This is a genomic window from Sphingopyxis sp., assembly GCF_040216815.1.
GTDB lineage: Bacteria > Pseudomonadota > Alphaproteobacteria > Sphingomonadales > Sphingomonadaceae > Sphingopyxis.
In genome coordinates this window covers 1-113,778 of record NZ_JAVJOJ010000011.1, presented here as the reverse complement: position 1 = coordinate 113,778, position 113,778 = coordinate 1, and the positions used below count along the sequence as shown (strand labels likewise).

Here is a 113,778-nt window from a genome sequence, read left to right as displayed (position 1 = left end):
CTCATAAATCAGTTTAATGTCACCGATCAGTTGCATTCCGTCGAAGCCATTGTCGTCGTGGCGGCCGACGAACGGCGACACAAAGGTTGCGCCCGCCTTGGCGGCGAGCAGCGCCTGCGTCGCCGAAAAGCACAGCGTGACATTGACCATCGTGCCATCGCCGGTGAGCTTCTTGCAGGTCTTGAGGCCGTCGATCGTCAGCGGCACCTTGATGCAGACATTGTCGGCGATCTTGCGAAGGACTTCGGCCTCCTTCATCATCGTTTCATGGTCGAGCGCGACGACCTCGGCCGACACGGGGCCATCGACGATGGCGCAGATTTCCTTCGTCACTTCCTTGAAGTCGCGGCCCGACTTGGCGATCAGCGACGGGTTGGTGGTGACGCCGTCGAGCAGGCCGGTCGCGGCGAGCTCCTGAATGGCGGCGATTTCGGCGGTGTCGGCAAAGAATTTCATGGAACGGGCTTTCTCGCGGGAAGGTGATTCGGTGTTGCGATACCCCCTACTGCCCTTTCCCCGTCATTGCGACCCTGACGAAAGCCGGGCGAAGCCATCCAGAGCGGTTTATGCCGCGCTGGATTGCCGCGTCGCTACGCTTCTCGCAATGACAAGAAAGTATCCACTAGCGTTCCATTTTTGTTCCCGCTAAGCGGGATCGCATGGCCAAAGCGAAACGACAATATGTCTGCCAGAATTGCGGGGGCGTTTCGTACCGCTGGCAGGGGCAATGCGCCGATTGCGGCGAATGGAACACGCTGGTCGAGGAGGCGCCCGCGACGGTCTTTTCGGCCAAGCACGACCTGAGCAAAGGCGGCCGCACGCTCGCGCTCGAAACGCTGGACGCGGTCAGCAAGATGCCCGACCGGATGCTCTGCGGGATCGCCGAGTTCGACCGCGCGCTGGGCGGCGGCTTCGTCGCGGGATCGGTGACGCTGATCGGCGGCGATCCGGGGATCGGCAAGTCGACGCTGCTGCTGCAAGCCGCAGGGAAGCTCGCCAAAGCGGGCAAGTCGGTCGTTTATATCAGCGGCGAGGAAGCAGCGGCGCAGGTACGGTTGCGCGCACAGCGGCTGGGGCTCGGCGACGCACCGGTCGCGCTTGCCAGCGCAACGTCGGTGCGCGACATTCTGGCCACGCTCGACGGTCGCAACGCCGATTTTGTCGTGATCGATTCCATTCAGACGATGCACAGCGACCTGATCGACAGCGCGCCGGGAACGGTGAGCCAGGTGCGCGCAAGCGCGCAGGAGCTGATCCGTTACGCGAAAGACAGCGACGCGGCGATCGTCCTCGTCGGCCACGTCACCAAGGACGGGACGATCGCGGGACCACGCGTGCTCGAACATATGGTCGATACCGTGCTGGCGTTCGAGGGCGAGCGCAGCCATCAATATCGCATCCTGCGCGCGGTGAAGAACCGCTTTGGCGGAACCGACGAGATCGGCGTCTTCGCGATGGGCGAAGAGGGGTTGGGAGAGGTGAGCAACCCTTCGAGCCTCTTCCTGACCGACCGCAGCCGCGATGTACCGGGGTCGGTGGTCTTTCCGGCGCTCGAAGGGACGCGCCCCGTGCTGGTCGAGGTGCAGGCGCTGACCGTGCGGCTCGCAAGCGGCGCGACCCCCCGCCGGGCCGTTGTCGGCTGGGACAGTGGACGGCTCGCGATGGTGCTCGCGGTGCTGGAAGCGCGCTGTGGCCTCCAGATGGGCGGCGCCGAAGTCTATCTCAACATTGCGGGCGGCTATCGCCTCACCGATCCCGCCGCCGACCTCGCGGTCGCGGCGGCGCTGATCTCCGCGTTCAGTGAGCGGCCGGTGCCTGCCGATGCCATCGTCTTTGGCGAATTGTCGCTGTCGGGCGAGGTCCGCCCCGTGGCGCACGACGCGCTGCGCCTTCGTGAAGCCGCAAAGCTCGGTTTTTCAAGCGGATGGGGGCCGAAGGGAATGAAGCGCGTGAACGGCATCGGCGTCACGGGCTTTGCCCGCCTCGGCGAACTCGTTGACCTGATGCTCGGTCGCGACTAGCCCGGCGAAGATGGGAAATTTGACGGCATTGGATATGATCGTGCTGACGATCGTTGGCGGCAGCGCCGTGCTCGGTTTCATGCGCGGGCTGGTGCAGGAAGTGACGACGCTGCTCGCCTGGGTGCTGGCGATCGCGGCGGTATATTTTTTCCATGCGCCGGTTACAGCACTGGTCGGCCCGTGGGTTGGCGCGGGCGGCGGCGCAGCTGTGTTGGGTTTTGTCCTGCTGTTCGGCGGCGTCTTTGCGCTCGCGAAATGGGGTTCGCTCGCGATGGGGCGGCGAAGCCGTGCCTCGATCGTCGGCGGTTTCGACCGCGGCCTGGGCGCCGGATTCGGCGCGATCAAGGGGCTGCTGATCGCAACGATCGGCTTCCTGCTGCTGACGCTGCTATACGACATCGGCTATGGCACGGCGCCGCGCCCCGAATGGATGACCTCCAGCCGCACCTACCCGGCGCTGAGCGCAAGCGGCGCGGCGATGAGCAAGGTGGTCGCCGAACGCCGCGCCGAAGCGCGCGAAGCGGAAATCAGGGCGAACGCATCATGAGCGCGCCGCTTTATAACCGCGACATTTTGGCGCTGGCGGTCGCAACCGCCGAATATCTGCCGAACCCCGATGCGCGACACCGCGTCAGCCGGCGCGCTCCGCTTTGCGGCAGTGCGATCATCCTCGACCTCGATACCGACGAAAACGGCCTGGTTACGCGCGTCGGCCTGCATGTCGAGGCGTGCGCGCTTGGGCAGGCGTCGGCGGCGCTGCTCGCGCGCCATGCACGCGGCCGCGGGCTCGCCGATCTCCATCGCGCGCGCGACCAAATCGCGGGCTGGTTTGCGGGATCGCGCGAAGAATTGCCCGACTGGCCGGGGTTCGACCTGCTCGCCCCCGCCCGCGCCTATCCGGCGCGCCACGGCGCAATCCTGCTGCCCTTCGACGCCGCGATCGCAGCGCTCGAGGCACGGGCGGCGGCAGCGTGATGGTGCTTGCCTATTCGGCGGGCGCGTCAAAAGCCGCGGAAAAGGCGGCCGAGGCCGCGACCGACACTGCGCTGCTCGAAGGCGCGATCCTGCTTGGCGTCGCGACGCTCTTCGTACTGATTTTCCGCCGCCTTGGCCTCGGCGCCGTGCTCGGATATCTGATTGCCGGCGCGGTTGTCGGGCCGCACGGGCTGGCGCTCGTCGGTGGCGGCGAATCGAAGCTCGCGATTGCCGAACTCGGCATTGCCTTCCTGCTGTTCCTCGTCGGGCTCGAACTGCATCCGCGGCGGCTGTGGGAGTTGCGCCGCGCGATCTTCGGGCTCGGGATGACGCAGGTGGTCGTCACCGGACTGGTGCTGACCGCTCTGATCTTCCTTGTCCTCGGTTTCAGTCCGGCCGCCGCGATTGCGCTCGGCTTGCCGCTGGCGCTCTCGTCAACCGCGCAGGTGCTGCCCGGGCTCAAAAGCTCGGGGCGGATCAACTCGCCGTTCGGCGAAAAAGCCTTTTCGATCCTGCTCTTTCAGGATCTCGCGATCGTGCCGATGATCACGATCGTCGCCGCGCTGTCGCGCGCACCCGCCGATCCGTCGGCGCCGCCGGGCTGGATTCTGGCGCTTTATACCGTCGGCGCAATCATCGGGCTGGTGCTTGCCGGGAGGTTCGTCCTCAATCCGCTCCTGAAGCTCATCGGCCGCTATGGCGAGCGCGAATTGTTCGTCGTCGTCGGCCTGCTCGCGGTGCTTGCCAGCGCCGCGCTGATGCACAGCCTGCACCTCTCGACCGCGCTTGGCGCCTTTGTCGCGGGCGTCATGCTCGCCGACTCGCCCTATCGGCACGAGATCGAAGCCGACGTCGAACCCTTTCGCCTGATCCTGCTCGGCCTCTTCTTCCTGGCCGTGGGGATGGTACTCGACATCAATGTCGTGCTCGCCGACCCGATGCGCGTCGTGGGGCTCGCCGCAGCGCTCGTGGTAGTCAAGCTGACGGTGCTGACGCTGCTGGTGAAGGCGTTCGGCAAGTCGTGGAAAACCGCACTAGGCCTGGGATTGCTGCTGAGCCAGGGCGGCGAGTTCGGCTTCCTGCTCTTCACCCAGGCGCAGCAGGCGCTGCTCATCGCGCCCGAGGCGGCGAGCCTGTTCAGCGCGGTCGTCACGCTGTCGATGATCTCGACACCGTTCCTGATGCTCTTCGCGCGCAATCTGGAATTTGCGCCCGATCGCGACGGTCCGGCGATGGATGGCCCGGAAGAGGCGCCGCGCGGATCGGCGCTGGTGATCGGATACGGCCGCGTCGGCCAAACGGTTGCGCAGATGCTCCATGCCGTCGATTGTTCGGTGACGCTGATCGACAAGAAGCCGAGCCAGATCGAGCAGTCGGGACGCTTCGACACCAAAGTCTATTATGGCGACGGGCTGCGGCTCGACCTGCTCCGCCGCGCAGGGGCCGAGGATGCCAAGCTCATCATCTATTGCATCGACGACGCGGCGTTCGATGCCGCAACGATGCGCCCGATCGTCGAAGCCTTTCCAAATGCCAGGGTGCTCGCGCGCGTATTCGATCGCCGTCAGCTGATTGCGATCGACGGTGCTGGCATCTCGGCCGCGGTGCGGGAGGTATTCGAAAGCTCGGTCGCGCTGGGGCTGAAGGCGCTGGAGGAACTCGACATCGACCCGCGCGAGATTGAGGATGTCGAAGCGGCGTTCCGTCAACTCGACGAAACGCGGCTGGCGGTGCAGCTCGACGAGGGCGATCTGCGCGCGGGCATGGATCACCGTTTCAAGCCGGGCGGCGGGCGCGAGGCCGACAGCGTGCTCGAGACGTTTCGCCAGCGCCGCCGTTCGTCGAAGGCGGTGCGCGATGAGGATACGGCCCCCGCGTGATCGAAGCGCCTGGCGCTGCTATGCGCCGCGCTGTCCGTCGAGAAAGGCAGCGACGGTGTCGAGGCCATATTCGTCGGTAACAAAGCTCTGCCCGATACCGCGCGAGAGGATGAGCGGCAGCTTGCCGCCACGAACCTTTTTGTCGTGCGCCATATGCGCGGCGAGTTCGCTGCCCCCCGTGTTGATCCCCGCGCTCGCCAGGCTGTGCGGCAGGTCGACGCTGGCCAGATGGTCGCGCACGCGCGCGGCGTCCTCTGCCGGGCAAAGGCCGTTCGCGGCCGAAAACTGATGCGCAAGCACCATACCCGCGGCGACCGCCTCGCCATGCAGCAGCCGGTCCGAATAGCCGGTTTCGGCCTCGAGCGCGTGGCCGAAGCTGTGACCGAGGTTCAGCAAGGCGCGAATATCCTGCGTTTCGCGTTCGTCGGCGGCGACAATGCGGGCTTTCGCCGCAACGCTGTGCGATATGGCCTTGTGCCGCGCGGCGCTGTCACCCGCGAGCAAAGTGCCGCCGTTTGCTTCGCACCAGGCGAAAAAGTCGGCATCGTCGATCAGCCCATATTTGACGACCTCGGCATAACCCGCGCCGAGTTCGCGGCGCGGCAGCGTTTCGAGCGTGGTGGGGTCGATCACGACCATCGCCGGCTGGTGAAAGGCGCCGATCAGATTCTTGCCCGCCGCGACGTTGATCGCGGTCTTTCCGCCGACGCTGCTGTCGACTTGCGCGAGCAGCGTTGTCGGCACCTGGATGAAGTCGCAGCCGCGTTTGACGATGCTGCACGCAAAGCCGACAAGATCGCCGATCACGCCGCCGCCCAGCGCAATGACATGGTCGCTGCGCTCGATCCCCTCACCGATCAGCCATTCGGTGAGGCGCGCCAGCCCCGTCCAGCTTTTCGTCGCCTCTCCGGCATCGAGCACGAAGGAGGAAAAGGAGATATTCTCCATCGCGAGCGCCGTGCCGAGCGGGATCAGATAATGGTCCGCAACATGGGTGTCGGTGACGATCATCGTCCGTGGCCGCTTCAGCAAAGGCGCGACATGCGCGCCGATGCCGCGGATCAGCCCGTCGCCGATCAGGATCGGATAGCTGCGACGGCCAAGATCGACGGTCAGCTTTTCCATGTCGCCAATGCCTCCAGGATCGCGCGCACCGTATGTTCGTGCGGCGTGCTTGCCGAACTCACGCGCAGATGCGCCTCGGCGTAGATGGGATTGCGGACTGCGGCCAATTCGCGCAGCACCTCGGCGGGGTCGCGATCCTTGAGCAGCGGGCGGTGGCTGCGGCGGGCGACGCGCTCGACCAGCGTGGGAATGTCGGCATCGAGCCAGATGCTCAGGCTGTCGCGCAAGATCAGCGTGCGCGTCTCGTCGTTGATGAAGGCCCCGCCGCCGGTCGCCAGCACCATGGGTTTTCCGGCCAGCAGCCGGGCGATGACACGCCGTTCGCCGTCGCGAAAATGCGGCTCTCCGAAACGCGAAAAAATGTCCGAAATCGTCATGCCTGCGGCGCGCTCGATCTCGTCGTCGGCGTCGGCGAAGCGCATACCCAGCCGCTGCGCGAGTCGGCGGCCCACGGTGGACTTTCCCGACCCCATCAGCCCGACGAGCACGATCGACCGCGCGCGGATCGACGCGGGGATGGCCGCCGACGATGGACGGGCCGGGCTTTTCGGGTTTCGCGACATGGTGCGCGCGGCTATACCGCCCGAACCGCGCGGGACAATGGTTTTGCTGCGGATCAAATGGGATGAACGGTGCAAATGCGATATTGCGCACGGCGACCGGATCGGGAAAAGCGCCGCTGTCCGGTGCGTTTGCCGACGATAAAGGTGGATGTGAACGACAAGATGGCCGAAAGCGCACTGCGATGAAGCGAAGCACATTCTCATTGGCGCTCGGTCTGTCGGCCGCCGTGTTGGTATTGCCCGCAATTGCACAGGAATCGTTGCTGCCGGAGGGGTTCGGCAACCCCGCCGACACGCCCGCGCCGCGTCCCGCCCCGACGCCCGCGCCGTCACCGGCCCCTGGGGCGCCGCCGGTGAACGGCGCCACGCCGCCGCCCGTCGTGCCAACGGTGGCTGGCAGCACCAGCGATGCCACCGATACCGAGGATGACGAAGCCGAGGATGACGAGATCGAATCGGGCGGCCTGAAATATGACCTGCCCCCCGGCGCGCGCCGGCTGCTCACGCGCATCGGACCGCTGACCCCCGAAACGGGCGGCCTTGCCCCCGACGCCTTCGGCGTGCGCGGTCAATATGCCGCCGCGATCATGCGCCGGACGAATGGCCAGATCGCTTCGCGCTGGGGGCAGATATTGCTGCGCCGCGCGCTGGTTTCGGCGATCGACACGCCGGCAACGATCAACGGCGCCGACCTTGGCGCCGAGCGCGCGGCCCTGTTGCTGCGCATGGGCGAATCGACCGCGGCACGGCGGATCGTCCAGTCGGTCGATTACGACCGCGCCAGTCCGCGCCTCGTCGCAACCGCGCAGCAGGTCTATCTTGCCAACGCCGATCCGGCGGGGCTCTGTCCCTATGTCCCGGCGGGGCTGGCGCATGGTGAGGAGCACAGCTGGCGCCTGGCGTCGGCGATCTGTTCGGGCCTGTCGGGCGAAGCCGGCCCCGCGGGCTGGGCGATCGGCCGCGTGCGATCGGCGGGCAAGCTTGCAAACTTCGACATCCTGTTGGCCGAACGCGTGCTGGGGGCGACGGGGGCCGGGCGGCGATCGACGACGATCGAATGGGATAATGTCGATCGGCTGACAAGCTGGCGGTTCGGTATGGCGACCGCGACGGCGATCCCGGTGCCCGACGCACTGCGCAGCGCCGCGCCCTTTTATATGAAGGGCTGGTCCGTACTCGCGCCGATGACCGATATGACGCCGCGCATCGCTGCGGCGCCCGAGGCGGCGGCGCGCGGCGTGCTGTCGAGCGAGGCCTATGTCTCGCTGCTCAGCGCCGCGGCGGGAGAGGAAGAGCCGAGCGAAACGCTGAGCGCCCAGACCGATCGGCTGCGTACCGCGTTCGGTGGCGCCACGCGGGCCGACCGTTATGCCGCGATGGAAGCATTATGGGGAGCAGCGGGCACGCCCGCCGAGGCCTATGCCGCGATGGTCGCCACCGCACGGGCGGCCGCGGCGTTGCCGCCGGGCACCGACGTCGGCGACGACCCGTGGCAGCTTTTGGGGTCGATGCTGGCGGCGGGATATGATGCGAACGCGCTTGTCTGGGCGCCGAATATAGCGACGGGAAGCCGCGCATGGGGCGTGCTGGCGGTCGGGGCGTCGCGCGCGCTGAGCGGTATGAGCGCGGGCGCGGTCGAACGCTTTTCGGACGATGACGACAGCGCCGATTATCTGCGCTCGAAATTCCTGCTGGCGGGGCTTGCGGGCCTTGGGCGGCTCGACACCGATGCAGCGGCGGCGGCCGCGCGCGACCTCGACGCCGATCTCGGCCGACAAACACGCTGGACGCGCGCGATCGAAGCGGCTGCCGAGCGTAACGAACCCGGTATGGTCGCACTGCTCGCCGCGACGGGAATGCAGGGCGAATGGTCGAAAGTGCCGCCCTACCACCTCTATCATATCGTCCGTGCACTCGATCGGGTGGGCTTGTCGGCCGAAGCCCGGATGATCGCCGCCGAAGCCTTGGTGCGTGTCTGACGGCGCCCTGATCGACCGGTTTCTGGAAATGATGGCGGCCGAGCGCGGTGCCTCGCCGAACACGCTGACCGCCTATCGCCGCGATCTCGAACAGGCGGCGGACGGGATCAAGGGATCGCTGGGCCAGGCCGACGCGGCGGCGCTGCGCAAACTGATGGCCGATTATCGGTCGCTGGCGGCGAGCAGCGCGGCACGCAAGCTGTCGGCACTTCGCCAGTTTTTCGCCTTCCTGCTCGACGAGGGCGAGCGCACCGACAATCCGGCGCTCGACATCGCGCGCCCCGCGACGCGCCGCCCGCTGCCGCGCATATTGACGCATGAAGACGTCGAACGCCTGTTCGAACAGGCGGGTCAAGCCGCCGCCGGCGAGGCGCCGCCGGCGGCAATCCGCATGCTGCTGCTGCTCGAGCTGCTTTATGGATCGGGCTTGCGCGCGAGCGAACTGGTGTCGCTGCCCCGTCGGGCGGTTGCGGCCGAGCGCGAATATCTGATCGTTCGCGGCAAGGGCGGCAAGGAACGGCTGGTGCCGCTTTCGCAGCGCGCGCGCGCCGCATTGACGCGTTGGCTACCGCTGGTGCCGGACGCCTCGCCATGGCTGTTTCCGTCCGGAAAGGACCATATCTCGCGCGTCCGGCTGTTCCAGATGCTGCGCGAGCTCGCCGCCCGCGCCGGGGTCGATCCCTCCAAAGTCAGCCCGCACGTGCTGCGCCACGCCTTTGCCACGCATCTGCTCGAAGGCGGCGCGGACCTGCGCGCGCTGCAACTGATGCTGGGTCATGCCGATATTGCGACGACGGAAATTTACACGCATGTCGATAGTCGCCGGCTCGTCGAACTGGTCAATAAGCGGCACCCGCTTGCCCGAATGGATGACGTTGACCTCAGCCCGTCATCGTCCTAGCGACGGCGCATGACAGCCTTTCTGGACTTCGAAAAACAGGTCGCGGCGCTCGATCGGCAGATCGCCGAACTGCGCGAAATGGGCGACGATCCGTCGCTCAACATCGAAAACGACATTGCGCGGCTGGAGGATAAATCCTCGAAACTGCTCCGCGACATCTATGCCAAGCTGACGCCTTGGCAAAAAACGCAGGTCGCGCGTCATCCCGACCGGCCGCATTTCAAACATTATGTCGCGGGTCTGTTCAACGACTGGATGCCGCTCGCGGGTGATCGCAACTTTGCCGACGATCAGGCAATTCTGGGCGGGCTCGCGCGCTTTCGCGGCCGACGCGTGATGGTGATCGGCCATGAAAAGGGCGACGACATCCCCTCGCGCATGAAGCATAATTTCGGCATGGCGAAGCCCGAAGGGTATCGCAAGGCGATCCGTCTGATGCAGCTCGCCGACCGTTTCGGCCTGCCGGTGGTCACGCTGGTCGATACATCGGGCGCCTTCCCCGGCATCCAGGCAGAGGAACGCGGGCAGGCCGAAGCGATCGCGCGGTCGACCGAACAATGTCTTGCGCTCGGCGTGCCGATGGTCGCGGCCGTCGTCGGCGAGGGCGGATCGGGCGGCGCCATTGCGCTCGCTGCAGCCAACCGCGTGCTCATGTTCGAACATGCCGTCTATTCGGTAATTTCGCCCGAAGGTTGCGCCTCGATCCTGTGGCGCACGTCGGACAAGGCCGCCGACGCCGCTGCGGCGATGAAGATGTCGGCGCAGGATCTTCTCGCGCTCAAGATCATCGACCGCATCGTTCCCGAACCCGTCGGCGGCGCGCACCGCGCGCCTGAAGTCGCGATTGCCGCGCTGGGCGACGCCATCGAGCAGGAACTTGGCGCACTTTCCGGCCTGCCGCGCGATACGCTGCTCGCGTCGCGTGAGGAGAAATTCCTCGCGATGGGCCGCGCCTGACGCCTTTCGGAACCCGATCCTTTCTGTCCGCGTTGCCTTCATGGGCGTTGGGTGAGCCGCTCCGTCGGCGTCACCGCTTGCCCTTTGGAATGATAGGGATAGTCTGAACGATGACAGCAAAGGTGGGAGGCATGATCATGGGCCGGTTGACGACAGCAACGGCGGTTGCCGCGATTCTGGCAGGCTGTGCGGCTGCGGGTGGCGGCGGGATGAACGGCACGGCCGATGCCCGGACAAAGCCCATCAAGACGGCAACCAGCATTTCGCCCGCCGAACGCAAACAGGGGGATGAAGCCCACCCCCAGCTGGTGCAGGAATTTGGCGGCGCCTATAGCGGACCGCAGGCCGCTTATGTGAACCGCGTCGGACAGAATATTGCCGTCCAATCGGGCCTGTCGCGGTCGCCCAGCGATTTTACCGTTACCCTGCTCAACTCGCCGGTAAACAATGCGTTCGCGATCCCCGGCGGCTATGTCTATGTGACGCGGCAATTGATGGCGCTGATGAACGACGAGGCCGAGCTGGCGGGTGTGCTGGGGCACGAAGTCGGTCACGTCGCCGCGCAGCACAGCAAAAAACGCCAGTCGGCGGCGACGCGCAATACGATTCTTGGCGTGCTGGGCGCGGTGCTCGGCGGTGCGATCGGCGACAATGGCGGACTGCTCGGCGGACTCGGCGGCTTGCTTCAGGACAATTCGATGCGCGTTGCCCAGCTAGCGACCCTGGGCTTCTCGCGCGGCCAGGAATTGGAAGCCGATCAACTCGGCGTCCAGTATCTGCGCAGCGCCGGCTATGATCCGATGGCTTTGTCGACGATGCTCGCGAGCCTGGCCAACCAGACCAGCCTCGATGCGCGTCTTGCGGGCGGGAATGCGCGCTCGCTTCCCGAATGGGCGAGCACGCACCCCGATCCGGCCTCGCGCGTGCGCAACGCGCAATCGCTGGCCGGCCGCGCGGGCGGCGTCGGCGGTATGCGCAATGCCGACACGTTTCTGGCATCGGTCGATGGCGTGCTCTATGGCGACGATCCCGCACATGGGGTGGTCGAGGGACGCAATTTCCTGCATCCCGATCTGCGCCTTCGTTTCACCGTGCCCAGCGGCTATGCGATGCAGAACGGCACCGCTGCCGTATCGATCAGTGGCAATGGCGGTCAGGGTCAGTTTTCGACCGGCCCCTATAGCGGCGACATGAACGCCTATATTTCGTCGGTGTTCCGCGCGATTGCAGGCAATGCGTCGATCAGCCCCGGTTCCATCCAGCGTACGACGGTGAACGGAATCCCGGCCTTTTATTCGACGGCCCGCGTCAACAGCCAGTCAGGGCAGGTCGACGTCACCGTCTTCGCCTATGAATTTTCCCGCAGCCAGGCTTTTCATTTCGTCACGCTGACGCAGGCAGGGCGCAGCAGCGTTTTCAATTCGATGTTCGGCAGCGTACAAAGGCTGAGCGCGTCGGAAGCGGCGGCGATCCGGCCCCGGCGCGTCGATGTCGTGACGGTCGGCCGCGGCGACACAGTGGCGACGCTGGCACGGCGGATGGCCTATAGCGATTATCAGACCGAGCGTTTTCAGGTGCTCAATCGCCTCACCGCTTCGAGCCGGCTGACGCCGGGTCAGAAAGTGAAAATCGTCGTTTACGCACGATAGGGCGCGATCAAGAGAGAAAAGAAAAGGGCGGCAGGATTGCCCTGCCGCCCTTCCTGTTCGGTCAACGCGCCGCCGTGGCGGCGTGCATCGACGGAGCTCGATCTTACTGGTCGAGTTCGTTCGACACAGTGTTGAAGGTGTTTCCGACGCTTTCGCCAACAGCCGACATCGCGGCGATGCCAGCGACGGCGATGAGAGCCGCGATCAGGCCATATTCGATGGCGGTGGCGGCTTTGGTATCGCGAACGAATTTCTTGATGAACTTCATGACTGGTCTCCTGATTTCACTTACCCTGTTGACGGTCTGGTCTGGGTCAACATCGGCGGTTTAGGTCGAATAGGTTTTGAAACTCTTAATGGGCTGCGCTGTTGTACGCGGCTTCACGGCCCGAAATGGGACGCCGGGCAATGGCCCTACATATTCGCCTCCGCGGCGTTGGAGACGTCGCCCCACATGGTGTTGGTGGAATTGGCGACGTTACCGACGGCAACGACGGCCGCCAGAAAGATCAGGGCCAGGATCAGCCCATATTCGACGGCTGTTGCGGCCCTGGTCGACCGCATCAGCCTGTAAAGATTGCGCATTGCTCCGCCCCTGACTGCAATATAGTTCCCGAGGGTGCCGATGATTGCACAGGAAGGTTAACAATTTGCCCGCCCCACCCCCCGGAAATCCGCCAAAAACCTCACTTTTCGTGGTCGCGGCGGCGCTCGTCGATCGCGATGGACGCTTGCTCGTCCAACAGCGTCCGGACGGGCTCGCGATGGCCGGCCTATGGGAATTTCCCGGCGGCAAGGTGGAAACGGGGGAGACGCCCGAAGCAGCGCTTATCCGCGAACTCAGGGAAGAATTGACGATCGACGTCGATCATGCCTGTCTTGCCCCCGCCTGTTTCGCGAGCGACCGGATCGGCGACCGGCACCTGTTGCTGCTGCTCTATATCTGCCGCAAATGGCGCGGGAACCCGGTGGCGCACCATGCCAGCGCGCTGCGCTGGGTGCGTCCGGTCGAGCTTCACGCGCTGGCAATGCCGCCCGCCGACAAGCCGCTGATCGGACTTCTTGAGGCGCTGATCTAGCGGAGACGGGTTTAGTGCCCTGTTCGCGCTTTCCAGTTGACGTAAACGTCAACTCCTCGCGATACTCGCCCGAAAGGGAGAGATTCGCGATGACCGATACGGCCGACACCACCACCATCCTCACGACGCGGCGCGGCCATGTGCTGATCGTGACGATCAACCGGCCCGAGGCGCGCAATGCGGTCAACGCCGCGGTCCATATCGGCGTCGGCACCGCACTCGAAGAGGCAGAAAACGACGCTGACATCCGCGCGGTCGTTATCACCGGCGCGGGGGACAAGAGTTTTTGCGCGGGGGCCGACCTTGTCGCGCTGTCGCGCGGCGAAAGCCTCTATCCAGACGATCCGGCGCAGCAGGCGTGGGGTTTCGCAGGCATGGTGTCGCACCCGATCTCGAAACCTATCATCGCCGCAGTCAACGGCTTCGCCTTTGGCGGCGGCTGCGAGATCGCGCTGATGAGCGACATCATCGTCGCCGCCGACCATGCCCAATTCGGACTGCCGGAGGTCAAGGTCGGGCTGTTCGCTGCGGCGGGCGGCGCCTTCCGCCTTACGCAGCAACTGCCGAAGAAACTTGCGATGGAATATATGCTGACCGGCGACCCGATCCCCGCCGCGCGCGCCGCCGCGTTCGGACTGGTCAATCATGTCGTCCCGCTCGCCGAGCTGATGCCTACCGCGCTCGCGCTCGCCGAAAAGATCGCCGCCAACGCGCCGCTCTCGGTGCAGGCGTCAAAGCGCGTCGCGCTCGGCATTCAGGACGGGCGCATTGCTGCCGACGCCCCCTATTGGGAGCATAATGCGATCGAGCGAAGCGCGCTGATGCGCAGCGAAGATGCACGCGAAGGCCCCCGCGCCTTCGCGGAAAAGCGCAAGCCTGAGTGGAAGGCGCGCTGATGACGACCGATCCCGAACGCATTCCCGTCATCATCGGCGTCGGACAGGTCAACGACCGGCCCGACGACCCCGACCAAGGGCTCGATTCGCTGGGCCTGATGGTTGCGGCGCTGGACCTCGCGGCAAAGGATGCGGGCGCCCCGCTCGCCGAGATCGACAGCCTCGCGATCGTCGATCAGATCAGCTTCCATCATCTCGGCAAGCTTTGCGAACCGCTTGCCGCCGCGATCGGCGCGAGCCCCGCGATCAATTATCAATCGGCGGCGCCGCACGGCGACACGCCGGTGCGCCTGCTCAACGAGGCGGCGAACCGCATCGGCGCGGGCGAGGTTAAACTTGCTGCGATCGTCGGGGGCGAGGCGCTGCGTACCGCCGCGGGCCGCGCCGCCAAGGCGGCGACCGGCGAGGACAAAAGTTATAATGCCGTGCGCAAGGCCGCGACCCGCCGCGAGCCCAATTATGCGCAAAAGCACGGCCTTGCGGCGCCGGTCGACGTCTATCCGCTCTATGAAAATGCGACGCGCGCGGCGTGGGGCGAAAGCCTGGAGGACGCGCAGTTCGAGAGCGCCGAAATCTGGTCGCGCTTTTCAGAGGTCGCGGCCGCGAACGACGGCGCATGGATCCGCAAACCCGTCTCGCCCGCCGACATTCTGCGCGTCGACGAGCGCAACCGCCCGATCGCCTTCCCCTACTCCAAGCTGATGGTCGCCAATTCGTCGGTGAACCAGGGCGCGGGCTTTATCGTCGCGAGCCTTGCCGAAGCGCGTCGCCGCGGCATCGCCGAGGAACGGCTGATCTATGTCGGCATGGGCGCCGCGGCAAAGGAACCCGCGAGCATCCTGAACCGCGACCGCTACGACCACAGCGTCAGCATGGAGACCTCGATCACGCGGACGCTCGAGCTCAACGGCATGACGGTGGACGATTTCGACTGCGTCGAGCTTTACAGTTGCTTTCCCTGCGTGCCCAAGATGGCGCGGCGTGTCCTGGGCTGGCCGTGGGACCGGCCCGCGAGCGTGTTCGGCGGGCTCACCTTCGGCGGCGGTCCGATCGCCAATTATATGAGCCATGCGATCGTTTCGATGGTCCAGAAGCTGCGCGCCGAAGGGCGCTATGGCTTCCTTTTTGCCAATGGCGGTTTCGCGACCGACAATCATTGCATCGTGCTGGGCCGCGAACCGATTGCCGCCGCCCGCTTCCCGCAGGATTTCGACTATCAAACCGAGGCCGAGGAAAAGCGCGGGCAAGTCCCCGAACTGGTCGAGGATTATACCGGGCCGGCCAGTATTGAAACCTACACGATTTTCTACGGCCGCGACGCGACGCCGAAAGCCGGCGTGGTCGTGGCGCGGACACCCGAAGGCAAACGCACGCTCGCGCATGTCGATGTGGGCGATCCTGCGCTGCTCGCGCTTCTGACCGATGGGACGCACGAGCCGGTGGGGATGGAGGGGCAGGTGGTGCCGATTGAAGACGGCTTTGGTTGGCGGGCGTAAGCCGCTCCCCTCCCGCAAGCGCGAGGGGGGCTAGAGATCAAAGCTCACCCCCTGTGCCAGCGGCAGCGCGTTGGAGTAATTCACGGTGTTCGTCGCGCGGCGCATATATTGGCGCCACGAATCCGACCCGCTTTCGCGGCCACCACCACTCTCCTTTTCGCCGCCGAACGCTCCGCCGATCTCCGCCCCGCTCGTCCCCAGATTGACATTGGCGATGCCGCAGTCGCTCGCGGCGAGGAAGCGTTCGGCTTCGCGCATGTCGGTGGTGAAGATCGCCGAGGACAGCCCCGCCGCAACATCGTTATGCAGGACAATCGCTTCGTCGAGGTCGTGGTAGCGCGTGACGAACAGGATCGGCGCGAACGTCTCCTCCAGCATCGGGCCGGTCTGCGCCGGCATTTCCACCAGCGCGGGCTTTGCATAATAGCTCGGCCCATCCCCTACCCGCTCGCCGCCATGAACCACGCCGCCTACCGACCGGGCCGCGATGAGCGCCGCCTGCATCGCCTCATAGGCTGCGCGGTCGATCAGCGGCCCGACGAGCACCTCATCGGTCAACGGATTGCCGACACGGACGCTGGAAAAGGCCGCCTTCAATCGCCCAACGAAGCCGTCATAGATGCTGTCGTGGACGAACAGGCGGCGCGTCGTCGTGCAGCGCTGCCCCGCCGTCCCCATCGCGCCGAACGCGACGCCGCGCAGCGCCAGGTCGAGGTCGGCCGACGGCGCGACGATCACTCCATTATTGCCGCCAAGCTCAAGGATCGCGCGCGCGAAGCGCTGTGCAAGGCGCGGCGCCACCGCGCGGCCCATGCGCGTCGATCCGGTCGCCGAGACGAGCGCGACGCGCGGGTCATCGACCAGCGCCTCGCCAACCTCGCGCCCGCCGATCAAGAGCTGCGCCAAGCCTTGCGGGGCTTCGCCAAAGCGCGCCGCCGCGCGGTCAAAAATTGCCTGCACCGCCAGCGCGGTAAGCGGCGTCTTTTCGGACGGTTTCCACACCACGCTGTTGCCGCACACGAGCGCAATCGCCGCATTCCACGCCCAGACCGCAACCGGGAAGTTGAACGCCGAAATCACGCCGACGGTGCCGAGCGGGTGCCAGACCTCCATCATCCGGTGCCCCGGCCGCTCGGTCGCGATCGTCAGGCCATAGAGTTGCCGCGACAGACCGACCGCGAAGTCGCAGATGTCGATCATCTCCTGCACCTCGCCCGCGCTTTCGGATGGCACCTTGCCCGCCTCGATCGTCACCAGTCTGGCCAGATCGTCCTTCGCCGCACGCAACTCCTCGCCGAACAGCCGCATCAGCTCGCCGGGGCGCGGCGCCGGGACGTGGCGCCAACGACGAAAGGCGGCGCTCGCCTCGTCGAGCGCGGAATCGACCTCGGCGGCATCGGCGATGCGTACCGCCGCGACCTGCTCGCCGGTCAGCGGCGACAGCGCAGCCATCGATCCGCCCGTCCACGCGCTTCGCTCGACGCCCAGCGAACCCAGCAGCGCCGCGACGTGTTTGCCCAGTCCCGCCATGTCCGCCCTTCCCAATTGCCCCTGCATTGCCCTCTAACGCTCACGCCCCATTCGTGTCGAGCGCGTCAAGACGCCGGGAAGTCGTATGCGGCGGACGGGCATCTCGACTTCGCGCAATGCGAACGGATAAGGAAGAGAAGACAAGATTCGCGGTTACAGCCGCAGGCCTGACAAGCGGGAGAAGCAGACGTGTCCGACCTACCCCCCTCCGAGCCCTTTGTGCCGGTCCCGGCCGATGCCGCGGCGAACACGCACTGCACCGCCGCCGATTACGACCGGCTCTATGCAGAAAGCATCGTCGACCCCGACGCCTTCTGGGCCGAACAGGCGAAGCGGATCGACTGGATCACACCGCCGACGAAGATCGCAGGCTGGTCGTACGATCCGGTCGCGATCAAATGGTATGAGGACGGCGTCCTCAACCTTTGCCACAATGCGGTCGACCGGCATGTCGCCGCAGGACATGGCGACCGGACCGCCATCATCTTCGAACCCGATGCGCCCGATGGCGAGACGCGGCACATCAGCTATGCCGCGCTGCTCGCCGACGTCATCCGCTTTGCCAATACGCTCAAAAAAATGGGCGTGCAGAAGGGCGACCGCGTCACCATCTATATGCCGATGATCCCCGAGGGCGCGGTGGCGATGCTCGCCTGCGCGCGCATCGGCGCGGTGCACAGCGTCGTCTTCGGCGGCTTCTCGCCCGAGGCGATCCACGGCCGCATCGAGGATTGCGGCAGCGACTGGGTGATCTGCGCCGACGAAGGGCTGCGCGGCGGCAAGGTCGTTCCGCTCAAGGCCAATGTCGACAAGGCGCTCGAACGCATCGATGTGAAGGCCGTGCTCGTCATCGCGCACACCGGGGGCGACGTCGCGATGACGGAGGGCCGCGATCACTGGTATGATGCGCTGTCGGCCGACGTCGGCGCCGACTGCCCGTGCGAGCCGATGGGGGCCGAAGACCCGCTCTTCATCCTCTACACCTCGGGATCGACAGGCAAGCCCAAGGGCGTGTTGCACAGCGTCGGCGGCTACAGCGTCTGGACCGCATCGACCTTCTTCTATGGGTTCGACTATCGCGCGCACGAAATCTTCTGGTGCAGCGCCGACATCGGCTGGGTGACGGGGCACAGCTATGTCGTCTATGGCCCCTTGCAGAACGGTGCGACGACACTGATGTTCGAAGGCATCCCCAATTACCCCGATCACGACCGTTTTTGGCAGGTCGTCGACAAACATCGGGTCAACATTCTCTACACGGCGCCCACCGCGATCCGCGCGCTGATGCGCGAGGGCGACGATTATGTGAACCGCCACAATCTCTCGTCGCTCCGCCTGCTCGGCAGCGTCGGAGAGCCGATCAACCCGGAGGCGTGGCGCTGGTATCACCAGGTCGTCGGCAAGGGGCGGGTCCCCGTCATCGACACCTGGTGGCAGACCGAAACCGGCGGGATCATGATCACCACCCTGCCCGGCGCCCACGCGATGCAACCGGGGAGCGCGGGGCGCCCCTTCTTCGGCATTCGTCCGCAGTTGGTAGATGCCGAGGGCGGCGTACTCGTCGACGAACAGACGGGCGGCGCGGCCGAGGGCAACCTCTGCATCACCCACAGCTGGCCGGGGCAGGCGCGCACCGTCTATGGCGATCACGAACGCTTCATCCAGACATATTTTTCGACCTATAAGGGCAAATATTTCACCGGCGACGGATGCCGCCGCGACGCCGACGGCTATTGGCGGATTACGGGGCGCGTGGACGACGTGATCAATGTGTCGGGCCACCGCATGGGAACCGCCGAGGTCGAGAGCGCGCTCGTGCTGCACGAGGATGTCGCGGAGGCGGCGGTCGTCGGCTTTCCGCACGATATCAAGGGCCAGGGCATCTACGCCTATGTCACATTGAACGCCGGGGTCGAACCGACCGACGAGGTCGTCGCCCAGCTCAAGCAACAGGTGCGCAAGGAAATCGGGCCGATCGCGACCCCCGACCATATCCATTTGACCCCCGCGCTCCCCAAGACACGGAGCGGCAAGATCATGCGCCGCATCCTCCGCAAGATCGCCGAAAATGATTTCGGATCGCTGGGCGATACCTCGACGCTCGCCGATCCCAGCCTGGTCGACGGGCTGATTGAAGGACGGAAGAACAGATAGACCGTCGGCCTTGGAAGGTTTGTGTGCACCCGCGACGGCGGGTGCCCATCACCGGATCGCGCAACATCGAGCCCACTGGAGATGGGTCCCCGCCTTCGCGGGGACACACTCAGTGACGCCGCTCTAAAACCGGAAATCCGGCAGCTCCGCGAGCGCAATCCCCAAGGCTTCGGCCCAGCCATCCGAGACGCGGCGGAAATAGGCGTCGTCGCGCTCGAAACGCCGCTCGCGCACCGTGGTGAAATCGTCGCGCTCGTGGATTTTGAGGTCGATCGGCAAATCGACCCCCGCATTGGCGCGAATCGTCGAATCGAACGACACGCAGAGCAGCTTCACCGCGTCCTCGAACGACATGGCCGGATCGTACGACCGCACGATGATCGGCCGCCCATATTTGGTTTCGCCGATCTGGAAGAAGGGATTGTCCTCGCCCGCCTCGATGAAATTGCCCTCGGGATAGATCAGGAACAGCCGCGGCTCGGCGCCCTTGATCTGACCGCCGACGATCAGCGAGGCGCGGAACAGGGATTCCGCCGCCGGTCCTTCATCATTATGCCGCATCACGATGCTGCGCAGCGTTTCGCCGACAATCGTGGCGACCTGGAACATCGACGGCGCTTCGAGGATCGACGGGTGGCGGTCTTCGGGCGCCTTGGTGCGCTCGTCGAGCAGGCTGACGACCGCCTGCGTCGTCGCGAGATTACCCGCCGACATCAAGGTGATGACGCGCTCGCCCGGGAGGGTCCAGCTGCGCATCTTGCGGACCTGTGAAATATCGTCGACCCCGGCGTTGGTGCGGGTGTCCGACATGAACACCAGCCCCTTGTTGAGCCGCATTCCCACGCAATAGGTCATTTCGTCCCGTAATCCCCGCCCTGATCGCCCTGACTCGTCGCCGTCCGCTTATTGCTGGACCTGTAACTGGACAACCAGATTTTCCTCTGCCGCACCATAGCGCATCCCGCGCACCGGCGCCGCATCGTGATAGTCAAGCCCGGTTGCGACGCGGATATAGCGCTGGTCGGGCGAATGGCCATTGCTGATGTCGAAACCGATCCAGCCGATATGGTCGAAATGCGCCTCGGCCCAACCGTGCGTCGCGTCCTGATGCGTCCGATCGTTCATCATCAGATAACCCGACACATAACGCGCGGGATGCCCCAGATGCCGCATCGCGGCGATGAAGATATGCGCATGATCCTGGCACACCCCGCCTTCGCCGCCGAGCGCCTGCTCGGCGCTGGTGTCGGCATCGGTCACACCGGTCCGGTAGGGCAGCTTGTCCAGGATCAGCGTGGACAATGCGTGCGCGCGCTCGATGTCGCTGGCGTGATCGCGGCCGAGTTCGGCGGTGAGCGATCGCACCCCGCGCCCCACGCGCGTCAACGGGGTGGGACGCAGAAAGGTCCAGAGCGGTATCGCGCCGCGATGCGGCCCGATCACCCCGTCCCAGCTAATTAGTTCGACCTCGCCGGTGCAGCGGATGATCAGCTCGCTGACGCCGCTGTCCACCGCGACCAGGTCAACGCCATTGCCATGATGATCGGTATAATGAAGCTGGCGGTCGCCCCCCTCGACATCGACCGTCCAGCCGTGGATCAATTGCTGTCCCGGCCGCTCCTTCGGCGTCAGCCTGATCTGCTGGAGCGCGTAGCGAACCGGGCTGTCATATTGATAATGGGTGATATGTTCGACGCTGAGCCGCATATTTACTCCACGAACCTGTAATCGCACTCGATCTGCCGCGCGAGCGCGGCGTTCGCGCGAAGAAAGTCGGTGATGAATTCGTGCAGGCCGCCGTCGAAGATCGACGCGATCGGGCGCGAGAGGCGATCGCGGCAAAGCGAGGCGCCCATCCGCACCGCCTCCGTCTCCTCGTCATAGGCGTGCTGAAGCCACGCGAGGTTATCGTTCATCTTGTCGCAGCAGAACGCCAAGCTGCGCGGCATCTGTTTGTAGAGGATCAGAAATTCCGCGATCTTCAGCGCGCTGATCTCGGTCCCGTACAGCCAGTGATAGGCGCGGTGCGCCGATACCGAACGCAGGATCGTCTCCCACTGCACATTGTCGATCGAGGTGCCGATATGGGCGACGGAGGGCAGCAGGAGATAATATTTGACGTCGAGGATGCGCGCCGTGTTGTCGGCGCGTTCGAGGAAGGTGCCGAGGCGCGAGAAATTATAGCCGTCGTTGCGCAGCATCGTGCCGGCAAAGGCACCCCGAACCAGCCCGCTCTGCTGCCGGATCGCCGCGAGCACGTCGGGCAGATCGTCCTCACGCACTTGTCGGCGGAGCAGCGCGCCCAGCGTCATCCAGCTTGTGTTCACCGCTTCCCACGCTTCGCGCGTCAAATAGGTCCGCGCCGTCCGCGCATTGTCGCGCGCCTGCTTGATCACCGACAGGATACTCGACGGATTGGCGGGGTCGCGCAGCATGAAATCGACGACGCGCTGCGAATGATAATCCTGATGCGCCTGCCGAAAGGCATAATCCTGCCCCGCCGTCACCAGCACCGAGCGCCATTCGGCCGCCGCGGTGTTCGACCGGGTGAGCGCGATACGGAACCCCGCATCGATCAGCCGCGCATTATTTTCGCTGCGCTCCAGATAGCGCGCCATCCAGTAAAGCGCCCCGGCGGTTTTACCTAGCATGGGAAAATTCCCGTCGCCCCCGCGAAGGCGGGGGCCGCTGAAGATTTACGCGGCTTCGAAGAGTAAGGGCCACAACGGCCCCCGCCTGCGCGGGGGCGACGATGAGAAAGCAAGACGGCAGCCACCCCCATCAATCCTCCAGCACCCAGGTGTCCTTGGTGCCGCCGCCCTGGCTGCTGTTCACCACCAGCGATCCCTTGGTCATTGCAACGCGCGTCAGCCCGCCGGGGGTGATGCGGATGCCCTGCGGCGACATCAGCACAAAGGGGCGGAGGTCGACGTGGCGGGGCGCCAGCCCCGCCTTGGTAAAAATCGGCACGGTCGACAGCGAGAGTGTCGGCTGCGCGATATACCCCCGCGGATTCGCCTCCAGCTTGGCGCGAAACGCCGCAATCTGCTTTTTCGTCGCGGCCGGACCGACCAGCATCCCATAGCCGCCCGACCCGTGGACTTCCTTGACCACCAGTTCGGGAAGGCGATCGAGCACCTCGCGCAGATGATCGGGCTCGCTGCACCGCCACGTCGGCACATTGGGAAGCAGCGCCTTTTCGCCCGTATAAAATTCGATGATGTCGGGCATATAGCTGTACAGCGCCTTGTCGTCGGCGATCCCCGTCCCCGGCGCATTGGCGATCGTGATCCCGCCGGCGCGATAGACGTCCCAGATCCCCGGCACACCGAGCAGCGAGTCGGGCCGGAAGTTCAGCGGATCGAGAAAATCATCGTCGACGCGGCGATACAGGACGTCGATGGGCGTATAACCCTGTGTCGTGCGCATCGCCACGCGGCCGCCGACAACGCGCAGGTCATGCCCTTCGACCAGTTCGGCCCCCATCTGGTCGGCAAGGAAGCTGTGCTCGAAATAGGCGCTGTTGTGGATTCCCGGCGTCAACACCGCGACCGTCGGCGTGCCTCCGCACGCGGGCGGCGCACAGGCCGCGAGCGATTTCAGCAGCTTCAGCGGATAATCGCCGACCTCGCACACCGCGATCTTCGCGAACAGCTCGGGGAACATCTGGAGCATCGTCTCGCGATTTTCGAGCATATAGGATACGCCCGACGGCGTGCGCGCATTATCCTCCAGCACATAAAATTCGTCGGCGCCGGTGCGCACGATGTCGATGCCGCTGATGTGCGTATAGACGCCCCCCGGCGGGTCCATGCCCATCATCATCGGCAGAAAGGCGTCGTTGCCCGAAATCAGTTCGACCGGTACGCGCCCGGCGCGCAAAATCTCCTGCCGATGATAGATGTCGTGAAGAAAGGCGTTGAGCGCACGCACGCGCTGCTCAATTCCGCGCGACAGCCGCCGCCATTCGCCCGCCGAAATGATCCGCGGCACGACGTCGAAGGGGATCAGCCGCTCGTCGGCCTCGTCCTGGCCATAAACGTTGAAGGTGATACCCGTGGTGCGGAAAAAGGCTTCGGCCTGCTGTGCCTTTCGCTGGATGCGCGCCGCATCTTCGCGGTCGAACCATTCCGAATAGTCGCGATAGGGCGCCCGGATCGCGCCCTCCTGTCCCGTCATCTCGTCAAAAAAGGAAATGCCCCAGCCCTTTCCACGCAACATGCCTCTGGCCCTGCCGCGCACGCTGGTCATCGTGCGCGGCCCGAAATTCCTGCCTGCTGCGTCGCTTGTCTGGCTACGCGGCCGCCAAGCTTATGAACATGGATGCTAATCTTCTGTCGGTGCCTTGGCAAGCGGCTCGTCGGCCCGGTTATCGGGCTGTCGGCCAGTGCGCTGCGACCAGATAATTGAGCGCCTCGCTGCCGCCGAGCTTGAACCCCTTGGCGGCGGAGGGCGACAGGCCGGTCCGGTCGACGACCTCAAGCCCCGCGTCTTCGAGCAGCTCCGTCAGCTCTTCGGGCTTCAGGAATTGGTCCCAGTCGTGCGTCCCTCGCGGCACGGCCCCGACGCGCTCGGCGGCCTCGACGAGCAGCAGTTTCGACAGCATCGTGCGGTTCGGCGTCGACAGGATCATCAGCCCGCCGGGCGCGAGCCGCCCGGCAAGTTCGGCGACGAAGGCAGCGGGATCGGCGACATGCTCGACAACCTCCATCGAGGTGACAAGATCGAAAGTCGCCGGCGGCAGCGCCGCGACCTCACCCGCGCAATAGGCAATCGCAAGCCCCTGTCCCGCGGCATGAGCGCGTGCCGCGCCGATATTTTCGGGCGCCGCATCGACCCCCGTGACCGTCGCGCCCATTCGCGCCAGCGGTTCGGTCAGCAACCCCGCGCCGCAGCCGACATCGAGCGCGCTTTTCCCGGCGAGCGGATAGCGCTCGCGCGCGTCGCCCTGCCAATGCGCGTCGATCTGATCGCGGATATAGGAAAGGCGCACCGGATTGAGCCGGTGCAGCATCGCCGACGAACCGTGCGGATTCCACCAGTCGGCGGCGAGCGCGCCGAAATGGGCGGCTTCGTTCGGATTGATCGTCGGGGTACTCATGGCCTTCGATGTGGCATCCCGCCTTTGCAGGTGCAAGAAATTCTATCGCCTCCATACGTTCGCGCGCTTGCCAATATCCTCCCCCTTCCCTAACAGCCGGACGCCGCAGATTCACGGGAAAGTTGCGGTCGAAACCAGATCAGGAAAGCGGGGCGAGATGGCGCGGATCGTGATGAAATTCGGAGGCACGTCGATGGCGGGCACCGAGCGGATTCGCACCGTCGCAAAGCTTGTGGCGCGCGAAGTGGCGCAGGGCAACGAGGTCGCGGTCGTCGTCTCGGCGATGGCGGGCGAAACCGACCGGCTGGTGGGTTTCTGCCGCGAAGCGAACCCGCGCTACGACCCCGCCGAATATGACGTCGTCGTCGCCGCGGGCGAACAGGTCACGTCGGGGCTGCTCGCGCTGACGTTACAGGCGATGGGGGTCCCGGCGCGCAGCTGGCTCGGCTGGCAGCTCCCGATCCGGACAGAGGAAGCGCACGCGCGCGCGCGCATCGTCGACATCGACACCGGTGCGCTGACCGCTGCGATGGGACGCGGCGAGGTCGCGGTGATCCCCGGATTCCAGGGCATGATGGACGATGGCCGCGTTTCGACACTGGGCCGCGGCGGATCGGATACGAGCGCGGTCGCGGTCGCGGCGGCGGTCGAGGCCGATCGCTGCGACATCTATACCGACGTCGACGGCGTCTACACCACAGACCCGCGCATCGTCGCGCGCGCGCGCAAGCTCGACTATGTCACCTATGAGGAAATGCTCGAACTCGCGAGCGTCGGCGCCAAGGTACTCCAGACGCGTTCGGTCGGGCTCGCGATGAAGATGGGCGTGCGCGTGCAGGTGCTCTCGAGTTTCGTCGAGGGCGACGAAGCACCCGCCAAAGGCACGATGATCGTCAGCGACGAGGAAATAGAGGAACATCAGATGGAACGGCAGCTGATCACCGGCATCGCCCACGACAAGAATGAAGCGAAGATCATCGTCACCCGCGTGCCCGACAAGCCCGGCGCCGTGGCGAACATCTTCGGACCGCTCGCGGCGGCGGGGATCAACGTCGACATGATCATCCAGAACGTCGGCCGCGAAAAGGGCGAAACCGACGTGACCTTCACCGTCCCCGGCGCCGATCTGCTCCGCTCGATCGACCTGATCGAAGGCGCAAAGGACAAGATCGGGTTCAACCGCATCATCAGCGACGACAAGGTCGCCAAGGTCAGCGTCGTCGGCGTCGGCATGAAAAGCCACGCCGGCGTCGCGAGCACCATGTTCCGGGCGTTGGCCGACCGCGGCATCAACATCCAGGCAATCTCGACCAGCGAGATCAAGGTCAGCGTGCTGATCGACGAGGACGAGACCGAACTCGCGGTGCGCGTGCTGCACACGGCTTACGGGCTCGACGCCGAATAATCACTCCGCCGCGAGCGGCTGCAACTCGCCGTTCGCGCGGCGGCGCAGCCGCGTCTGCGTGACGACATGCACCACCGCGATGTGGATCGCGAACAGCCCGAATTTCGACGCGAGCGGGAAAATCCCGATGAACAGCGGCCACCAGCCGGTGAAGAACATCGCGATCACGAGGTTGAGTGCCGCGCTCGCGAACATCAGCGCCGCCCAGATCATCCCGAAACGGTCCATGACGTCACCGACAATGGCGAGCTGCTGCGGCTGAATATAACGATTGAGCCAGCCCTTGCGCAGCATCACCGAACCGACGATCAGATAAACGATCGTCGGTTTCGCCATCACGAAACGCGGATCGCCGGTGAACAAGGTGGCTGCCGCGGTGAAGAGCACCGAGGCGAGACTGATCCATTGCAAGGCGGCGACGCTGTGGCCGCGCATTCGCTCGATTGCAACGACCGCGAACGCAATGATGGTCCCGGCAATGGTCGCGGGCACGATTCCGGCACCGGCGACAAGCAGCACAGCAAAGACCAGCACGCCAAGCGAGTCGAACAACATCGGCCCGAGCGCGTAGAGCAAGACTTTCATCGGCGCATCCTTTCGACTCAATGTTACCGTCGTAAACATTGCCGCGGCGACGCGAGGCGGTCAAGGAAAATTTGACGATGTTAACATGGACACCCAAAGCGGACCGGCTTCGTAGCTCAGCTCAAATCCCGAACAATCGCGCCAGCGATTTTTCCAGCATGAAAAACTGCCAGATCAGCCGGCCGTGATCGCGCCGTCCCGACTGGTGCGCGGCGACGATCCGTTCGATTTCCGCCATGTCAAACCAGCCGCTTCGCGCAAGCGTCGATGACGTCGCCAAGGCCTTTGCCTGCGGAGCGAGCGCGCCGCGGAACCAGTGCGATACCGGCGTCACAAACCCCATCTTCGGGCGATAGAGGATGTCGTGGGGCAGATAGCGTGCCATCGCCTGTTTCAATATCGCCTTGCCCGTGCCCCCCTTGACGCGCATCGACGCGGGCAGGCTGGCGGCAAATTCGACGAGGCGATAGTCGAGGAGCGGCTCGCGCGCCTCAAGGCTCACCGCCATGCTCATCCGGTCGGTCTTGGTCAATATGTCGCCGGGCAGCCAGATCATCAGGTCGGCATATTGCGCACGGTCGAGCGCTTCGCGCGCAGGCGCCTCGGCCATCGCTTTCCAGTAACGCGCCTCGGCCAGATGATCGCCAAGCGCGTGGCGCGCGGCGTCGTTGAACAGCCGCGCCCGCTGCGCCGCCCCCGTGACGCCGACCGCCTCGGCATAACCTTCCGCGCCGCTTTTCGACAGGCTGGCCAGCGTCGCGCGCGCGCGCAGGGGGCGCGGCGCCCAATCCATCTGCGGCCAGACCCTTGCCAGCGGACCCAGCAGTCCGCGGCGCAGGAAAGCGGGGATCAGCCCGCGCAGCCGTTCCTCCTGATGCTGAAAGACCAGCCGCCTATATCCCGCAAATGCCTCGTCGGCGCCGTCGCCCGACAGCGCCACCGTCACCTCTTCGCGCGCCAGCTCGCACACGCGATAGGTCGGCAGCGCGCTCGCGTCGGCAAAGGGCTCGTCGAACATGTCGGCGATTCGATCGACCAGCGCAAAGTCGCCCGACGAAACGGTGCGCGTCCGGTGATCGGTGGCAAACCGCTCGGCGATCGCCTGGGCATGGGCGGTTTCGTCGAGCGCCGCCTGGTCGAAGCCGATCGTGCAGGTCTTGACCGCCTTCGTGCTCGCTTCGGCCATCAGCGCGACAACCGCGCTCGAATCTACCCCGCCCGACAGAAAGGCGCCCAATGGCACATCGGCGACCATTCGGTCGGTGACTGCGGCGCGCATCAGGTGGACCAGATGTTCGGCCGCCTCCCCCTCGCTCGCCTTGATCCGCCGCGAAAAGTCGGGCGCCCACCAGCGTGTCGGGGCGGGCACCTGCTTGCCACGTTCGAGCAGCAGATAATGGCCCGCGGCCAGCTTCCGAACCCCCGCGACGATGCAATTATCGTCGGGGACATAGCCAAAGGCCATGAAATCCTCGACCGCGGCAAGATTGGCATCCTGCCGCAGCAGCGGGTTGCGAAGCAGGCCTTTCAGTTCCGACGCAAACGCCACCGATCCGTCGGACAGGCGCGCAAAGTGCAGCGGCTTCACCCCCAGCCGGTCGCGCGCGAGGAACAGGCAGCCGCGCCGATGGTCGTGGATCGCAAAGGCGAACATGCCGTTCAGCCTGGAGAGGCAGTCCGGTCCCCATTGCCGCCACGCCGCGATGATGACTTCGGTATCGCCGCTGGTGCGGAAACGATGCCCGCGATCCTCCAGCTCGGCACGCAGCTCGCGGAAATTATAGATTTCGCCATTATAGGTTAGCGTGACCACCTCGTCGTCGCTGGCCATCGGCTGCGGGCTGCCGGCGATGTCGATGATCGACAGGCGCAGATGGGCCAGGCCCACGCCGGGCGCGGTCCATTCGCCGGACCCATCGGGGCCGCGGTGGCTCATCGTGTGGAGCATCGCGCGCAGGCGCGCCGGATCGACCGGCTTCGCGGTGTCGAGATGATAAATGCCCGCAATGCCGCACATATCGGACGCTCTATCGCAGTTTCAGCGCGCGGTCAGCCATCGCGCTGGCTCCGCCCGACGCGGAAATGAAATCCTTGATCGCATCGCGCCCACCCTGTCGCACCTCGCTCGACACGATCAGCGTCAGCGCGCGGGGATCGCCGCCCAAAAGCCGCGCCTTCAACTCCGCGAATTTCGCCGCGCGCGCGCTTCCCGTCACCGCGCCGTCGACGACATACCAGGTCGCGGCGTCGCGCAGCACCGGGCCGGGGTGCAGCAACCGTTCGGTCTTGGCGCCATCGACGGCGGGCAGCGCCGCGCTCCACGCCCATTTGCTGTCGGGATCGACCGCGCCCTGCCCGAAGGCGACAATTTCGCGCCCTTCGGCCTGGCGTTCATAACCGCCGATCGCGACCGTCACCACCTGTCCGGTGTCGCGCGCGAAATGCCGGATCGCCACCTGGTCGGCGCCGTCGAAGCGCGGCGACCATCCGGTGCCCGCGCCGGCGACATGGCGCCAGCCCGGCGGCGCTTCGATGGCCATGGTGGACGGCAAGGGCGCGCTGCGCCCGGCGACGAGCAGGCCCCATGCAGCAAAAAGCAGCGGCAGCGCCAGCGCAAGCGGCATCACGGCGCCCGCGCGTCCGCCAAAGCGCGGCGGACCGCCCAGTCCCGACACATCGACCGCCGCGTCGTTCGCGGGCCGGTCGAACCAGCGCCGCGCGACGAGCATCACGGTCAGGATGACCAGCCCGAAAAAGATCCAGCCATAGACAATATGATCGATGCCGCCCGCTGCCTCGATCCCCCAGATGTCGGCGGCGAGCATCGTACCATAGGCACGCAGCGCATTGGCGAAGATCGTTGTCGCGAGCGCCGCCGCGACGAAAAGGATGCGCCGCGTCCAGCTTTTGAAGCAGAGATGCGCCGCAAATACCGCATAAGCGAGCATCGCGATCAGGAAATTGACCCCCGAACATTCCTCGGCGACCTCGAAAAATCCGGCGCGCGTCGTGATGAATACGCCCTGCATCTCGGCGGCGAGCCCCGACAGGCGCAGCAGCGCGACGCTGATATGCGCGGTAAAGGTCTGGAGCAGCGGCACCAGCTCCTCGCCAAACGGCACGAGCAGCAGGGCATAGGCGAGCGGAAAGAACAGCCCGCGCACCAGCTTTTCGCCGAGCGCGGCGCCCACCGCGCCTTGCAGCATCAGCACCAGCCCAAGCTGGCGGAACAACGCGACCCCCGCGGCCTCGCCGACGATCCAGACGACGCCTGCCCCCGCCATCCACAACAGCGCCGGCGACCAGAAGGCGGGCACCAGCGGCCGGAGCAGGTCGGTCCGCTGCGCCACCAGCCAGCCGATCATCGGCACCATCAACAGACAGTGGGTAAAGGTCGAACTGTTCCACCAGATCCCGGCCATGTCGGCGGCATCGCGCCAGAAAAGCGCAAAAATGGTTGCCGTCAGCAACGTCAGCGCGGCCAGATGGCGCTGCCACACCGTCATGCAGGGAGCCCCAGCAGCTCGCCGAGCGGTTCCATGCGCGCCTCCCAGCCGTAACGCGCGATCATCCGCGCGCGCGCCGCCTGCCCCATGGCGGCGGCGGCCGCGCGGTCGCCCAACAGCGAAGCAACGGCGTCGGCCATCGCCTCGGCCCCGTCGGCGACGAGCAGATGCTCGCCCGCCACGGCGTCGATCCCCGTCGCCGCCGCGGCGCTCGCCACCACCGGCCTCGCCATCGCCATCGCTTCGAGCAGCTTGTTCTGCACCCCGCGCGCGAGCAGCAGCGGCGCCACCACGGCGTCGGCGGCGGCAAGCCACGGCCGCACATCGGGCACTTCGCCCGTCACCGTCACCCCCGACAACTTTGCGAGTGCCTTCACGTCATCGGTCGGCGCGCGGCCGACGATCGCGAAGCGCACCGCGCTGTGCCGCCGCCGGATCAGCGGCAGGATGTCGGCGGCGAACCAGCGCACTGCGTCGATATTGGGACGATAATCCATCTGACCCGTGAACACCGCGAGCGGTCCGTCACCCTGTCCGACCGGGTCGAACGGCAACGCCGGATCGAAACGCGCGGTGTCGATACCATTTTCCACCGCCCGCACTTTCTCGGCGCCGAGGCCGGTCTGCGTACGGAACAGCGCCGCTTCGGCCTCGCTGACGAACAGGCTGGCATCGACGCGGCGCGCCATGTGGGCCTCATAGGCGCCGAGCACCCGCGCCTCGCGCGCGTAAACCCAGTTCAGCGGCTGACGCCGATCCTGTTCGGCATAGGTCGCAAACTTCGCCGAATCGACATCGACGAAATCCATGAGCACCGGCCCGTCGAAACGCGCGGGCAGATATTGCGCCATCTGCCCCGAAAAGGCGACGATGTGGCTGATCGCGCCCTGCGCGATCAACGTGTCGACATGCCGCGCCAGCGCGCCGCTGCGAAACAGCCGGTTCGACACGGGCGCGCCGTGCAGCACCGCCTGCAACAACGCCAGCGGCCGCGAAACATTGCGAGCTTCGATCGCCAGGCTTTTGCAAAGCGGGGCCATTTTGACGCGCGCCGCGTCGGCGTCGGCGTCATTGTCGGCCAGCGCCGCGACATGCACCGGAGCCAGCTTCGCCAGCGCCTCGAACATATGCCAGCTGCGGATACGGTCGCCGCGGTCGGGCGGCCACGGCGCGCGGTGAACGATGAACAGGATTTCGGGCATCACCCCAGTCCGCGCGCGATCAGCGGCCCGATGCGGTTCGCCGCCCACAGCGGCAGCCGCTTCCACAAATCGACCTGCATCCGGTATTTCGCGCTGTTCGGGTTGGTGTCGCGCGCGCGCTGCCCCGGTGCCAGCCAGCGGGCGTAGACGAGCGGCTGCGGCGCGAACCCCCAGTTCTTCTTATAGGCGAAGGGCCCCGTGCCGACCTTTGACCGCCCGAAGTCGAAGCGCGTACAGCCGCGCGCCCGCGCGTGGCGCATCAGCGCGTAATACATGAGCTCGTTCGCGCGCAGTCCCCGCGCCTCGGCGAGCCCGCCGCCCCAATAGGGCATCACCGTGCCGCGCCAATAAAGGCTGAGCACGCTCGCCACCGCCCGCCCGTCCGCACGCACGGTCAATATGTCGGCTTCGTCGCCAAAGGCATCGAGGACGGCATCGAACAATGCCCGCGGAAAGACGGGCGTGCCCAGATTGCGCACGCTCGTCGCATAGACAAGATAATGGTCGCGCCGTTCGGCGGCATCGCGCCCCGTCGTCACCGTCAGGTCGCTCGCCAGCGCCTTGCGCACCTCGGCGCGCTGCTTGCGCGGGATGGCGAGCAGTTCGGCCTCGTCGTCGCCCGCCAGATCGCGCACGAACCCGGCATAGACGTCTTCCTCGCGACCCCAGCCCTCGCCCTCGGGAAGCGGCGCGCCGCGCAGTTCGACCGATGGCACCGCGATCGCGCGCGCCATGTCCGACGCGCCGGCCGCCAGCGTCGCGGCGACCGCGGGATCGTCGGCCAACAGGCCGCCGCCCACGGCAAAGCCGCTGCCGACCAGCGCCTGCCCGAACAGCGGCGAGCGGATATGGTGCAGCGGCAACAGGCCGGCGAGTGCGCCCCTGGCATCGCGCGCGGTGATCAGGTGACAGCGGTGCCCCGTCGCCCGCGTGATCGCTTCGCACCACGCGCGGCTGTGGAACGGCGTGGCATCAGGGTGCGCGGCGACATAGGCGTCCCATTCGCCCGCGTCCGACAGCGGAGCGCCCGCAAAGCCTTTGGTCATCGTGTCGACCCGTGCCGTCACGCCGCGGCTTGCCACGGCTGCGCGCGCTGCCGCTGCGCGGGCAGCAACGCATCGGCGCGCGTCCATTCGAAATCGCCCAGCAGTTTTTCGAGCTTTCCGGCCATGGCCGACAAGCCGCTGTAATGGCGAATTTTCGACCGGATCGGTGCATCGGCGACGCGCGGCTGGCCGGGGTCGATTTCCCACGGGTGGAAATAAAGGATCGCCGGGTGCCCTTCTGCATTCATGCGCGCGATTGCCCAGCGCGTGAAGCCATAGGGCAGCATCCGCATAAACCCGCCGCCGCCCGCGGCCAGGGTGCGCCCGGCGACGCGCGCCGTCGTCACCGGCCATTCGACAAGGTCGCTGTCGGGCAGCGGTTGCCACGCATGGCGCGGGCTTTGCGGCCAGCCATAATGGTCGTGGACCACCGGCGCGACGCTCGACGAATAGGCATAGCCCTGTTCGGCGAGCACCGTATGCGCCCAGGGCGTGCGCGCATCGACCGAGAAACTCGGCGCGCGATAGCCGCGGATCGGGACGCCGCCCAGATCTTCGAGGATCGCGCGTGTCTTATGAAGGTCGGTCGCAAAATCGGCCGCAGTCATGTTGAACACGCGCTGGTGATCATAGCCATGGCTCGCAAGCTCGTGCCCCGCCGCGACAATGCGGCGGATCAGCGCCGGATAGCGTTCGGCAATCCAGCCTAAGGTGAAGAAGGTGCCCTTTGCGCCCGCCGCTTCGAAAATCTGCAGCACGGCGTCGCAATTCGCCTCGACCCGGCATTCGAGCGCGCCCCAGTCGGCGCGCGAAATCGTGCGCTCAAAGGCGCCGACCTGGAACCAGTCCTCGACGTCGACCGACAGGCCGTTCTGCATCGTTCCTCACCTTCGCGGACCCGATAGCCGGTTTTGGCCAGGCTGTCAGGCGGCCCAGGTTTGCGACTTGGCCGGGTTGGGCGCGTTTTCGGGATCGCGCTCAACCCATTCGATGAGCAGGTCGAGCACGCGGCGCAGCGCTTCATCCTGTTCGCCGAGGCGCGCTTCGAGCGCCGCGATCTGCTTTTCGAGCGCGGCAAGCTGCGCCGAATCGACCGCGGGCGCAGCCTCCGCCTTGTCGGTCCCGCTTGCCGCCTGCGGCGCCAGCGACACGACGCGCGCGGCTTCGTCGCCCGGTTCGGCGACGCGGCGCGGCCATTCGGGCGCAGCCGCGTTCGCCGCGGCGGGCGCGGCAAAAGGTGCCGGTGTCGGGGCCGCAGCGGTGGCGGCCGCCGCGACGACCTCCTCGACGGGCAGCGGCGCCAGCGTCGCGGCGTCGATACCGCGATCGGCTTCGATCTCGGCGATCACCGAACGCACATTCTGCGCGGTGATGCGGTTCATCTGCTCGACCGCGCCATACAGGAGCAGGCGGCTGACCAGCACGTTCAGTTTGCGCGGCACGCCCTCGCTATAGTCAAAGATTTCCTCGAACGCGTCGGGGCTGAAGCTGGGGTTGCCCGTCCAGCCGACCTTGCCGAGCCGGTGGAGGATATAAGGTTCGACCTCCTCAGGCTCCATCGGATCGAGGTGGTGCGTCGCGATCACGCGCTGGCGCAATTGTTCCAGCGTCGGCGTGTGGAACAGCGTCTGCCGAAATTCTGGCTGGCCAAGCAGGAAAATCTGAAGGAGCGAATGGCCGCCAAGCTGAAAGTTCGACAGCATCCGCAGTTCTTCGAGCGCAGAGATCGCCAGATTCTGCCCCTCGTCGACGATCAGCAGGGTGCGTTTGCCCGCGCGCGCCTGTTCGCGCAGATATTGCTCCATCGACCGGAGCAGTTCGGCCTTGCTTTCGCCTTCCCATTCGATGCCGAATTGCTCGGCGACCAGACGAAGCAGGTCGTCGCCCTCCACCTGCGTCGACACCAGCTTTACTGCGGTCAGCCGATTGGCGTCGATCGTGTTCATCAAATGCCCAACGAGCGTCGTCTTGCCCGCGCCGACATCGCCGGTAATGACGATGAAGCCTTCGCCTTGCGCCAGGCCGTAGCCCAGATAGGACATGGCTTTACGGTGCGTCCCGCTTTCGAAATAGAAATGCGGGTCGGGCGTCAGCTGGAACGGACGTCCGGTGAAACCATAGAACTGATCGTACATCGCTAGAATTCCCGTTGCCTGGTCAGAAGTTGTAACGCAGTCCCACCAAAGCTGAACCGATGAGTTGGCTGTTGAAACCGTCCTGGTCGAAGGCGTTGAGGCTCGCCGCCGCGGTCCCCGTCAACCCGCGCCAGAAACGCCGTGAATAGGCGGCAGACAGTCCGGCCGACTGCACGTCGCTCGCCCCCGGCGCGCCATTGTCGAAATAATTGACATAGCCCGACAGGCTGAGGTCGGAGTCGGCATCGAGCTGACGCCCCGCCGAAACGAACAGATACCAGTTTTCGTCCTTGATCCCGTCGAGGTCCGCGATCGGCGACAGCTGCGGCGCGAGCAGCCTCCGCTGGTCATAGCCGATGCCGACACCATAGGTCCAGCGGTCGTAGCGCGACGACATCGTCGCCTGAACGCCGCGGCTGCGATATTGCGCCGATGTTGCGTTGCCGAGCTGGTTGCTGAGACACCCGCCGCCCTGCTGGCCGAACACGCACGGATTGACGTTGCCATCGATCGGATTGCGCGTCGGGTCGAACTGCGTCGGAAGCGCGGCGAGCCCCCCCGACAATCCGCGGCCAAGGCTCGACAGCCCGTCATAGACGCCGATCTGCACCGTCGTCGCATGATCGGCGCGATAGGCAAAGCTGCCGGTATAGATGGTATCGCCATAACGACGCCCGACGCGCGCGGTCAGCGAGGTGCGGCGGCTCGGCCGCCACATCACCCCGGCGTCCCAGATCAGCCCGTCGGTGTCGAACGACAGGCGGCGCGGGGTCGATGTGTCGGTGACGAAGCGGCCATTGGCGTCGCGCACCGGTACGCCATTCGCGTCGAGCACCGGATCGCGCTGCCCGATCTCGATATCCTCATATCCGACGCCGCCGAGCAGTGCGACGGTCGGGCTGATCGGCACGGTGACGTCGGCGCGCGCATATTTGCCCTCGAACCTCTGGTCGAGCTGGCTTGCATCCTCGCGCTCATATCCGCCCGACACCTGCCAGCCGAAGGGCAGATCGCCGGGCCGCGCGCCGACGCTGGCCCAGGCGACATGGTTGGTCGAACTGTCGAAAATATCCTGCGGCTGGCTGCCCGGCGCCAAAATCGCGGGGGTGTCGACATCGACCTTGGTATAGCCGAAGCGATAGCCCGCACCGACATCGAGCCCGCCGATCCGCCGCGTAAAGGTCGGCCCGGCATAGACGGAATAGAGGTCCGCGACATTGCTCGCATCGCCGATGAACAGTCCGTTGTCGGCGCCCTGCCCGTCGGTGCGCGTGCGGGTCGCAAGCGCCCCGGCCTCGAGGTTCAGTCCGCGCGCCGCTTCGATCCGTCCGCGCGCGAGACCGCTGATCGTGCCCGCATCGCCAAGATCGCCGTTCCAGCCAAAGCGATGTTCGTACCGCAGCGTCGCGGCGACTTCGGCGCGGCGCGTGACGATGGCGGCGTCGATGCCCGCCGCCACGGTCGTATAGGTGAGTACATCGCCGCCGTTCTTGAGGTCGGCGCTGAGCACCTGCCCGACCTCGAGATAGGGGCTGACATCGACCTGCCGCTGGCTGCGCTGGCCCTCGCCGCGCGCGGCCGACCGGACCGGTTCGGGCTGGCTCGCGCTCGCCGGCGCATCGCTCGCACCGGGATCGCCCGAAAATTGCGCGTGCGCGCCGGTCGCGGTTCCCGCGAGCAAAAGCGCCGCAATCGCAGTCGGAACACGATAGGACTGCCGAGCCCTCTTCGCCATCCCCGCGAAGGCCGGGATCCCGCCGGTGTGGTATGACGAGGCGGAGAGATCCCGGTCTTCGCCGGGATGACGATGTCGGTAATCGGAAGTGGTGCGCATCACGCCGCCCCCTGACCATAATAGGTGCCGAAACGGCGCCCGCCCGGCGAAAATTTGACGCCGTTCAACAGCAGCTGGATCTGCGGGCACCCACCCATCAGGCCGATCGCGTCGCGCAGCGAGCTTTCGAGCGTCCGGTCGGCGCGAACGACCATGATCGTCTGGCCGACATGCCCCGCCAGCACCGCCGCGGGCGATGCCGCGAGGACCGGCGGCGAATCGAGGATCAGGATGCGCCCAGGCGCCCCCGCCTCGAGCTGCGTCAGCAGCGCCTCGGTCCGTGCCGACGCAAGCAATTCGGTGTCGTGCATATGGTGCGCGCCCGCGGGCATCACTTTCAATCCGGGAATGTCGGTCTGGATCAGGCAGTCGCCGACCGCCAGATGCGGGTCGGCGAGCGCGTCCATCAATCCCGGCCCATTCTCCAGCCCCAGCGTGTCGAGCACGCTCGGCTTCGCGATGTCGGCGTCGATCAGCAGCACGTCATGGTCGGCCTCGACCGCCAGGCTGAGCGCCAGATTGACCGCCGAGAAGGTCTTGCCTTCGCCGGGGTTCGCCGACGCGATCAGCACGCGATGTCCGCGCGGCAGGACCGGGCGGTTGCCCGCACCGCCGATGCCGCGAATAAGCTCGCGCTTGACGATGCGATATTCCTCCGAAATGCCCGTGACCGGCGTTCCGGGCACGATCATTCCCTGCGCGGCGAGCCGGTCGCGGTCGATCGTCCCCTGCCGTGTCGGCACGATCGCGGGCGCAGCCTTTGCCATCTCCTTGCGCGGCGAAGGGCGCGGCGACGGAGCGGTTTCGACAATCGGTTCGGCGTGGTCGGCGGCCGGCGCCGCGGCGACAGGCTCGGCCTTGGCCTTCTTTGCCTTTTTCTCCGGCTCGGGCGGCAGGCTCGATACGTCGATCGTCGGTGCCTTGCCCGCCGGATCGAGCCCGAACATGTCCGCCGCGCGTTCGAGCAGCGAGGGTGGGCGTTTGACTTTGCGTTGGTCGTTCATGTCATCGCCCCCGGTCACGCAACCATGCCGCGCTGAATAAACTCGACGACGAGCAACAAGGCATAGAGTCCGACGAGCGCGCCTCCTCCCCCCGCGAGCCACACGAGCTTCTTGCGGCGATCGAGCTGGCGTTCGGCCGTCACGACTTCGGTGATCGATCCGATCACCGGCAATCCGCTCGCGCGCTCCAGCCGCGCCGCGGTCGCATAGCTGGTGCGCACTTGCGAAAGGCCAAAGGCCGCGCCCACGCCCCCGCCAAGCCCGGCAAGCAGCACAAGCGTCAGGAACAGCGGCCGGTTGGGCGCCGCGGGGCTGGTCGGCTTCGACGGCGGGTCGAGCAACTCGATGCGGATCGCGTCGGTTTCGGTCTGCACCTCGCCGCGCAGCCGCACCTGTTCGCGCTGCGCCAGCAGCTTGTCGTACTGCGCCTTGAACGCCGCATATTCGCCGTTGATCCGGTCATATTCGGCGGCGATGCCGGGGTTCTGGATCTGCTGCGCGGTGATCCGCGCGATGTCGCTCGTCAACTGGCTCTTGCGGGCGGTCAGCGCGCTCACCGTCGCCTGCCGTTCGGCGCGCATCGCGGCGAGCGAGGCATAGGCCGGATTCTGCATCCCGCCACCGCCGCCCGATCCTTCGCGGTCGGCCTGCGCTTTCAGCGACGCAATCTGGCTCTTGAGCGCGATAACGTCGGGATGCGCATCGGTCAGCCCGCGCGACCGCATGGCCGACAGCTCGTTCTGCGCACCGGCAAGTTGCTGCCGCGCGACCCCGCCGCCGACACCGACGACGCCGGGAATGGTCGGCGGGGTCGATGCGAGCTGGCCGTTCGCCGCCGCCAGCTGTGCCTGTGCGGCAACCAGTTGCGAATCGATCTGGTTGAGCTCGGCGCGCGCCGCGTCGACGCGCTGCGCGGGCGATCCGGCTCCACCGGCCACCAGCCCGATATTCTGCGCCTCGAACGCCGCGCGGCGAGCCTCGACCTCGCGCAGCGCCTTTTCGCGATCGGCGATCTGCGCGTCGAGGAATTTCAATCCTTCGCGCGCATTCATCCGTCCCCCGCGCAGCTGGTCGTCCCGAAACACGGTGATCAGGCTGTCGAGGACGCCCGACGCCAGCTTGGCATTGTCGGCGTCGGAGAGGCTGCCGACCGCAACGCTCGACGTGATTTCAAAGATATTGTCCTGCTGCGGCACGACCTTGATATTCTTTTGCAGCATCGCGACGACATTCGCCTTGTCGCGTTCGTTCGCACCGGCAGGCAGCAGTCCCGTGGTCGCCGCCACCTTTTCCATGTTGCGCGCGCTGGTCAGCGTTTCGCGGATCTGGTCGATCTGGGCGCGGCCGCCCCCGAGTTGCGCTTCGCCCGGAAGGATTTCGTTGACGTCGACCAGCAGCCGCGCGCGGCTGTCATAACGGTTGGGGATCGACGCGATCGCCAGCCAGCCGAGGATGCAGATGCCCCACGCGACCGCAAGGACCAGCCAGCGGCGAATCCAGACGCTGTGCAGTGCAACCCGCAATTCGTCGTAAAGGCTGTTCATCGCGAAAGATCGTTCCTTGATCGTGAAAATTGGTGGCGCCGCTGTCCGGGGTCAGAACATGCTTTCCGGGATGATGATGACGTCGCCCGGCTGCAACCGGACATTCGCCTTGATGTCGCCGCGCTTGATGAGGTCGTTCAATCGCAGCGCAAATTCCTGCTGCTTGCCGCTGCCCTTGTCGAAACGGACGAGTCGCGCCTTGTTGCCCGCCGCATATTCGCCCAGGCCGCCGACTGCAATCATCGCATCGAGCACGGTCATGTTGGCGCGGAACGGAATCGACGCGGGCTTTTCGGTCGCGCCGACGACGCGCACCTGCTGCGAAAATGTGCTGTTGAACGTCGTCACGATCACGCTGACGATCGGATCGGTGATATATTGGCTGAGCTGCAGCTTGATGTCCTGTTGCAGCATCGTCGGCGTCTTGCCGACCGCGGGCATATCGGTGATCAGCGGGGTCGTGATCCGCCCGTCGGGGCGTACCTGCACCTTGCCGCCGAGTTCGGGGTTGCGCCACACGAATATCTGCAGTTCGTCGAGCGGGCCGATGATATATTCCTCGCCCGGCCCCTCCTGGTTCGCGACGAAATTCGCGCTGGGAAGTTGCGGCGCATGACCCGCGCCCATGCACGCGGTCAACGCCGTCGCGGCAATGCCCGATAGCAGCGCGGCGCGCGTGATGTGGTGCGGGGGGAACCAAGCCATAATCCATCAACCTTTCAAGCCGCCGGGGGAGCCGCGGTCCGGACCTTCGCGGCGACAGCCATTGCGTCAGCCTTCGCCATTGCAGGAAAAGGGTGAACATAATGTTAGTCTTGGTATAAGTTTGGCCCGCGCCTTTGGGAATATGTCCCCATAGGGGACAGTTTTCGCGCCCCACGCCGATCGCTAAACGAGCATCTCGCGCGCCGGTCCCTGCCCCAGAAAGGCGGCGGGGCTCGCGCTGGCGCCATAGGCTCCGGCCTGGAAGATCGCGATCAGATCGCCGACCCCGGCGCGCGGCAGCGCGACCTGATCGCCCAGCCTGTCGAGCGGGGTGCAGAGGCAGCCGACGACCGAAACCGTTTCGACCGCCTCGCGTCCGAACGCCTTGGCCACCGCGATCGGGTAATTGCGGCGGATGACCGTGCCGAAATTGCCGCTTGCCGCCAATTGGTGATGCAGGCCGCCGTCGGTGACGAGAAAGGTTTCGCCATGGCTGATCTTCCGGTCGACGATGCGGGTCAGGTACACGCCCGCTTCGGCCACCAGCCAGCGGCCGAGCTCCATCGCAAAACGACTGCCCGCCAGCGCCGCGCCGCGCGCGGCCAGCGTCGCGCCCAGCGCCTCCCCGACCGCCGCCGCATCGACCGCGGCATCGCCGGGGAAATAGGGCACCCCCATCCCGCCGCCCAGATTGACGAGCGGCGGCGCCGCGCCTGCCGCGTCGGCAAGCTGCGCCGCGAGCGCCACCGTCTGCGCCTGCGTTTCGGCGATGGCGGCGGCATCAAGCGCCTGCGATCCCGCAAAAATATGAAAGCCCTGCCAGTCGGCGCCCGCGTCGATCAGGCGGCGGACCAGCGCCGGAACCGCTGCGGCATCGACCCCAAAGGGCTTGGCGCCGCCGCCCATCTTCATCCCCGATCCTTTAAGGTCGAAGTCGGGGTTGACGCGGACCGCGAGCCGCGGCGCCGTTCCGAGCCGCGACGCGATGGCGAGCGCGCGGTCGGCTTCGCCCGCCGATTCCAGGTTGAGCGTCGCGCCTGCAACGATTGCCGCTTCCAACTCGCGGTCGCGCTTGCCCGGCCCGGCAAAGCTGATGTGCCCGGCCGCCATCCCGCTCGCCAGCGCAGCCTTGAGCTCGCCGCCCGATGCCACGTCGAACCCGTCGACCAACCCGGCCATATGGACGAGCAGCGGGGGATAGGGATTGGCCTTCATCGCAAAATGAAGCTGGACCGTGGCGGGCATCGCCGCGCGCCATTCGGCGACGCGCGCGCTCAGCATCGCGCTGTCATAGACGAACAGCGGCGTATCGCCTGCAACATCGGCCAGCGATTCGGCGCGATCGCCGCCGATCAGCAGCATCCCGTCGGGATCGGCCACGAAACCCCGCGGGATCGGCCCGTGCGGCTTCATGCCGCCACCGCCTTCGCCCAGCCGGCGGCGATCGCCACCCGGTCGAGCTTGCCATTGGGATTGCGCGGCAGCGTATCGCGCCATTCGATCGCCTGCGGTTGCATGAAATTCGGCAGCGTCTGACGGAGATGGACGGCAAGCCCATCGGCATCGGCGCGTCCGTCCTTGCCGCGCACAATCAGCACGATCGCCGCGCCCAGCCGCGCATCGGGAACACCGAACGCCACCGCTTCGTAAACCAGCCCCGATGCGACCGCCGCCTCCTCGACCTCGGTTGGGCTGACGCGGTTGCCTGCGGTCTTGATCATCGCATCGTCGCGCCCGACGAAATAGAGAAGCCCGCCTGAGCCCCGCCGCACGGTATCGCCCGACCAGACCGCGGTGCCGCCATAATATGACGCCGCGGGCGCGGGTCGAAACCGCTCGGCGGTGCGTTCCGCATCGCGCCAATAACCCTTGGCGACCAAGGGGCCGCAATGCACCAGCTCGCCCGGTTCCTCGTCGGCGGTGACGCTGCCATCGGGGCGGCAGACAAGGATTTCGGCGTGCGGGATCGCGCGCCCCATCGACGTCGGATGGTCGGCGACGAGCGCTGGTTCGAGAAAGGTCGACCGGAACGCCTCGGTCAGCCCGTACATCGGATAGATGTCGGCGCCCGCAAAGCTCCGGCGCATCGCGTCGATCAGCGAGCGGGTGAGCGCGCCGCCGCTGTTGGTCAGGCGTTTGAGCGAGGCGGCCGCATCGGCGGGCCAGTCGGCCTCGACAAGTTGGACCCAAAGCGGCGGCACTCCGGCCAGCGTCGTGATGCGGTGCCGCGCCACCGCCTTGACCACGTCGCGCGCGGTCAGATAGTCGAGCGGCGCGACCGCCGCGCCCGCATACCAGCTCGACAGGAGCTGGTTCTGCCCATAGTCAAAGCTCAGCGGCAAGACACCGAGCACGCGGTCGCCCGGCGTCACTTTCAGATAAGTCGCAACGCTTTCGGCGCCGAGCCACAGATTCGCATGGCTCAGCATCACGCCCTTGGGCCGCCCCGTCGATCCGCTGGTATAAAGAATTGCAGCCAGATCGTCGGGATCGGCGAGTGATGACGCCAGAGCCTCGCCTTGTGAATCAATGACTTCTTCGGTAGTTTTCAGATCGTATAGCACGCAACCGGCGGGCGGCCCGTCGCCCAGCGCGTCGGCGCGTGCGGCATTGGTGACGAGCAGCTTCGCGCCGCTGTCGGCCAGGATATGCTGCGCCTGCGGACCTTTCAGCAGCGGGTTGATCGGCACATGGACAAGGCCCGCGCGCGCCGCCGCCAGCGGCATCAGGCACGCCAGCCGCGTCTTTGCGCTCCAGCTTGCGACCCGCTCTCCCGGCTTGCCCACCTGCGCGCGCAGCCACGCCGCCAACCGTCCCACGCCCGCATCGAGTTCGGCAAAATTCATCACCCGCTCGCCGATCAACAGCGCAGCCGCGTCCGGCGCACCGCGGCGGGCGAGATGGTCGATCGGGTGCGACGCAGGGTTTTCGGGCTTGGTCATCGGCTGTTAGGATGAAGATGATAGAGGGCCGCACCATGCAAGGGAACGGTGAACATCCGGCTAATGACGATGCGGGGCGCTCCGCAGCCTTTGCGTCGCCCTTTGACCGCGCCGAATGGTTCGACCTGCTCGAACGGCACGGCTTCGCCGCCGGGGGCCGCGTCGACGCGCGCGGATCGGCGAACGGGACGGCCGCCTGGCTGCCGCTGCGCATCGAGGCGCCGGGCCGTCTCGCGGGCCTCACCAACTGGTACAGCTTTTCGATCCGCCCCCGCATTTCGGGAAGCAATGGGCGGGGCAGCGCGCTGATCGACCTGTTTGCCAAGCTTCGCGGTCAGGCGGCGCAGCTCGACCTCTATCCCGTCCGCGACGACGACCGGGCGGGCATCCTGTCCGCCTTGCGCGGCGCTGGCTGGTGGGTAAAAGCGACGGCGGCGGGCCACCGCCACTGGCTCGACCTCGGCGACATGGACCATGACGCCTGGTGGGCCGCACGCCCCGGCGCACTGCGCAGCACGGTCCAGCGCAAGGCGAAAAAGGGCATCGTCGCCATCGAGCTTTACACGGCCGTCGACCCCGCCGCCTGGGACGCCTATGAAGCCATCTATGCGGCAAGCTGGAAACCCGAAGAAGGCGACCCCGCGCTGCTCCGCGCCTTTGCCGCGATGGAAAGCGCGCGCGGCACCTTTCGCATGGGTCTCGCGCGTATCGACGGCGCGCCAGTCGCGGCGCAGTTCTGGACCGTCGAGGACGGCACGGCCTTCATTCACAAGCTTGCGCATGTCGAGGACAGTTTGAAAGCATCGCCCGGTACCCTGTTGTCGGCGGCCTTGTTCCGCCATGTGATCGAAATCGACGGGGTGAAGCGCGTCGATTTCGGTACCGGCAACGACGCTTATAAGCGCGACTGGATGAACCGGCACGATCCGCTCTGGCGCATCGAGGCTTTCAATCCTTCGCGGCTCGCGGCATGGGGACCGGCGTTGAAGGCCTTTGGCCGTTCGTTGCTGAGGAAAGACACGTGACCGATTCCGCCCCCGAAACATCCGGCGTCGACGCCGCCCTCCGCGCCCTGCTCGCCGACGTACTCGGCCTCGGCGCCGACCGCGCCGCGGCGCTCACCGACGACAGCGGACTGTTCGGCGCGCTGCCCGAGTTCGATTCGATGGCCGTCGCGACGGTCCTGACCGAGATGGAGGATCGGCTCGACATCCTCATCGACGATGACGAAATCGACGGCGAAATCTTTGAAACCTATGGCAATTTGCTTTCCTTCGCGACGCGCAAGGTGACCGGTTGACCGACGCTCGCACCTCCAGTCCTCGTCATCCCGGCCTTCGCCGGGATGAGGACTGGAGTGAGGTCGATGACCGGACACGCGCCCGAACATCGGCTCGGTATAGCCCCCGTCGCTCCCCCCCGCGCCACTGTCGTCGTCGTCCCGCCGCTGTTCGAGGAAGCGAACCGCACGCGTCGCACGCTGGTACTTGCCATGCGCGCGCTGGCGGCCGGGGGTTTCGCCGCGCTGCTTCCCGACCTGCCCGGCCAGAACGAAAGCCTCGTCCCGCTCGCCGAGGTCGATCTGGAGCGCTGGCAGGATGCGCTCGCCGCGGTCACGCGCACGACGGATGGCCCCGTCATCGTGGCGTCGGTTCGCGGGGGGGCGCTCATCGACCACCGCGTTAACGCCGCCGCCTGGTGGCGCCTCGCGCCCGTTGGGGGCGCCGCGCTGCTCCGCACGCTGATGCGCGCCCGCGTCAGCGCCGACCGCGAGGCGGGGATCGCGTCGTCGCTCGACAGCCTGCACGCGGCCGCGCAAACGGCCCCGCTGCTGCTCGCCGGCAACGCGCTGTCGCCCGCCATGATCGCCGGATTGGGCGCCGCCGAAGCGCAACCCGTCGAACCGCTGCGCAGCGTCGCGCTCGGCGAAGGCGGCATCGCGGGCACCCCGCTCTGGCTACGCGCCGAACCGGGTGAGGATGCCGTCATGGCGCAGGCGATCGCCGCCGACATCGCCGCATGGAGCCGGTCATGCGGCATCAGCTGAATTTTGCCTGCGAAGGCGCCACGCTCGCCGCATCGCTCGACAATGCACCGGGCGCGGCCGGGCTTCTCATCGTGTCGGGCGGCAATGAAATCCGCAGCGGCGCGCATCGCGGCATGGCGATGCTCGCCGCGCGCGTCGCCGCCGCCGGCTATCCGGTTTTCCGCTTCGACCGCCGCGGCATCGGCGACAGCGAGGGCGCTAACGGCGGTTTTGAAGGCAGTGGCGCCGACATCGCCGCGGCGGTCGCCGCCTTCCGCAACGCTGCGCCGCAGCTGGCGCGGATTGTGGCCTTCGGCAATTGCGACGCGGCGAGCGCGCTTCTCCTTCACCAGCCGCTGCCGGTGGATGCGCTGATTCTTGCCAATCCCTGGACCTATGAGGCGGCCGCGGAGGCAGCGCCCGAGGACGAGCCCGCGCTCCCGCCCGCCGCGGCGATCCGGGCACGCTACCTGTCGCGGCTCACCGATCCCAAAAGCCTGCTGCGGCTGCTGCGCGGCGAAGTCGATTTCGCCAAGCTGCGCCGCGGCCTGTCGGCGCTCCGCCAACCCAAATCCGCCGCACCCCCCGGTAGCCTCGCGGCGCGGATCGACGAAGCCGCCGCGCGCGTCACCATCCCAGCGACGCTGCTGCTCGCCACCGGCGACCGCACCGCGCAGGCCTTCGTCGCCGACTGCCCCGCCGCGCTGAAGCGCTTTCCCGTCGAACGCCTCGCAAGTCCGTCGCACAGCTTCGCGGGCGCCGACGGCGACTGGCTGGCGACGCGGATATTGGAGGTTATGGGGCGGGTTTAGGAACGCCGCTCGCTGTTGCGGATTTGGGGTGGATTCCCCATCATTTTGGTCGTCATCCCGGCGAAGGCCGGGATGACGATGCAGGCGGGCTTCGCTACCCGCCGCTTACGCCGCCTTCTTCATCTGCCGATATTTGTGCAGCAGCGGCTCGGTATAACCCGACGGCTGCGTCACGCCTTCAAAGATCAACGCGCGCGCCGCACGCCATGCGACGCCATCGGGCGTCAGTTTCTCGTAAAGCGGATCGTTCGCATTCTGCGCATCGACCTTTGCCGCCATCCGCGCCAGCGCGGCGTCGACCTGATCGGGGGTGCAGACGCCGTGGAGCAGCCAGTTGGCGAGCGCCTGGCTCGAAATGCGCAGGGTCGCGCGGTCTTCCATCAACCCCACATCGTCGATGTCGGGCACTTTCGAACAGCCGACGCCTTGATCGATCCAGCGCACGACATAGCCCAGGATACCCTGGCAATTATTGTCGAGTTCGCGGGCGATTTCGGCGTCGCTCCAGTTGCGGCCGGCCGCGACCGGAATGTTCAGCAGCCGGTCGAGCGACGGCACCGCCTCGCCGGCAATCTCGCGCTGCCGCGCGAACACATCGACCGCGTGATAATGCAGCGCGTGCAGCGTCGCCGCGGTCGGCGACGGCACCCACGCGGTGTTCGCGCCCGATTTGGGGTGGCCGACCTTTGCCTCCAGCATCGCGCGCATCATGTCGGGCATCGCCCACATGCCCTTGCCGATCTGCGCCTTGCCCGAAAGCCCGCAGGCGAGCCCGATGCGGACGTTGCGATCCTCATAGGCGGCGATCCAGTCCGAAGCCTTCATCTCGCCCTTGGGGATCATCGGCCCGGCGCGCATCGACGTGTGAATCTCGTCGCCGGTGCGATCGAGGAACCCCGTATTGATGAACACGATCCGGTCCTTCACCGCGTGGATGCACGCGGCAAGGTTCGCGCTGGTGCGGCGTTCCTCGTCCATCACGCCGACCTTGATCGTGTGCCGCGCCAGGCCCAGCATGTCCTCCACCGCGTCGAACAACCGGTCGGTGAAGCTGCATTCATCGGGCCCGTGCTGCTTGGGCTTGACGATATAGATGCTGCCCGCGCGGCTGTTCCGAAGGCTGCCGAGCCGCTTCAGATCGTGCAACGAACACAGGCTGGTGATGACGGCGTCGCACAATCCTTCGGGCGCCTCTGCGCCGTCCGGCAGCCGGATCATCGGCGTCGTCATCAGATGGCCCACATTGCGGACGAACATCACGCTGCGCCCATGCAGTGCAAAGCTCTGTCCGCCGGGCGACGTCCACTCGCGGTCCGCCGCCATCGCGCGCGTCACCGTCTTGCCGCCCTTGTCGAAGCTTTCGACGAGATCGCCGCGCATCAGCCCGAGCCAGTTCGTGTACCCCAGCACCTTGTCCTCGCCATCGACCGCAGCGACGCTGTCCTCCAGGTCGATGATCGTCGTCAGCGCGGCTTCCAGCACGACGTCGGCAATGCCCGCCGGATCGCTCTTGCCGATGGCGCTGTCGGGATCGATCACCAGTTCGATGTGCAGGCCGTTATGCTTGAGCAAAATGCCGCCGGGCCTGCTGCCCACCCATTGCGCGGGGTCGGCAAGCGTCAGTTGGCCGCCCGCCCAGTCGGCCCATTTTCCGTCGGCCAGCGGCACCGCCTCGTCGAGAAACGCCTTGGCGCGCGCGATCACCGCCGCACCGCGGCTCGCGTCATATCCACCGGGCTTCGCCGCCGGCGCATCGAGCGCGTCAGTGCCGTACAGCGCATCGTACAGGCTGCCCCAACGCGCATTGGCGGCATTGAGCGCGAAGCGCGCATTGAGCGCGGGCACGACGAGCTGCGGTCCCGCCATCGTCGCGATTTCGGGATCGACATTTTGCGTGCCGACGCCGAACGGCGCGGGTTCGGGCACCAGATAGCCGATCTCGCGCAGAAAGGCCTGATAGGCATCGGCGTCGTGCGCCTGCCCCTCGCGATCCTGGTGCCAGGCGTCGATTCGCGCCTGCAAATCCTCGCGCCGGGCGAGCAGTTCGGCATTCTCCGGCGCGAACTTGCCCAGCAGGCCCGCGAAATCGGCCCAGAATTTGGCGGCGTCCAGCCCCGTTCCGGGCAGCGCGCGCTGTTCGATGAAATCGGCCAGCCGCGAATCGACGGACAGGCCCGAGCGGTCGAGAAATTCGGTCATGCAAACACCCTCTGGTCGGCGCAGTTGCGCCCGTGGACCCGGGGAGGAAAGGGCAGCCGCCCTATGCCGCGATTGGTTTCGATTGGCAATGGGCGCTTTTCAAGCGCACGCTCGTCGGTTAGGTTGCAGCGCACAACGAAAAGACTTTCTCCCCGAAACGATCCGGATTCATGGACGATATACGACTGAAACTGATGGAAGCCATCGCCCGCCGCAAACTGGTGACGGTGCAATATAACGGCCAATCGCTGCGGCTGGCTCCGCATCTGCTGTTCGAGCGGCATGGCGACCTGTTCGTCAGCGCGCTCAACTTGGGCAAGAATTGGCGGTCGGATGAGGAACCCCGGCTCGGTCATTTCAAGCTGGGCGGGCTCGCCGCAATCCGGCTGAGCGAAGAGGGGTTCGATCCCCTCCCCGGCTTCGACGCCGCGCCGCCGCGCGAAGAAGACACGCCCCTGCTGGGGGTTTAACCCGAAGCTTAGGCGACGCCTCTCTCTGCGGGCGGCGGCATTTCGTTCAAGGCGACGCGAACCTGGTTCCGGCCGCCTTCCTTGGCGCGATAGAGCGCGGCATCGGCGCGGCGCATCAGGTCGAACAGCGAATCCTCGGGCACCCGCTGCGCGACGCCGAAGGAGGCGGTGAAACCGCGGTCGACCCCCAGAACCGGAAGCTGCGCGGTCTCAAAGGCCTTGCGCACGATTTCGGCATAAATGCGTCCGTCCGACAGCATCGCGTCGGGAAGCAGGACGGCAAATTCCTCACCGCCGATCCGCCCGACAATGGCATCGTCCGGGGCGGCATCGGCCAGCATCGCGGCGAAATGCGCGATCACCCCATCGCCCGCGGCGTGGCCGAAACTGTCGTTGATCTTCTTGAAATCGTCGAGATCGGCCGCGATCAGGACCGCCGCCTCATCACCGCGCAACAGCGCGACCCCGGCATGTTGCTCAAAGCCGCGCCGGTTGAGCACGCTCGACAGCGCATCGGTCTCCGACCGCGCGATCATCTCGGCGGTCGTGTCGCGCATCATCACGAGCAGCAGAACCAGGCCGATCGCCATCAGCACGACCACGCTGCTGCTTTGCGAAATGGCGGCATAAGTGGTCGCGATATAGCCCTGCGGCGTGCTGGCGGTCCCGACGAGTGCCGCGACCACCGGCTTCGCCAGATAGGTCAGCGCCGCCACGATCTGCAGCATGATCAGCAACAGGTCGAGCGCCTGGCGCCGTCCCGAACGCAGGAGGACGACGACAGCGACCACGTGCATCGCAAAATAGGGTAGTTGATATAAAATCAGCCGCAGCGACGTTCCATAGGGCAGCGTGAAGATCAGCGGGACCGCAAAGATCGTGAGAACCCAGATCGCCGCCATCGCGGCCCACGGCGGCGCCACACGGCAATGCGATGCGATGCCGATCAGCGCGAAACTCAGCGCCAGCAGGAAAACGAGGAAGATGCCGACGCCAACCGCGGTCGGTTCGACCTGCCGCGTCAGCAGAAATTCCAACCCGACGTTGACGATCCCCAGGCCATAGCCCATCGCGAGCCATCCCGCCCCGCGCGCCGTGCGGTTCGTCGCCGCAACCACCGCAAAAGCAAGCGCAAAGATGCCTGCCACGGACATGTTGATGCCAAGGACAAAGGCAATGGACATCGGCTCACTCATCTCCTTGCGGCCAGCCTAGGCACAGGCCCCCAAGTTTCCGTTAACGATTTGCGATTCGCAGACGTTCGTGCGCACCTAGCCGACGTAACCCACAAAACCAGTGACTTACTGCACAGGCCGACAAAATGGCCGGCGGGGGTGCCAAAGCGTTGCGCCGCTCGCTATAGCCGCAGCATGACCCTTGTTACCTCAACCGAACAGGCGACGCTCGACCGCGCGGCCGACGCGCCGATGCTCGCGCAGGTCGAACGATGGGCTGCGATCAACAGCGGCACGGGCAATCTGGCGGGACTGCGGGTCGTTGCGAGCCAACTCGCCGACGCCTTTGCGGCGCTGCCGGGCGATGTGCGGCTCGTCGCCCCCGATCCGGTCGAGAGCGTCGATGCCGCGGGCCGGGTCCAGACGATCGAGCGCGGCGAGCATCTGCACCTTCGCGTGCGGCCCGATGCGCCGGTGCAGCTGCTGCTGACCGGACATATGGACACCGTCTTTGCCGCCGACCACCCCTTCCAGTCGCTCAAATGGCTCGAACCGGGGGTACTCAATGGTCCCGGAACCGCCGACATGAAGGGTGGGATCGCGGTGATTCTCGCCGCGCTGACGGCGCTCGAAAGCTCCCCATTGGCAAGCCGCGTCGGCTATGACGTGATGATCAACAGCGACGAGGAAACGGGCAGCCACGCCTCGGCGGCGCTGATCGCCGAGCTTGCGAAGGGAAAGACGGCCGCACTCACCTATGAACCCGCGCTGCCCGACGGCACGCTGGCGGGGGCGCGGCCGGGAAGCGGCAATTTCTCGGTGACGGTTCACGGTCTGTCGGCGCACGCCGGGCGCAATCCCGACGATGGCCGCAACGCCTTGCTCGCCGCCGCCGACCTCGCGCTCCGGCTCGCCAAGCTCAAATCGCCCGCGCTCAAGGTCAATCCGGCAAAGATCGACGGCGGCGGCCCGAACAATGTCGTGCCCGACAGCGCGATCCTGCGGGTCAATATGCGCCCCGCCACCCCCGAAGCGATGGTCGAGGCGGAAACGGCGCTGCGCAGCGCGGTCGCGGCGGTGTCGCGCGACCATGACGTGCACTGTCACATCCACGGCGGTTTCAATCGCCCGCCCAAGCCGCTCGACCCCGCCGCCACGCGGCTGTTCGAGCTGGTCCGTGACTGCGGCGCCGCGCTGGGGATCGACATTGCCTGGAAAGCCACAGGCGGCGTGTGCGACGGCAATAATATCGCCGCCTGCGGAATTCCCGTGGTCGATACCATGGGCCCGCGCGGCGGCGCCATTCACAGCGCGGACGAATTTCTGATCGTCGACAGCCTCGCCGAGCGCGCGCGACTGTCGGCGCTGACCATGATGCGAATAGCGGAACGGGGGACTGTGTGAACTATGTGATCCGGGCGGCCAAACCGGGCGACCTGCAAAGCATCTACGAAATGGCGAAACTGACCGGCGGCGGCTTCACCAACCTGCCCCCCGACAAAAAGGCGCTGCGCGCCAAGCTCGAACGCGCCGAAGCGTCGTTCGCAAGCGACAAGGAATATCCCTCGGACGAGCTGTATCTGCTTGTGCTTGAGGATCTGGACAGCGGCGAGGTGCGCGGGACATGCCAGATTTTCGGTCAGGTCGGGCAGCGCTGGCCCTTTTATTCCTATCGTATCGGCACCGACAGCAAGCATAGCGAACAGCTCGGCCGGACCTTTCACGCGCAGGTGCTGATGCTGAGCAACGACCTCAACGGCGCGAGCGAAGTCGGTGGGCTGTTCCTGCATCCCGCCGCGCGCGCCGGCGGCCTGGGGTTGCTGCTCGCACGCTCGCGCTATCTGTTTATCGCCCGCCATCGCGCCCGCTTTGCCGACCGCATCCTTGCCGAGCTGCGCGGCGTGATCGACGAGGCGGGCGGCTCGCCCTTCTGGGACGGGGTCGCGGGCAAATTTTTCGGGATGAGCTTTCAGGAGGCCGATCAGTTCAACGCGGTCCATGGCAACCAGTTCATCGCCGATCTGATGCCCAAGCATCCTGTCTATATCGCGATGCTCGGCGACCACGCACGCAGCGTGATCGGCGTTCCCCACCCCAGCGGCCGCGCCGCGATGCGAATGCTGGAGAATGAAGGTTTCGCCTTTGAAAATTATGTCGACATCTTTGACGGCGGCCCCACGATGACCGCGCGCACCGATCAGGTCGCGAGCATTCGCGACGCCCGCCATATCGAATTGACGGGAACGGGGGACGCGATCGGACCGGGCGCCGAGGATGCGCTGATCGCGACCGGTCGGCTCGCCGATTTCCGCTGCTGTTTCGGCAAGGTCGATGCCGAGGGCCGGATCGATGCCCACGCGGCGCACATTTTGGCCGTCGGCAAGGGCGACCCGGTCAGCTGGATCGGACGATAAGATGTTCACCGAAATCAACTTCGACGGGATCATCGGCCCGAGCCACAATTATGCGGGGCTCAGTCGCGGCAATATCGCCTCGGCAAGCCACGCCGGCGACGTGTCGCAGCCGCGCGCGGCGGCGCTGCAAGGCATCGACAAGATGCGGCACAATCTGGCGCTCGGGCTGCGCCAAGGCTTCTTCATGCCGCTCGACCGCCCCGACGCGCCGTGGCTCGCGGCGCTCGGCACGACCCTGAACGATGCCGAGGGACATTTGCGCGCGCAGGCATGGTCGGCGTCCTCGATGTGGGCGGCGAACGCCGCGACGGTCTCGCCCGCCCCCGATACTGCCGATGGCAAATGCCACCTCACGGTCGCCAACCTCGTCACCATGCCGCACCGCAGCCACGAATGGCCGGGAACGCTGGCGCAGCTCCGCCTCGCCTTCGCGAACCCCGCCTTTGCGGTCCATGCGCCGATCCCGGCGCCCTTCGGCGACGAGGGCGCGGCGAACCATATGCGGCTGTGCAACGGGCACGACGCGGCGGGCGTCGAAATCTTCGTCTATGGCGTCGGTGGCGGCCGTTTCCCTGCGCGCCAGCACCTCGACGCATCGAAAGCGATCGCGCGCCATCACCGGCTCGACCCCGCGCGCACTTTGTTCATCCGTCAGTCGGACACGGCGATCCAGGGCGGCGCCTTCCACAACGATGTCGTGGCAGTCGCCAACGAGCATGTGCTTTTCACCCACGAAACCGCGTTCGAGGATCGCGAGGGCGCACACGCCGAAATCCGGGCGGCCTTCCCGGAGGTCGAGATCGTCGAGGTGCCCGCGAGCGCGGTGAGCCTGCCCGACGCGATCAAATCCTATCTGTTCAACGCCCAGCTCGTCAGCCTGCCCGATGGCGGCGGCATGGGGCTGGTGCTGCCGACCGAGGCGGAGGCCATCCCCGCGGTGTGGAATTGGCTGACCGACATGATCGCGGGCAACGGCCCGATAAGGCGGCTGCTGCCCGTCGATGTCCGCCAGTCGATGGCGAACGGTGGCGGTCCCGCGTGCCTCCGCTTGCGCGTCGTCGCCGATCCTGCAACGGTCGATCCGCGCTTTCTGGCCGATGACGAAAAGCTCGACCGGATCGCGGCCGTCGTCACAAGGCACTGGCCCGAAACGATCGCGCCCGCCGACCTTGCATCGGCAGCGCTGGCGGCCGACGTGCGCCAGGCGCGCGCGGCGCTGCTCGCCGCACTCGACCTTGCCGAACTCGGCTGACATCGCTTGCAGATACGCGAACTGATCGACACCGCGCAGATACCCGGCGGCGGCGAGCTGCGCCTGTACCGGCGCGGCGGCGATTTCATCATCGCGATCAGCGGCAACGAGCTGATGAACAGCCGGATGACCGGTTCCGAAGAGGCGCTCGCGGTGATGAGCTGCGCACGGCTCCGCAACGCCGAACGCGCGCACCTTCTGATCGGCGGATATGGCATGGGTTTCACGCTGCGCGCGGCCTTGGCGGCGCTCGGCCCGGAAGCGAAAGTCACCATCGCCGAACTCGTTCCCGAAATCATCGACTGGGCGCAGGGGCCGATGGCCCAGCTCGCCGCAGGATGCCTGAACGACCCGCGCGTCGAACTTCTGATCAGCGATGTCGCGGCAGTGATCGCGGCAGGACGCGGCCGCTATGACGCGATCCTGCTCGACGTCGACAACGGCCCCGATGGATTGGTCCGCGCGGCGAACGACGGGATTTATTCGCCCGCCGGGCTTGCCGCGGCCAAGGCGGCCTTGCGTCCCGGCGGCGTGCTCGCAATCTGGTCAGCGGCGCCCGATGCGCGCTTCACCCGGCGGCTGGCGACGGCGGGCTATCGCGTGGACGAAGTCCCGGTGCGCGCCCGCACCAGCGGCAAAGGCGCACGCCACACCATCTGGTTTGCGCGCGCGGATTAAGGGAAGGGCGGGTTTCGACCGATAACGAGCATAAGGAAGAAACAGCCCATCCCCTTCAGGGGAGGGGCAACGAAGACTTGGCAGCTTGCTGCCTAGTCGTAGTGGGGTGGGGCCGCGGACCTTGCGCAAGGCCGATAGCCCTACCCCAACCCCTCCCCTGAAGGGGAGGGGCTTGAATCGCGTCACCACCCACTCCCGACCCCAAAAGCGGCGCCCCCTTGCCTTCCACTGTCGGGTTAATTTACAGTTTACCATCTTCGCCACGGCGCGAATCCCGCATTCGCGCGGCTGGCACGGCGCTTGCTTGGATGTTGATGATGCTGAAGAAGATCGGACGCCTGTTTGTCATCAAGACCCGCTTTGAAGCGTGCCTGATCATCTATGCCCTGGCCGTCGGTGCGATGGCGCGGGGTTCCGCCTATCTTCACGAATATCCGGGTGTCGGCGGCAAGTTGCTGATGCTCGCCTGCACTGGGGCCGTATTCCTCGCAGGCGCAAAGATTTTCGATTGCTTGCGCTACGAACAGGCAGCGGCCGCCGCTGCTGACCGCGAAGTTTAGGCTCGCCCGGCCTTTCGCCGCTCGCCCGGTTATGGCACAGAAGGAGCCATGAGCAGGATCAGCGGCCGTCCGGCCATCAGCACCCAGCGCATCTATGGCCTCACGCTGCGCATCGCGCGCTGGCGCGAAGGCGCGGCGGGAACGCCGCTGCTGTTCCTCAACGGGATCGGCGCCGACATCGCCGCGGCGGCGCCGTTGCTCGCGCAGATTCATGGACGCGAAGTCTGGACGCTCGACATGCCGGGGGTCGGCGCGTCGCCCGACGCCTTGCTCCCCTATACCGCCCCGACCTTGGCGGCGACCGTGATGGAAATTGCGACGCGGCTCGGTCACGACCTGCTCGACGTCGCGGGGTTCAGCTGGGGCGGCGCACTGGCGCAGCAGATCGCGATCCAGTTTCCGGGGCGCATACGCCGGCTGGTGCTGATGGCGACGACGCCCAACATCGGCGCACCGGGGATCGGCTGGGCCGCGCTGCTCGACGACGACATGCTCGCGAGCGGACTGCGGTTGCCGACGGCGACCCCGCTGGGCCTTGCCTGTCAGGCGATGGCGATGGCGGGCTGGACAAGCGCGGCGATGCTACCGCGGTTGAAGGATGTGCCCGTTCTGGTACTGATGGGCGAGCGCGACGGCGTCGTCCCGGCCTGTCATGGGCAGGCGATTGCCGAGCTGATCGACGGCGCGGTGCTGGAGGTGGTGCCGGGTTCGCACCTCTTCCCCTTCACCCATGCCGCGGCGATTGCGTCGAGGATCAGCGCGTTTCTGGACCAGTCGCCTCCGCTGCAAGCCGCCGCTTGAGGAAGTCGGCAATCGCCGCGGCAACCTCGTCGGGTGCCTCCTCCATCGGCAGATGTCCGATACCCGCCAGCAACAGCACCTCGGACCCCGCGATCCGTTCGCCAAAGGTCTGGGCGGCCGTGGGGTTGATCAACCGGTCCTGGTCGCCGAACAGGATCAGCGTCGGCGCGCCGATCTCCCCTACCCGCGCCGCCAATCCGGGTTCGCGGTCGGTTCGCGCGCGCATCACCGTCGCCTCGCGATTGCCGGGAAAGCGCAGCAATTCCCAATAGCGGTCGATCATCGCGTCATCGACGATGTCCTGCTTCTCGACCGAACCGCGCAGCGATTGTTCGACCAGCAGCCGCGGGGTGATCCGCGTCGCGAGCCAGCGGCCGAACGGATATTCGAGAATGCGAAAGCCGACGTTCGATTCGGGCGCCTTTTCGCCCTTGCGCAGCGGCATTCCGGCCGCGTCGAGCAGGAGCAGCGCCTCGACCCGCGCCGGATGTTCGAGAACATAGCGCCACGCCACCCAGCCGCCCATCGAATTGCCGCCGAGGATGAACCGGTCGAGTTCCAGCCGTGCCGCGACGACATCGACAGCATCGATCATCGCCGACGCGCTATAGTCGCGGCTGGGGATGGCGCCCGTCAGTCCGTGCCCCGGCAGGTCGAGCGTGACGATGCGGTAATCGCCGCCGAGCCGTTCCACCAGCGGCTCCCATGTGTGGAGACTCGCGTTCGATCCGTGGAGCAGGATGATCGCGGGGCCGTCGCGGCGTCCCTGATCGCGATAATGGATGCGCTGTCCCGCGGGGCCCACCGCGAAGGCGGCATCCGATCCGCCATATTTGGCGATCATCGCGTCGCGGTCGGTATCCGGGGTCAGGAGCAGCAGGAAAGCCGCGACAAGCACCCCCAGCGCTGCGAGCGGAACCAGCACACGCTTGCGCCGGTAGAACGGCCGTCGCGGCGGTGGCGGCGGATCGAAGTCCAGGTCGTCGTCGATGGTCATCCAGCCCCCCTCAAGGCCACGCCGAACCTAACGCGCCTTGCCGCCGCGTCAATGCGGGCTAGCGGTGCAGCGAACGGCGGAAGGTTTCGGGAAGGAACAGGAGGCCGACCACCAGCGTGAGCCCCGCAACGATCACGGGATACCAGAGTCCGTAATAGATATTGCCCGTCGCGGCGACCATCGCAAAGGCCGTCGTCGGCAGGAAGCCGCCGAACCAGCCGTTGCCGATATGATAGGGCAAAGACATGGCGGTGTAGCGAATGCGGCTGGGGAACAGCTCGACCAGCAACGCCGCGATCGGGCCGTACACCATTGTCACCAGCAGCACGAGGTAGAAGAGGATCGCGACGACCATCGGCTTGTTGATCGCGGCTGGGTCGGCCTTGGCAGGGTAGCCGGCGACGGCCAGCGATTCGGAGAGTGCCGCGGCGAAACTTTGCTTGTCTGCGACAGAAATCACCTGTTCACCGACATGCACGAGCGCCCGGCCGTGATAGGCGCCATCTTCATTGGCGTACGGAATCCCCGCTTTGGCGAGAGCGGATTTGGCGATGTCGCAGCCCGTCCGGTCGAAAGAAGTGCGACCGATAGGGTCGAATTGAAACGAACAGGTCTCTGCGTGGGCAAATACGACGACGGGCGCGCGTGCCTGAGCCTCGGAGAGTGCCGGATTTGCAGCGGAGGTGAGCATCTGGAACGCCGGGAAATAGGTGAGCGCCGCGAGCGCGCAGCCGGTGAGGATGATCGGCTTGCGCCCCACCTTGTCGCTGAGCCAGCCGAAAAAGATGAAAAAGGGCGTGCCAAGCGCCAGCGCGATGGCGATCAATATATTCGCGGTCGCGCCATCGACCTTCAGCGTCTTTTCGAGGAAGAACAGCGCATAGAATTGCCCCGAATACCAGACCACCGCCTGCCCCGCGACCGCGCCGAACAACGCGACGAGCACCCATTTCAGGTTTTCCCAGCGCCCGAACGCCTCGGTCAGCGGCGCCTTCGAGATCGTGCCTTCCACCTTCATCTGCTTGAACACCGGGCTTTCTTCGAGCTGGAGGCGAATCCAGAGCGAAATGCCAAGCAGGACGATCGAGATCAGGAACGGAATGCGCCAGCCCCAGTCGGCGAACGCCGCCTCGCCCATCGCCGAACGGATGACGATGACGACGCCCAGCGCCGCGAACAGACCGAGCGTCGCGGTCGTCTGGATGAAGCTGGTGAACAGGCCGCGTTTCCCCTCGGGCGCATGTTCGGCGACATAAGTGGCGGCGCCCCCATATTCGCCGCCGAGCGCGAGCCCCTGTACCAGCCGCAGCAGGACGAGCAGGATCGGCGCCGCGACGCCGATCGAGGCATAGCTCGGCAGCACGCCGACGAGGAAAGTCGACGCACCCATCAGCCCCATCGTCACCAGAAAGGTATTCTTGCGCCCGACGAGATCGCCGATGCGCCCGAAGACGAGCGCGCCAAAGGGCCTGACCGCGAAGCCCGCGGCAAAGGCCGCGAGCGCGAAGATGAAGCCGGTGGTCTCGTTGACGCCGGAGAAAAACTGCGCCGAAATGACCGTCGCGAGCAGGCCGTAGAGATAGAAATCATACCATTCGAATACCGTGCCGAGCGACGAGGCGAGGATGACCTTGCGTTCGCTTTGGCGGGTGCCGGTGGGTGATGTTGCCTCGGTCGTCATCCGCTACCCCTCGCTAAGCCCCTACCCTAAAGGAGAGGGGCTAAGAGGGTCTAACGGGTGTCAGCGGCGCGTCAACCGACGCGCTTCACCGCGCCCTTGTGCGCGCCGACCTTGCCGCCACGCGGGCGGAAGCGGCGCTTGCGCTGCGGCTGGCCGTCGGCCGCCGCACCCTCGCGGCGCGGCTTGCCGCCATCGCAGTGGCCGCCGTCGCGCTGGCGCAGCGCGTCCTCGCGCTGTCGCTGCGGGTTGCGACCCTTGCTGCCCGTGTCGCGCGGCGGCTGCACCGGCTTGGGCAGGTTGCGCACCAGTTCGCTGAAATTCTCAGGGAGCGGCATCGGCTCCGACTTGGTGCGCGTCACGCGCTCGATGTCGCGCATATAGGGGCGCTCGTCAGGCGCAACGAAGCTGATCGCCTTGCCCTCGGCGCCGGCGCGCGCGGTGCGGCCGATGCGGTGGACATATTGTTCGGGCACATTCGGAATCTCGAAGTTGATGACATGGCTGACCCCCGACACGTCGATGCCGCGCGCGGCGATGTCGGTCGCGACGAGCAGCTTGATCTCGCCCGATCGGAAGGCCTGGAGCGCCTGCGTACGCTGGCTCTGGCTTTTGTTGCCGTGGATCGCCATCGCCTTGATCTTCGCGCCGGCCAGGTGGCGCACAACGCGGTCCGCGCCATGTTTGGTGCGGGTGAAGATCAGCGCGCGGTCGATGTCCTCGCGCTGGAGGATCGAGGTCAGCAGCGCCTGTTTTTCCTTTTGTTCGACGAAGGTGGAGAACTGCCGGATCTTTTCCGCGGTCGTCGCCTGCGGCGTCACCGACACCGTCACCGGATCGTTGAGGAACTGGTCGGCGAGCCCCGCGATCTCCCTGGGCATCGTCGCCGAGAAGAAAAGGTTCTGGCGGCGCGACGGCAGGATTTTGGCAATACGGCGCAGCGAGTGGATGAAGCCCATGTCCATCATCTGATCGGCTTCGTCGAGCACGAAAATCTCGACATCGTCCATGCGCAGCGCGCGCTGGTCGATCAGGTCGAGCAGGCGGCCGGGGGTGGCGACGAGGATGTCGACGCCCTGCGCGAGATCGCGGATCTGCTTATTGATCGGCACCCCGCCGAAAACGGTCGAGACGCGCAGCTTGGTGAAACGGCCATAGTCGCGGCAGCTTTGCGCGATCTGCGCGGCGAGCTCGCGCGTCGGCGAGAGGACAAGCATCCGGCAGCTGCGCGGGTTGGCGCGGTGCGGATAGGTCAACAGATGGTGGATGGACGGCAGCGAAAAGGCCGCGGTCTTGCCCGTGCCGGTCTGCGCGATCCCGCACAGGTCGCGGCCCTGTTTCAGCACCGGGATGGCTTGCAGCTGGATCGGCGTCGGCTGGGTATAATCCTTGGCGGCAAGCGCGCGATTGATGTCGGCGTGCAGGCCAAAGTCGTTAAAGGTCGTCATATAATACTCACAATGGGCGCCGCGCTGGCGCATCCGTTCGCGTCGAACGGACGGCGCACGGCCGCGGGTTCGAAACGACCCGCGTGAAAGGGTGCCTCTTCAGGACAAAACGCGCTTCCGGCTCGTCCCGCGCCTGTGTCGGGCGGGAAAATCACGCTGCCGGTGGTTGCGGCGGAGAGGTCCGCCATGCTGCGCTGCACAATCATATGGCATGGGTTGCGCAATATTGCAAGATTATTGCTTGCGCATACGCGCTTATTCCCAAACCCGTTCGCCCTGAACTTGCCGAAGGGCTGGTCTTTCTGCACCAAGGACATATCGTCGCCCCCGCGAAGGCGGGGGCGACGTGAACAAAGGGAGAGGATATGGCCGAAAAGATCATCGTCATCGACGAAGGCACAACTTCGACCCGCACCATGTTGTTCACAGCCGACGGAACCCCGCTCGGCAGCGCGCAGCGCGAGCTCAAACAATATTACCCCGCCCCCGGCCTGGTCGAACATGACGCGGCCGAGATATGGGAGGCGACGCTTGCCTGTACCCGCGAGATGATCGCGCGCGCGGGCGGCGCCGATCATGTGGCGGCGATCGGCATCACCAACCAACGCGAGACCGTCGTATTCTGGGATCGTTCGACAGGCGAACCGCTTGCCCGCGCGATCGTGTGGCAGGATCGCCGCACTGCCGACGCCTGCGCCGCGCTGAATGCGGCCGGGCATGAAGCGATGGTGCAAGCGAAGAGCGGACTGCTGCTCGACCCCTATTTTTCGGGAAGCAAGATCGGCTGGGCGCTCCGGCACTGGCCGCAATTGCGCGAGGCGGGCGAGCGGCTGGCGGTCGGAACGATCGAATCCTACCTCATCTACCGCTTGACCGGCGGCGTCCATGTCAGCGACGCGACCAATGCGTCGCGCACCGCCTTGATGGCGATCGACGGCGACGGCGGCTGGGACGCGGCGCTTTGCGATCTTTTCGGCGTTCCGATGACGCTCCTCCCCGAAATCACCGGCTGCACTACGACGGTGGGTGCCACCGACCCGGCACTGTTCGGCGGCGCGATCCCGATCTGCGGCATGGCCGGCGACCAGCAGGCCGCGACCATCGGCCAAGCCTGCCTCGCGCCGGGGCAGACCAAGGCCACCTTCGGCACGGGCGCCTTCATCCTGTCGGCAAGCGGGCGGGCGCGGCCGGTTTCGGACAATCGCCTGCTCGCGACGGTGCTGGTGCAGGAGGGGGACGTCCGCTCCTATGCGCTCGAAGGGTCGGTGTTCGTCGCGGGCAGCCTGATCAAATGGCTTCGCGACGGGCTGGGGTTGCTCGCCAGCGCGGGCGAGAGCGAAGGATTGGCCAGGTCGGTCGAGGATAATGGCGGCGTATATCTCGTCCCCGCCCTGTCGGGCCTCGGCGCGCCACACTGGCGGCCCGATGCGCTCGCCGCGCTGTCGGGCCTGAGCTTCGCCAGCACCAAGGCCCATGTCGCGCGCGCCGCTCTGGAGGCGCAGGCCTATCAGGCGCACGACCTCAAATCGGCTTTTGCCGCCGACGGGGTCGATTGGGCCGAACTGCGCATCGACGGCGGCATGGCGGCAAACGACTGGATGGCGCAGGATCTGGCCGACATGCTCGACCTGACCGTCGAGCGTCCCGAATTTGTCGAAAGCACCGCGCTTGGTGCCGCTATGCTCGCGGCGACCGGCGCCGGCCTCTATCCCGACCTTGCGAGCGCTGCCGAAGCCATGCGCGGGCGCACCACCCGCTTCACACCGGCGCTTAGTGCCGAAAAGCGCAAAGCGCGCCTCGCCGGGTGGCAAAGCGCGCTTGCAAAGGTTTTGGGCTGACCGTCGCCCCGGCGAAGGCGGGGGCCGCAATCGGCCTTGTCCAGCACCGAAGGCAGAAACCTCCAGCGGCCCCTGCCTTCGCAGGGGCGACGCCTGATTAACGCTTGAGCGTAAGGCCGCCGAAACGCTTGTTGAACTTGGCAACCTGGCCGCCCGCATCGAGCATACGGCCCTGGCCGCCGGTCCATGCCGGGTGCGCGGTCGGGTCGATTTCCAGCGTCATCACATCGCCTTCGCTGCCCCAGGTCGAGCGCGTCTGATATTCGGTGCCATCGGTCATCTTGACCGTGATCATGTGATAGTCGGGGTGAATGTCTTTTTTCATGTCTCTTGGCTCCTGTGCCGCTGGTTACCGACCAGCGGCTGAGTCGATGCTTTCCCCGTCACGGGGCCCGCGAAGCGGCTGCCCCTAACGGCGAATGGCGGAAAATGCAACAGCCGGTTCCATGGCATCGTGATCCCGGTGAAGGCCAGCCGAGTTGGAAGTCGGAACCCAGAATGATAGTGCGGACGGGAAAACGTATAGACCGGATGTTTTGACGCCACGAGGAAGGATTATGGAGCTTAAGCCCAATACTACTTCGGGGACGAGCGCTGGAACGCGTCGCTGAACGCAAAGAAGGGACGTCACCTGATCCCAGTGACGCCGCCAACTCTGTGTGATGGCCGGATATTCCGGCCGTAAGCACCTGAAGTCGCCTCCGGAGAACCCGGAGATTTCAATCCCCGCGCGTCAAGTAATTATGGGACCACATTGACGTCCGTGCTTCCAGTTTGCAGACTACCCTTGACCGAACAAGGTCCCACATTCGAATCAAACTGGATTGTCGAGGGATTTGAGCCATTGTTTACCCATGTAAACGGCAACGAGCCTGAGCAGGCGAGGATCCCACTGAGATAAATAGAAGCGTTGTTGATTATTCCTGTGCCACCAGTCGCAGTCGCGCTAGTGAGCATATAGTCCGTCCGGCCGATATTGATGTTTGGACATGGCGCCCCTCCTTGACCGACAATCTGAAATGAACCATCGGGCACGGAACTACCGCCAGCGCCAGTTACCCCGTCTAACATGGCAAGACATTTTACCTTTCCAGGGCCGCCAATAACGAATGTCAGTTGGCCATTGGCCAAGAAGAATGTGTTGGATGGGGAGAAGCTCTGCGCCATGGTCGGGGTCGACATAACACTACTCACCAGTATCGTTAATCCCATCACCGAAAGCTTGTTCATTTCCTTCTCCTACTTTAGCGACTGGAGAGCATGTCGCTCAACTTTTCTGTTCGAAATATTCATCGCTCAAGTTTAGCAAACATGAGTAGTCTGTGAACTGCAATGCGGTGACACGCAACCGCTTGTTTCTGCAAAAGAAACCTTCACCCGACAGTATCGAACCGCCCCCGGGATTGCAAGAAGCCATTTGGTTTAAGTTTCTTGGCCACGGAGAGATCGTCCAGCATGGCGTGATATCGTCCCTCTGCTTCGGCGGGCGGGACATTGCGGTACTAGTCGCTCGGCGGATCGGCGATCATCGCGGTGAACTGGCATTCGGTCGCGAGCTGTCCGCCCAGCATCGCCTTCCCTTCGAACTTGCAGATATTCCGCTTCGCCTGGAGGATGGTGACGTGGAGATCGAGCAGCACGCCGGGTTCGACGGGCTTCCTGAACTTCACCCCGTCGATGCCCATGAAATAGACGAGCTTGCCCGAGCGGCCGAGGCCCAATGACTCGACCGCAAGGATGCCGCCGGCCTGCGCCAGCGCCTCGACGATGAGGACGCCGGGCATGATCGGCCGGCCGGGGAAATGCCCCTGAAAAAAGGGCTCGTTCATCGTCACCGCCTTGACCGCGTGGATCGAGGTGTCCTTCACCATCGATTCCACCCGGTCGACGAGCAGCATCGGATAACGATGCGGCAACAGCGTCAGTATCCGGCGAATATCCACCGGCCCCATCGCTTCGCCTGCGCCTTCCCCGTCCGCCATGGTTTTAGCGCGTGGTCGGCTGGGTACCGGCCGGCGCCGGGGTTCCGGTGCCCTGTGCCGCGCGCGCGGCGTCCATCAGCTGCTGATTGCGCTGCTGGACGAGCTGGCCCGGCTGATAGCCGGCCGGGACCGCGATCGACACGTTCGGCAGGATGCGGTTGAGCTCGGTGACGACGGCGTCGGTGATATCGACATTATTCTCACGCGCGAGCACCGCGTCGGGGTTGAGCAGCAGGTCGACCTTCTTTGCGGTCATCGCCGCCTTGATCGCCTCGTTCATACGCACGCTGATCTGGTCCTCGACATAAGCAATGGCAAGGTCGACGGGCGCGCCGATCTGGCCGAGTTCGGTCTGCGCCGCCTGGCGCTTGTCCTGCACCGCTTTCGCGGCGGCCTGCAACGCCGCCTGATTCTGCGGCGTCTTTTTCGCCTCTTCATTATATTTGGCGATCAGCACGTTGATTTCGGCCTGCAGCGTCTGGCCGCGCGATTGCTGCTGGTCGATCTGCGCCTTGTAGGTGGTTTCGATCTGCTGCGAGGCCGTGCGGAAAGCGTTCGAACGCGCCGCGGCGACGCGCACGTCGGCGACGGCCACGCCCTTCGCCTGCGCGATGGCGGGGGCCGACAGAATGGGCGAGACCGACAGCGCGGCGATTGCCAGCGCGGAAGCGGCAAGAAGTTTTTTCATCAGAATTGGGTTCCTACGTTGAATGAGAAGCGTTTGGTATCATCGCCCTCTTCTTTGCGAAGGGCGTAAGCGAAGTCGATCCGGAAGGGACCGAAGGGGGAGTTCCAATTGACCCCGGCGCCGATCGACACGCGCGGCATCCATGTGTCGCCGAAGAAGCGTTCCTCGAATGGGGGGAGATTCGACGTCGTGCCCGCGGGGCAATATTGATACTGCGTTTCTATCGCGCCTGTCGTCGGATTGACGTTCGACCCGAAGGTCGGTGGGGCGCCAGTGGTGCCATTTCGGCAAAGATTCTTAGCGAGACCATCCGCCGGGTCGATAAACCTCGCGAGCGTCGTCAACTCGGGCTTGCGAACGTTAAATACCGACCCCACATCGAGGAAAATCGACGGTCGTAGCCCCAATTCCTTCGCGCCGGTACCCAGCGGAATATCGAGTTCGATGCGACCTTGGTAATAGGCGCGTCCCCCGAGGGCATCATCAATCTGACCCCGGTTGCCGTCAGTTTCAGTGATAACGATCGGATTGGCAGGATCGGTATTGTCGACGGCATAGCGAATCACGCGCGGGCCGATACCGCGAATGTCGAAACCGCGCATCTGCGGTTCGCCGAGCTGGAACCGATCGATCAGCCGTACCCTGTCACTCGTTGGAGTCGGGGCGCTGCCGAAGGGGTAGATATAGCCCCCCTCGGCCGAAACATTGAGAATGAAGCGACTGCCGAGATTGAAATGCTTCGACGCGGCGATGCGCGTGCGGACATATTTGACGCTGCCGCCGAGGCCGGCGAAATCCTGGCTGAGCGATGCCGACTGACCGCGCGTCGGGCGCAGCCGGTTATCGCGATCGTCATAAGCAAGCGTATAGCCTATCAGCGACGTCGTACGTTTGCCGATAGCGTCGCACAAGTAACGACCGGCAACAAATGGATCGCACTCGTTGCCGAAATAGTAAAGGTTCCTGTCGAGCGTCACATCGTCGAAGTTGAGGCTGTAACGGCCAAAGAAGGACAGGAATTCGGTCAACGGCACGCCGGCATTGAGCTGGAAACCCGTGGTAACTTGCTCGAACGTCGTGCGCCGGTCGTTGTCGATGAAGTTGAACGAATTGAGGTCGCGGCGATAGACGCTGCCGCCGACCGAGATGTTGCGATCGAACAGATAGGGTTCGGTGAAGCCCAGCTCGACCGATTTCGAATAGCTCGAATAATTGACCGATGCCTGCAATTGCTGGCCGAGACCGCGGAAGTTGCGCTGGCGAATCGACGCTTGAAGCAGGAAATTCTCGATCGACGAGAAACCTGCCGACAGCGACAGTTCGCCGGTCGGCTTTTCCTCGACATTGGTTTCCAGGACGATGCGGTCGGGCGCGCTGCCTTCCTTGCGCTCGATCTCCAGATTTTCCTGGAAATAACCGAGGCTGTTGATGCGGTTTTCGGTGCGCTTGACACCAAAGCTGTTGAAGGCGTCGCCTTCGTTGAGGCGAAATTCGCGGCGGACCACCTTGTCGTGCGTCAGCGTGTTGCCGTTGACGTCGATGCGTTCGACGTATGTGCGCGGGCTTTCGGCGACGTTGAACGTGATGTCCATCGTCCGGTCGTCGGGATTGCGGCGAAACTCGGGATTGATGTCGGCAAAGGCATAGCCGAACAGGCCCGCGGTTTCGCTGAGGCTTTCGACCGTATCTTCGACCAGCTTGGCATCGTACCAATCGTCGGTCTTCATCGGCAGCAGCTTCTTCAGCATCTCCGGCTGAAAGTCGCGCAGCTCGCTTTTCACGTCGACGTCGCCGAACTTGTAGCGTTCGCCCTCCTCGACGACATAGGTGATGATGAAGTCCTGCTTGTTGCTCGTCAGCTCCGCCACCGCCGAAATGACGCGAAAATCGGCATAGCCGTTGGTCAGGTAAAAAAGGCGCAGCTTCTGCTGGTCATAGGCAAGGCGGTCGGGGTCGTAGCTGGTGTTCGACGACAGGATCGTCAGCAGCCCCGTTTCCTTGGTCGCCATCTCGTCCTTGAGGTCGCCGTCGCTGAATTTCTCGTTCCCGATGATATTGATCTGCCGGACTTTCGACTTCGGCCCTTCGTTGATTTCGAACACGACATCGACGCGGTTCTGGTCGAGCGACACCATCTTCGGCTCGACCGTCGCGGCAAAGCGGCCCTGCCGTTTGTAAAGCTCGATGATGCGCGCAACGTCGGCGCGAACCTTCGACCGCGTAAAGATCTGGCGCGGGGCAAGCTTGATTTCGGGGCGGATCTTGTCTTCCTTGAGGCGCTTGTTGCCCTCCAGGATCACGCGGTTGATCACCGGGTTTTCGGTGACCTGGATTTGCAGCGCCCCCTCATTGTCGGTGATCTGGAAATCCTTGAACAGCTCGGTCGCCGCAAGATCCTTCAGCGCCTGGTCGAGCGTCGCCCGGTCGTAGGTCTGACCGACGCGCAGCCGCAGATAAGAGAGGATCGTCTGCGCCTCGAGCCGCTGATTTCCCGTGACTGTGATCGACCGAATGGTGGTCGCGGCCGGCGCCGCTTCGGGGGCGGGAGCGGGAACCGTCGGCGCGGGAACCGCCGGAGGCGCGACATCCTGCGCCATCAGCGGCGCGCTGAGCATCGTACCGGCCAGAAGAGCCACCGACAGCTGTGTCCGGCCCAAGATTGTGTGTGAAGCCACGCCGTTCATCCCGAAAAATATCTCAAAAGCAACAAACCCGCCTGACCGCGGGCTTGTGCGCCACTCCCTGCCCCAGACTCGCTAGCCAATCAAGCGCGCGATCCCGTCCCACACGCCCAATGCGCCCAAATCGTTGAAAGTCACGACCAGCATAATCGTCACCACCGCCGCAAAGCCGAAGCGGAAAGCCCATTCCTGCACACGCAGCGGCGCGGGCCGCCGCCGGATCGCTTCATAGGCATAGAAAAGCAAATGGCCGCCATCGAGCATTGGCAATGGCAAGAGGTTGATGAACCCCAGATTGATGGAAATCAGCGCGATGAAGAATATCAGCGAGGCGATGCCCAGCGTCGCCGCCTGTCCCGAAATCTCCGCGATCTTCACCGGACCGTTCATATCCTTGATCGACCGGCGGCCGGTGATGAACTGAGCCAGCACCTCTCCGGTCTGGCGGACGATCTGCCACGTCTGGTGCAGCCCGACCGCGGGGGCTTCGACCAGCGATACCGACTCCAGCTGCGGCGCCGGCGGCGCCAGGCCGATGATCGCGCGTTCATACTCCTTGCCGAAGGGGTCTTTTTCGGTGACGAGCCGCGGCGCGAGCGCGACCGTTCGCTCGCTCCCTTCGCGCAGCACGCGCAGCTGCATCACCTCGCCCGGCCGGTGCGCGACCGCCATCGGAATGTCGCCAAAGGTCGCGATCGCCCGGCCGTCGATCGACACGATCCGGTCGCCCACGCGAAGCCCCGCGGCTTCGGCGGCCGACCCCGCCGAAATCGCGCCCGCGACGGGCGGGGTCACGACCTTGCCGCCCACCCAGGCAAATCCCGCCAGGATCAGGATCGCGAAGAGGAAATTGGTGACCGGGCCTGCGGCGACGATCGCCGCGCGTTTCCACACCGGTTGCGCGGGAAAGGTGTGCGAGCGCTCCTCGGCGGGCAGCGATTGCCATTCGGCGTCGGGCTGGCTGACCGCGTCGCGGTCGCCCGCGAACTGGACATAACCGCCGAGCGGCAGCCAGCCGATCTTCCATTCGGTGCCGCGCCTGTCGGTCCAGCCAACGATCTTGCGCCCGAAGCCGATCGAGAAGGTTTCCGCCTTCACCCCGCACCAGCGGCCGACGATATAATGGCCATATTCGTGGACGAAGACGAGCGGCCCGAGCACGAGCAGAAAAGCAAGGATCGTAAAACCGAAGCCGGGCGTCTCAAGCATAATGAACAGGTCCTGACCCTTGGCGTTCCACAAAGCGCTGCGCAGCCGCCCGCGATGCGGCATCGACGCTGAATATGTCCTGAAGCGACGTCGGCACCGGCGGTGCATTGGCGTCGATCACCCGGCGCACCGTATCGACGATCGCGGGAAAGGAAATGCGGCCCGCGAGGAAGGCGGCGACCGCCACCTCGTTCGCGGCGTTGAGCTGGGCGGGACGTGCGCCGCCCTCGGCAATTGCGGCGCGGCAGAGCGCGGTCGCGGGGAAGCGATCCTCGTCGGGCGCCTCGAAATCGAGCCGCGATATGGTCGCAAGGTCAAGCGGCGCACAGGGTGTCGCCATCCGCTGGGGCCAGGCAAGCGCCGACGCGATGGGGATGCGCATGTCGGGCGAACCAAGCTGCGCGAGCGTCGAGCAGTCGATATATTCGACAAGGCTGTGGATCACCGATTGCGGGTGGACGAGGATCTCGATCCGGTCGAGCCCGACGGGGAACAGGTGGTGCGCCTCGATGAGTTCGAGCCCCTTGTTCATCATAGTCGCCGAATCGACGCTGATCTTCGCGCCCATCGACCAATTGGGATGCGCAACCGCCTGCGCCGGGGTCGCAGCCGCCATGTCGGCGGCGCTCATCGTACGGAACGGCCCCCCGCTCGCGGTCAGGATGATGCGGCGAACCTCGTCGATCCGCCCGCCCGCAAGGCATTGAAAGATCGCATTATGCTCGCTGTCGACGGGCAGGATCGTCGCGCCTGATGCACGCGCGGCGGCGGTCATCAAGTCCCCCGCCGACACCAGCGCTTCCTTGTTGGCAAGCGCAACGTCACGCCCCGCCGCCAGCGCCGCCATCGTCGGCGCGAGCCCCGCGGTGCCGACGATCGCGGCCATGACCAGGTCCGCCGGGCGCCCGGCCGCCTCGACGAGCGCGGCTGCCCCCGCCGCGGTTTCGATCCCCGACCCCGCGAGCGCGGCCTTCAGCGCGTCGTGACAGCTTTCGTCGGCGACCACCGCCACATCGGGCCGAAACTCGAGGGCGAGCCGCGCCAGTTCCCTGACGTCGCAATTCGCGGTGAGCACGCCGACGCGCCACGCCTCGCCGTCACGGCGCACAAGGTCGAGCGTCGATTGCCCGACCGACCCGGTGGCGCCGAAGAGGGAGAGGCAGCGCGTCATGTCAACCACGCACCGCGAACAGGCCCGCGAATGCCAGCGCGCCGAGCAGCAACGCAACGGGGAGCAAGCCGTCGACGCGGTCGAAAAGCCCGCCGTGGCCGGGGATCAGCTTCCCCGAATCCTTCACCCCCGCGCGTCGCTTCATCCAGCTTTGGGCAAGGTCGCCCATCTGCGCGAGCAGCCCCATGAACAAACCAATCCACAAAGGCACGCCGACGATCCCCGCGCGGTCGCCGATCGTCGCACTGGCGATCAGCGCCGCGACCATGCCGCCGAACAGCCCCGACCAGGTCTTCGACGGGCTGATCTTCGGCGCCAGCCGCGCGCCGCCAAACGCACGTCCTGCGAAATAAGCACCGATGTCGGTCGCCCAGACCATGCCAAACACCCAGAGCGCAGCGGTCATCCCAAGCTGGTCGCGAATGAACCACAGCCCCGCGACCGCGCCGAGGATCAGGATCGGGCCGAGCACCGTCAGCGCTGTCCTGACCCCGCCGCCGACCGCCATCGCGCGCACCAGCGCGAACCATTCGACGAGGACGAGCGCGCCGCCGACGAGCAGCAGCAGGCCGAAAGCGATGCCCCCGAACCATAGTGCCGCGCCCGCGATCGCGAACAGGATGATCGCCGATCCGATCCGTACCCACAGGTCCGATTTTGTTGCGGTTGCCATCGCTTTAAACCTCTCCGCCCTCATCGAACCGAACCAACATCTTCCCCCGCGAAGGCGGGAGTCCATCACCTGCCCCTGGCATTCTCTGCGACCGCCCGTGGAATGACGAAAGGGTCGGTGATGGACCAGTATCGGGTTGACCATGCCCCGCATGGTCAAGGATCGTCCGGGGGACGATCCGACCCGATGCTCCTTCGCGGGGGAGTATAAAGGGGGTCAAGGCGCCGGTGGCCATCGTCAAAGTCCCCCGTAACGGCGATCGCGGCGTGCAAAATGGTCGAGCGCCGCCTTCAGATCGGCCGGGGTGAAATCGGGCCACAGCTTGTCGGTGAAATAAAGCTCTGCATAGGCCGACTGCCACAAGAGGAAATTCGACAACCGCACCTCCCCCGAGGTACGGATCAGAAGGTCGAGCGGCGGCAAATCGGCGGTGTCGAGATGCGCTTCGATCGTCTCGGCGGTGATTTCGCCTTTCGCGACGGCCGCACTCGCCGCGCGCACCAACTCATCCTGCGCGCCATAGTTCAGCGCGACCGCCAGCGTCGTACGCTTGTTGCCCGATGTCCGCTCCAGCGCATTGTCGATCAGCGCCACGACGTCGGGCGCGAGCGCGCGCCAGTTGCCGATGACCTTCAGCTTGACGTCATTGGCGGCAAATTCGTCCAGGTCCGAAAGAATGAACCGCTTCATCAGGCCCATCAGGTCGTTGACCTCTTCTTCGGGGCGCTTCCAGTTTTCCGAAGAAAAGGCATAGAGCGTCATCGCCTCCAGCCCCAGGTCGCCCGCCGCGCGCACGATCGTGCGCACCGCCTCGACTCCCGCCTTGTGCCCCGCGACGCGCGGCAACAGGCGTTTCTTGGCCCAGCGGCCATTGCCATCCATGATGATGGCGACATGGCGCGCGCCGTGAGGGGTTTGGCTCATCGTCTATCCGTCATCCCAGCGAAAGCTGGGATCGCTTTCGACCAAGCGCCGCGCTTGCGCGCCTGCGGTCCCGGCTTTCGCTGGGACGGCCAAAATTGCGCAATGCGACCATTCGGTCCACTAGCCCAAAATTTCCTTTTCCTTGGCGCTTGCCGCCGCATCGATCTCGGCGATCGTCGCGTCGGTCAGCTTCTGCACCTCGGTTTCGGCGCGCTTGCGCTCGTCCTCGCTGATTTCTTTCTTGTTTTCGTCCTGCTTCAGATTGTCCATCCCGTCGCGGCGGACGTTGCGCACGGCGACGCGCGCCTTTTCGGCATATTGTCCCGCAAGCTTCGACAGCTCCTTGCGGCGCTCCTGCGTCATTTCGGGGATCGGCAGGCGCAGCATCTGGCCGTCGACGATCGGGTTGAGCCCGAGACCGGCCGAACGGATCGCCTTGTCGACCGGGCCGACATTGCCCTTGTCCCACACCTGCACCGACAGCATTCGGGGTTCGGGCACGCTGATCGACGCGACCTGATTAAGCGGCATGTGGCTGCCATAAACCTCGACCGTCACCGGATCGAGCAGCGCGGCGTTCGCGCGCCCGGTGCGCAGGCCCGCCAGGTCATGCTTCAGCGATTCGACCGCACCGTGCATCCGGCGCTCGAGGTCGGCCTTGTCATATTTCGCCATCTGTCTTTCCTCTCTTGGTCTCGTCAGGCCGCGCCGTCGCCGACGACGGTGCAAACGCCTTCGCCCGCCAGCACGCGCGCCAGATTTCCGGCTTCGCGAATGTTGAACACGACGATCGGGATATGATTGTCGCGGCAGAGCGCGACCGCACTCGCGTCCATCACCTTCAGATTGTCGGCGAGCACGCGGTCATAGCTGAGCTTGTCATAGCGCACGGCATTGGCGTCCTGTTTGGGGTCGGCATTATAGACGCCGTCGACGCTCGTGCCTTTCAAAAGCGCATCGCATTTCATCTCGGCCGCCCGCAAGGCAGCGCCGCTGTCGGTCGTGAAATAGGGCGCGCCGACGCCCGCGGCAAAGATCACCACGCGGCCCTTTTCCATATGGCGCTCGGCGCGGCGGCGGATCACCGGTTCGCACACCTTGTCCATTTCGATCGCCGACTGCACGCGCGTCTCGACGCCGAGCTGTTCGAGCGCATTCTGCATCGCCAGCGCGTTCATTACCGTCGCGAGCATCCCCATATAATCGGCCTGCGCGCGGTCCATGCCCTTGGCGGCGCCCGCCATGCCGCGAAAGATGTTGCCCCCGCCGATAACAAGGCAGATTTCCAGCCCGCGATCCTTCGCCGCCTTTACCTCGGCCGCCATGTTCGCCACCGTTTCGGGGTCGATGCCAAAAGGGGTCGAACCCATCAGCGCCTCGCCCGACAATTTGAGCAGGATGCGTTTCATGCCGGGCAATGCCATGTCGGGGGGAACCTCTTGCAAACTCGATAAATGCGAATGGCGCGCACCCTAGAGCGGGCACGCGCCATTGCCAAGCGGACTGCCGCGCCCGTTCACACCGTCATGCTGAACTTGTTTCAGCATCCATGGCCCGGCTTTCGCCTTCCAAGCCTGCGGAGACCGGGAGGACCGGCCATGGACCCTGAAACAAGTTCAGGGTGACGAGAAAAAAGGGCGGCAATCCCGATTTCGGATCAGACGCCCGCGGCCGCCGCGACTTCGGCAGCGAAGTCGCTTTCTTCCTTCTCGATGCCTTCGCCGAGCTGGAAGCGGATGAAGCCCTTGAGCGTGATCGCGGCGCCGACATCCTTGCCCGCGGCGGCGACGACTTCGGCCACCGGGGTCTTGCCGTCGATCACGAACAGCTGCGACAGCAGCGCATTTTCCTTGCGGAACTTCGCGATCGAACCGTCGACCATCTTGGCGACGATGTCAGCGGGCTTGCCCGACTGCGCCGCTTTTTCTTCCGCAATGGCGCGTTCGCGCGCGACCAAGTCGGCGTCGAGGTCGTCGCCGTTGAGCGCGAGCGGGTTCGCGGCAGCGACGTGCATCGCCAGCTGCTTGCCCAGCGGTTCGAGCACATCGGCGCCGGCGCTCGATTCGAGCGCGATCAGCACGCCGATCTTGCCCATGCCCGGCGCGGCGGCGTTATGGACATAGCCGGTCACGACGCCCGAATTCACCGTCAGCACGGCGGCGCGGCGCAGCGACTGGTTTTCGCCGATCGTCGCGATATTGCTCGTCAGCTGCTCGGCAACGGTGCCACCTGTCGGATAGGATGCGGCGGCGAGCGCGTCGATGTCGGTGATGCTGTTCGCGAGCGCAACCTGCGTCACGTCGCGGACGAACGCCTGGAACTGCTCATTCTTGCCGACGAAGTCGGTTTCGCTGTTCACTTCGACCAGCGCCCCCTTGGTGCCGTCGGTCGCAAAGCCGACCAGGCCTTCGGCGGCGACGCGGCCGGCCTTCTTGGCGGCGGCGGCGAGGCCCTTGGTGCGCAACCAGTCGATCGACGCTTCGATGTCGCCGTTGTTTTCGGCGAGCGCCTTTTTACAGTCCATCATGCCTGCGCCGGTGCGGTCGCGCAGTTCCTTGACGAGGGCGGCCGTGATCTCAGCCATGTCATAATCCTTTCCAAAAGGGGCAGGCTCGCTGGGCCTGCGTTCGCCGCGCGCATGGCGGCGCGATAAGTCAAACCGATGACAGGGGCGGCGCCGGACCGATGCCGCGCCGCCCCGTCATATAAGAGCGATCAGGCGTCGCTCTGACGTTCGGTTTCGGCTGCCGCTTCGGCGGGAACCTGTTCGTCCTCGGTCGCGGGAGCGGCTTCGGCCGCCGGGGCTTCCTCGGTCAGCGCGGGCTCGGCGACGGGCTCGACGGCAGCACCCAGATCTTCGCCGCGATCGGCGCGTGCCTGCTGGCCGCCACGGGTCGCCGCCTGGGCTACCGCGTCGCAATAGAGGCGGATCGCGCGCGCAGCGTCATCGTTCGCCGGAACCGGGAAAGCGATGCCGTCGGGCGAGACGTTCGAATCGAGGATCGCGACGACGGGGATGCCAAGGACATTGGCTTCCTTGATCGCCAGCTCTTCCTTGTTCGCGTCGATCACGAACATGACATCGGGAATACCGCCCATATCGCGGATACCGCCCAAGCTCAGTTCCAGCTTGTCGCGTTCGCGCGTCTTGTTGAGCACTTCCTTCTTGGTGAGGCCCGAAGTGTCGCCCGAAAGCTGTTCTTCGAGCGCCTTCAGCCGCTTGATCGAGTTCGAGATCGTCTTCCAGTTGGTGAGCATGCCGCCCAGCCAGCGGTGGTTGACGAAATGCTGGCCCGAAGCGCGGGCCGCATCGGCGATCGGCCCCTGTGCCTGGCGCTTGGTTCCGACGAACAGCACCTTGCCACCCGCGGCCGCGGTCGAGGCCACAAAGTCGAGCGCGCGCGCAAAGAGCGGCACGGTCTGCGACAGGTCAAGAATGTGGATGCCGTTGCGCGCGCCGAAGATATACGGCTTCATGCGCGGGTTCCAACGGTGGGTCTGGTGGCCGAAGTGTGCGCCGGCCTCGATAAGATTCTGCATCGTGACGACAGGTGCCGCCATAGTCTTTCTCCTTCCGGTTGGTCCTCTGGAAAGCAAGAACCGAGGCATCCGCGATGGGATGATCCCGGCACCGGTATGTGCGCCTTCCATGTGGAATGGGCGGCCCGTTAGCGGCCTTCGCTCCGAAAAGCAAGGGGTGACGGCCCATGGGGCGCCCGCACTCCATCTTTGCGACGAAAACGCTTCGTCGATAAAACAAAACGGTTTGCCGCAATCGATTTGAGAACAAAAAGGGAACATGAAACGAATTGCGCAACGCAACCGTTCCATCACGACGGATTTTCGCACAGGAAAACCGGAAGGACAAGATCATGCTTCAGGTCGCCGCCGCTCTTCTTTTCGCTCTCGCCGCCGGATTGGGCGTTCTGGTCATCCTTGCGATGCTCCGGAATAACAGTAGCGCTGTCGTCTCGGCGCTGCTCGGCGAAGGCGCCTTCCCGGTCGGCGTGGCCCCGCAGTCCGATCCCCTCCCACAGAAAATCAAGCTGCGCCGATCGTCGGCGCTCCGCGGCAGCCCGCGCGCCGTGCCGTCCGCCGTTCGCGCTCAGCGGCGGCTCAGCTGCGCCGCCTGACCTTCGCATAGCTTGCGATGCCGAACGGCAACAGCGCGACATAGATTGCCGAGACGACGAGCAGCGTCAGCCACGGTACGGTGACGAGGGCCGCGCCCAGCAGGCCGACGCCGGCCAGCGCGAACAGCCTCCATGATCGACGCAAACGGATCGACGACCAGCTATAGGTCGGGATCGCCGAAATCATCAGCATCGCAACACCGAGCGCCCATGGCATGACGACATACCATTCGCGGAACAGGTCGTTGCCGGATACCAGCCAGAGATAGACGGGAACAAAAGACAGACCCGCACCCGCGGGCGCCGGTATGCCGGTCATAAACCCCGCCGACTTGTGCGGCTGGAAATCGGCGTCCATCCGCGAATTGAACCGCGCGAGACGCAGCGCACAGCACACCGCGAGGGCCAGCGCGGCGGTCCAGCCGAATTTCGGCGCATCGGCAAGCGACCACAGGAAGAGAATCATCGCCGGCGCGACGCCGAAAGCGATCACGTCCGACAGCGAATCAAGCTCGGCGCCGAATTTGCTCTGCGCGCGCAGCAGCCGCGCGATGCGCCCGTCCATCCCGTCGAGCACGCCGGCGAAAACAACCGCCGCCAATGCCTTTTCCCATTCGCCGCCGATCGCGAAGCGCACGCCCGTCAGGCCGAAGCAAAGCGCAAGCGCCGTAATCGCATTGGGCGCAAAGGCGCGCAGGCTGATGCCGCCGAGGCGGCGACCCGCGACGTCGGACGAGGGGTGCTCCCCTTCCGTCACCTTATTGCCCGATGCCGTCGAGTGTCTCGGCGATGCCGATCCGTGCCACGACGGTTTCACCCGCCAGCGTGCGCTGGCCGAGCAGCACCTGCGGCGTCGTGCCGGCGGGCAGATAGACGTCGACACGGCTGCCGAACCGGATAAGCCCGACGCGCTGGCCCGTTGCGAGTTCGTTGCCCATCGTCACGAAGGGCATGATGCGCCGGGCGACAAGCCCCGCGATCTGCGTAAAGCCGATCCGCACGCCATCGGCGCGTTCGACGACGAAATGCTGCCGCTCATTCTCCTCGCTTGCCTTGTCGAGGTCGGCGTTCACGAATTTGCCGGGGATATAGACCAGCTTGCGCAGCGTGCCCGCGACCGGCGTACGGTTGATATGCACGTCGAAGACGCTCATAAAAATCGACACGCGCAGCATCGGCGCATTGCCCAGCCCATCGGGACCGGCAATTTCGGGCGGCGGTGGGACTTCGGCGATCTGGGTGATCAAGCCGTCGGCGGGCGCGATGATCAGGTCACTGCTTGCAGGCGTAACGCGCACCGGATCGCGGAAAAAGGCCCCGATCCACATCGTCACGCCCAGCATCAGCCAACCGACGATGGCCCATCCCAGCAACCAGAAGCAAAGCGTCACAATTCCCGCGATCAACAGGAATTTGCGGCCTTCGGGGTGGATCGAGGGCCATTGCCATTTGATGCCGCCGCCGGGCCGGTTCGAGGATATGATGTTCGACATGGCCGTTCTTCTAGGGGGCAGCATCCATAGTGACAATGGATAAGGCGCGGCGATGGTTGCGCCGCGGCGCGCGACACCGGTTGCGTCGGGGCGGTTGATCAATCGCCCCGCTTTGCCTAAGGCCCGCTGCAACTCCGACTCCCCAAGGATAAAGGCAGAACGCATGGGCAAGATCAAGGTAGCCAACCCGGTCGTCGAACTCGACGGCGACGAAATGACCCGGATCATCTGGCAATGGATCCGCGAACGGCTGATCCTGCCCTATCTCGACATCGATCTTCACTATTATGACCTCGGCATCGAGGAACGCGACCGCACCGACGACAAGATCACCGTCGAGGCCGCGAACGCGATCAAAAAATATGGCGTCGGCGTCAAATGCGCGACGATTACCCCCGACGAAGCCCGCGTCGAGGAATTTGGACTGAAAAAGATGTGGAAGTCGCCGAACGGCACGATCCGCAACATCCTGGGCGGCGTCGTCTTCCGCGAACCCATCGTGATGAAGAATGTTCCCCGGCTCGTCCCCGGCTGGACCGACCCGATCGTCGTCGGGCGTCATGCCTTCGGCGACCAGTATCGCGCCACCGACTTCCGCGTTCCCGGTCCCGGCAAGCTGCGCCTGGTGTTCGAGGGCGAGGACGGCCAGACGATCGACGAGGAAGTGTTCCAATTCCCGTCCTCGGGGGTCGCGATGGCGATGTACAACCTCGACGATTCGATCCGCGACTTCGCGCGCGCCAGCATGAACTATGGCATCGCGCGGCAATGGCCGGTCTATCTGTCGACCAAGAACACGATCATGAAAGCCTATGACGGGCGCTTCAAGGATCTGTTCGAGGAAATTTTCCAGAATGAATTCAAGGCGAAGTTCGACGAGCTCGGTATAACCTACGAACATCGCCTGATCGACGACATGGTCGCCTCGGCGCTCAAATGGTCGGGCAAGTTCGTCTGGGCCTGCAAAAATTACGACGGCGACGTCCAGTCGGACACGGTGGCGCAGGGCTTCGGCTCGCTCGGCCTGATGACCAGCGTGCTGATGACCCCCGATGGCAACACTGTCGAGTCCGAAGCCGCGCACGGCACTGTCACCCGCCACTATCGTATGCACCAGCAAGGCAAGGCGACATCGACCAACCCGATCGCGTCTATCTTTGCGTGGACCGGCGGCCTCAAGCACCGCGGTAAGCTCGACGACAATGCCGCGCTGGTGAAGTTCGCCGACGATCTTGAAAAAGTGTGCGTCGCGACGGTCGAAAGCGGCAAGATGACCAAGGATCTCGCGCTGCTGATCGGCCCTGACCAGAACTGGCTGACAACCGAAGGCTTCTTCGAGGCGATTGTCGAAAATCTCGACAAGAAGATGGGCGGCTAGCCTTTTGTCGTCATCCCGGCGAAGGCCGGGATGACCGAATATATGTGGTTTCTATAACTGCCTAGCCAATCGGGGCCGGTCTGCATAAGGTCGGTTCCTATGGTATCGGAAACAGAAACATCGGCCATCGGCAACGCGCTGGTGGTGCTCGGCGCCGCGGGCATCGTCATTCCCGCCTTTGCGCGATTTCGGCTGCCTCCGGTCATCGGCTTTATCCTGGTCGGATTGCTCGTCGGACCGTCGGGCCTGGGCGCGCTGACCGCAGACTATCCGTGGCTCAAGCACATCACGATCGAATCGGCGGAGGACATCGCGCTCTTCGCCGAATTCGGCATCATCCTGCTGCTCTTCTCGATCGGCCTCGAACTCTCCTTCCGGCGCCTGTGGCAGTTGAGAAAGCTGGTGTTCGGCATCGGTGCGGCCGAACTGCTGTTCGGCGGCGCGATCCTCGGCGGCGCGCTGATATTGTTCACCGATCATGCGACCCCCGCCGCTTTCGGCTTGGGTATCGCGCTCGCCTTGTCCTCAACCGCGCTGGTGCTCCCCATTGCGGGAACCAAATCGGCCGTCGGGCGCGCGTCCTTTTCGATGCTGCTGTTCGAGGATCTGGCGATCGTACCGATCATCTTCATCCTCGGTGCCTTTGCCCCCACCGCCAGCGGCGACAGCACCGAACTGCTCTTCGCGACGCTGTGGCAGGGCGGGCTCGTCATCGCCGCGCTCGCGATCGGCGGCTGGTTCCTCCTGCCGCGCATCTTCGCGCAGGCCGCGCGCGCCAAAGACCCCGAACTCTTTCTTGCCGCCAGCCTGCTCGTCGTCATCGTGGCGGCGCTCGCGACCGCGGCGGTCGGATTGTCGCCGATCGTGGGCGCGCTGCTCGCCGGCCTGATGATCGCCGAAACCGAATATCATGGCGAGGTCGAGGCGATTACCGCGCCGTTCAAAGGGCTCGCGCTCGGGGTGTTCCTGATCAGCGTCGGCATGGGGCTCAATTTGCGGACGATCGCCGAACAGTGGCCGCAACTGCTGGTCGCGGTCATTGGCGTCATCGCGATCAAGGCCATCGTCACCGCCGCGCTGCTGCGTTTCTCGGGATTTGCTAGGCGCGGCACCGCCGCCGAGGTCGGCCTGTTGATGGCGAGCCCGTCCGAAACGACATTGATCGTCCTCGCCGCCGCATTGCAGGCGCAACTCATCAGCAACGATACGGCCGAATTCTGGCAGCTTGTGACGGCAATCGGGCTCACGATCACGCCGCTTCTCGCGCGCGTTGGCCACGATGTCGCGCGGCGGATCGAGATGCGGAGCGGCGACGCGGAGGAGACGGAAACGCCCGAAGGGCGCACCGTTATCGTCGGGTTCGGCCGCGTCGGCCACACCGTCGCCGAATTGTTGCGCGAGCACGGCCGTTCGTACATTGCGGTCGATGCCGACATCGACACCGTGGCGGGCGCGCGCCGCGATGGCTTCATCGTCCGCTACGCCGATGTTGCGCGCCCCGGCAGCCTCGATCGGCTGGGTATCGAAAATGCCCAGGCGATCGTCCTGACGATGGACGACCCGGTGCAGCAGCTGCGCATGACGCGGCAGCTGCGACAGAAATACCCGTCGCTGCCAATCATCAGCCGCGCGCGCGATGCCGATCATGCCGCCGCGCTCTATCAGGCCGGCGCAAGCGATGCGGTGCCCGAAACGCTCGAAAGCTCACTCCAGCTAGCCGAAGCGGTCCTGATCGATCTCGGCGTCGCGATGGGCCCCGTCATTGCCTCGATCCACGATGTTCGCGCCAAGATGCGCCACGACATCATGACGAAGGGCAAACTCGACCATGAACCGCGTATCCGCCGCACCCGGCCCGCTCCCGGCGAAAGCGCCTAGGTTCTTGCTCTAGCGTCCGCCAGCCGCGGTTTCGACGGGGCTGATCACTTTCGCCTCCGCTGCCGAGACATCGGCGAGCGTCATTCCATTGGGAAGAATGGCGAGCGACCATTGGCGTGTCGGCGTCAGATATTCGCGCGCCAGCCGCTGGATGTCGGCAGCCGTAACTGCAGCAATATCGTCCTGGATCGAAAGCGCCGCTGCGGTCACGCGCGTGTCGCGCGTCGCGCCTTCGAGCAGGAACATCCAATAGACATTGCCCGTCGAGGCGCGCGCGACCTGTTCGCGGATCGGGCCGGCGTTGCGTGCCAATTCGTCGGCGCTTACCGGCCGCGCGACAAGATCGGCCGCGATGTCGCGCGCGATGTCATAAAAACGGGCGATGTCCTTCGGCGCCAGCAAGCTGCCGACCAGCAAATATCCGCCACCGTCGAAACCCGTCGGCCAATGGCTGTCGACGACAGGACCGTAACTGGCGCCCTGTTCCGCGCGCAGCCGATCGAACAGCCGATCGTTGAAAATCGCTGCCAGCACTTCCAGCGCGCGTGCATCGCGCGGATTGGCGCGGCCGCCAGCCGTCGGCCATGCGGTCATCGCTGCGGCCTGACCACGCTCGCCGCGATGATAGGCGATCACGGGAACGCGCGCAGGCGCCGCAAATTCGACGCGCTGCCCGCCGGGCGGAGCCAATATGCCGCGCGGCGGCAGGGCGCCAAAGGTTTCTGACAGGATGCGCCTGTAATCCACCGAAGCAAGATCGCCGAAAATCTGGACCTCGACCGGCCCGCTGGCGAGCCGCGGTTCCCAGAAGGCGCGAAACGCGGCGGGCGTCAAAGCCTCGATCTCTGCCTTTTCGGGCGGCGCCCAACGCGCATCATTGCCCGTCAGCCAGCCGCGCAGATTGCGATCGAGGACCGCGTTCGGGGTCGCATCGTTCAGCTCATACCCCGTCAGAAGCCCTACCCGCAGACGTTCGACCGGCGCCGCGTCCCAGCGCGGCATCGCCAGCTTTGCCGCCATCAGCCGCAGCTGGTCCGCCAGATCGGCGGGGCGACTTTCGGCGGACAGTTCAAACGCATCGTCGTCGATCGCGAAATTCATCTGGATCTGCCGGCCATTGGTGAGCTGGTCGATCTCATTCTGGCCCCACGGTCCGATGCCGCTCGCAACCAGCGCATAGTCGCCCGTCCAGAGCAGGTTCGGCGCATCGGCGGCGACGCTGCGATTGCCGGTTCCGAACCGCACATTGACGCGCACCTTGCCGGGCTCGACCTTGTTGTTCGACACCAGTGCGGTGATACCGTTCGCCAATTCGATCCGATCGGCGCGCAACCCCGGCAGCGGCGCGGTCGCAATGATCGCGCCGGGGGTCCCGAGCGGCGGCAGCTGTTTGAAATCGGCCTCGACCGTCGCCAGCCGCGCGTCGCGTGCGGCAACCGGAGCTTTCAGCGCCGCAAGAACCGCGCCGTTGCCGCCCACCGATTCGGGCGTCGTCAGCACAACGCGCGTCACCGGGGCGGCAAAGATCGCGCGGCTGATGTCCAGCATCACTTGCGGCGTGGCCGAGGCGCGTATCGCCTTGAACATGTCGACCTGTCCTTGCGGGCTGGTCACGGTTTCGTTGATGTCGACCGCGCGCACCATGTCGTCGGCGAGCCGCGCGCCGGGTTCGTTGCGCGCATTTTCCAGTTCTTTCAGCAGAAAGGCCTCGATCTCGTTGGCCTCGCGGTCGATGTCCGCCTGTGACGGCGGCCGGCGGACCGCATCGGCGATCACCCCGCGAACATCGGCCAAGGCGGCCTTCCAGTCGTTCAACGGGACGATCGATGTCGCGGTGACATCGGCGCTGCGGCTGACATATTGCTGTTCGACGGTCGCGACCAGATAGCTGCCCCCGGCGCGCGCGCGGTTCTCCAGCCGCCGGTTGACGAGCGCCTGCGCGATGAACTCCAGATACAGCCGCCGTGTGTTTTCCACCGTGTCGATTCGCTTCTTCCACGGCCGCACCATGGCGAGAGTCAGCGCAAGTGGCTGGTTGGGTTCGACAATCTCGAGCGCATCGGGTGCTTTCGGGTCGGGCTTGCCGAAATCCGGTGTCGGCAGATTGGCCCCTTCCCCCTTCCAGTCACCATAATATTGCGCGATCAGCCGGGCGAAGGTCGCGGGGTCGCCGTCGCCGGCGATGACCACCACCGCACGCTCGGGGCGGTACCAGCGGCGATGAAATGCGCCGACCGACGCCGCGCTCGCTTTGCCGAGCGATGCCGTGGTACCGATCGGCGAGCGGTTGCCGAGCAGTTGCCCCGCAAATAAATGCGCATTGGTCGCGTCGGCGATCCGCCTTTGCGGGCCGTCGGATTCGCGCAGTTCGGCCATGACGACGCTGCGTTCGGCCGCCACCGCCAGTTCCGAAATGCGCGGCGCGCGGATCATGCCCGCCAGCAATTTCATGCTTTCGTCGAGGTTTGCCGGCGTCACGCTCGGCAAATCGAGCTGATAGACTGTTTGCGTCGGCGTCGTCTGGGCATTGGAATCGCTCCCAAAAGTGACGCCAAAGCGCTGCCAGATACGCTTCGCCTCGCCATCGGGGATATGTTCCGAACCGCGAAAGGTCAGATGTTCGAGCAGATGCGCATAACCGCGCTCCTCCTCGGTCTCGAACATCGAACCCACATCCATTCGCACGCGGATCGATACCTGCCCCGGCGGCACGCCATTGCCCCGCACCGCGTAGCGCAGACCATTGGGGAGGACGCCAAACTGCCACGCCGCGTCGCGCGGAATGTCGCTTCCTGCATAAAGCCAGTCGCTGTTCTTCCCCTGCGCCTCGACCGCGGGCCGATCCTGGGCATTCGCGGCCGGCGCCAGCAGTAGTGCGGCAGCGGCGCCGACGAGCAGCGAATGACAGAAACGAAGCGGCGCGCGCGCAAAGATGAAGAACATTGCGCCATCTTATCGCCTTCAAACCTTGCTGGCCACTGAACTGTCGGCTTGTCCCCGGTGGGCGGCCGGATTAGCCAGACGATATGACCGATCCCATCGACGCCCCGCCCGCTGTCCCCCGCGCCGCGCTGGTTCAAATGACCAGCGGCATCGACCCGGAGGCGAACCTTGCCGTCGTCGATCGCGCCATGGCCGACGCCGCAGCCCAGGGCGCTGCAATGGCCTTCCTGCCCGAAATGTCGCTGCTTCTCGACCGCGATCGCGCCCGGTCGGCGGCGCATATCCGGCGCGAAGCCGAAAGCCCGTGGCTGCAAGCGCTGCAGGCAATGGCGCAAAAGCACCGGATCTGGCTGCATTCAGGGTCGATGCCGCTGCTCGCCGACGATGGCGAACGCCGCGTCAACCGCAGCCATGTGATCGCCGCCGATGGCAACATTCGCGCCCGGTACGACAAGATTCACGTGTTCGACGTGCGCCTGCCCACGGGCGAGAATTGGCAGGAATCAGCGGCATATGCAGGAGGCGGAGCTTTGAGCGTCGTTGACACGCCGCTCGGCCGGCTAGGCCTCAGCATCTGTTACGATCTGCGTTTCCCCGAACTCTATCGCGCGCTCGTCGACCGTGGCGCGACACTGATCGCCATCCCCGCGGCCTTCACCGTGCCGACCGGCGAAGCGCATTGGCACGTCCTGCTACGCGCGCGCGCGATCGAAACCGCGTGCCACATCGTCGCGGCGGCGCAGTGCGGCAACCACCCCGACGGCCGCACGACCTATGGGCACAGCCTGACGGTCGATCCCTGGGGCACCGTCCTCGCCGATGGCGCGCGCACGGCGGAAGCGAACGAAAACGGATATGGGCTGACGGTCGCGCCCATCGACCCAGCGGTCGTCCACAAGGCACGCGAGGCGATCCCGCTGAGCCGGTCGCGGGCAATCCGCAACATCGATCCGTGAATCTGCCATCATTGTCCGGATCATCATTCTACCCAAATCGGAAACACACCTGCGCGTCGTATTGGGATTATGAGATGCCGACCTTCCCCGCATGACGCGGCGAGCAGCTAACTCCGGCCGTCCTGGAGGGGCCCTATAGGCGCTCCACGTCGTCTTTGACCCAATCCATGAAAGGACCCTCAATGCACAAGGGGCCCCGAGCAATGCTCGGAGCCCCTTGGTATTTATAGCGATCAGCCGCGATCTTACGGGCTGGTCGGTTCGTCGTCGTCGTTGTCCGACGCGATGATGATACCGCCGACGACAGCGGCGAGAGCGAGGACAGCGATGATCCAGCTGGTGCTGCCTTCCAGTTCGCTCTGACCGTCAACGGTCGAAGCGGCGCGAGCCGCCGGAGCGGCCGATGCGACAACGGGTGCCGCAATCATCGAGGTCGCTGCAAGGGAGATCGCAGCCTTCTTAAGCAGGTTCATCATTTTCTCCGTCCACTGGATAGTCTTGTCGAATCACACCGCGGAGTTCATCCCCGGTTTGCTTCTGCCCGGCCTTCTTAGGCACAGGCTTCGGCAATTGCAATGACGATTTGCCCTACGCCCTGAAATCTTAGCAAATTCTAAACGAGCGGGAACTTCTTGCCCGTTCTGCATCAACCGCGCCGCACGCGTTCGAAGCTTTCGCTGGTTACGGGATAGCCCAAATGTCCGGGGATGCAGAGATAGGATCGGCCATTGCGATCCTCGATCCAGGGTGTGACCAGTTCGACCGGATACTCACGCGAATGCGCTGAAAAACTTTGGAAATCTGGCACTTGCGCCAGGCGTTCCAGATTGCGCCGGGTTGGAAAAATCACCGACACCTCGCCGCGGTCTGCCATCGCCAGCGTTGCCGCTGCGCTCGCCCAGAAAATGTGGCTATGCTCGGCTTCTTCGACCGTGAGTTCGTGTCCGTGCGGCGGTGCCGCGACGGCATAGAAGCGCGTGTCGAAGGTGCGCGCTTCTTTGAAATTTGGACACCAGCGCGCGAAAGGAACGAGCGATTCCAATGCGATTCGGTCATCCCGCGCCGCCAATATGTCAGAGAGCAACGCACCTCCCAGAAGGGCGCGGCGCACCTCGGCGACGTCGCGCTCGGCAAGCCCCGGCCAACCGACGGCAAGTCCCGTTTCTTCCAGCGTTTCGCGCAGCGCGGCGACGCGCGCGGCGCCGTCCTCTGGATCGATGCCCGCACCGTGACGGCGTGCAACCTCATGGTCGTCAGGATCGATCCGGCCGCCGGGGAAAACGACCGCGCCCGCGGCAAAGGCCATGGCGGTCGATCGCTTGACCATCAATATCTCGTCTGCGCCGCCGTTTTCGGACGGGCGCATGATCACCAGCGTCGCTGCGGGAATGGCGCCGTCGGGCAAGCTCGCCTTGGGCGCGGACGGCGAAAGTGCATCGGTCATGCCCATAGCCGATAACCGCACGGCCCCCGCTTGTCATCCCGCCATTGCGGACGCACCGGCAAGCGTGCAAGATGGGTGCCGGTTCACCACCATCGGGCTGGGAGCAGGCCATTGGGAATCATAGAGATTTTGGGCGTCGCGGGGAGCCTGAGCCTGCTTGCGGGCTGGCGGCTTTACCTGACCATATTGGCAACCGGCGTTGCGATGCACTTTGGCTGGCTGCCGCTCCCCGACCATCTGGCGGCACTCCAGGTGCTCGCAAATCCCTGGGTGATCGGCGTCGCGGCCGTAGGCACCATCGCCGAGTTCCTGGCGGACAAGGTCGCTTGGGTCGATTCGGCGTGGGATACGATCCACGGTATCGTTCGCCCGCTCGGCGGAGCATTGCTCGCGCTCGCGCTCGTCGACAGTTCCGATCCCGCGTGGCAGGTCATCGCCTTCCTGCTCGGCGGCGGCGGGGCGCTGCTGAGCCATGGTGCCAAGGCCACGACGCGCGCGGTCGTCAATATCAGCCCCGAACCCGTCAGCAACGCCGTGGTATCGACCGGCGAGGATGTCGCGACCGGCGGCCTGCTCGCGCTGGCCATCGCCTTTCCGCCGCTCGCCATCGTCATCGCCGTCCTGCTGGCGGTTGCGGCGGTGGTCGTGATCATCGCGCTGCGCCGCTTGCTCCGCAACATCAAGGCCACGCTGAAGCGTGCGCTGGGCGACGAGCCACAGGCGGCGGCGGTGCAGGGTCGGGGCCCCGAAGCCAGCGGCAACTAAACCGGCAGCAACGCCTTCAGCGGTGTTTCTGTGTCGGCAAGTTGTTCGGCCGTGGCGCACAGTCCGGCAGTAACGATCATGCGGCCCTGGACATAATCCTTGGTGGCGTTGACGCAGTCGATCGCGATCACCTTGCCCGCTTTCAGATAAACGATCGAGAAGCTGCGCGTTGCGGGGTCGCCGCGCAGCACCGCCCGGTCGTGGCCCGTCGACAGGCCGGCGGTCTGAAGCTTCAGATCATATTGGTTCGACCAGAACCAGGGGATCGCATGATAGGGGGCTTCGTCACCGCATATGCCCTTTGCGACGACATTCGCCTGATCATTCGCGTTCTGCACCGATTCGAGCCGGATCACGACGCCTTCGGCAAAGTCATTCTCGTGCGCCGCGCAATCGCCGATCGCGTAGATGTCGGGCAAGCTCGTCTTGCAGAAGCGGTCGACGAGCACGCCGTTGCCGCCCTCTGCCCCCGCCGCGATCAGCGGTTCGACCGCAGGCACGATGCCGATCCCCACGATAACCAGGTCGGCCGCGATAACTTCGCCATCGGCCAGCCGTACACCGGTCACTTGAGTCTCGCCCTCAATCGCCTCGACTGAAACGCCGAGCCGAAGATCGACCCCCTGGTCGCGATGCTCGCGTTCGTAGAAGCGCGACAGCTCGGTTCCCGCCACCCGCGCCAGCACTCGATCGAGCGCTTCCAAGAGCACGACCTTCTTGCCTGCCTTGCGCAGAACAGCCGCGGCTTCCAGCCCGATATAACCACCGCCGATGACGACAATCTGGTTTGCGGTTTCGGAGGCCGCCTTCATCGCGTCGGCATCGGCGCGGGTGCGCACGCCCTGCACACCGGGCAGGTCGCCGCCGGGGACCGGCAACATGCGGGGGGTCCCGCCCGTCGCCCAGACCAGCTTGCCATAACCGATCGTTTCGCCGCCATCGGTCGTCACCCTGTGCGCCGCCGGATCGACCGCAACGACGCGTGTGCCGAGCAGCATCGTCACGTCACGCTCGTCCCAATAGCGGGCGGGACGAAGCTGGATGCGCTCAAACTCCTTTTCGCCCGCAAAATATTCCTTCGACAGCGGCGGGCGCTCGTAGGGCAGCTCGGGTTCGTCACCGATGATCGCAATGGACCCCGTGAATTTCTGGGTCCGCAGCATCACCGCCACCTGCGCACCGCCATGCCCCCCACCCACGATCACCACGTCGAATTGCATCGCCCTCTTCTCCCACACATCGTCAGCGCGCCCGTTGCACGCAGGGCGCAGCGAAGCAAGCCGTGCGTGCCTTGCCCCGGTGAAAGAAATGCTGAATGGGGCGCGGTCAGTCCGCGTATTCTAACCGAGGCAAAGCCACTCCGGCTTCGACGCCCGATCGCAGGATAGCCACGACCTCGCCCAGCTTGGCGGCGATGATGGCGGCCTGCTCTGCTCCCAGTCCGGCGACGACGATCTCGACCCGCATATGACCCGACATCGTGCGTGCGCTCACCGCGCTCGGCACAAGCGCGCGTTGCGCAAAGAAATTGACGATGCGCGGTAAGGACTGCGGATCGGGCACCGCTTCCAGACGAAATCGGTGCATCACGCCGCCGCGCGCTGTGCGCCCGCAATCACCTCTTCGGCCATCTCGTCAGCGACCAGGGCGGGCGATCGACCTTCGCGTGCCGCGCGCTCCAGCAGGGCGCCGACACGCGGGCCGATTTCGGCAACGCGCGCCTCGACGTCGCTTTCGGTTTCGCCCAGATATTCGGCCGAAACATTGATGATGCCGCCTGCGTTGACCACATAGTCGGGCGCATAGACGATGCCACGCTCGACGAGCATCGCGGCGGCATCAGCGTTCGCCAACTGATTGTTCGCGGCGCCGCACACAAGCTTGGCCTTCATCGAGGCGACCGTGCGGCGGTCGAGTACGCCGCCGAGAGCGCAGGGCGCGAAAATGTCGGCGTCGACCGATGCGATCTCGGACACATCCACGACCTCCGCGCCCAGCACGGCCTTCAGCCGGTCGCGCCGTACGGGGCTGACATCAGCGATGATCAGCCGCGCGCCCGCGTCGGCGAGGCGACGGCAAAGGTCGGCGCCGACATTGCCGGTGCCCTGAACCGCAACAGTCAAGCCGTGGAGCCCCCGGCCCAGCGCGATCGCCGCCGCGACCTCCATCGCATCGAACACACCCTTTGCGGTCCAGGGCGACGGGTCGCCGCCCGCACATCCCTCGGCGGGCGGCAGTCCGGCGACATGCCGCGTGGCGTGCGCGACCTCCTGCATGTCGGCCACGCTCGTGCCCACATCCTCGGCGGTCACATAAGCTCCGCCAAGCTTCTCGACCGCGCGGCCGAATGCCCGGAACAGCGCGACGCGATCCAAGGGACCCTCGGGTTTCCGCAGCACCGCCTTCGCGCCGCCAAGCGGCAGTCCGGCAAGCGCATTTTTGTAACTCATCCCCTCGGCCAGCCGAACTGCGTCGGCCAGCGCGCGGCCCGCGTCGGGATAGGACCACAGCCGGCATCCCCCGGCCCCCGGGCCGAGCGTGGTTGAATGGATCGCGATAAAACCGTCGAGCCCCGCTTCGAGATCATAGAGGCGCACGCATTCGATCGGCGGGGCCAGACGGGCAAGACGGACTACCATGAAACTCTCTCCTTGAGCGATGCCGCGTTTATCGCACCGGCTCTCGGGATGTTCTTGATTGCATTTTTTAAGCATATCGCCATTCTAGGACATAAATTCCTATTTTTTCCATCAAAGAGACATAAATGACCGATATAGATCAGTTCGAGGTCAAAATCCTCCGCGAGTTGCAACGCGACGCGAATCAAACGACGGCCGAGATCGCCGAGCGCGTCGGCCTGTCGGTATCGCCCTGCTGGCGCCGCATCGACCGGCTGGAGCGCGAAGGTTTTGTCAAAAAGCGCGTCGCGATCGTCGACCGGCGCAAGGTGGGGCTCAACGCGCACGTTTTTGCGCAGGTCAAGCTCAACGCGCACGGCCGCGCCAACCTCGACGAATTCAGCGCCGCGATCCAGGGTTTTCCGGAGGTACTCGACGCCTATGTGCTGATGGGAACGACCGATTTCATGCTGCGCATCGTCGCGCGCGACATCGACGCCTATGAACGCTTTTTCTTTGACCGGCTCAGCAAACTGCCGGGCATCCAGGAGATCAACTCGACCGTCGCGCTGTCCGAAATCAAAGCGACGACCGAACTGCCGCTCGGCGCCGATTAATCGCCTCCGCCGCATCTTGCGCAACGGCGCTTGTCTTCGTTCCACGCCGCTCCCCTCGTTGCCGCTTTAGCTCAGTTGGCAGAGCGCATCATTCGTAATGATGGCGTCACAGGTTCGAGCTCTGAGCGGCACCGCTCTCCCCAAAACTGCGCATATCAAAGGACAGCCTAGCTGAAGGCCCGGCGGCCCGCACGCGCCGACCGGGCTGCGGTGAGCGCCCTGCCAAGTTTCAAGACTTTCCCGATACCCCCCTTCGGCCTGTTATAGCCATCGAGAATCGCTATAAGCCGGACCGTCAATTTCCAGGAGTGTTCGCGGTTTCCGGGCGCCACCCCGACGCGATCAGGCCGCCATCACCAAACAGACGTGTCATCGGATCCGCCCCTCGCGTTGCGACACGCAGCTGGTCCGCAAGCGGGTCGTCGATCGGCTGATCGCCGCGCAAGAACGCTATCCACGCGGCAATGGCCATCTCGATCGAGGGGCAGCGCTGCCCATGCGCCTGATGCCACGCGAGCGTTTCCAGCCAGCGCTGCGGAATCTTCTGGCTGCCGTCCATCGCAATCTGGATCAGCCGGTGATCGAGTGCGGGGTTGGCGAAGCGACCCATCAGCGCATCGGCATAGACGGTAAGGTCCTGCCCCGGCGCGGCGTCGATCGTCGGCGCCGCCTCGTCGCGCATGAGCCGTTCGATCAGCGGGCGGATCACAGGGTCAGCGACCGCCTGATGTACATAGGTGTGACCACGCCCCAGCCCGATATAGGCAAGCGCCGAATGGGCGCCGTTGAGCATCCTCAGCTTCGCCGTTTCATAGGGTGCAACATCGGCCACAAGCGCGGCGCCGACATCCTCCCAGCGCGGGCGCGGGCCGGCGAAATCATCCTCGACCACCCATTGGCTGAACGCTTCGGTGACGACCGCGCCCTCGTCGCGCGCGCCGAGCGCCGCTTCGACCGCGTCGCGGTCAGCGTCGGTTGTCGCCGGCACAATCCGGTCGATCATCGTCGCGGGGCAGCGGCATTCGGCGTCGAACCAGTCGAGGAGATCGGGGTACTCGGCCGAAAGATATTGGCGCATCAGCGAGCGCAGCACCGCGCCATTGTTCGCCAGATTGTCGCAGCTGAGCAGCGTCAAACCGGGCAGGCCCGCCGCGCGGCGGGCCGCGAGCCCCGCGCCGACGAAGCGGTAAAGGCTCGACGCCCCGCACGCGGCGGCAAGATCGAGCTTGCCGTCTGCGGCACGCAGATAGCCCTTCTCGGTCACGGTGAAGCTGATGATATGCGTCGCGGGTGATGCAAGCGCGTCGATGACCTCTTGCGGGGCCTCTTGCGCAACGAGCACCCGGCGCACCGCGCCGATCAGGCGCAGCTCGGTTCCGGCGGCGCTGCGCGTGCTGACCGTGTAGAGGCCGTCCTGCGGAACAAGCTGCGCCGCGACATCGCCCGAGCGCAGCGACACGCCGATGATCCCCCAGTCGCGATCCCCCGCCCCCATCGCGTCGTCGGTGTAAACCGCCTGATGCGCGCGGTGGAAAGCGCCGATGCCGATATGGACGATGCCCGCCGCCTGCGCGCTGCGGTCATAATCCGGCGTCCGCACCGACGCCGGGATCGGGGTCTTCGCCGACAGCCTCACAGCTTGTACGCGGCCTTGGCGAGATGATAGCTGAGGTCGGACGCGAGCTCCGCGGCCTCCCATTCCTCCAACCGATGTTCGGCGACGAGTTGCGCGAGGAAGCCGCAATCGATGCGCCGCGCAACATCGTGCCGCGCCGGAATCGACAGGAAGGCGCGCGTGTCGTCGTTGAAGCCGACCGTGTTGTAAAAGCCCGCGGTCTCGGTCACCTGGCTGCGGAAACGGCGCATCCCTTCGGGGCTGTCGTGGAACCACCAGGCCGGGCCGAGCTTCAGCGCCGGATAATGGCCCGCAAGCGGCGCGAGTTCGCGCGCATAGCTTGTCTCGTCGAGCGTGAAGAGGATGATCGTCAGTTCCGCTTCATTGCCATATTTGCCAAGCAGCGGGCGCAGCGCATGGACATAGTCGGTCGCGGTCGGAATATCGGCGCCCTTGTCGCGGCCATAGCGTTCGAACAGCCATGGATTATGGTTGCGGAAGCTGCCCGGATGGATCTGCATGACGAGTCCGTCGTCGAGGCTCATTCCCGCCATGACAGTGAGCATATGCGCGCGGAATATATCGGCCTCGGCAGGCGACACATCGGTGCCAGTAACGCGCCCGAACAGCGCCTCGGCCTCCGCGTCCGAAAGGTCGGCGGTCGCGGCGGTCGGGTGGCCATGATCGGTCGAGGTCGCGCCCATTTCGGCGAAAAAGGCGCGGCGTTTGCGGTGCGCGGCGAGATAACCGGCATAGGAAAAAGCATCCTCGCCCGACAGCTCCGACAGGCGCACCAGATTGTCGCGGAACCCCTCATACTCGGGATCGACCACGGGGTCGGGGCGATAGGCGGTGATGACGCGTCCGCCCCATTCGCCGCTGTCGTTCGCCGCCTTGACGACGCGATGATGGTCGAGCGTATCGAGGGGGCTTTCGGTCGTCGCGATCACCTCGATCCCGAAACGGTCGAAGAGCGCGCGCGGGCGAAACGCGTCGGTCGCGAGCGCCTCGGTAATGCGGTCGTAGTAAAGGTCCGACGTCGCTGCCTCGAACTGGACATCGATGCCAAAGGTTTCGGCGAACACCCAGTCCATCCACATCCGCGTCGGCGTGCCGCGAAACAGATGATAGTTTTGCGCGAACAATCGCCAGCTTTCGCGCGGGTCGGCATCGGGATTACATATCCCCAGCGCATCGAGCGGCACGCCCTGCGAATAGAGCATCCGGAACGCATAATGATCGGGGTGCAGTAGCAGTTCGGCCGCATTACCGAAATGGGCGTTGGCCGCGAACCACGCCGGATCGGTGTGCCCGTGTGGGCTGATGATCGGCAGGTCCGCGACCTCGGCGTACAGACGGCGCGCGATGTCGCGCTGGCCCGCATCGGACGGAAAAAGGCGGTCGGGATGCAGGGTCAGCGGACGCGTCATTACGTGCTCAATGGCTTTCGACACTTACCGGCGCAAGGCGCGGGCTGAGAAGGTGGATGGCCAGCACAGCGATGAAATAGACGGTGGTGCAGGCCGCAAAGATCAACGTGTAATTGCCGCCGGTCGCGTCAAGCACGAGCCCCGTCGACTTCGCCATGATCATGCCGCCGACGCCGCCCATGAACCCGCCGAGGCCGATGACCGATCCGACGGCCTTCTTGGGGAACATGTCGGGCGGAATCGACAGGATGTTCGACGAAAAGGACTGATGCCCGGCTAGCGCGATGCCGATCAGCACGACCGCGAGCCACATATTGTCCAGTCCGGTGACGAACAGCAGCGGAAGCACGCAGCAGCCCGATAGCAGCATCGTGATCTTGCGCGCAAAATTGACGCTGTGCCCTTTCTGGATCAGCTTCGACGACAGCCAGCCGCCCGCAATGCTGCCGACATCGGACAGCAGGTACATGATGATCATGGGGAGCAGCACGACCTTCAGGTCGACGTCATAGGTCGTGCTGAAATATTTGGGCAGCCAGAAGAGCATCAGGAACCAGACCGGGTCGGTCAGAAATTTGCCGATCGCAAAAGCCCAGGCTTCGCGCTTGCGGACGATGCGGCCCCAGCCGATGCGCTCGATCTTTTCGGGCGGGTCATGTTCGATCCACGCGAGTTCGGCGTCGCTGACTTTCCCGCTTTCGCGCGGGTTGCTGTAGAGCCAGAGCCAAAGCAGCAGCAGCGCCACGCCGAAAAGACCAGTATAGATAAAGGTTTCGCGCCAGTCGAAACCAAGGACCACCATGAAAAGCGCAATCGTGGGCGCGGTCAGGATCACGCCGATCGTCGTCGCGCTGTTCACCCAGCCGATCGCATAGGCGCGTTCCTTTTGGGGGAACCACTCGCTCGACGCGCGCACGACCGAGGGGAAATGCCCCGCTTCGCCGACGCCGAGGATGACGCGCGCTGCCATGAAGGAGACGACCGAGGAAGCAAAGCCATGCGCGACATGGCCGATCGTCCAGATGGAAATAGCGATGGCATAGCCGATCTTGGGGCCGAACCGGTCGATCAGCCATCCCATGATGAGGAAGCCGAAGGCATAGGCGGCCTGAAAGGCAGTGACGATGTTGCCATAGTCATTCTCGCTCCACCCCATCTCGTCGCCGAGGACGGGCGCGAGCAGACCCAGCATCGTCCGGTCAATATAGTTCACCGTCGTCGCCACGAACAGCACCGCGATGATAAGCCACCGATACCGTCCCGCGCGGGGGACAGGTTGGCCCACCCCGGCTGCGATTGCCTCTGCCATTTTCCTCTCCCGTTTGTTCTTAGATGCTCCTTATGGAGCAGTCGACGCGGATATCATGGTTGAACACCGCATGGGCCTTCTGCCCCGCCTTGACCTCATGTATTCCGGTAATTGCGCCGGCCGACACCCAGGTCCCCGGCGCAATCGCGATCCCGCGCGCGCGCAAGGTGCGGATCAGGAACAAGGCGGACCCAAAGGGGCCGTCGAGCATCGCTTCCATCGTCGCAGCACCGACGCGCTGGTCGTCCACGAACATTTCGACGGGCATCCGTATCAGGTCGGCATCGCGCCAACCCGGGATCGCGGGGCCGAGAATCAGCCCCTTGTTGTTGCCATAGTCCGACGCGGTCACCGCGGGACCGTGAAGATTGATTTCAGGAAAGGGCGAACTCGCGATTTCGATCCCCGTCCGTACCTGCGCGATGCAGTCCTTGACCGAATCGATGTCCCAATCGCGCGCGCCCACCTCGCCAAAGCACAACAGAACTTCAGCCTCCGCCGCGGCGAACCCCGTCGAATAGATGGGCATAGAGGGCGCCGAGCCTGCGCTGCCGTCAAAAATTTCGTCGTCGAAAATCGGGCCAGTCAGGCGGTTGTCGCCAAAGCGGTCGACAAGCGCGTCGGGAATCCGGCCGACCTTCCAGCCACCGATGCGGCGTCCGTCGAGCGCGATCGCCGCATCCTGAATCGCATAAGCGTCAGCCATCGTCTGCGGCATCGGCCCAGGATACAAGGTAAGCGGTGTCTTTAGCGCACGCGCGTCGATTAACGCGCTCGCGATTTTCTCGATTTCCAAGGTCTCTGCCATGTTTGTCATTTCCCTCTACCGAAAAAGCCTTTATGAGACACCGGTGTCAAACGCAAGCGAATAGCGGTCATTCCGTTCATTAGACCGCAGTAGGGCAGAGCCGAAGATGAAGAAGGCCGTTCATATCGCCCCGACCGACAATGTCGCCACTGCCGTCGCAGACCTCGGCGTCGGCGAAGTGCTTGGCGTGGGCGAAGCTCCGGTGCGGCTTGCGATGCCCATTTCGCGCGGCCATAAATTTGCGGTCGCGCCGATTGCGCAGGGGGCAGCCGTTACCAAATTCGGCTTTCCGATCGGAATCGCAACCGCCGCCATCGCCGCGGGCGAGCATGTCCACAGCCACAATCTTGTGACGGCACTCGACGGCAACGACGCCTTTCGCTTTCCGGGCGCCGACACGCCGCGCCGCGAAGCGAGCCCGATCATCGCGCATCGGGGATTTCACGGCTATCTGCGCACCGACGGACGCGTCGGGACACGCAACGAGATCTGGATCATCCCGACGGTCGGTTGCGTCGGCAATCTCGCCGCCCGCGTAGCGCGAATCGCGGGCGTACGTCATGCCGGACGCGTCGACGGAGTGCACGCCTTCAAACATCCCTTTGGCTGCTCGCAGCTCGGCGACGACCTGGCGCATACGCGCGCGCTGCTCGCAGCGCTCGCGCAGCATCCGAACGCAGGCGGCGTGCTGATCGTCGGGCTGGGGTGCGAGAGCAATCAGCTCGGCGCGCTTTTCGACCTGATCCCGGCTGAGCGCCGTGCACATATCCGCGCCCTCTCGGCGCAAGCGGTCGAGGATGACGAGGCGGCGTGCCTCGCGCTCGTCGACGAGCTGGTCGCGGCGTGCGCCGATACGCCGCGCAGCGAACGCCCGCTCTCCGACCTCGTGCTCGGGGTCAAATGCGGCGGGTCGGACGGACTATCGGGGCTGACCGCGAACCCGCTTGTCGGGCGCATGGCCGATGCCGTCGCCGCTGCGGGCGGCAAGGTGCTGCTGACCGAAATTCCCGAAATCTTCGGCGCCGAGCAGATTTTGATGGATCGCGCCGTCTCGCGCACGGTTTTCGACGATGCGGTCGCGCTGGTGCGCGATTTCAAACATTATTTCATCCGCCACGGCGAACCGGTGAGCGAAAATCCGTCGCCGGGCAATATCGCTGGCGGCATCACGACGCTCGAGGAAAAGTCATTGGGCGCCGTGCAGAAAGGCGGCAAGGTGCCGCTCGTCGACGTTCAGCGCTACGGCGGCGTGGCGACACGGCCGGGACTGACCTTGCTCGAAGCACCGGGAAACGATGCCGTATCGTCGACGGCGCTCACCGCTGCGGGGGCGACAATCATCCTCTTCACCACCGGACGTGGTACGCCGCTCGGCTTTCCAGCCCCCACGCTCAAGATCGCGTCGAACAGCGCGCTCGCCGAACGCAAGAAGGGCTGGATCGACTTCGATGCCGGCCAGGTGCTCGATGGCGGCTTCGACGCCGCCTCGACCGCGCTACTCGACCTGATTGCCGCAACCTCATCGGGCGCCCCCGCCCGCGCCGAAAGCAACGAGGAACGCGACATCGCGATCTGGAAATCGGGCGTCACCCTCTAGTCGAGCGCCTCGAAGCGGAAATTGCGAAAGCGCGCCTCGCCCGCTCCCGCCGAATAGAGCCCTGGGCGCAGCATCAGGAAACCGCCGCGGACATTATGGTGGTATCCCGACACTTCCATCCCGCGGTCGAAGCGGTGCCATGTCTTGCCGCCGTCGCCGCTCGTGTCATAGGTGACGATGTGCCGGTCGTTGGTCACCCGCATCCGCATCCGTCTCCCATGCGGATTGGCCGGGCGCGCGCGTTCGATGCCATATTGGTGGGTGACGAAGCGCGACTCGTCGAAGCCGAGCCCGCAATAGAGCTTGTCGTCATAGAAGAGGATCAGCCCCGCCGTGCCGCCGGGCGCAATCTCGATGTCGCACTCGAAACGATAGGCCTGATCGCCCGCGATCAGCAGCAGCGGCGACGAATCGACCGGCGCCTTGCCGCGCGCCTTCAGAACGAGCACGCCATCATCGACCCGTGCACGCGCGGCCTCGTCAGGCGCCGGCCGAAAGAAATTCCATTTGGCGCCGAGCGCGAGCGCCCTAAAATCGTCCGATAGCGCCATGCCGTGCGGTCCCGCTACCGTCCCGCCGCGTGGTTTGGCGATCGGCTGCGACAGGTCGCCGCCCTTCATCCGGAACCAGCCGTCGGCGGTCCATTCGATCGGGTCTAGCAGCGCCTGCCGCCCCAGCGTCCAATAGCCGTTTTCATAGCCGTGATAGACGCTCCACCAGTCGCCCGCGGGCCCCTCCACCAACGTCGCATGGCCGCGCGACCACCATTTTTCGGATATGGAAGTCGTGCGAACGAGCGGGTTTTGCGGGCAATTTTCCCAAGGGCCGTGGATCGATTTCGACCGCGCGGCAATGACCATATGCCCCGTGGGCGGCCCGGCGGTGCCGCCAACAGCGGTGATCATGTAGAAATAGTCGCCGTGGCGCGTGATCTTCGGCCCCTCGGGCGCAAAGCCTTCGACAACCCAGTCGGACGGATAGCGCCACGGGTCATAGACATGCTGGGGCTCGCCGATACGCGACAGGCCGTCGTCCGACAGGCGCACGCGGTCGCCGCCCGACAGGAACAGCCAGCGCGACCCGTCCTCGCCGACGGCATGGCCGGGGTCGATATGGTTGGGCAGGTTCAAATCAACAGGGTCGCTCCACGGCCCCTCGATACGGTCCGCCCAGATGACCCAACTGGTGTTCGGCCCCTTGGTCGGAATATAGAGATAATAGCGCCCCTGATGCTTGCAAAGCTCGGGCGCCCAGACCGCGCCGATATTGCGCGTGAGCGCCGGACCGACGGGGCGCCAGTTCACCAGATCGCGCGAGTGCCAGATCACCAGCCCCGGATAGGAATCAAAGGTCGAGAAGGTCATATAATAATCGTCGCCGTCCTTCAGGATCGACGGATCGGGGTGGTCGCCGGCCATGATCGGATTGAGAAACCGCCCGTCGCCGAGGTCGGCCTTGCGCTGTCCATCAAAGCCGCGCGCCCAGCCGGGAGCGCGGTCAGCGCGCCCCTCCGCCGTCGCCCCTGACGGGCCCGGCGCCATTGCGAGCGCGGCGCCCGCCCCTCCAACACCCGCGGCAAACAGGCCGCCGCCCGCCAGTTTCAGAAGATCGCGTCGATCGGTCACCGTCGTTCCTCTCGCAAAAGAAAGGCCCGGCCCTCGCGGACGAAGACCGGGCCTTTCCTGGGACTATCATCAAACTCAGATCTTGAAGCGCGCTCCGAACAGGAAGGTGCGCCCATAATGGTTGTTCTCGTAGTTCCGGTTCGCTTCCAGGTCCGTGAAACGATAACGATAGTCGTCGGTCAGGTTCGTGCCCTCGATCGACAGTTCGATATTCTCGGTCAGCTGGTAGCGGATCGACGCGTCGACATTGAACGAGCTGCCATAGCCTTCGAAGACATTGTTGTTGCCGCTCGTGCTGTCGTTGAACGCGCTGCGCCATGCGGCCGAGGTACGGACAGAGAATTTGCCATCGTCATAATAGATGGTCGCGTTCCAAGCCCGCTTGGCGAGGCCGAGCAGCGGCTGTGTATAGGTGCCGTTGGGCTGCGCCTCGAGCCGGTTTGTGACCGGGTTGTAGGCGAGCGGACCCGCGATGCTGTAATCGACGTCGCTCTTCACGAACGTCGCGTTGCCGAGCACCCCGAAATGGCGGAGCGAGTCCGAAAAGACCGAGAAAGGCAGTTGCAACGAGAATTCCACGCCCTTCAGATTCGCCCCCGGACCGTTGCCCGTCGTACGGAACTCGAACTGACGGTTGGGATCGGCGCCGCCGACAACGGCCGTGTGCGCGGGCGTTCCCGGCGTCAGCAAGGAAGTCGGAAGACCGCTCGACGCATAGGTGCCTTGCAGCGAGGTCGAGATCGGGAAGCTCACCACATCCTTCGCGAACAGCGCCACCGACGCCAGCGCGCCCGGCGCGAAATACCATTCGGCCGCGAGGTCGAAGGTCGTTGCGCGATAGGGGTCGAGGAACGGGTTGCCCGACGATATACGGAAGTTGAACTGGTCGACCGAACCGCCCGGAGTCAGGCTGCCCAGCGTCGGACGCGTGATAACCTTGGCGATCGCGCCGCGCAGGATCAGATTCTCGGTCGGGTGCAGGTTGATATTGAACGACGGGAGCCAGTCGTCATACGTCCGGTCAACCGTCACGAATGTCCCGCTGGTGAAGCCCGACGAGCTCTGATCGGTCTTCACATAGCGCACACCAGCATTGCCCGTCATCCGCATTCCGAAAATGTCGGTTTCGAACTCGGTCATGAACCAGCCGCCATAGGTCTTTTCGGTGACCTCGCGTTGTTCGCCCTGCTGGAGCGCGGCGGGGCGGTTGTAGAGGTCGATGAGCGCCGTACCTGCCGCAAGATCGGGGACGATCCATGCGTTAGTGTTGCCCGCGGGCTGCCCTGCCTTGCCGAGCTTGAACAGCTCGGAGATGTCGGCCGTGACCGGTAGGCCGCCGGTGCCGGGCGCGCAGGGGAAGGCCGCGCAGTAAGTGCTGTCGCGGCGGAAGCCGACCGTTTCAAAATCGAACTGACGATAGAAGCCGCCGCCGAGCAGCTGGAAGCCGTCGGAAACGTCGAGTTCGAAATCACCGGCAAAAGTCTGGAACTTGTTGGTCAGGAAGGACGGGCGATCGCGGAATTCGGCAAGAACGAACGAACTCGGGTTTTCGATACCCGCGCCAAAGGTCAGCAGCGGGAACTTCATATCGCTATAGTCGTAGCGATAACCGGTCGCATCGGTGTCGTCGAACGCGAGCGTCGTTTCGACGGGGATGTCGGCGTCCGAGCGCGAGAAACCGCCGAGCAGCTTCACGCGGAACGTGTCAGTCAGAGCCTGCTCGATGCGCCCCGACAGCTGATAGAATTCGGTCTCACTTTCGCGCGAATAGCGTTCGGTGCGCACATAGACGTTGTCGAGATCGGCCGAAATCAGATTATTGTTGCTGTCGATCACATAGTTGGAAACGTCGATGCTGCGTTCATTGGAGCGCAGAAGCACCTCGCCCCAATATTCGTCGCGCGTTTCCTTGAACTTCGAATAGAGGCCGTCGATCGAGATCTTGGTATTCTCCGACGGCTCGAACTGGATCGACGCGGTCGCGCCCAGACGCTCGCGATCATGGCTGACCAGGCCGTACCGCGGAATGCGCGGATGGAAGGCTTCGGCGACGTCGATACAGGCCTGCGACGGATTGGCGACGAAGTTCGATCCCGTCATACAGGTCACGCCGTCGACGCGGCGGAACGGCGCCTGCGCCCAGCGCACACTGTTGTTGCCAAGTTCGTGCGTCGTATAGTCGGACCAGGCGACCGATGCCGAAACGCCAAAAGTGCGGTCGGCATTCGTCCAGGCGATCAGCCCGGCGACGCGCGGATTGACGTCTTTCGTCAGGTCATTGTAGCGCGCCTGCGTCGAAGCGACGACGGTGAAGCCTTCCTTGCCGCCGAGCGGATTGCCCGTGTTGAGATCGACCACGGCGCCCAACGACCCTTCGTCGAGCGATGCCGACGCGGTCTTGTGGACAACCAGCGACGTAAAAAGTTCGGACGCAAAGACGTTGAAGTCGAACGCGCGGTCGCGGTTGGCCGAGGCACCATCGGTCGATGTCGCGATCGTTTCCATGCCATTCAGGCGAACGCGCGTGAATTGCGCCCCCAGACCGCGAACGGTGATGGCACGGCCTTCGCCCGCGTCACGCTGGATCGAGATGCCGGGAATGCGCTGCAACGATTCGGCGAGGTTCTGATCGGGGAATTTGGCGATGTCTTCGGCAACGATCACGTCGATCGCTGCGGTCGAATTGCGCTTCTGGTCGAGCGCCTTGTCGAGCGAGGCACGGAAGCCGGTGACGATAATCTCGTCCTCGGCCGCGGGCGCTTCATCGACTGTGTCCTGTGCCCAAGCCGGGGACACTGCCATCGCGGCAAGCGATGCGCCGCACGCAAGCCGGGTCAAAATAGGTGCGCTTCGCCCCATATGGTTAGCCATTTTCATCCTCCCTTATCGCCCCGCGCCCTTGCCCATGCAAGAAATGACACCGGTTACTTTAGCAATCGCAACGAATCGATCGATTCGTCCTGTTCAAATTTTTCGAAGAGTGACGTCGGCAGCCTGCGCTGTGCGGCCAACCGGGGCAATCGCTCTCCCATCCGCAATTTTCTCGTTGACCGATTGAGGTAACCGGTGTCAGAAAGATTGCGGATTGTCACGCCATTGTCAATACCCAAAGAAGAAGGATGGACAGGATGCTCAAAAACCCTTGGTTGGCCGCGCTTTTCCTCGTGTGCGCGGTGCCCGCTGGCGCAGCGCAGGCGGCCGACGTGGCCGCGACAGCCTTTCCCGGCGCCGTGGGCCCCGCCGCCGTCACCCCCGGCGGGCGCGGCGGGCAGATCCTCCGCGTGACGACGCTCGCACCCGATGGGCCGGGATCGCTCAAGGCAGCGATCGACACGCCCGGTCCCCGCATCGTCGTGTTCGAGGTCGGCGGCGTCATCGACATGGGCCGCGAATCGCTGGAGATCAAACACCCCTATCTGACCATCGCCGGTCAGACCGCGCCCGGTCCCGGCATCACGCTGATCCGCACCGGCATCGACGTCAAAACCCATGACGTGATCATCCGCCACCTGCGCGTTTATACGGGCGTCGACGGCCAGCCGAAGCGCAGCGGGTGGGAGGCCGACGCTTTTTCGACCGTCGCCGCGCACAATGTCATCGTCGACCATTGCACCTTTCTGTGGGCGATCGACGAGAATATGTCGGCATCGGGGCCGCGCTTCACCGGCAAGACGGTCGACGAATGGCGCAAGGGCACCAGCCACAATATCACTTTTTCGAACAATCTTGCCGCCGAAGGCCTTGCCGACGCGAGCCATCCGAAGGGCGAGCACAGCAAGGGTTCGCTGATCCACGACAATGCGACGGGCATCGTCTTTTACCGCAACGTCTGGGCGCATAATGTCGAGCGCAACCCGCTGATAAAGGGCGGCGGCCAGGCGCTGATGATCAACAATATAATCTACAACCCCCAGCACCGCGCGGTGCATTACAACCTGATGAACCTCGAGTGGGTCGGGCACGACTATGTGACGGGGCAGATTACCGCGATCGGCAATGTGATGCGCGGCGGCAACGACACCGACGAGGGCCTGCCCTTTCTGATGCTCGGCGGCGACGGCGACCTTGCATATTATGGCAAGGATAATCTGCACGTCGACCGCCACGGCAAACCGCTCCCTGAATTCGGCCGCTATGGCGAAACCGAGGCGAAGCTGGTCCGCGCCAAGGCGCCGCTCGCTCCCATTACCGACTATCGCATCCTGCCCTCGCGCGCGGTCGAAACCGCGGTCCTCGCCACCGCGGGGGCGCGGCCCTGGGCGCGCGATGCAGAGGAAATCCGGGTGCTGTTCTTCGTCGCCGAGGGGCGCGGCGAAGTGATCGACGACGAGCGTGAGGTCAGCGCCTATCCAAAGGTCAAGCAGGCCGTCCGCGCGCCTTTTGTCGAGGCCGAATGGGATCTGGCGACGATGGAGCCCAGATCAGGGCGCTATCCCGCGCAGACTGCGCCGCTGCCGCAGGAGCAACTGTCCGAGCGCGACCGCGCTTCGCGGGGGCAGGCGCAATGAGCGCGCTTGCCGCCCTGCTGCTCGCAGCCGCCCCGGCGATGGTCGTGATCGACGAAAGCGAAACGGTCCGCGAAGAGCCCCCGCCGCACGGCGCGATCGGCATGTCGACCGCATGGCGGATCAGCGATCATGTCCCCGCGCCGCGCAGCTTCGAATTTCGCAAGCGCGCGCTGCACGTCGGCGCGGCGATCGGCGTCCACCCGATTTCGCACGACGAAATCTATTATGTCGTGTCGGGAACCGGCATCGTCCTTTCGGACGGCGAGGAGGCCGAACTCAAAAGCGGGATGGCGGCGTGGCTGTACAAGGGCGCCCAGGTCGGCATCCGCCAGACCGGAAGCGAGCCGCTGGTGCTGATCATCGCCTATCCCAACGAAAGGCCCACACCATGAGGGTCAGGCGCCGCACGCTGCTCGCAGGTGGCCTCGCCCTGCCCTTCGCCAGCGCGGCCGCGCGCGAGGTTTGGACGCGTCCTGCCGGACTTGCCCCCGACACGAGCATCGCTCTATGGCCCGACGGACATCTGGCGCCGCCCGCGGGACTTGTCGAACGAACGGTCCAGCGCAGCGACGACCCGCAAGCCAGCGATCGTATACTCGAGCATATCACGCGCCCGCGGCTCGACATTTTCCGCCCTGCAAAGCCCAATGGCGCGGCGGTCATCCTCGCGCCCGGTGGCGGCTATCGCTATGTCGTGGTCGATAAGGAGGGCTATGAACTGGCCCGCTGGCTGACCGCGCGCGGGGTCACGGTTTACATCCTTTTCTATCGGCTGCCCGGCGACGGCTGGGCGAACGGCTCCGACGTTCCGCTCGCCGATGCACAGCGCGCGGTGCGGCTGGTACGCAGCCGCGCGGCGACCGACGGTATCGACCCGGCGCGTGTCGCCTTCGGCGGCTTTTCGGCAGGGGGTCATGTCGCGTCTAGCCTGCTCACGCGGTTCGATGCGGCGGTGTACAACGCTGTCGATGCGGCCGACAGCCAATCCGCGCGCCCCGACGCGCTCGCCGCCATCTATCCGGTGGTGTCGATGGATGCGGAGGTCGCGCACCCCGGAAGCCGCGAAAAGCTTCTCGGCCCCGAACCCGACGTCGAGCGCGTGCAACGCTATTCGCCCGACAAGAATGTTCGTGCCGACCAGCCGCCGCTCTGGCTGCTCCATGCCGAGGACGACAGCGTGGTGAGGATCGAGAACGGCCTGCGCCTGTATCAGGCGACGCGCACCGTCGGTGCATCGGTCGAGGCGCACTGGTTCGCGCGCGGCGAGCATGGCTTCGGCCTGATGAAAACCGCCGGGCTGCCTGTCGCCATCTGGCCCGAATTGCTGTGGAACTGGTTGGGATCGCAGGGAATCGCCTGATCCCGTCCGTCATCCCGGCGCATGCCGGGATCTCACCTTCGGGACCCGATGCACCGGCGGGATCCCGGCCTTCGCCGGGATGACAAGAAAGGGGTGCAGCGCGTTACGTCCCCGGCTGAATATAGGGCACGCGCGCGAACAATTCGCGTTCCCACTTGCGCGGGTCGTTTTCAACGCGGCTGACCGTATCGAAAATCATCGTCGCGCGCCGGTTCAGATCATAGGCGGGCCAGCCCGGATCGCCTGTGCGCGCGAAACGGACAAAGGCGTCCATCATCCGCTCGCTCATCGCCCGCTGCGCGGGACTCGCATCGGGCGTGGTGCCGAACGCAAAACCGATATCGTCGGTGTGCTTCGCCGCCTCGAAATCGAGCTGATAGACAAAGGCAGGAACCCCGGCGCGCGCCCGCGCCTCGGCCTCCTCGACCTGCCCGCGCCAGCTGCGCGCCGCAGTGACGATGCGGTGGAAAAGGTCGAGCGGCGAGGCATCGGGATAGCGCGCGCGAAACTGCGTCGCCACCCATTCGGGATGAATGTCGATCCGCATCTCAGGCGCGATGCGCGCGGCAAGATTGTCGAAGGTCAGCCCGCCAAGCTGCTTTCCGTCGGGCGCGTAAAAGGCACGCGTCTCCATCACCGTATTGCCGAGCATCATCGGGATGGCGCGCGACTGCGGCGCGGCGTCGGGCCAGAAAGGATGGCGCATAAGGTGCTTCATATCGAGCACCGGGCCCATATAGACGCCCCCGCCGAGCACCGGGTCGATGGCATGCAGCGCGTCGACGAGCACCGCAACGGGCGCCGTCGCGGGATCGACGCCTGTGCCCAGCTCGGCAAGAAAGGCCTCGGCGCGCTTCGCGGCGTTGAGCGGCCCCGACACCGTCACCTGCTGCCCGCTCATCGTGATCGCCTTGTGGAACAGCCCCTCGGCGGCGGGCATCGCCATCAGGGTCGCGATCTTTGCGCCGCCGCCCGACTGGCCAAAGACGGTGACATTGGCGGGATCGCCGCCATAGGCCGCGATATTGCGCTGCACCCATTGCAGCGCGGCGATCAGGTCGAGCTGTCCGGCATTGCCGCTGTCGGGGAAGCGGGCCGGCAAATAGAGATAGCCGAGCGCGTTGAGGCGGTGATTGACGGTGACGACGACATCGCCGCGCGCCGCGAGCGCCGCGCCGTCGTTGATCGGATCGGTTACGCTGCCGGTCGAATAGGCGCCGCCGTGGAAATAGACCATGACGGGACGCCGAGCGCGTGCCTCGGCCGAGGGCGTCCAGACGTTGAGGAAAAGGCAGTCTTCCGACTGCGGCTGGTAACGGTCTCCCCGTTGCGGACAGGCGGGACCGAAAGCCCCGAGCGCCTCGCGATTGTCGAGCAGCGCGACCGGCGCCGCAAAGCGCTCGGCTGTGGCGTAGCGAATGCCTTTGAACGCCTTCACCTGCGGAGCGGTGTGTGCGAACAGCGGCGGGGCGAACGCCGCCACGGCGCCCGCCGCGAGCAGCGCGCGGCGTGTCGGCCTAGCGCCGGACATCAAGCCCGCCGCCATGGAAAGCGTCGATATCGCCCTGCCCGAAGCGGCTCGCATCGCCGGGAAGCGAATGTTTGAGGCAGGTGAGCGCAAGTCCGCTTTTCGCCATCGCCTCGGCGTCGCCGCCCGCAAGATGCGCGTGAAGCACGCCCGCGGCAAAGGCATCGCCCGCGCCGATGCGGTCGACGATGCCGGTCACGTCGATCTCGCCCGTCTGGTGCGCGCTGTCGCGCAGGTCGACGCGCGCCGCGATGCGGTGATGGTCGGCGGTCACCGTATGGCGCGCGGTCGAGGCGATGAGGCGCAGCGACGGGAAAGCGGCAAAGCCCGCCTCCGCCGCCTCGCGCCGCCGGTCCTCGCCGTCGCCGCTGAACTCCTGGCCCAGCACGAGCGACAGGTCGCGGTGGTTGCCGAACAATATCTCGGCGCTGCCAATCAGTTCGGACAGGATGGCGCGCGGGTCGCTGTCCCACGCCTCCCACAGCATCGCGCGGTAATTGCCGTCGAAGCTGACCGGCACGCCAAGCCTTTTCGCTGAGCGCGCCGCGCTGAGCGCCGCCTCTGCCGGGCGCGGCCCGAGCGCCGGGGTGATCCCCGAGAGGTGCAACAGCCCTGCGCCCGCGAGCAGCGCATCCCAGTCATAATCCGCGACCCCGCTCGCCGCGAAGCTCGATCCCGCGCGGTCATAGACGATTTCCGACGAACGCAGGCCCGCGCCGACGCTGAGGAAATAAAGCCCCATGCGCCCCGGACCGGTGGTAACGGCGGTACAATCGACGCCTGCGCCGCGCACCGCCGCCACAGCCCCGCGACCCAAGGCATTGGGTGGAACCCGGCTGATCATCGCGCAAGAATGACCAAGATGCGCAAGGCCGATGGCGACATTCGCCTCAGCCCCGCCGACATGAAGATCGAGCGAGGGGGATTGCATCAGCAATTCATTGCCGGGCGCGGTCAAGCGGATCAGCAATTCGCCGAAAAAGACCAGCCTGCCCATCCCAACTCCCGTTTACCGACCCACTCGGCGCTCGACTTCTTATCGTATCTTTGAACCCGTGGACGCTAGCGCGCGAGCCAACCCCCGTCGACCGCCAGGATATGGCCCTGCACATAATCCGACGCTTTCGACGCGAGGAAGACCGCCGCGCCGCCGATATCAGCGGGGTCGCCCCAGCGGCCCGCCGGGATACGCTCCATGATCTGGCGGTTGCGCGTTTCGTCGGCCTGCAGCGCCGCGGTGTTGTTCGTCGCGATGTAACCCGGCGCGATCGCATTGACCTGGATGCCCTTCGCCGCCCACTCGTTGGCAAGCAGCTTGGTCAGGCCGCCGACGCCCGACTTCGACGCCGTATAGCTCGGCACGCGGATGCCGCCCTGAAAGGTGAGCATCGAGGCAATGTTGATGATCTTGCCGCTACCCCGCCCGATCATGTGGCGCCCGACCGACTGGCAAAGGAAGAAAAGCGTCTTGAGATTGGTGTCCATCACCGCATCCCAATCTTCCTCGGTAAAATCGACCGCGTCGGCGCGGCGGATGATGCCGGCATTGTTGACGAGGATGTCGATGCGCCCATATTCGGCGATGACCGCATCGACGAGCGGCTGCACCGCTGCGACGGCCGACAGATCAGCCGAAAAATTTGCCGCCTTGCGGCCGAGTGCGCGCACCTTGTCCACCGTCTCGGTCGCAGGCGAGCGGCCCGCGGCGGCAACATCGCCCCCCGCCCCGGCGAGCGCGAGCGCGATGCCCTGACCGATGCCGGTGTTGGCGCCGGTCACGAGCGCGACGCGGCCCGTAAGATCGAACTGGCTTGTCATGTCAGGCGAGCGCCGCTTCCGCCGACACGCTCTTCAGATAATCGCTGATCGCCTCGTCCTGCGAATTGGCATAGAAATAGTCGGCGAAGTGCTCGCCCGCGATCGCCGCGCGAAGCAGGTCCTGATCGACATTCTTGAGCACCGTCAGCATGTCGTGGTTGGTCACCGCCTTCAGATCCTTCAATATTCCGCGGTTCTTGCGCATGATTTCGGCGCGTTCTTTGGGATAGCCAAGGCCCGATTCGCCGTCGAACAGCTTGCGATAGCAATCCTGCAGGTTGAGTTCCGCCGCCCAGCCGAAGCCCTTGGCATAGGGCATCGAAATCGCATTCCCATCGTTAATCTGGGCAAAGAGGAAAGCGTCGGTCGGATCGATCACGAGGCCGCAGAAAACACCCGGCATCGCATTGCACGCGAGCATCGAGCCCATGCCCGTGCCGCAGCCCGTCACAACGAAGTCGGCGGCCTTCGAGTTGAGCAGAATGCCGGCCAGCAAGCCGTTCATGATATAGGTCAGCGACGCCTTGTCGTCGGCCGAATACATGCCATAGTTGAACACCTCATGCCCCAGCGGCTCGGCAACCGCAGTCAGCGCCTCGTGAATGATGCCGTTCTTTGCGGCCTGGCTGTTTTCGGTAATCAGCGCGATCTTCATGATCCTGCTCCTTTGCTGGGTTTGCCAGCGGATTAATCATTTTGGTAACCGGTGTCAATGATCTTGGCATTCTCGATACGACGCACCAACTCCCGACACCGGTATCAAATATTGCCGACTAGCGCGGTCGCGGTTGATTTCACCGCGCCGAGCGCCCATCACAGGCGCGACAGAGGCTCGGGCGCAATAATCCTGACTTCACAAGGGGAAGACGCGTATATGGCGGCACAGGGTAAGGGGCCGGGCGGCAAACAACCGACGATCAACGACGTGGCGGCACTCGCCGGGGTGTCCAAAAAAACCGTCAGCCGCGTCATCAACCGGTCCGAATTTCTCACTGAAAAGACGCGCCGCGCGGTCGAACAGGCGATCGAGACCCTGGGCTTTGTTCCCAACCCGCAGGCGCGGGCGCTGGCGTTTCGGCGCAATTTCCTGATTGCGCTCCTCCACGACAATCCCAACGCCCAGACCGTCCTTAATTTTCAACAAGGCGTGCTCGACGCCATCAAGGACAGCGACCTGGCGCTACTCGTCCGCCCGGTCGATCGCGGCTCGGATCAGATGCTCGCCGATGTACGCACCTTCCTTGAAAAACAGCGCCCGATCGGCGCCCTATTGCTGCCCCCCATTTCGGAAAATAACGATCTGGCGGCGCTGTGCGAAGATCTGGGTGTCCGATATGTGAGGGTGGGTTCGGCGCCGCTCGACGATGCCAGGCATTGCGTGTCGTCGAACGATCGCGAAATCGTCGCCGACACGGTGCGCGGCCTCATCGCGCTCGGCCATCGCCGCGTCGGCTTTGTACGCGGACCGCAGGGTTTCCGTTCGGCTGCCGAGCGCGAAAAGGGCTTTATGGAGGCGCTGGCCGAGGCGGGGATCGACCTTCCCGCCGCCTACAATGCGGCGGGCAATTATCGCTACGCCAGCGGGATCGAGGCGGGCGAGACCTTGTTGTCCTTGCCCGAACCGCCGACCGCAATCTTTTGTTCGAACGACGAAATGGCCGCCGGGGTCATGAGCGTCGCGCATACCAAGCGCATCACCGTTCCAGACGCGTTGTCGATCGTCGGGTTTGATGACAGCCCAACCGCGACCCATATATGGCCCGCGCTGAGCACGGTGCGCTGGCCGATCCGCGAAATGGGGGTACGCGCGGCGAAGACCCTGGTTCCCGACTTTCTGCCGCTCGCCGGCAAGATCGAAGACGACGAAGCGGCGGTGCTGCCATCGACCTTCATCCAGCGTCAGTCGGTGGCGGCGGCAAAGTGACGAGTAAAGCCGAGATGTAGCACAGACTGGGCCGCCGCCGGTTCGGTGGACACCGAGATAGGATGTTTCCGCCTATCGGAGGTCCACAATGTACGGAAGGAAACTCAGCCGCAGTTCAAGCTTGAGGCGGTGAGGATAGTCAGCGAACGCGGGGTAACGATTGCGCGGGCGTCGCGCGATCTGGATGTGCATGCGAACGTGCTGCGTAAATGGGTCCGGGAGTTCGCCGCCGATCCGGGTATGCCCTTCCCGGTCGCGGCCAGAGGAAGCCGGAGCCGATCGAGATCGATCGCCTGAGGCGCGCGCTGGCGGACCGACTCACTCACCCTCCAACGCCTCCCGAAACTCGACGACCGGCTTCGGGTTGGAACCACGCTTCTCTTGGGGTCGACTCACGCCCTCCGCGGCATTGCAGTCGTCCTCGATTGGCGGCCGTTCAGCCAGTCTCGTGGAAACCGTGATAAATTGCTGAAATTGCTTGAGAATCAGCGCTAAAGGGCAGACGCCTATTTTCAATAGGGAAATGCGGCACGGCCGAGCCGAAAAGACCGAGCAGCGCCGGGGAAGGCGGACATTATGGCCGCAATCAGATTCTGCGCCAGGATGCTTGTCTTCCTCCCGACACGCTGGTAGAGGCGCCCCTCGTTGCCGCTTTAGCTCAGTTGGTAGAGCACATCATTCGTAATGATGGGGCCACAGGTTCGAGTCCTGTAAGCGGCACCACAAATGCCATAATTCAATTACTTAGAGCAGATGCTCTTCTTCCGGGACCTGCTGTGCACGGTCGAGAGGCGCCGCCTGAATCAGAACGGCTCCCTTCTCATCTCCACTTGGGGGCCATGCCCCACAGCGCAGCGACGCGCGTGGCCGTCAAGCGCGCGAAGAAATGCGCCGAACTCTTCGGGCTCCCCATGCACGGCATTATGCTGCTGCTTCGGGGCGATCGGCGTCCCACACAGAAGCGGGGTCGGATCAGCCCATTGCGGTTGACGAAGATAATGCCGCTCAAAACCCGCCGGTCATCGACACGCTTGCGGCCGTGGCTCTTCGGAAAATAGGGCTGAAGCCGAGCCATCTGCTCGTCCGTCAGCCAGAATAAATCGCTCAAATTCAGACTCCTTCGTGGTCGCCTGAATCACAGCCATCTCCGCAAATCAATGGGTCCTGACCCTAGGTTTCGTGGACAAAGGGCAACCACAGCAAAGCTGAAGCGAGGCTGACAAAGCCGAGGTAGGAGCTTTTGCTCTTGTCGTAACGGGTGGCGACGCGGCGCCAGTTCTTGAGTTTGTTGAACAGCCGCTCGATCTGGTTGCGCAGGCGATATTTCCGTTGATCGTGCAGGACTGGTGTGCGTCGCCCCTTCTTCGCCGGGATCACGGCTTGGGTGCCCGCGATGGCGATCTCGGCGCGGATGGCGTCGGCATCGTAGCCGCGGTCGGCGAGCAGGGCATGGACCTGGTCAGCGATCATGCGGAACAGCGGGCCGAAGCCCTGCACATCATGGGCCTGCCCCGGCGTCAGCACGAAGCCGAGCGGGCGGCCTTTCGCATCGCATCGGGCATGGAGCTTGGAGGTGAAGCCGCCGCGCGATCGGCCAAGCGCCTCGGTTTGCTGAGGCCCCTTTTTATGCCGACCGCACAATGGTGCGCCCGGACGACTGTACTGTCGATCATGTCGGCGGTGCGATCCCGCCCGGCCATCTCGGCCAAGGTCTCCAGCATCGCGTCGAACACCCCTGTTTCGACCCAGCGCCGGTAGCGCCGGAAGACGCTGTTCCACTTCCCATATTCATCGGGCAGGTGGCGCCATTGCGATCCGGTTCGCGCGATCCACATCATCCCCTCAAAATAGGGCCGATTATCGCCCGCAGGTCGGCAGCCGCGTCCTCGCTCTGATGGCAAAAGCGGGCCGATCAGTACCCATTCCTCATCCGAAACACCGATCCGTTCGCCCAAGTCTGCCTCCCAAATAGCAGCCCTGAATCAATCCGGAGTCACCCAGTCAAGCTTTGTCCACAAAACCTAATATGATGCAGCTGATCGCCACAGGTATTCATGTCTTCATGATCGAGGATCTGCAACAGTTCGCACCAGACAGTATTTTCGGGCAGCGCGTTGATCAACAGGCCTGCCTTCACGCGGCGCAGGCTCAACCGGGAAAGTTAGAGGCGATCGATCGATATCTCGCACAGCGAACCGAGGGCGATTTTCTAACCCGAGCCGACTAGCCCATACTCCTCGTCGGGCATCAGCGAAGACCTATTTGAGCGCTTGCCGAGCTCGCCTTAATGGAGATCGATGAAAATCACGCCGAACATTGGCTACCGAGCGACGGACATTTGACTATCCGCCTTGACCGGCACGACGGGACGCTGTTTGCCGACTCCATATTGGTCGGGCTGATCGCTTGCAGCCAAAGGGCGACCCAGCTGATCCGATTTTGCATTACGGAATCAACATCGCGTTATACGATAATTATCTGTTATCGTATAACGCCCTACGGCACCTATCAGCAAGGAAAGTTGGCGATGCAGATATTGATCGTGCAGGCCCAGCCCGATGCGGCGTCCTTTTCCGCCGCCGTCGAGGCGGCCTTCACCAAAGGCGCAGAAGCCGCCGGCCACTCGGTCGATGCGGTCAATCTGCCCAACGACGGCTTCTCGCCCGGCTTCGGCCAGGCCGACCTCGACCATTACCACGGCAAGGCCCCGGTTCCCGACGACGTGCGCGACCATCAGGTGCGCGTCGATGCCGCCGATGCGCTGGTCCTGGTCTTCCCCGTCTATTGGTGGTCGTTTCCGGCCGTTCTCAAGGGCTGGATCGACCGCGTCTTCATCGGTGGCTGGGCGTTCAGATTCGAAGAGGGCAAGGTTGTCGGCACCATGCGCGACATTCCGGTCTATCTGCTCGGCGTTGGCGGCGGCGGCAACGACGGCTATACCAAGCACGGCTATTACACGGCCTTCGACACGCAGGTCACCACAGGAATCTTCAAATTTTGCGGCATTCAGCGCATTCACGCGCATCTCCTGCTCGACGTCGAGAGCGGTGCCGAATATCGCGATGCCCATCTCGAGACGGTAGAGGAACTCGGCCGGTCGATCGCCTAAGCGGCCGATCGGCCCCGCAGCCGCACGATCGTGGTTATGAGCTTGCTCCGTGCCAAAATATCGTTAATTATCGACTTTCTTGCCGGTCCTGCGAAGCGTTTCAGCGCTGCCCGACCGGCGGGACGGGAGATGAAAAGAAATGGACGACGCTCGGATTTTGACGGCGGGACCGCCGCAGCCGCGGACCGGATTTTATTTCGGCTGGCGTATCGTCCTCGCCATGTTCCTTACGACCATGATGATCTACGGCAATACGCTGTTCGGTTTCATCATCCTGGCCGATCCGCTGGCAAGAGAGTTTGGCTGGTCCTCCGCCGCCACCGGGTCGCTCGTTTCGGCAATGTGGTTGATCGCCCCGCTGGCACTGGTGATCGCACCGGCCATCCACCGGTTCGGCGCCTTCACGATATTGATCGGCGGACTGCTGCTACAGGTCGCCTGCCTCGCGCTGGTCGGGAGTATCGACAGTTTCTGGCAGCTCTATCTGCTGCGCGTCGTCATGGGGGTCGGGAAAGTCGTCTCGATCGTCTCGGTGCCGGTGATGGTGACGACATGGTTTTCGCGCCGTTTCAGCACGGCGATGGCGCTGGCCTGGTGCGGCGGATCCTTCGGCGGCTTCGTCATGGCCCCCGCGACCGAGCGGTTGCTGTCGTTCATGGACTGGCGCGAGGCGGCGCTGTCGCTCGGCGCGCTCATGGGGGTCGCCACCCTTGTCATTTTCCTGCTGTGCCGCGGTGCCCGCAATCCCGCCGCCATCGGGCTCGGACTCGATGGCGCTCCGCGGATCCTGCCCCTCGACCCGGCGGGCGGCCCGGACGAGAGCGCCGCGCCGAAGGTGCAGGCTTCCGAGCTCAGGTCGATCAATTTCGTCACGGCCGCAATCATGGCCATCGCACTCATGCTGAGCGGGGTCGGCGCCTTGGCGGCGATGAGCCAGGTGCCGTCGCTGATGGAAGCAGGCGGCATTTCGGTGCAACTGGCCGCCACCTTCCTCGGCCTGACCGCCGCCTCCTCCGCCGCCGGCCAAGTCATCATCGGATGGCTTCTCGATCGCTGGAAGCTCGGTCTTTGCAACTGTCTGGTCGCCTTTCTCCTCGCCGCGGGTCTCGCAGCTCTCATTCTCCTCCAGCATGATCATGGCGTTGCGGCGGCCGCCGTCGGGGCGCTGGCGTTCGGCGTCGGCATCGGCGCGAACGAGATGCTCTGGATCACCCTCACCAAGCGGCAGTTCGGGTCGCGGCTCTTCGCCTACACCTATGGGGGTTGGAGCTGCGCGCTCGCAGCGGGCTATGCGCTGGGCGGCCCTGTCGGCGGCTGGGCGTTCGACCGCTTGCCGCCGGCATCCTTTCCCCTGCTGATCATGGCCTTGTATCTGCCGGCGCTGACGATCGCCGTCTGGCGACCCGGCAAACGCGATCTTCCATGAGAGGAGGTGCCGTCCTCCCGGATTTGGCCGGGCCTGCGAAGCCCCGGCATAGCGGCGCGCCCGCGCTTCGGCGCTCCTTGAACCATGAAAGCATAGTCCGATGAAGCCCATTCTCCTTATTGGCGGCCACGGAGTTACGGGCCGGAAGACAGCGCAGCAGCTCCGTCTGCGTCATCCGCACGTCCCACTCGCAATCGCCGGGCGCAACCTTGCGACCGCGCAGACCTTCGCCGACGAACTCGGCAACGCGGTGGCCTATGCGGCAGACATCAGCGGAAATGTCCCGAACCTTGGCCTGCCGCATGGCGCGTTCAGCGCGATGGCCGTCTTCCTGATGGACGAGACCGGCGACGCGCTGCGTTTCGCGAGCGATCATGCCATTCCCTATGTCGCCGTCACCGGCGGCGCATTCGAGATGGGCCTGCAATTCGCGATCGGCATGCATGCCATGGACGACTGCTCGGTCACGATCGCCTCCAACTGGTTCTGCGGCGGCGCGCTGATGGCGATCCTCGCTCTCTGCGGCGAGCTTTCGAGCGTCGAGGCGGTCACGGCCGGTATCGTGATCGACCGCAACGACGGTCCGTCGGGGCCTGCGACACGCGCCGACTTCGAGCGTATCCTCGGCACCTGCACCAGCATGCCGCTGCGCGCGCACGGCATTTATAAATGGGTCACCGGCGAAGCAGGAAAGGCCGACTACATCGGCACCGGCGGGCGCAACCTCGAAGGCACGCCGGCGGTCTCGGTCGATGCGGTCGCGATCGGCGCGGCGACCGGCGCACGCGATGTCGCGGTCCTCGAAACCTGGGGCGCTTCGCTATCGTGGCTGGAGGAACGGCTTTCATCCGACGAAATCGTTATCGAGGCATGCGGGACCGCAAGGGACGGAAGCCGCGTCGTCCTCCGGCAGGAAGTGGTGGCGCCGCGCGATACCGCGCCGATCACGGCGATCACCATCGCGATGCTGCTCGACGGGGCGGCCGGGCTGTCGTCGGGTGTTCCGCTCGCGCCGGGCATTTATACGGCTGAACGCGCGCTCGATCCGGCAAAGGCGGCGGTGTGGATGAAGCAGGCCGGGGTCCGGTTCGGCCCGGTCTCGGTCTGCTCCGCCTGATCCCGGCTTCCGACCGCCAGCCACCCGAAAGAAATTGGAGACCATGATGAGCAGGAAACATTCGGTGGCGATCTCGCACGCGCGCACAGTCCGGGGTCTCGTGGCATGACCATATCCGATCATGCGCTCGCCATCGCCGCGAAAGTCGAAGCCTTCGTCCGCGAAACGGTCATCCCTTATGAAAAGGACCCGCGCCGTGATCATCATGGCGCCCCAACCGACGAGCTGGTGATGGAAATGCGCGAACATGCGCGCGCCGCGGGTGTGCTGACCCCACACATTCTCGGCGACGGCAGCCACCTCAACCAGCGCGAAACCGCGGTCGTGCTGATCAAGAGCGGCCTTTCCCCGCTCGGCCCGCTGGCGTGCAACACGATGGCGCCAGACGAGGGCAATATGTACCTGCTCGGCAAGGAGGGCAGCCCCGAACTCAAGGAACGGTTCCTGAAGCCGATGGTCGCGGGCGAGGTTCGTTCGGCCTTTTTCATG

Annotated in this window: 101 protein-coding genes, 2 tRNA genes and 3 pseudogenes (1 of these 106 only partly in view); 44 read left to right on the top strand and 62 right to left on the bottom strand. The window is 65.1% G+C overall.

Translation table 11 applies throughout. The features are described 5' to 3' along the window. Window positions 1-456, bottom strand: the 5' portion of a protein-coding gene (gene fsa, locus RIA72_RS15590) for a fructose-6-phosphate aldolase (RefSeq protein WP_350032984.1). 195 nt of this gene lie to the left of the window's left edge; the window shows 456 of its 651 coding nt (coding positions 1-456); the start codon lies at window positions 454-456; the stop codon falls past the left edge of the window. A 203-nt stretch (window positions 457-659) separates the two neighbouring features. Between fsa and radA the strand changes: the two genes are divergently transcribed. From radA to RIA72_RS15570, 4 genes are read left to right on the top strand one after another with little or no spacing between them, the layout of a single operon-like run. Further along, on the top strand, window positions 660-2,021 hold the full coding sequence (radA, locus tag RIA72_RS15585) for a DNA repair protein RadA (RefSeq protein ID WP_350032983.1): 1,362 nt from the start codon (window positions 660-662) through the stop codon (window positions 2,019-2,021). Window positions 2,022-2,031: 10 nt separating this feature from the next. Further along, window positions 2,032-2,568 (top strand): CvpA family protein, encoded by a 537-nt coding sequence (locus RIA72_RS15580; RefSeq protein WP_350032982.1) that lies wholly within the window; start codon window positions 2,032-2,034, stop codon window positions 2,566-2,568. Further along, on the top strand, window positions 2,565-2,996 hold the full coding sequence (locus RIA72_RS15575; protein WP_350032981.1) for an iron-sulfur cluster assembly scaffold protein: 432 nt from the start codon (window positions 2,565-2,567) through the stop codon (window positions 2,994-2,996). Before RIA72_RS15580 ends, RIA72_RS15575 begins: the two co-directional genes overlap by 4 nt. Further along, complete coding sequence (locus RIA72_RS15570) at window positions 2,996-4,876, top strand: cation:proton antiporter domain-containing protein (protein WP_350033208.1); 1,881 nt, start codon at window positions 2,996-2,998, stop codon at window positions 4,874-4,876. The genes RIA72_RS15575 and RIA72_RS15570 overlap by 1 nt, the downstream gene beginning before the upstream one ends. Before the next feature lie 18 nt (window positions 4,877-4,894). Here RIA72_RS15570 and aroB read toward each other — a convergent pair whose 3' ends face one another. Further along, window positions 4,895-6,001 carry a 3-dehydroquinate synthase gene (gene aroB / locus RIA72_RS15565; RefSeq protein WP_350032980.1) on the bottom strand — a complete coding sequence of 369 codons (1,107 nt, stop codon included), beginning with the start codon at window positions 5,999-6,001 and terminating at the stop codon, window positions 4,895-4,897. Then, window positions 5,989-6,564 (bottom strand): shikimate kinase, encoded by a 576-nt coding sequence (locus RIA72_RS15560; RefSeq protein WP_350033207.1) that lies wholly within the window; start codon window positions 6,562-6,564, stop codon window positions 5,989-5,991. Before RIA72_RS15560 ends, aroB begins: the two co-directional genes overlap by 13 nt. Window positions 6,565-6,746: 182 nt before the next feature. On the opposite strand from RIA72_RS15560, the gene RIA72_RS15555 reads away from it, so the two are divergent. From RIA72_RS15555 to RIA72_RS15540, 4 genes are all read left to right on the top strand, one after another. Continuing rightward, entirely contained in the window at window positions 6,747-8,543 is a 1,797-nt protein-coding gene (locus RIA72_RS15555; protein WP_350032979.1) for a hypothetical protein, read from the top strand. 28 nt (window positions 8,544-8,571) lie between these two features. After that, window positions 8,572-9,444 carry a tyrosine recombinase gene (locus RIA72_RS15550; protein ID WP_502957978.1) on the top strand — a complete coding sequence of 291 codons (873 nt, stop codon included), beginning with the start codon at window positions 8,572-8,574 and terminating at the stop codon, window positions 9,442-9,444. 9 nt (window positions 9,445-9,453) lie between these two features. Beyond that, complete coding sequence (locus tag RIA72_RS15545) at window positions 9,454-10,401, top strand: acetyl-CoA carboxylase carboxyltransferase subunit alpha (RefSeq protein WP_350032977.1); 948 nt, start codon at window positions 9,454-9,456, stop codon at window positions 10,399-10,401. Window positions 10,402-10,511: 110 nt separating this feature from the next. Next, complete coding sequence (locus RIA72_RS15540) at window positions 10,512-12,050, top strand: M48 family metalloprotease (RefSeq protein ID WP_502957972.1); 1,539 nt, start codon at window positions 10,512-10,514, stop codon at window positions 12,048-12,050. A 103-nt stretch (window positions 12,051-12,153) separates the two neighbouring features. Here the strand turns inward: RIA72_RS15540 and RIA72_RS15535 are convergent, their stop codons facing one another. Both RIA72_RS15535 and RIA72_RS15530 read right to left on the bottom strand, forming a co-directional pair. Then, window positions 12,154-12,318, bottom strand: coding sequence for a Flp family type IVb pilin (locus RIA72_RS15535; RefSeq protein ID WP_350032976.1), 165 nt, complete (start codon window positions 12,316-12,318; stop codon window positions 12,154-12,156). A gap of 146 nt (window positions 12,319-12,464) precedes the next feature. Then, the gene (locus RIA72_RS15530; protein WP_350032975.1) at window positions 12,465-12,635 is read right to left on the bottom strand and encodes a Flp family type IVb pilin; all 171 of its coding nucleotides are present in this window, start codon (window positions 12,633-12,635) and stop codon (window positions 12,465-12,467) included. Between the two features lie 65 nt (window positions 12,636-12,700). On the opposite strand from RIA72_RS15530, the gene RIA72_RS15525 reads away from it, so the two are divergent. From RIA72_RS15525 to RIA72_RS15515, 3 genes are all read left to right on the top strand, one after another. After that, window positions 12,701-13,129 carry a (deoxy)nucleoside triphosphate pyrophosphohydrolase gene (locus RIA72_RS15525; protein ID WP_350032974.1) on the top strand — a complete coding sequence of 143 codons (429 nt, stop codon included), beginning with the start codon at window positions 12,701-12,703 and terminating at the stop codon, window positions 13,127-13,129. Window positions 13,130-13,218: 89 nt separating this feature from the next. Then, window positions 13,219-14,025: an enoyl-CoA hydratase-related protein gene (locus RIA72_RS15520; protein ID WP_350032973.1), complete on the top strand. Its 807-nt coding sequence runs from the start codon at window positions 13,219-13,221 to the stop codon at window positions 14,023-14,025. Then, window positions 14,025-15,521 (top strand): acetyl-CoA acetyltransferase, encoded by a 1,497-nt coding sequence (locus RIA72_RS15515; protein ID WP_350032972.1) that lies wholly within the window; start codon window positions 14,025-14,027, stop codon window positions 15,519-15,521. The genes RIA72_RS15520 and RIA72_RS15515 overlap by 1 nt, the downstream gene beginning before the upstream one ends. A 30-nt stretch (window positions 15,522-15,551) precedes the next feature. On the opposite strand, the gene amaB is transcribed toward RIA72_RS15515, so the two are convergent. Continuing rightward, on the bottom strand, window positions 15,552-17,051 hold the full coding sequence (gene amaB, locus RIA72_RS15510; protein ID WP_350032971.1) for an L-piperidine-6-carboxylate dehydrogenase: 1,500 nt from the start codon (window positions 17,049-17,051) through the stop codon (window positions 15,552-15,554). 189 nt (window positions 17,052-17,240) lie between these two features. Here amaB and acs point away from each other — a divergent pair, with 189 nt between their 5' ends. Then, window positions 17,241-19,205 (top strand): acetate--CoA ligase, encoded by a 1,965-nt coding sequence (gene acs / locus RIA72_RS15505; RefSeq protein WP_350032970.1) that lies wholly within the window; start codon window positions 17,241-17,243, stop codon window positions 19,203-19,205. Window positions 19,206-19,328: 123 nt separating this feature from the next. Here acs and RIA72_RS15500 read toward each other — a convergent pair whose 3' ends face one another. The 5 genes from RIA72_RS15500 to ubiG form a co-directional block, all read right to left on the bottom strand. Then, window positions 19,329-20,060, bottom strand: a complete 732-nt coding sequence (locus RIA72_RS15500; RefSeq protein WP_350032969.1) for a proteasome-type protease — start codon at window positions 20,058-20,060, stop codon at window positions 19,329-19,331. Window positions 20,061-20,108: 48 nt separating this feature from the next. Further along, window positions 20,109-20,912: a transglutaminase family protein gene (locus RIA72_RS15495; protein ID WP_350032968.1), complete on the bottom strand. Its 804-nt coding sequence runs from the start codon at window positions 20,910-20,912 to the stop codon at window positions 20,109-20,111. Between the two features lie 2 nt (window positions 20,913-20,914). Continuing rightward, window positions 20,915-21,856, bottom strand: a complete 942-nt coding sequence (locus RIA72_RS15490; RefSeq protein ID WP_350032967.1) for an alpha-E domain-containing protein — start codon at window positions 21,854-21,856, stop codon at window positions 20,915-20,917. 130 nt (window positions 21,857-21,986) lie between these two features. Continuing rightward, window positions 21,987-23,426: a circularly permuted type 2 ATP-grasp protein gene (locus tag RIA72_RS15485; protein WP_350032966.1), complete on the bottom strand. Its 1,440-nt coding sequence runs from the start codon at window positions 23,424-23,426 to the stop codon at window positions 21,987-21,989. Window positions 23,427-23,574: 148 nt separating this feature from the next. Then, window positions 23,575-24,306 carry a bifunctional 2-polyprenyl-6-hydroxyphenol methylase/3-demethylubiquinol 3-O-methyltransferase UbiG gene (gene ubiG, locus RIA72_RS15480; protein WP_350032965.1) on the bottom strand — a complete coding sequence of 244 codons (732 nt, stop codon included), beginning with the start codon at window positions 24,304-24,306 and terminating at the stop codon, window positions 23,575-23,577. 157 nt (window positions 24,307-24,463) lie between these two features. On the opposite strand from ubiG, the gene RIA72_RS15475 reads away from it, so the two are divergent. After that, window positions 24,464-25,711: an aspartate kinase gene (locus RIA72_RS15475; RefSeq protein ID WP_350032964.1), complete on the top strand. Its 1,248-nt coding sequence runs from the start codon at window positions 24,464-24,466 to the stop codon at window positions 25,709-25,711. Here the strand turns inward: RIA72_RS15475 and RIA72_RS15470 are convergent, their stop codons facing one another. From RIA72_RS15470 to RIA72_RS15410, 13 genes are all read right to left on the bottom strand, one after another. Then, the gene (locus RIA72_RS15470) at window positions 25,712-26,296 is read right to left on the bottom strand and encodes an inner membrane-spanning protein YciB (RefSeq protein WP_350032963.1); all 585 of its coding nucleotides are present in this window, start codon (window positions 26,294-26,296) and stop codon (window positions 25,712-25,714) included. Between the two features lie 121 nt (window positions 26,297-26,417). Beyond that, on the bottom strand, window positions 26,418-28,313 hold the full coding sequence (locus RIA72_RS15465) for an XrtA/PEP-CTERM system amidotransferase (RefSeq protein WP_350032962.1): 1,896 nt from the start codon (window positions 28,311-28,313) through the stop codon (window positions 26,418-26,420). 10 nt (window positions 28,314-28,323) lie between these two features. Beyond that, window positions 28,324-29,802, bottom strand: coding sequence for an exosortase A (xrtA, locus tag RIA72_RS15460; RefSeq protein WP_350032961.1), 1,479 nt, complete (start codon window positions 29,800-29,802; stop codon window positions 28,324-28,326). Next, window positions 29,799-31,004, bottom strand: coding sequence for a TIGR03087 family PEP-CTERM/XrtA system glycosyltransferase (locus RIA72_RS15455; RefSeq protein WP_350032960.1), 1,206 nt, complete (start codon window positions 31,002-31,004; stop codon window positions 29,799-29,801). The genes xrtA and RIA72_RS15455 overlap by 4 nt, the downstream gene beginning before the upstream one ends. Further along, on the bottom strand, window positions 31,004-32,050 hold the full coding sequence (locus RIA72_RS15450; RefSeq protein ID WP_350033205.1) for a FemAB family XrtA/PEP-CTERM system-associated protein: 1,047 nt from the start codon (window positions 32,048-32,050) through the stop codon (window positions 31,004-31,006). Before RIA72_RS15450 ends, RIA72_RS15455 begins: the two co-directional genes overlap by 1 nt. A gap of 17 nt (window positions 32,051-32,067) precedes the next feature. Further along, the gene (locus RIA72_RS15445; RefSeq protein ID WP_350032959.1) at window positions 32,068-32,928 is read right to left on the bottom strand and encodes an XrtA system polysaccharide deacetylase; all 861 of its coding nucleotides are present in this window, start codon (window positions 32,926-32,928) and stop codon (window positions 32,068-32,070) included. Between the two features lie 45 nt (window positions 32,929-32,973). After that, window positions 32,974-34,185, bottom strand: a complete 1,212-nt coding sequence (locus tag RIA72_RS15440) for an XrtA/PEP-CTERM system-associated ATPase (RefSeq protein ID WP_350032958.1) — start codon at window positions 34,183-34,185, stop codon at window positions 32,974-32,976. Window positions 34,186-34,207: 22 nt separating this feature from the next. After that, the gene (locus RIA72_RS15435; protein ID WP_350032957.1) at window positions 34,208-36,019 is read right to left on the bottom strand and encodes a hypothetical protein; all 1,812 of its coding nucleotides are present in this window, start codon (window positions 36,017-36,019) and stop codon (window positions 34,208-34,210) included. Then, the gene (locus RIA72_RS15430; RefSeq protein WP_350032956.1) at window positions 36,019-37,023 is read right to left on the bottom strand and encodes a P-loop NTPase; all 1,005 of its coding nucleotides are present in this window, start codon (window positions 37,021-37,023) and stop codon (window positions 36,019-36,021) included. The genes RIA72_RS15435 and RIA72_RS15430 overlap by 1 nt, the downstream gene beginning before the upstream one ends. 14 nt (window positions 37,024-37,037) lie before the next feature. Further along, window positions 37,038-38,567, bottom strand: a complete 1,530-nt coding sequence (locus tag RIA72_RS15425; RefSeq protein WP_350032955.1) for an XrtA system polysaccharide chain length determinant — start codon at window positions 38,565-38,567, stop codon at window positions 37,038-37,040. A 51-nt stretch (window positions 38,568-38,618) separates the two neighbouring features. Then, window positions 38,619-39,272 (bottom strand): XrtA/PEP-CTERM system exopolysaccharide export protein, encoded by a 654-nt coding sequence (locus tag RIA72_RS15420; protein ID WP_350032954.1) that lies wholly within the window; start codon window positions 39,270-39,272, stop codon window positions 38,619-38,621. A gap of 183 nt (window positions 39,273-39,455) precedes the next feature. Next, entirely contained in the window at window positions 39,456-40,685 is a 1,230-nt protein-coding gene (locus tag RIA72_RS15415) for a pyridoxal-dependent decarboxylase, exosortase A system-associated (RefSeq protein ID WP_350032953.1), read from the bottom strand. Beyond that, the gene (locus tag RIA72_RS15410; protein ID WP_350032952.1) at window positions 40,682-42,214 is read right to left on the bottom strand and encodes an acyl-CoA ligase (AMP-forming), exosortase A system-associated; all 1,533 of its coding nucleotides are present in this window, start codon (window positions 42,212-42,214) and stop codon (window positions 40,682-40,684) included. Before RIA72_RS15410 ends, RIA72_RS15415 begins: the two co-directional genes overlap by 4 nt. A gap of 35 nt (window positions 42,215-42,249) precedes the next feature. Here RIA72_RS15410 and RIA72_RS15405 point away from each other — a divergent pair, with 35 nt between their 5' ends. The 4 genes from RIA72_RS15405 to RIA72_RS15390 all read left to right on the top strand — a co-directional run bounded on the left by RIA72_RS15405 (window position 42,250) and on the right by RIA72_RS15390 (window position 45,052). Beyond that, window positions 42,250-43,239, top strand: coding sequence for a GNAT family N-acetyltransferase (locus RIA72_RS15405; RefSeq protein ID WP_350032951.1), 990 nt, complete (start codon window positions 42,250-42,252; stop codon window positions 43,237-43,239). Further along, the gene (locus RIA72_RS15400; RefSeq protein WP_350032950.1) at window positions 43,236-43,514 is read left to right on the top strand and encodes a phosphopantetheine-binding protein; all 279 of its coding nucleotides are present in this window, start codon (window positions 43,236-43,238) and stop codon (window positions 43,512-43,514) included. Before RIA72_RS15405 ends, RIA72_RS15400 begins: the two co-directional genes overlap by 4 nt. A 66-nt stretch (window positions 43,515-43,580) precedes the next feature. Continuing rightward, complete coding sequence (locus RIA72_RS15395; RefSeq protein WP_350032949.1) at window positions 43,581-44,261, top strand: alpha/beta hydrolase family protein; 681 nt, start codon at window positions 43,581-43,583, stop codon at window positions 44,259-44,261. Beyond that, a complete protein-coding gene (locus RIA72_RS15390; RefSeq protein WP_350032948.1) occupies window positions 44,246-45,052 on the top strand; it encodes a hydrolase 1, exosortase A system-associated in 807 nt (268 codons plus the stop codon). Before RIA72_RS15395 ends, RIA72_RS15390 begins: the two co-directional genes overlap by 16 nt. 105 nt (window positions 45,053-45,157) lie before the next feature. Here RIA72_RS15390 and RIA72_RS15385 read toward each other — a convergent pair whose 3' ends face one another. Then, window positions 45,158-47,251 (bottom strand): malate synthase G, encoded by a 2,094-nt coding sequence (locus RIA72_RS15385; protein ID WP_350032947.1) that lies wholly within the window; start codon window positions 47,249-47,251, stop codon window positions 45,158-45,160. 170 nt (window positions 47,252-47,421) lie between these two features. On the opposite strand from RIA72_RS15385, the gene RIA72_RS15380 reads away from it, so the two are divergent. After that, the gene (locus RIA72_RS15380; protein WP_350032946.1) at window positions 47,422-47,721 is read left to right on the top strand and encodes a WYL domain-containing protein; all 300 of its coding nucleotides are present in this window, start codon (window positions 47,422-47,424) and stop codon (window positions 47,719-47,721) included. A gap of 8 nt (window positions 47,722-47,729) precedes the next feature. Here the strand turns inward: RIA72_RS15380 and RIA72_RS15375 are convergent, their stop codons facing one another. Further along, complete coding sequence (locus tag RIA72_RS15375; RefSeq protein ID WP_350032945.1) at window positions 47,730-48,905, bottom strand: GGDEF domain-containing protein; 1,176 nt, start codon at window positions 48,903-48,905, stop codon at window positions 47,730-47,732. A 186-nt stretch (window positions 48,906-49,091) separates the two neighbouring features. On the opposite strand from RIA72_RS15375, the gene RIA72_RS15370 reads away from it, so the two are divergent. The 6 genes from RIA72_RS15370 (at window position 49,092) to RIA72_RS15345 (ending at window position 54,601) form a co-directional block, all read left to right on the top strand. Beyond that, on the top strand, window positions 49,092-50,300 hold the full coding sequence (locus tag RIA72_RS15370) for a hydrolase (protein ID WP_350032944.1): 1,209 nt from the start codon (window positions 49,092-49,094) through the stop codon (window positions 50,298-50,300). Further along, on the top strand, window positions 50,297-51,310 hold the full coding sequence (locus RIA72_RS15365; protein ID WP_350032943.1) for an arginine N-succinyltransferase: 1,014 nt from the start codon (window positions 50,297-50,299) through the stop codon (window positions 51,308-51,310). The genes RIA72_RS15370 and RIA72_RS15365 overlap by 4 nt, the downstream gene beginning before the upstream one ends. Before the next feature lies 1 nt (window position 51,311). Further along, a complete protein-coding gene (locus tag RIA72_RS15360) occupies window positions 51,312-52,562 on the top strand; it encodes an N-succinylarginine dihydrolase (RefSeq protein ID WP_350032942.1) in 1,251 nt (416 codons plus the stop codon). 6 nt (window positions 52,563-52,568) lie between these two features. Next, complete coding sequence (locus RIA72_RS15355; protein WP_350032941.1) at window positions 52,569-53,240, top strand: spermine/spermidine synthase domain-containing protein; 672 nt, start codon at window positions 52,569-52,571, stop codon at window positions 53,238-53,240. A gap of 317 nt (window positions 53,241-53,557) precedes the next feature. Continuing rightward, window positions 53,558-53,800, top strand: coding sequence for a hypothetical protein (locus RIA72_RS15350; protein WP_350032940.1), 243 nt, complete (start codon window positions 53,558-53,560; stop codon window positions 53,798-53,800). Between the two features lie 48 nt (window positions 53,801-53,848). Further along, complete coding sequence (locus RIA72_RS15345; protein ID WP_350032939.1) at window positions 53,849-54,601, top strand: alpha/beta fold hydrolase; 753 nt, start codon at window positions 53,849-53,851, stop codon at window positions 54,599-54,601. On the opposite strand, the gene RIA72_RS15340 is transcribed toward RIA72_RS15345, so the two are convergent. The 3 genes from RIA72_RS15340 to RIA72_RS15330 form a co-directional block, all read right to left on the bottom strand. Beyond that, the gene (locus RIA72_RS15340) at window positions 54,555-55,598 is read right to left on the bottom strand and encodes an alpha/beta fold hydrolase (RefSeq protein ID WP_350032938.1); all 1,044 of its coding nucleotides are present in this window, start codon (window positions 55,596-55,598) and stop codon (window positions 54,555-54,557) included. The genes RIA72_RS15345 and RIA72_RS15340 overlap by 47 nt on opposite strands. A 58-nt stretch (window positions 55,599-55,656) precedes the next feature. Next, complete coding sequence (locus tag RIA72_RS15335; RefSeq protein ID WP_350032937.1) at window positions 55,657-57,279, bottom strand: MFS transporter; 1,623 nt, start codon at window positions 57,277-57,279, stop codon at window positions 55,657-55,659. Between the two features lie 71 nt (window positions 57,280-57,350). After that, window positions 57,351-58,724 carry a DEAD/DEAH box helicase gene (locus RIA72_RS15330; RefSeq protein ID WP_350032936.1) on the bottom strand — a complete coding sequence of 458 codons (1,374 nt, stop codon included), beginning with the start codon at window positions 58,722-58,724 and terminating at the stop codon, window positions 57,351-57,353. Window positions 58,725-59,089: 365 nt separating this feature from the next. On the opposite strand from RIA72_RS15330, the gene RIA72_RS15325 reads away from it, so the two are divergent. Further along, window positions 59,090-60,562 carry a glycerol kinase gene (locus tag RIA72_RS15325; RefSeq protein WP_350032935.1) on the top strand — a complete coding sequence of 491 codons (1,473 nt, stop codon included), beginning with the start codon at window positions 59,090-59,092 and terminating at the stop codon, window positions 60,560-60,562. A gap of 97 nt (window positions 60,563-60,659) precedes the next feature. Here the strand turns inward: RIA72_RS15325 and rpmE are convergent, their stop codons facing one another. The 13 genes from rpmE to rpsB form a co-directional block, all read right to left on the bottom strand. After that, window positions 60,660-60,887, bottom strand: coding sequence for a 50S ribosomal protein L31 (rpmE, locus tag RIA72_RS15320; protein WP_095383345.1), 228 nt, complete (start codon window positions 60,885-60,887; stop codon window positions 60,660-60,662). Between the two features lie 416 nt (window positions 60,888-61,303). Then, a complete protein-coding gene (locus tag RIA72_RS15315; RefSeq protein ID WP_350032934.1) occupies window positions 61,304-61,792 on the bottom strand; it encodes a PraA/PraB family alkane oxidation protein activator in 489 nt (162 codons plus the stop codon). 272 nt (window positions 61,793-62,064) lie between these two features. Beyond that, entirely contained in the window at window positions 62,065-62,544 is a 480-nt protein-coding gene (gene fabZ / locus RIA72_RS15310) for a 3-hydroxyacyl-ACP dehydratase FabZ (RefSeq protein ID WP_350032933.1), read from the bottom strand. Between the two features lie 4 nt (window positions 62,545-62,548). Continuing rightward, the gene (locus tag RIA72_RS15305) at window positions 62,549-63,232 is read right to left on the bottom strand and encodes an OmpH family outer membrane protein (protein WP_350032932.1); all 684 of its coding nucleotides are present in this window, start codon (window positions 63,230-63,232) and stop codon (window positions 62,549-62,551) included. Beyond that, the gene (gene bamA / locus RIA72_RS15300) at window positions 63,232-65,916 is read right to left on the bottom strand and encodes an outer membrane protein assembly factor BamA (RefSeq protein WP_350032931.1); all 2,685 of its coding nucleotides are present in this window, start codon (window positions 65,914-65,916) and stop codon (window positions 63,232-63,234) included. Before bamA ends, RIA72_RS15305 begins: the two co-directional genes overlap by 1 nt. A 72-nt stretch (window positions 65,917-65,988) precedes the next feature. Further along, window positions 65,989-67,122 carry an RIP metalloprotease RseP gene (gene rseP, locus RIA72_RS15295; RefSeq protein ID WP_350032930.1) on the bottom strand — a complete coding sequence of 378 codons (1,134 nt, stop codon included), beginning with the start codon at window positions 67,120-67,122 and terminating at the stop codon, window positions 65,989-65,991. Next, complete coding sequence (locus RIA72_RS15290) at window positions 67,115-68,293, bottom strand: 1-deoxy-D-xylulose-5-phosphate reductoisomerase (protein ID WP_350032929.1); 1,179 nt, start codon at window positions 68,291-68,293, stop codon at window positions 67,115-67,117. Before RIA72_RS15290 ends, rseP begins: the two co-directional genes overlap by 8 nt. Before the next feature lies 1 nt (window position 68,294). Beyond that, window positions 68,295-68,966 (bottom strand): phosphatidate cytidylyltransferase, encoded by a 672-nt coding sequence (locus RIA72_RS15285; protein ID WP_350032928.1) that lies wholly within the window; start codon window positions 68,964-68,966, stop codon window positions 68,295-68,297. A 237-nt stretch (window positions 68,967-69,203) separates the two neighbouring features. Then, window positions 69,204-69,890, bottom strand: coding sequence for a polyprenyl diphosphate synthase (uppS, locus tag RIA72_RS15280; protein WP_350032927.1), 687 nt, complete (start codon window positions 69,888-69,890; stop codon window positions 69,204-69,206). A gap of 120 nt (window positions 69,891-70,010) precedes the next feature. Further along, window positions 70,011-70,565: a ribosome recycling factor gene (frr, locus tag RIA72_RS15275; protein WP_350032926.1), complete on the bottom strand. Its 555-nt coding sequence runs from the start codon at window positions 70,563-70,565 to the stop codon at window positions 70,011-70,013. A 23-nt stretch (window positions 70,566-70,588) separates the two neighbouring features. Next, window positions 70,589-71,314 (bottom strand): UMP kinase, encoded by a 726-nt coding sequence (pyrH, locus tag RIA72_RS15270; protein ID WP_350032925.1) that lies wholly within the window; start codon window positions 71,312-71,314, stop codon window positions 70,589-70,591. A 233-nt stretch (window positions 71,315-71,547) separates the two neighbouring features. Next, a complete protein-coding gene (gene tsf, locus RIA72_RS15265) occupies window positions 71,548-72,474 on the bottom strand; it encodes a translation elongation factor Ts (RefSeq protein ID WP_350032924.1) in 927 nt (308 codons plus the stop codon). Between the two features lie 131 nt (window positions 72,475-72,605). Next, a complete protein-coding gene (gene rpsB, locus RIA72_RS15260) occupies window positions 72,606-73,451 on the bottom strand; it encodes a 30S ribosomal protein S2 (protein ID WP_350032923.1) in 846 nt (281 codons plus the stop codon). Window positions 73,452-73,699: 248 nt separating this feature from the next. On the opposite strand from rpsB, the gene RIA72_RS15255 reads away from it, so the two are divergent. Continuing rightward, entirely contained in the window at window positions 73,700-74,023 is a 324-nt protein-coding gene (locus tag RIA72_RS15255; RefSeq protein WP_350032922.1) for a hypothetical protein, read from the top strand. On the opposite strand, the gene RIA72_RS15250 is transcribed toward RIA72_RS15255, so the two are convergent. Then, window positions 74,007-74,780, bottom strand: coding sequence for a CDP-alcohol phosphatidyltransferase family protein (locus RIA72_RS15250; protein WP_350032921.1), 774 nt, complete (start codon window positions 74,778-74,780; stop codon window positions 74,007-74,009). The genes RIA72_RS15255 and RIA72_RS15250 overlap by 17 nt on opposite strands. Window position 74,781: 1 nt before the next feature. After that, complete coding sequence (locus RIA72_RS15245; protein WP_350033204.1) at window positions 74,782-75,516, bottom strand: phosphatidylserine decarboxylase; 735 nt, start codon at window positions 75,514-75,516, stop codon at window positions 74,782-74,784. 163 nt (window positions 75,517-75,679) lie between these two features. Here RIA72_RS15245 and RIA72_RS15240 point away from each other — a divergent pair, with 163 nt between their 5' ends. Together RIA72_RS15240 and RIA72_RS15235 are read left to right on the top strand one after the other, a co-directional pair. Then, window positions 75,680-76,894: an NADP-dependent isocitrate dehydrogenase gene (locus RIA72_RS15240; protein WP_350032920.1), complete on the top strand. Its 1,215-nt coding sequence runs from the start codon at window positions 75,680-75,682 to the stop codon at window positions 76,892-76,894. A 99-nt stretch (window positions 76,895-76,993) separates the two neighbouring features. Then, complete coding sequence (locus RIA72_RS15235) at window positions 76,994-78,772, top strand: cation:proton antiporter domain-containing protein (RefSeq protein WP_350032919.1); 1,779 nt, start codon at window positions 76,994-76,996, stop codon at window positions 78,770-78,772. Window positions 78,773-78,781: 9 nt separating this feature from the next. On the opposite strand, the gene RIA72_RS15230 is transcribed toward RIA72_RS15235, so the two are convergent. Continuing rightward, window positions 78,782-81,715: a M16 family metallopeptidase gene (locus tag RIA72_RS15230; RefSeq protein WP_350032918.1), complete on the bottom strand. Its 2,934-nt coding sequence runs from the start codon at window positions 81,713-81,715 to the stop codon at window positions 78,782-78,784. 83 nt (window positions 81,716-81,798) lie between these two features. On the opposite strand from RIA72_RS15230, the gene RIA72_RS15225 reads away from it, so the two are divergent. Beyond that, window positions 81,799-82,671: a carbon-nitrogen hydrolase family protein gene (locus RIA72_RS15225; RefSeq protein WP_350032917.1), complete on the top strand. Its 873-nt coding sequence runs from the start codon at window positions 81,799-81,801 to the stop codon at window positions 82,669-82,671. A gap of 245 nt (window positions 82,672-82,916) precedes the next feature. Here RIA72_RS15225 and RIA72_RS15220 read toward each other — a convergent pair whose 3' ends face one another. Together RIA72_RS15220 and RIA72_RS15215 are read right to left on the bottom strand one after the other, a co-directional pair. Next, window positions 82,917-83,147: a hypothetical protein gene (locus tag RIA72_RS15220; RefSeq protein ID WP_350032916.1), complete on the bottom strand. Its 231-nt coding sequence runs from the start codon at window positions 83,145-83,147 to the stop codon at window positions 82,917-82,919. Window positions 83,148-83,317: 170 nt separating this feature from the next. Further along, window positions 83,318-84,115: an NUDIX hydrolase gene (locus tag RIA72_RS15215; protein WP_350032915.1), complete on the bottom strand. Its 798-nt coding sequence runs from the start codon at window positions 84,113-84,115 to the stop codon at window positions 83,318-83,320. A 111-nt stretch (window positions 84,116-84,226) separates the two neighbouring features. Between RIA72_RS15215 and RIA72_RS15210 the strand changes: the two genes are divergently transcribed. After that, the gene (locus RIA72_RS15210; protein WP_350032914.1) at window positions 84,227-84,880 is read left to right on the top strand and encodes a DUF4126 domain-containing protein; all 654 of its coding nucleotides are present in this window, start codon (window positions 84,227-84,229) and stop codon (window positions 84,878-84,880) included. On the opposite strand, the gene RIA72_RS15205 is transcribed toward RIA72_RS15210, so the two are convergent. The 3 genes from RIA72_RS15205 to RIA72_RS15195 form a co-directional block, all read right to left on the bottom strand. Then, the gene (locus RIA72_RS15205; RefSeq protein ID WP_350032913.1) at window positions 84,877-86,100 is read right to left on the bottom strand and encodes an NAD(P)/FAD-dependent oxidoreductase; all 1,224 of its coding nucleotides are present in this window, start codon (window positions 86,098-86,100) and stop codon (window positions 84,877-84,879) included. The two genes, RIA72_RS15210 and RIA72_RS15205, sit on opposite strands and share 4 nt — an antisense overlap. A 106-nt stretch (window positions 86,101-86,206) precedes the next feature. Then, window positions 86,207-86,467, bottom strand: a complete 261-nt coding sequence (locus RIA72_RS15200) for an ACT-like domain-containing protein (protein WP_350032912.1) — start codon at window positions 86,465-86,467, stop codon at window positions 86,207-86,209. Then, entirely contained in the window at window positions 86,467-87,519 is a 1,053-nt protein-coding gene (locus RIA72_RS15195; RefSeq protein ID WP_350032911.1) for a Leu/Phe/Val dehydrogenase, read from the bottom strand. Before RIA72_RS15195 ends, RIA72_RS15200 begins: the two co-directional genes overlap by 1 nt. Before the next feature lie 125 nt (window positions 87,520-87,644). Between RIA72_RS15195 and RIA72_RS15190 the strand changes: the two genes are divergently transcribed. Together RIA72_RS15190 and RIA72_RS15185 are read left to right on the top strand one after the other, a co-directional pair. Next, window positions 87,645-88,115: an Lrp/AsnC family transcriptional regulator gene (locus tag RIA72_RS15190; protein WP_350032910.1), complete on the top strand. Its 471-nt coding sequence runs from the start codon at window positions 87,645-87,647 to the stop codon at window positions 88,113-88,115. Window positions 88,116-88,175: 60 nt separating this feature from the next. Beyond that, window positions 88,176-88,246 (top strand) — tRNA-Thr (locus RIA72_RS15185). A 164-nt stretch (window positions 88,247-88,410) separates the two neighbouring features. Here RIA72_RS15185 and RIA72_RS15180 read toward each other — a convergent pair. From RIA72_RS15180 to RIA72_RS15165, 4 genes are read right to left on the bottom strand one after another with little or no spacing between them, the layout of a single operon-like run. Next, entirely contained in the window at window positions 88,411-89,751 is a 1,341-nt protein-coding gene (locus RIA72_RS15180; RefSeq protein ID WP_350032909.1) for a mannitol dehydrogenase family protein, read from the bottom strand. Continuing rightward, a complete protein-coding gene (gene uxaC / locus RIA72_RS15175) occupies window positions 89,748-91,160 on the bottom strand; it encodes a glucuronate isomerase (protein ID WP_350032908.1) in 1,413 nt (470 codons plus the stop codon). Before uxaC ends, RIA72_RS15180 begins: the two co-directional genes overlap by 4 nt. 7 nt (window positions 91,161-91,167) lie before the next feature. Continuing rightward, window positions 91,168-92,469, bottom strand: a complete 1,302-nt coding sequence (locus RIA72_RS15170) for an MFS transporter (protein ID WP_350032907.1) — start codon at window positions 92,467-92,469, stop codon at window positions 91,168-91,170. 19 nt (window positions 92,470-92,488) lie between these two features. After that, on the bottom strand, window positions 92,489-93,175 hold the full coding sequence (locus tag RIA72_RS15165) for a 2-keto-4-pentenoate hydratase (RefSeq protein WP_350032906.1): 687 nt from the start codon (window positions 93,173-93,175) through the stop codon (window positions 92,489-92,491). A gap of 208 nt (window positions 93,176-93,383) precedes the next feature. Here RIA72_RS15165 and RIA72_RS15160 point away from each other — a divergent pair, with 208 nt between their 5' ends. After that, entirely contained in the window at window positions 93,384-94,874 is a 1,491-nt protein-coding gene (locus tag RIA72_RS15160; RefSeq protein ID WP_350032905.1) for a UxaA family hydrolase, read from the top strand. Here RIA72_RS15160 and RIA72_RS15155 read toward each other — a convergent pair. Both RIA72_RS15155 and RIA72_RS15150 read right to left on the bottom strand, forming a co-directional pair. After that, window positions 94,871-96,415 carry a family 43 glycosylhydrolase gene (locus RIA72_RS15155; protein ID WP_350033203.1) on the bottom strand — a complete coding sequence of 515 codons (1,545 nt, stop codon included), beginning with the start codon at window positions 96,413-96,415 and terminating at the stop codon, window positions 94,871-94,873. The two genes, RIA72_RS15160 and RIA72_RS15155, sit on opposite strands and share 4 nt — an antisense overlap. 159 nt (window positions 96,416-96,574) lie before the next feature. Further along, window positions 96,575-99,370, bottom strand: a complete 2,796-nt coding sequence (locus RIA72_RS15150; RefSeq protein WP_350032904.1) for a TonB-dependent receptor — start codon at window positions 99,368-99,370, stop codon at window positions 96,575-96,577. Window positions 99,371-99,627: 257 nt separating this feature from the next. Between RIA72_RS15150 and RIA72_RS15145 the strand changes: the two genes are divergently transcribed. The 3 genes from RIA72_RS15145 to RIA72_RS15135 are packed head-to-tail and all read left to right on the top strand — an operon-like array spanning window position 99,628 to window position 102,367. After that, a complete protein-coding gene (locus RIA72_RS15145) occupies window positions 99,628-101,007 on the top strand; it encodes a pectate lyase family protein (protein WP_350032903.1) in 1,380 nt (459 codons plus the stop codon). Beyond that, window positions 101,004-101,399, top strand: a complete 396-nt coding sequence (locus tag RIA72_RS15140) for a cupin domain-containing protein (RefSeq protein WP_350032902.1) — start codon at window positions 101,004-101,006, stop codon at window positions 101,397-101,399. Before RIA72_RS15145 ends, RIA72_RS15140 begins: the two co-directional genes overlap by 4 nt. After that, complete coding sequence (locus tag RIA72_RS15135) at window positions 101,396-102,367, top strand: alpha/beta hydrolase (RefSeq protein WP_350032901.1); 972 nt, start codon at window positions 101,396-101,398, stop codon at window positions 102,365-102,367. Before RIA72_RS15140 ends, RIA72_RS15135 begins: the two co-directional genes overlap by 4 nt. Before the next feature lie 103 nt (window positions 102,368-102,470). Here the strand turns inward: RIA72_RS15135 and RIA72_RS15130 are convergent, their stop codons facing one another. From RIA72_RS15130 to RIA72_RS15115, 4 genes are all read right to left on the bottom strand, one after another. After that, the gene (locus RIA72_RS15130) at window positions 102,471-103,898 is read right to left on the bottom strand and encodes a carboxylesterase/lipase family protein (RefSeq protein WP_350032900.1); all 1,428 of its coding nucleotides are present in this window, start codon (window positions 103,896-103,898) and stop codon (window positions 102,471-102,473) included. Next, window positions 103,885-104,892, bottom strand: coding sequence for a sugar kinase (locus RIA72_RS15125; RefSeq protein ID WP_350032899.1), 1,008 nt, complete (start codon window positions 104,890-104,892; stop codon window positions 103,885-103,887). The genes RIA72_RS15130 and RIA72_RS15125 overlap by 14 nt, the downstream gene beginning before the upstream one ends. Window positions 104,893-104,957: 65 nt before the next feature. After that, a complete protein-coding gene (kduD, locus tag RIA72_RS15120; RefSeq protein WP_350032898.1) occupies window positions 104,958-105,713 on the bottom strand; it encodes a 2-dehydro-3-deoxy-D-gluconate 5-dehydrogenase KduD in 756 nt (251 codons plus the stop codon). 1 nt (window position 105,714) lies between these two features. Beyond that, the gene (locus tag RIA72_RS15115; protein WP_350032897.1) at window positions 105,715-106,368 is read right to left on the bottom strand and encodes an RpiB/LacA/LacB family sugar-phosphate isomerase; all 654 of its coding nucleotides are present in this window, start codon (window positions 106,366-106,368) and stop codon (window positions 105,715-105,717) included. Between the two features lie 219 nt (window positions 106,369-106,587). Here RIA72_RS15115 and RIA72_RS15110 point away from each other — a divergent pair, with 219 nt between their 5' ends. The 3 genes and pseudogenes from RIA72_RS15110 (at window position 106,588) to RIA72_RS15100 (ending at window position 108,360) form a co-directional block, all read left to right on the top strand. Then, on the top strand, window positions 106,588-107,637 hold the full coding sequence (locus RIA72_RS15110; RefSeq protein WP_350032896.1) for a LacI family DNA-binding transcriptional regulator: 1,050 nt from the start codon (window positions 106,588-106,590) through the stop codon (window positions 107,635-107,637). Window positions 107,638-107,694: 57 nt separating this feature from the next. Further along, window positions 107,695-107,939 (top strand): annotated as a pseudogene (locus RIA72_RS15105) (transposase); the annotation flags it as partial. Between the two features lie 345 nt (window positions 107,940-108,284). Beyond that, window positions 108,285-108,360, top strand: a tRNA-Thr gene (locus tag RIA72_RS15100). A 232-nt stretch (window positions 108,361-108,592) separates the two neighbouring features. Here RIA72_RS15100 and RIA72_RS15095 read toward each other — a convergent pair. Both RIA72_RS15095 and RIA72_RS15090 read right to left on the bottom strand, forming a co-directional pair. Beyond that, window positions 108,593-108,745: pseudogene (locus tag RIA72_RS15095) on the bottom strand (transposase); the annotation flags it as partial. Between the two features lie 62 nt (window positions 108,746-108,807). After that, window positions 108,808-109,538 (bottom strand): annotated as a pseudogene (locus tag RIA72_RS15090) (IS5 family transposase). Window positions 109,539-109,663: 125 nt separating this feature from the next. Here RIA72_RS15090 and RIA72_RS15085 point away from each other — a divergent pair. The 5 genes from RIA72_RS15085 to RIA72_RS15065 form a co-directional block, all read left to right on the top strand. Further along, window positions 109,664-109,864 carry a hypothetical protein gene (locus RIA72_RS15085; RefSeq protein WP_350032895.1) on the top strand — a complete coding sequence of 67 codons (201 nt, stop codon included), beginning with the start codon at window positions 109,664-109,666 and terminating at the stop codon, window positions 109,862-109,864. Between the two features lie 300 nt (window positions 109,865-110,164). Then, window positions 110,165-110,746: an NAD(P)H-dependent oxidoreductase gene (locus RIA72_RS15080; protein ID WP_350032894.1), complete on the top strand. Its 582-nt coding sequence runs from the start codon at window positions 110,165-110,167 to the stop codon at window positions 110,744-110,746. Between the two features lie 139 nt (window positions 110,747-110,885). Further along, the gene (locus tag RIA72_RS15075) at window positions 110,886-112,172 is read left to right on the top strand and encodes an MFS transporter (protein ID WP_350032893.1); all 1,287 of its coding nucleotides are present in this window, start codon (window positions 110,886-110,888) and stop codon (window positions 112,170-112,172) included. A gap of 100 nt (window positions 112,173-112,272) precedes the next feature. After that, window positions 112,273-113,289 carry a hypothetical protein gene (locus RIA72_RS15070; RefSeq protein WP_350032892.1) on the top strand — a complete coding sequence of 339 codons (1,017 nt, stop codon included), beginning with the start codon at window positions 112,273-112,275 and terminating at the stop codon, window positions 113,287-113,289. Window positions 113,290-113,394: 105 nt separating this feature from the next. Further along, window positions 113,395-113,778, top strand: a 384-nt coding sequence (locus RIA72_RS15065) for an acyl-CoA dehydrogenase family protein (protein WP_350032891.1), incomplete at its 3' end; no start/stop codon positions are given.

Excerpts from the sequence above, each read along its gene's own strand:
- RIA72_RS15110 (WP_350032896.1), top strand. The coding sequence starts at position 106,588 with ATGGCGGCACAGGGTAAGGGGCCGGGCGGCAAACAACCGACGATCAAC.
- RIA72_RS15435 (WP_350032957.1), bottom strand. The coding sequence starts at position 36,019 with ATGCGCACCACTTCCGATTACCGACATCGTCATCCCGGCGAAGACCGG.
- RIA72_RS15425 (WP_350032955.1), bottom strand. The coding sequence starts at position 38,567 with ATGAACAGCCTTTACGACGAATTGCGGGTTGCACTGCACAGCGTCTGG.
- RIA72_RS15500 (WP_350032969.1), bottom strand. The coding sequence starts at position 20,060 with ATGACCTATTGCGTGGGAATGCGGCTCAACAAGGGGCTGGTGTTCATG.
- rpsB (WP_350032923.1), bottom strand. The coding sequence starts at position 73,451 with ATGGCGGCACCTGTCGTCACGATGCAGAATCTTATCGAGGCCGGCGCA.
- RIA72_RS15190 (WP_350032910.1), top strand. The coding sequence starts at position 87,645 with ATGACCGATATAGATCAGTTCGAGGTCAAAATCCTCCGCGAGTTGCAA.
- RIA72_RS15330 (WP_350032936.1), bottom strand. The coding sequence starts at position 58,724 with ATGACGACCTTTAACGACTTTGGCCTGCACGCCGACATCAATCGCGCG.
- RIA72_RS15550 (WP_502957978.1), top strand. The coding sequence starts at position 8,572 with ATGATGGCGGCCGAGCGCGGTGCCTCGCCGAACACGCTGACCGCCTAT.
- rpmE (WP_095383345.1), bottom strand. The coding sequence starts at position 60,887 with ATGAAAAAAGACATTCACCCCGACTATCACATGATCACGGTCAAGATG.
- RIA72_RS15290 (WP_350032929.1), bottom strand. The coding sequence starts at position 68,293 with ATGACGCGCTGCCTCTCCCTCTTCGGCGCCACCGGGTCGGTCGGGCAA.
- RIA72_RS15390 (WP_350032948.1), top strand. The coding sequence starts at position 44,246 with ATGCGGCATCAGCTGAATTTTGCCTGCGAAGGCGCCACGCTCGCCGCA.
- rseP (WP_350032930.1), bottom strand. The coding sequence starts at position 67,122 with ATGCTTGAGACGCCCGGCTTCGGTTTTACGATCCTTGCTTTTCTGCTC.
- RIA72_RS15205 (WP_350032913.1), bottom strand. The coding sequence starts at position 86,100 with ATGCAATTCGACGTGGTGATCGTGGGTGGGGGGCATGGCGGTGCGCAG.
- RIA72_RS15285 (WP_350032928.1), bottom strand. The coding sequence starts at position 68,966 with ATGGCAACCGCAACAAAATCGGACCTGTGGGTACGGATCGGATCGGCG.
- RIA72_RS15575 (WP_350032981.1), top strand. The coding sequence starts at position 2,565 with ATGAGCGCGCCGCTTTATAACCGCGACATTTTGGCGCTGGCGGTCGCA.
- frr (WP_350032926.1), bottom strand. The coding sequence starts at position 70,565 with ATGGCGAAATATGACAAGGCCGACCTCGAGCGCCGGATGCACGGTGCG.
- RIA72_RS15245 (WP_350033204.1), bottom strand. The coding sequence starts at position 75,516 with ATGTCGAACATCATATCCTCGAACCGGCCCGGCGGCGGCATCAAATGG.
- tsf (WP_350032924.1), bottom strand. The coding sequence starts at position 72,474 with ATGGCTGAGATCACGGCCGCCCTCGTCAAGGAACTGCGCGACCGCACC.
- RIA72_RS15430 (WP_350032956.1), bottom strand. The coding sequence starts at position 37,023 with ATGAACGACCAACGCAAAGTCAAACGCCCACCCTCGCTGCTCGAACGC.
- RIA72_RS15530 (WP_350032975.1), bottom strand. The coding sequence starts at position 12,635 with ATGCGCAATCTTTACAGGCTGATGCGGTCGACCAGGGCCGCAACAGCC.
- RIA72_RS15520 (WP_350032973.1), top strand. The coding sequence starts at position 13,219 with ATGACCGATACGGCCGACACCACCACCATCCTCACGACGCGGCGCGGC.
- RIA72_RS15370 (WP_350032944.1), top strand. The coding sequence starts at position 49,092 with ATGACCCTTGTTACCTCAACCGAACAGGCGACGCTCGACCGCGCGGCC.
- kduD (WP_350032898.1), bottom strand. The coding sequence starts at position 105,713 with ATGACAAGCCAGTTCGATCTTACGGGCCGCGTCGCGCTCGTGACCGGC.
- RIA72_RS15070 (WP_350032892.1), top strand. The coding sequence starts at position 112,273 with ATGAAGCCCATTCTCCTTATTGGCGGCCACGGAGTTACGGGCCGGAAG.
- RIA72_RS15375 (WP_350032945.1), bottom strand. The coding sequence starts at position 48,905 with ATGTCCATTGCCTTTGTCCTTGGCATCAACATGTCCGTGGCAGGCATC.
- RIA72_RS15580 (WP_350032982.1), top strand. The coding sequence starts at position 2,032 with ATGGGAAATTTGACGGCATTGGATATGATCGTGCTGACGATCGTTGGC.
- RIA72_RS15140 (WP_350032902.1), top strand. The coding sequence starts at position 101,004 with ATGAGCGCGCTTGCCGCCCTGCTGCTCGCAGCCGCCCCGGCGATGGTC.
- RIA72_RS15155 (WP_350033203.1), bottom strand. The coding sequence starts at position 96,415 with ATGGCGCCGGGCCCGTCAGGGGCGACGGCGGAGGGGCGCGCTGACCGC.
- RIA72_RS15570 (WP_350033208.1), top strand. The coding sequence starts at position 2,996 with ATGGTGCTTGCCTATTCGGCGGGCGCGTCAAAAGCCGCGGAAAAGGCG.
- RIA72_RS15135 (WP_350032901.1), top strand. The coding sequence starts at position 101,396 with ATGAGGGTCAGGCGCCGCACGCTGCTCGCAGGTGGCCTCGCCCTGCCC.
- RIA72_RS15475 (WP_350032964.1), top strand. The coding sequence starts at position 24,464 with ATGGCGCGGATCGTGATGAAATTCGGAGGCACGTCGATGGCGGGCACC.
- RIA72_RS15440 (WP_350032958.1), bottom strand. The coding sequence starts at position 34,185 with ATGTACGATCAGTTCTATGGTTTCACCGGACGTCCGTTCCAGCTGACG.
- RIA72_RS15420 (WP_350032954.1), bottom strand. The coding sequence starts at position 39,272 with ATGGCTTGGTTCCCCCCGCACCACATCACGCGCGCCGCGCTGCTATCG.
- RIA72_RS15335 (WP_350032937.1), bottom strand. The coding sequence starts at position 57,279 with ATGACGACCGAGGCAACATCACCCACCGGCACCCGCCAAAGCGAACGC.
- RIA72_RS15470 (WP_350032963.1), bottom strand. The coding sequence starts at position 26,296 with ATGAAAGTCTTGCTCTACGCGCTCGGGCCGATGTTGTTCGACTCGCTT.
- RIA72_RS15235 (WP_350032919.1), top strand. The coding sequence starts at position 76,994 with ATGGTATCGGAAACAGAAACATCGGCCATCGGCAACGCGCTGGTGGTG.
- RIA72_RS15410 (WP_350032952.1), bottom strand. The coding sequence starts at position 42,214 with ATGACCAAGCCCGAAAACCCTGCGTCGCACCCGATCGACCATCTCGCC.
- RIA72_RS15385 (WP_350032947.1), bottom strand. The coding sequence starts at position 47,251 with ATGACCGAATTTCTCGACCGCTCGGGCCTGTCCGTCGATTCGCGGCTG.
- RIA72_RS15305 (WP_350032932.1), bottom strand. The coding sequence starts at position 63,232 with ATGAAAAAACTTCTTGCCGCTTCCGCGCTGGCAATCGCCGCGCTGTCG.
- RIA72_RS15515 (WP_350032972.1), top strand. The coding sequence starts at position 14,025 with ATGACGACCGATCCCGAACGCATTCCCGTCATCATCGGCGTCGGACAG.
- RIA72_RS15455 (WP_350032960.1), bottom strand. The coding sequence starts at position 31,004 with ATGCCCGAAATCCTGTTCATCGTTCACCGCGCGCCGTGGCCGCCCGAC.
- RIA72_RS15200 (WP_350032912.1), bottom strand. The coding sequence starts at position 86,467 with ATGCACCGATTTCGTCTGGAAGCGGTGCCCGATCCGCAGTCCTTACCG.
- RIA72_RS15540 (WP_502957972.1), top strand. The coding sequence starts at position 10,512 with ATGACAGCAAAGGTGGGAGGCATGATCATGGGCCGGTTGACGACAGCA.
- RIA72_RS15165 (WP_350032906.1), bottom strand. The coding sequence starts at position 93,175 with ATGGCTGACGCTTATGCGATTCAGGATGCGGCGATCGCGCTCGACGGA.
- radA (WP_350032983.1), top strand. The coding sequence starts at position 660 with ATGGCCAAAGCGAAACGACAATATGTCTGCCAGAATTGCGGGGGCGTT.
- fabZ (WP_350032933.1), bottom strand. The coding sequence starts at position 62,544 with ATGGCGGACGGGGAAGGCGCAGGCGAAGCGATGGGGCCGGTGGATATT.
- RIA72_RS15450 (WP_350033205.1), bottom strand. The coding sequence starts at position 32,050 with ATGACCAAAGGCTTTGCGGGCGCTCCGCTGTCGGACGCGGGCGAATGG.
- RIA72_RS15085 (WP_350032895.1), top strand. The coding sequence starts at position 109,664 with ATGATGCAGCTGATCGCCACAGGTATTCATGTCTTCATGATCGAGGAT.
- uppS (WP_350032927.1), bottom strand. The coding sequence starts at position 69,890 with ATGAGCCAAACCCCTCACGGCGCGCGCCATGTCGCCATCATCATGGAT.
- RIA72_RS15545 (WP_350032977.1), top strand. The coding sequence starts at position 9,454 with ATGACAGCCTTTCTGGACTTCGAAAAACAGGTCGCGGCGCTCGATCGG.
- RIA72_RS15215 (WP_350032915.1), bottom strand. The coding sequence starts at position 84,115 with ATGACCGATGCACTTTCGCCGTCCGCGCCCAAGGCGAGCTTGCCCGAC.
- RIA72_RS15465 (WP_350032962.1), bottom strand. The coding sequence starts at position 28,313 with ATGTGCGGCATTGCGGGCATTTATCATCTCGACACCGCGAAGCCGGTC.
- RIA72_RS15345 (WP_350032939.1), top strand. The coding sequence starts at position 53,849 with ATGAGCAGGATCAGCGGCCGTCCGGCCATCAGCACCCAGCGCATCTAT.
- RIA72_RS15080 (WP_350032894.1), top strand. The coding sequence starts at position 110,165 with ATGCAGATATTGATCGTGCAGGCCCAGCCCGATGCGGCGTCCTTTTCC.
- RIA72_RS15145 (WP_350032903.1), top strand. The coding sequence starts at position 99,628 with ATGCTCAAAAACCCTTGGTTGGCCGCGCTTTTCCTCGTGTGCGCGGTG.
- RIA72_RS15380 (WP_350032946.1), top strand. The coding sequence starts at position 47,422 with ATGGACGATATACGACTGAAACTGATGGAAGCCATCGCCCGCCGCAAA.
- ubiG (WP_350032965.1), bottom strand. The coding sequence starts at position 24,306 with ATGAGTACCCCGACGATCAATCCGAACGAAGCCGCCCATTTCGGCGCG.
- RIA72_RS15415 (WP_350032953.1), bottom strand. The coding sequence starts at position 40,685 with ATGAAGCCGCACGGGCCGATCCCGCGGGGTTTCGTGGCCGATCCCGAC.
- RIA72_RS15230 (WP_350032918.1), bottom strand. The coding sequence starts at position 81,715 with ATGTTCTTCATCTTTGCGCGCGCGCCGCTTCGTTTCTGTCATTCGCTG.
- RIA72_RS15445 (WP_350032959.1), bottom strand. The coding sequence starts at position 32,928 with ATGCAGAACGGCCTGTCGGTCGACGTCGAGGACTGGTTCCAGGTCGGC.
- RIA72_RS15150 (WP_350032904.1), bottom strand. The coding sequence starts at position 99,370 with ATGGCTAACCATATGGGGCGAAGCGCACCTATTTTGACCCGGCTTGCG.
- RIA72_RS15350 (WP_350032940.1), top strand. The coding sequence starts at position 53,558 with ATGCTGAAGAAGATCGGACGCCTGTTTGTCATCAAGACCCGCTTTGAA.
- RIA72_RS15125 (WP_350032899.1), bottom strand. The coding sequence starts at position 104,892 with ATGGGCAGGCTGGTCTTTTTCGGCGAATTGCTGATCCGCTTGACCGCG.
- RIA72_RS15405 (WP_350032951.1), top strand. The coding sequence starts at position 42,250 with ATGCAAGGGAACGGTGAACATCCGGCTAATGACGATGCGGGGCGCTCC.
- RIA72_RS15495 (WP_350032968.1), bottom strand. The coding sequence starts at position 20,912 with ATGCGGCTCAGCGTCGAACATATCACCCATTATCAATATGACAGCCCG.
- RIA72_RS15485 (WP_350032966.1), bottom strand. The coding sequence starts at position 23,426 with ATGTTGCGTGGAAAGGGCTGGGGCATTTCCTTTTTTGACGAGATGACG.
- RIA72_RS15170 (WP_350032907.1), bottom strand. The coding sequence starts at position 92,469 with ATGGCAGAGGCAATCGCAGCCGGGGTGGGCCAACCTGTCCCCCGCGCG.
- RIA72_RS15325 (WP_350032935.1), top strand. The coding sequence starts at position 59,090 with ATGGCCGAAAAGATCATCGTCATCGACGAAGGCACAACTTCGACCCGC.
- RIA72_RS15115 (WP_350032897.1), bottom strand. The coding sequence starts at position 106,368 with ATGAAGATCGCGCTGATTACCGAAAACAGCCAGGCCGCAAAGAACGGC.
- RIA72_RS15130 (WP_350032900.1), bottom strand. The coding sequence starts at position 103,898 with ATGTCCGGCGCTAGGCCGACACGCCGCGCGCTGCTCGCGGCGGGCGCC.
- RIA72_RS15560 (WP_350033207.1), bottom strand. The coding sequence starts at position 6,564 with ATGTCGCGAAACCCGAAAAGCCCGGCCCGTCCATCGTCGGCGGCCATC.
- aroB (WP_350032980.1), bottom strand. The coding sequence starts at position 6,001 with ATGGAAAAGCTGACCGTCGATCTTGGCCGTCGCAGCTATCCGATCCTG.
- RIA72_RS15395 (WP_350032949.1), top strand. The coding sequence starts at position 43,581 with ATGACCGGACACGCGCCCGAACATCGGCTCGGTATAGCCCCCGTCGCT.
- RIA72_RS15535 (WP_350032976.1), bottom strand. The coding sequence starts at position 12,318 with ATGAAGTTCATCAAGAAATTCGTTCGCGATACCAAAGCCGCCACCGCC.
- RIA72_RS15220 (WP_350032916.1), bottom strand. The coding sequence starts at position 83,147 with ATGATGAACCTGCTTAAGAAGGCTGCGATCTCCCTTGCAGCGACCTCG.
- RIA72_RS15075 (WP_350032893.1), top strand. The coding sequence starts at position 110,886 with ATGGACGACGCTCGGATTTTGACGGCGGGACCGCCGCAGCCGCGGACC.
- RIA72_RS15225 (WP_350032917.1), top strand. The coding sequence starts at position 81,799 with ATGACCGATCCCATCGACGCCCCGCCCGCTGTCCCCCGCGCCGCGCTG.
- uxaC (WP_350032908.1), bottom strand. The coding sequence starts at position 91,160 with ATGACGCGTCCGCTGACCCTGCATCCCGACCGCCTTTTTCCGTCCGAT.
- amaB (WP_350032971.1), bottom strand. The coding sequence starts at position 17,051 with ATGGCGGGACTGGGCAAACACGTCGCGGCGCTGCTGGGTTCGCTGGGC.
- xrtA (WP_350032961.1), bottom strand. The coding sequence starts at position 29,802 with ATGACGGTGTGGCAGCGCCATCTGGCCGCGCTGACGTTGCTGACGGCA.
- bamA (WP_350032931.1), bottom strand. The coding sequence starts at position 65,916 with ATGAACGGCGTGGCTTCACACACAATCTTGGGCCGGACACAGCTGTCG.
- RIA72_RS15315 (WP_350032934.1), bottom strand. The coding sequence starts at position 61,792 with ATGAACAAGCTTTCGGTGATGGGATTAACGATACTGGTGAGTAGTGTT.
- RIA72_RS15360 (WP_350032942.1), top strand. The coding sequence starts at position 51,312 with ATGTTCACCGAAATCAACTTCGACGGGATCATCGGCCCGAGCCACAAT.
- RIA72_RS15240 (WP_350032920.1), top strand. The coding sequence starts at position 75,680 with ATGGGCAAGATCAAGGTAGCCAACCCGGTCGTCGAACTCGACGGCGAC.
- RIA72_RS15490 (WP_350032967.1), bottom strand. The coding sequence starts at position 21,856 with ATGCTAGGTAAAACCGCCGGGGCGCTTTACTGGATGGCGCGCTATCTG.
- RIA72_RS15340 (WP_350032938.1), bottom strand. The coding sequence starts at position 55,598 with ATGACCATCGACGACGACCTGGACTTCGATCCGCCGCCACCGCCGCGA.
- RIA72_RS15195 (WP_350032911.1), bottom strand. The coding sequence starts at position 87,519 with ATGGTAGTCCGTCTTGCCCGTCTGGCCCCGCCGATCGAATGCGTGCGC.
- RIA72_RS15555 (WP_350032979.1), top strand. The coding sequence starts at position 6,747 with ATGAAGCGAAGCACATTCTCATTGGCGCTCGGTCTGTCGGCCGCCGTG.
- pyrH (WP_350032925.1), bottom strand. The coding sequence starts at position 71,314 with ATGGCATTGCCCGGCATGAAACGCATCCTGCTCAAATTGTCGGGCGAG.
- RIA72_RS15160 (WP_350032905.1), top strand. The coding sequence starts at position 93,384 with ATGAAGAAGGCCGTTCATATCGCCCCGACCGACAATGTCGCCACTGCC.